Consider the following 115,343-nt stretch of genomic DNA (forward strand, 5'->3'; position numbering starts at 1 on the left):
ATTGTTGGATGGCAAGGTCGCCCTCATCGTCGGCATCGCGAACGAACGGTCCTATGCCTGGCACATCGCCAAGGCGCTCATCGACCACGGCGCCACGTGCGCCTACACGTGCCTGCCCGGAGAGAAGAACCAGCGCCGCACTGAGCGGGCGGTCCAGGCATTGCCCGGCAACGGCGGACAGAATCCGCTCGTCGTTCCCATGGATGCCGGGAGCGATGACGACATCGACCAGGCCATCAAGGCGTTCGAGTCCCGCTATCAGGCAATGCACGTGCTCGTGCACTCGATCGCCTTTGCCGATCGGACGTACTTGGCCCACGGCCAGTTCATCGAGACCCCGCGCGACGCATTCCTGAGCGCCGTCGACATCTCGGCCTACACCCTGCTGGGGCTCAGCCGTCGATGCCGCGACCTGCTGGCGAAGGAGGGCGGCTCGGTCATGGCCATGAGCTACTACGGAGCCGAGAAGGTCGTTCCCGGGTACAACGTCATGGGCGTCGCCAAGGCGACGCTCGAGGCCACGGCCCGCTATCTGGCGGGCGATCTGGGGGCGCAGGGCATCCGCGTCAACACGATCTCGGGCGGCTACCTGCGCACGCTGGCATCCAGTGCGGTCGGCGGGGCCGACAAGATCAGCGAGCAGAATCTCGAGCGATCGCCGCTGCGTCGAAACGTCGAGGGTGGTGACGTGGGAAACACCGCCGTCTACCTGGCCAGCGATTTGAGCGCGGGGGTGACCGGCGAGAACATTTATGTCGATTGTGGGGCCAACATCGTCGGCGTGTAGAGAAATCTGGGGCACTTTGTTTGGGTGCCGTGAGGTTATTCTTGAAGGCCGGGGAGCGATCGGGCCGATGACTACGACATGAGCGTTGCGCCCACCAGTGCGGCAGCGGCATTGGCCTCGCAAGCGGCATCGACGGAACGAGCCAGCAAGGTCCAGACCACCGCGAAGGAAGCCGACAAGCAGCGTCGGGTGAAGCATGGTCAGCAGACCGGCGATCGCGTCGTCCTGAGCACCGAGGCCGTTCAGCCCAAACAGAGTGCTACCGAACGCTCCGAGGCCGACCCGCACGAGCAAGCCGTGCCATCGGACGACGTGAGGCACATCGACGTCGAAGGATGATGCCCCGTCTTCCGGCTCAGGCAGCCAGCGAACGAACGGTGGAGAGCGCTTCGATCATCGCCAGAACCTGCTCTCGCGTCTCGGGATTGACCGTGAGCCAGTCGGCGGTCATCACCTCGTCCACGACGTCGTCGAGCACGTAGGCAACGCGGGGACGGTCAATCAATGCCGTTGCGTAGGCCAGGCCGGCGGCGAGTTTGCCCAGCGTCTCGGCTCCACCCCGGTTGTATGAGATGTCGGAGATCAGGTACTCCATCGGGTCGACCAGCGGTTCGGGACGCTCGATCGACAGTCGCTCGTGCCCGGTCAGCATCAGGTCGAACCCAAGGACTTCGTGTCCCCCGGCGAACGCGGCCACGCACGCTCGAAGGCAGGTTTCGCCTTCGGCCGGACCGAGGCGCCCAATCGTGCGGGCGGCGGCCACGCGCTCGTCGGGGAGCATGCCGCAACCCGTCCAGGAGAGGTACGCGGCCAGCAGGCGCATCGCGGCATAGTCCACATCGCCGATACCGTCTCGCTGCCGCTGGTGGAGCATCGCCGCCAGGTTCGAGCAGGCACGGTCGAGCGCCGGATCCGAGACGACCGGCGAGCCGAGCATCAGGCCGAGCGCTGGCCGCCCGCGCAGGCGGTCGCCGAATCCCAGCCGGCTCGGATAACGGCCGAGCAAGGCCGCGACCTCCAGCAACGATCGCAACACCGCTACGGCGCCGGCATCGCTCCAGTCGAACGACGCCAGGGTCACACGCGCAGGATCGATGCGCAAGGGGAACAGCGAGGAGTAACTCAGCGGCAGCGCAAGCGACCAGTCGTGCCAGGCAGCCGGGTCATCGGGGCTCTCGGTCACATGGATCACCACCGCGCCATCCGGCTGGCGTTGCTCGATCACGGCATCGAAGCCGAGCCGTCGCCATGTCGACGCGTCGCCTTGGCCGGCAAAGGGCACGAGCAGCACGTCGAGCGCTCCCGGAACTCGCTTCAGTTCTACAAGGTGCTCTTCGGCCAGACGAACGCCAATCCGGAGAGGGACTGCGAGCGACGCCCCGGGCGTCCCGCCGGCCTCGCGCAGCCGCTCGAGCCACGCGGGAACCTGACCGCCGGAGCAACTGCGGATGATTGAAATGGCACCTTCGGTCGTACCCGCCAGCAACTGCCGCGGCAACGAAACGGCGGACGGCAGCGCCGGGGCTTCCGTGTGAGTAACGGCCTCATCGACCGTCGCCGTCACCGGCTCGGCCTCATCGAATTGATCGCGATCTACGCCGGCCTCGGTTAAATGAGCAGATCCGAACCGCCGTGGCGTTGAAGCCATTGCTCGGCCAAAGCACCAGCGGCCGCCAAGCACGGTCCCGATAATCCAGAGCCCCGCCGGCACGCCCAGGAGCGAGCGTGTAAGCCATGACGCGCCCAGGAGCCACGCCGTGAGCACGACGGCGCACACGCCGACCACCCACGCAAGTCCCGAGACCGCCGACGTGTCCTGGCCCACCGGAGTGGTCGAGCCCCGCTGCATCCGAAGGGGTGTGTTCATCGTCCCCACATCGACTCAGCACGGGCGATGCTGGCGTCGCCAGAACAAGGGCATGCCACGATATGGGTGAATCTGCAGGTCGCGCCGCGTGCGCGGCCGGGACGAATAGTTATCCGCCGTTGGATGGGTGCTGAAGTCGTTCGAGCGCGGCGATCACGTCACGAGGCTCGGCCCGATTCCGGTAATCAGCATCTAGGAACGCCCAGCGGATCTGGCCGTCCTGATCAATGACGTATGTTGCCGCAAGGGGAAGTTCGCCGGACTGGTCTCCGTTGAACGCGCTGAGCCCGAAGTTCTTCTCGTAATTGGCCTGCACGCCCTCGGTGAGTTCGAAGACAACGCCGTACGCCCGCGCCACGTCGTTGCCGACGTCGCTGAGCACCTGGAATTCCAAGTCACTCTTCTCGGCCGTGGAGAGCGACTTATCGGGCAGTTCGGGCGTCAACGCGACCAGCGTGGCGCCGAGGCCCTGGATCTCATCGAGCCGCTGCTGATAGGCCGCGAGCGTCAGATTGCAGTACGGGCACCAGCCGCCGCGGTACCACAAGAGCACGACCGGCCCCTGTTCCAGCAGGCTGGCAAGGCTGACGTCCTCTCCCTTCTGATTCTGGAGCGTGAAGCCCGGGGCGTCGTCGCCCACCTTCTTTGCCTGCTCGACGACGCCGGCGTCGACGACGGCCTGGATGCCATCGGCATACAGCGTCTTGATCTCATCGGTTGCCCGCTGTTCGAAGGCGGCTTTCCTTGCCTCCAGTTCGCTCGCGAGCGTTACGGTCGACGATGGCTCCTCGGTCACGGTCTGCTCCTGGGTGGCGGCGTCAGGAGCTGGGCCGGAAGCCGATACCTCGGTTTCCTGCTCGCAACCGACCAATGCGAACGAAGCCACGCCCAGCAGGAGCGTGGCCACGGTAATGGACGATGTCTTGGGAATGGTCATGGGGCAGGGACAGAGTGCCCAGCCCACACGTTTATTCCCGGGATCGCCGACTTGCCGAGATTACTTCCGGAACCAGGAAGTGATGGCGTGCATCGTCACAGCGCGGCCCATGGCGCCGATGGACTCGGTGAGCGGGATCTCCTTGGGACAGACCTTCACGCAATTCTGCGCATTGCCGCAGTCGACGACGCCGCCGGGGCCCATGAGGGCTTCGAGACGCTCGGCCTTCAGTTGCTTGCCCGTTTCGTGCTCGTTGAACAGTCGCGCCTGGCTGATTGCATGGGCGCCGATGAAGCTCGTGGGCCACTGGTCGGGGTCTTCTTCGAGCTGGTACTGCGGACAAGCCTCCAGGCAGCAACCGCACGACATGCAGGTCGAGAGCTTGTACCGCGTGCCTTGCTTATCAGGCGCTTCCCTGGGACCTGCGCCCAAGTCGTAGGTGCCATCGATCGGGACCCATGCCTTGACCCGCTTGAGGGCGTGGAAGAGACGCTCGCGGTCGACCCACAGGTCACGAATCACCGGAAACTTGCTCATGGGCTCGAGCGCGATTTCATCGCCCTCGTCTGGCGCAATGTTCTCAATGAGCGCGGTGCAGCTCTGCCGAACCTTGCCGTTGATCAGCATCGTGCACGAGCCACAAACCTCTTCCAGACAACCCGAATCCCAGACCACGGGCGTCGTCTTCTTGCCCTCGACCGTCGTGGGATGTGCCGCGACCCACTGGAGGCACGAGATGATGTTGCCCCCCGGCTCGCGCGGCACGTCGAAGGTCTCCCAATACGACGCCTTCCCCGGTCCATCGCACCGCTTGATGCGGATCCGCACGGTCTTGTTCTTGGTGGACTGCTGCGTGGCGATCATTCGTTGCTCGCTTCCTTGGACTCGATTGGATCAGCTGCCACTGGTCGCTGCTGGCTTCTTGCCGTTGATGTCCGGCTGGGCATCGGGGTTCGCGACACGCCGGTTTGCCTTGGGGTCATCGGCCGTCGACGGACCGTTCTTGGCCGGCGAGTCTTCCTCGACCTTGCCGTACGTACGCGGCCGCGGCTTCACCAGGCTCGTCTGCACGTCTCGGTAGCTGATCTGGTGCTGCTCGGCCCCGGTCTTGCCGGCCACGAATTGGGCGACGGTGGTCTTGAGGAACCGCTCATCGTCGCGATCGGGGAAATCGGTCCGATAGTGCGAGCCGCGGCTCTCTTCGCGGAGCAGGCTGCACTTGGCGATCGTCTCGGCCAGCACCAGCATGTCGCCCACCGCACGGCTGTAGCTCAGGGACTGATTGGTCCATGCCGCGGCATCGGCCAGGCGGGCGCGACTGAATCGCTCCCGCAATGAAGCGAGCGTGTCGAGCGTCTTGCCCAGGCGCTCGGCGGTCTTGACAACCGTGCATGAGGCCTCCATGACCTCGCCCATCTCCTTGCCGATCAGGTAGGGGTTGGTGTCGTCATCGCCTTCGGCGCCTTCCACCGAATCGAGCAGCCGGTCGACCTTGGCCTGTTCCTGCTCGACCACGCGATCGAACACGCTCTGATCGACGTTCTCGATGGGCCGCTCGGCGGGCGAGCCTTCCTTCACAAAGTTGGCCACGCCCTGGCCACAGTACAGGCCGTCGAAGATGCAGCTCAACAGGGCGTTGGCGCCCAGGCGGGTCGCGCCGTGGTAGGCAAAGTTCACTTCGCCGAAGGCGTAGAGCCCGTCGACGTTGGTCATCATGTTGTTGGGGGCGCCGAGCATCATGCCGCGGCCGGGCTTGGTGTCGATGGGCGCCACCATGCCGGGCTTGTGCTCGCCGTGGGGCGTGTCGGGTTCGTAGGTGCCCGGTGTGAACTGCGTCCACATGCCGCCCATGGAGTAGTGGACGGCCGGGAAGATGCGCATGGGGTTGAAGCGTGGGTCTTCGCCGGCAAACTTCTCGTAAATCTCCATGATGCCGCCGAGCTTGCGGGTGAGGTACTCGGGGTCCTTGTGGGTCAGGTCGAGGTAGACCTGGTTCTGGCCGCCGATGCCCATCCCGTCGTTGACGCATACGTCAAAGATTTCGCGGGTGGCAATGTCGCGCGGCACGAGGTTTCCGTACTTGGGGTAGCGCTCTTCGAGGAAGTACCACCGCTCGCTCTCGGGAATGTCAGCAGGCTTTCGGTCGTCGCCCTTCTTGCGGGGCACCCACACGCGGCCACCCTCGCCGCGCGCGCTCTCGCTCATCAGGCGGCACTTGTCGGCGCCGGGGATGGCGGTCGGATGCACCTGGATCATCTCGCCGTTGCCGTACCACGCACCAGCCTGGTAACACCGGCTGGCAGCACCGCCCGTGCAGATGATGCTGTTGGTGCTCTTGCCGAAAACCAGCCCGCAGCCGCCGGTGGCCATGATGGTGGCCGCTCCGCGGAACGAGCGGATCTGCATCGTCCGCATGTCTTGGGCCACGATGCCCACGCAACGGCCGTCGCCGTCCAGGCCGTCGACCTCGCCCTCGATGACCGGCCAGAGGAACTCCCAGAACTCGTACTTCTTGACCAGTCCCGAGGCCTCGTACCGCCGTGTCTGCTCGTCGAGTGCGTACAGCAACTGTTGGCCCGTGGTGGCGCCGGCGAAATGGGTGCGCTTGAAGAGCGAGCCGCCAAAGAGACGCAGGTCGCGCTGTCCCTCGTTGGTACGGTTGAAGGGCACGCCCATGCGGTCGAGCAGGTCGATGACCTTGGGCGCGAAGTTGGCCATCTCGAGCACGGGGCCCTGGTCGGCAAGGTAGTCGCCGCCGTAGATAGTCTCGTCGAAGTGCTGGTACTCGCTGTAGCCCTGCTGGCGTGCGATCTCGTTACAGGCGTTGATGCCGCCCTGGGCGCACACGCTGTGGCTGCGCTTGACGGGCACCATGCTGAACAGGTCGACGGGGATGCCGGCCTCGGCGATCCGCACCGTCGCGGCCAGACCGGCCAAGCCCCCGCCGACGACGATGACGCGTTGCTGCTGCTGCACTGTGGGGCCTCCGATTCGGTGGACTGCGAAGTCCGTTGCGAGCCTGTGCTTCCGCCCTACCAAAGTATCGCGAGCATCGGCATATTTTCAACCACGATTGAAACTCATGAAACCCTCAGCCGGTCCGGGGTTTCCAGTCCCCCACCTCACCGGCGTCGGCGGATGGCGCCCGCTCGGTTCCCTCAGCCGGGGGCTCGTCGGGCTGCTCGATGCCTTTGCTCTCGATGTAGGCCTCGTAGGCCGCCTCGCCCTTCTTCTCTGAGAACATGTGGCGTTCGACGGCGTGGGCCTCGTCGTAGTTAAGGGTCATCGCTGCAAACAGGGCCGACCAGCCAGCCAGCATGAGCATGGCGCCGATGCCCGCACAGGCGACGCCCCACCGCCGCTGGGCCTTGGCCGAAATCGTGAGGCCCCACGTAATGGCGGCGGTCCACAGGCCGTTGGCGAAGTGGAAGACCAGCGCGGTCACGCCGACCATGTAGAGCACCGACACGGCGACGCCGGCGAGTGTGAAGCCGTCGGTCGACCCCTGCATCGCAGCCGCGAGGGTGGACGCGGAGAAGCTGTGGCTCCACCTGGTGCCCTCGGGAACGAGCCAAGACCAGCCCCAGCGAAGCGTGGCGACGTGGTACACGATGAAGAGGATGCCAACATAGCCGGTAATGCGCTGGAGCGTGTACCGCCAGTTGTCCTGGTAGCTGTATCGCTGCAGATTCGACTTGCCCGTGGTTGCGTAGTAGACGCCCAGAATGCTGTGGAAGGCGATCGAGACCCAGAGCGTAATCTCGATCAGCAGCAGGTGCGGGACCTGCTCGTTAATCCAGGTCACTTCGTGTTGAAAGTACCGCACGCCGCCCTCGGCGACGGACAGGCCCTCGCCTTCGCCCCGCAGCGCGAAGCGGCCCCAAGCGAGCGAGGAATTCGTCACGAGGTGGGCGACGAGGAACACACCGATGGGCACGATCCCCGTCAGCGAGTGCAGGCGACGCATGAGGAAGTGGAGCTGCGTCTGGTTCTGGCTGGGCTTGGAGGGAGTGTCTGATCCGCTTGCCACGCGAAGGCTCCTGATCGAGTTTGGGGACGCGGTGACGCCTGGGTGTTATCGGCTCGTCGGCGTTCCGGCGTGAGCCTGGACCGCACTGACGCTGTCTGCGTTATTGAGTTGTGAACCCCGGGCCAGCGCCCTGGCCGCCCTGGCCGATGTCGACCTGCTTGGCCCGGCCCTCGGCGATCGCCTTGTCGACGGCCTTGTTGACCTCGACATACTGCAGGCGGAGTTCGTGGGCGGTCTGCTTCACGGTCTCGGCCTCTTCCTCGGTGAGATTACCCTGGGTCTTCTCTTCCAGCGTGCTCAGCAGATCGACGTGGAACTTGGCCAGATCCATGGCGACCATCGCGCGACCGGTCTGAGGATCGGGGAACGCCCCCATATACAGCAGGGCCTGGGTCGCGAGGATCTGGACGATGCCCATGATGTCGGCCGGCGGCAGCTCGCGTTCGGAGGCCTGCTGGGCCTTCTCCTGAGCCTGCTGGGCAAGCTTCTGTCGCTCGGCTTCGGCCTGGCTCTTCCAGTCGGAATCGATGATCAGCTTGGGCTCGTTCTCTTGATCGGCCACGTTGCCTCCTTCTTTCTGGGACGACTGCCCCGGGCGTGGGCTCCAGGGCGAGAGTACCCTCCATGGTGAGCGTAGGCGGAAAAGCGGAGATTGCCGTCAGTATTCGCAGCATGCGCGGGACTTTGCGCACGGCTGCGGTACTGCTCGCAGCGTTCCTGGCAGGGTGCACGGGGCGAGCCAACGACCAACGTGTGGGTTTGCGGCCGGCTGATTTCGCCGCCCAGCCCTCGCCGGACGCCCCGGGAATCGGCGTCGGAACGTCACCAGCTCTCGAACCAGTCCAGCGACCCGAACCGATCGACGCGGGCCGGTTTGCCTCGGCAGACGTGGTGCTGGTGCCCCCGCCTGTGGAGGCGACTGCGCTCCCGGCCGGACCGCAGCCCGAGCCAGCCTCCGAGCCCCAGAGGCCCGCCGTGGTCCTGTTGGATGTCAAGGTCGGCGAGGTCAACAACAAGGCGATCTTCGCGGCCGAGTTCCTTGACCCGCTCGCGCAGCGTTTGCGCGCGCTTGCGTACCAGGACGTGGACACGCCCGATGGCGGCACGGTGTCGGAATTGGTCCCGCTGGCGACGTGGCAGCGGCAGGCGTCGGCCATCATCACCGAGCAGCTCGAGATATTCATCACGAATGAGTTGGTCATCGCCCAGGGCCTTGCGAGCTTCACGCCTGCCCAACGGGCGGGCCTGCGAAACTTCCTGGGTTTGGCTCGCGGCGATCTGGAGCGACGCTCTGGTGGCAGCATCACCCGGGCCGTCCGCACGCTGGGCACCGGGCAGACGCTCAGCGAGTATCTCCAGGAAGTTCGAAACCGGCAGCTCATCAACCGCTTTGGCGACGACCTGAGACGAAGCATCGTCGTGACGCGCAGTGACGTGGAACGCGCCTACCTCCAGCGCTACGGAAACGATCGCAAGCCCTCCAACATGACCTTTCGGGAGATCCGAGTTCGTCTTGACGATGAGCAGTCGGCGGCTCGCATCGCGCGCCAGCTGTCCCGCGGCGAGCCCTTTGCCGAGGTTGCCACCGACGAGGCGAACACGTCTCGGCGGAGCGAGGGCGGGCTTTGGCCGCCGATCAGCTTCACGGGCGAGTTCGACGAGGCGACCTTCTTCCCGAGTGATCCCGAGCTCGACGAAGCGTTGCGAGGCCTGACGCCGGGCGAGTGGGCCGGTCCGATCGAGAGCGATCGCTACACGCACTGGATCTACCTGGACGGCATCGAAGTAGGCTACAAGACCTGGGCCGAGGCGCAAAGCGAGCTTCGGGCCGAGCTCTACGACCGGCGGCTGGAAGAGGCCTATCAGCGCGAAATGGCTCGCTTGTTCGAGCAAGCCGGGCTGGAAGACCGTGCCGCCATGCAACGCGAGTTGCTTGCGGTCGCCACCGAATGGTTCTACCCAAAGCGGTAGCGTCGCGGTGCGCGTGGGTCGTCGTGACAAGCTGGGACCACTCGGAGAACGGGCCGCCGCTCGCTATCTGCGACGACTGGGCTATCGCGTACTCGGCCGGAATCTGGAGACTCGCTTCGGCGAAGCCGACCTTCTCTGCCGGGCGCCGGGTGGATGCATCGTGGTGGTCGAGGTGAAGGCGCGTCGGTACCGCACGGGCGCCCCACCACCCGAGGCTGCGGTCACGCTGGCCAAGCGCCAACGCCTGGCGCGAATCCTGGAACACCTCGTGCGGACCAATGGCTGGGAATCTCGCCCGCGGCGCATCGACGTGATTGCCGTCGAGTTCCACAGCCGACGCTGGCGAGGGCCGCGGCCCGAGATCCGCCACATCGAGAACGCCGTTCTCCGGGGGGGCGGTGTGCGCTAGCGCGTAGGTATGGCGCCGGGTTCATCGGCGGGCGAAGCCCCGGTCGGAGCCGACCAATCCCGGCGGCCCGCCAGGCGATCCCTGAATTGTGCCTCGGCCCGGCGTTCCTCGACGATCTGGAGGTCCAGCCGGAGCGGAACGATGACGCTGAACATCGAGCCGCGCCCCATGTCGGACACGAGCTGGATCTCACACTGAAGCACGCCCGCCAGTTCCTTAGCGATAGCCAGGCCCAGCCCGGTGCCGGCATGCTCACGCGTGCGGCTCGCGTCGACCTGGGTGAACTTCTCGAAGACGCGCTCCTGGTCTTCGGGCGAGATGCCCGGCCCGTTATCGATGACGCTGATGCGAACACGATCCTGCCCGCTGGCATCGGAGAGCCGTTCGGCCCGCAACTCGACACGCATGGGCCCGGTCGAACCGGGGGCGCCGGTGAACTTGACGGCGTTGGAGAGGAAGTTGAACACGACCTGCTGGAGCTTCTTGGGGTCGGTCTCGATGAGCGGCAGGTCGCGCTCCACGTGCTGGACGAGCTCGATGTGGCGGCGCTGGGCGAGCGGGTCTACCAGGCCGATGAGCGTCTCGCAGAGCGCGGGAACGCTGACCGGCTGCACGTGGAGCTCGAAGCGGCCGGCCTCGAGTTTCGCCATCTCGAGCAAGCCGTTGATCATTTCCAGCAGGTCGCGCCCGGCGGTATGGATGTACTGCAAGTACCGCATGCGCTTGGCGCGCTGTTCGGGCGTTTCGGCGACGCCCTGCTCGCTCGACTGGGCAATCTCCAGCAGCAATTCGGCGAAACCGTTGATGGAGTTCAGCGGCGTGCGGAGCTCGTGACTGACGTTGGCCAGGAAGTCGCTCTTGAGCCGGTTGGCGTCGAAGAGGATCTTGTTCGCCTCGGCCAGTTCGCTGACGCGACTCTCCAGGGCGCTTCCGGCCGCGCGGAGGCGTTGTTCGTTGGCCTGCAACGCGCTGAGCATGGCGTTGAACGCGTTAGCTAGCTCTTCAAACTCGTCGCGCGTGCCCACGTCCACCCGATGGGTCATGTCTCCCTCGCGTACGCGGTCGGCCGCACGCCGGAGCACCTCGACCGGCTTGAGGATGATGCGATGCAGCAATATATAAAACAGCCCCACCGCCACCGCGAGCACCGCGGCACCTGCGTTGAGCAGGTAGATGGCATTCACCGCCATGAGCCAGGCGGCGCCCTCTGCCGGACGCTCGAGGGTGATGATGCCTTCCAGGCGTCCGGGGGTCGCAGACTGATCCGGATCGGCGGGCGGCGTGGAAGGGCCGCGGATGGCGCGGGCGTATCGCTCCGTGCGTTCGGTACGCGTCAGGATGCGCCACTGGTACTTCCAGCTGTGGTCGCGCAGTTCCGACTTGGGGTTCTGCTCTCGCTGGAATCGGTTCAGGGCCCGACGCAGGAACGGATCGTCCTGGGCCTGGCGTTCGGCCGAGGCGGGTGTATGCCAGGTGGCGACGATGCCCAGACGATCGGTCGGCTCGCCGGGCTCGGGCCAGGCCCCCTCTCCGGCGGCACGCCAGCTATCCACCTTCTGACGGCTGAGCTGGAGTTCGCCGCTGGTGACGAGCGCGCTCATGCGGAGCCAGGCCACGCCCAGCGCGATCGCGATGATGAGCACCAGGGCGGCGCCGAACAGGACCAGCGCCTTATCGGCCAGCGCCAGCCGGCGGATGCGGTCGAAGATGGCGCCTGCCAGCTTGAACATGAGCCCGACATGGTAGTTCGGCGGTCGGGTCGGCCGCGTACCATCCCGGCCTATGCCCCGCGTGTACCTCGAGACGTTCGGCTGCCAGATGAACGAACTGGACAGCGAGTTGGTGGCCGGCCGTCTGGCCCAGCTCGGCTATGCCATGACACGTCGGTCCGAAGAGGCCGACGTGGTGCTCTACAACACATGCTCGGTGCGTGAGCAGGCCGAGCAGAAGGTCTGGAGCCGTTTGGGCGAACTCAAGAAGACCAAGAGGGATCGGCCCGGACTGGTCGTGGGCGTGCTGGGTTGCATGGCAGAGCGGGACGGCGCCGACCTGATGAAGCGGATGCCCGTGGTCGACATCATGTGCGGGCCTGGGGAACTGGACAAGCTCCCCGAACTGCTGGACAACGCCGTGAGGGCCCGGGCGTCCCTGAATGGGGACCAGTCCGCGAGCCAGGCGGCGTTGCAAGGCAATACGAGCCGGCGCAGCCAGACGCTGGCGGCCGCCGAGGACCAACTGGAATTGCTGGATCTCTCGCGGACGATCTCGCCGGTGGACCCCAGTGGGAGCCATCGCAGCGCGTACGTGCGGATCACGCGGGGGTGCAACAAGTTCTGCACGTACTGCGTCGTGCCGTTCACGCGCGGGGCGGAGATCCACAGACCGCCCGAGCACATCATCGAGGAGTGCAAGCGGCTGGCCGACGCGGGCGTGGTCGAGGTGACGCTGCTGGGCCAAACGGTGAACCACTACCGCTTCGAGCACGGGGCATCGGTGACGGTGGGCGGCGTGGTGCAGCCCCAGAAGGGGCGGACGTACAAGGGCAGCCACCATCGCGACGCGTTCGCCGGCACGAACGTGACCACGTTCGCCGACCTGCTCCACCAGATTCACGAGCGGGTGCCGGGCATCAAGCGGCTTCGGTTCGTGACGAGTTACCCGAAGGACTTCGGCAACGACGTGCTGGAGGTGATGCGTGACAGCGAGCGGATCTGCCGCTACCTGCACGTGCCGGCCCAGAGCGGCAGCGATGCGATGCTGAAGCGGATGAACCGGGGCTACACCGTGGGTGAGTACCTCGAGTTCCTCGACCGGGCACGACAATTCCTGCACCAGCCGGAGATTGGCCGGCCGCTCATGCTCAGCGGCGACATCATCGTGGGCTTCCCGGGCGAGACCGACGAGGATTATCAGGGCACGGTCGAGTTGCTCGAGAAGAGCCGGTACAAGAACTGCTTCATCTTCAAGTACTCGCCCCGGCCAGGTACGGTGGCCTACGACCGAATCCCCGACGACGTTCCCGATGCCGTCAAGCGCGAGCGGAACAACCACCTGCTGGGCGTACAGGCCCGCATCGGCGAAGCGATCGGCCACGAGCAGATCGGGCAGACGTTCGACGTGCTCGTCGAGGGCTTGAGCCAGAAGCAACTCAAGGCGTCGGGCCTAACCAATGCCGCGCGCAAGCCGCGGACGATCGAGGTGACCATCGGCGGGTCGGCGGTCGCAACGGCGCCGATCGTCGAGGAGGTCGAAGACGCATCCGGCTTCGTCCAGGTCACCGGCCGCAGCGATGGCGACCTGATCATCCACTTCGACGCCGAAGATGCGCGGCACGCCCGCTCGCTCATCGGCCGCATCGTGCCGGTCCGGGTGGAATCTGCCAGCGGCCTCTCGCTCGGCGGACGACGCCTCCATCGTTGATGCCGCGTTGATATCGCTTCGATAGGCGGTTTCGCCGCCGTTTTTTGAGTTTTTGCGTACGTTCGGTGGGGATCGTCGGCGAGGGGGCCTAGTGTCACCCACATCCGCTTGTTGTGCGCCGGCAAGGCTTGAGACATCATTTGCTCGCCGCGCTGTTCGTGCGCACCGGGCATCGCAACAACGCCTCGAACCGCCCAACCGAAAGAGAGGGCCCGATGAAGCAGAGCTTGCGAAGGCTCATGACCGAAGACCTGCCGCAGAACTACGGCAAAGATCCCAACGTCGTGCGCGACACCGATAAGTATGTCGAAGAGTACGTGCACGGATTCGTGGACAAGTGGGACGAACTCATTGACTGGGATGAGCGCGCCAAGAGCGAGGGCGACTTCTTCATCGAGGAGTTGCGTCGCCGGGGCGTCAAGCGCGTCCTGGACGTTGCCGCCGGCACGGGATTCCACTCGATTCGATTGATCGAAGCGGGCTTCGACGTCGTGAGCGTCGACGGCAGCCCGACCATGCTTGCCAAGGCGTTCGAAAACGGCCGGCGGCGTGGGCACGTGCTCCGGACGCGCCACGCCGATTGGCGCTGGCTCAACCGTGACGTCATGGGCCGCTTCGACGCGGTGATCTGCCTGGGCAATTCGTTCACGCACCTGTTCAACGAGCGCGACCGCCGCAAGGCGCTGGCTGAGTATTACTCGGCCCTGGTGCACGACGGCGTGCTCATCCTCGATCAGCGCAACTATGACTCCATCCTCGACAACGGCTTCAAGAGCGATCACAAGCACTACTACTGCGGCGAGCAGGTGACCGCCGAGCCGGAGTACTTCGACGATGGACTGTGCCGTTTCTGCTACTCGTTCCCTGATGGCTCCAAGTACCACCTGAATATGTTCCCGCTGCGCAAGAACTACACGCGGCGGCTGCTGGGCGAGGTCGGCTTCCAGCGGATCGACACGTTCGGCGACTTCAAGGAAACCTACCACGAGGACGATCCGGACTTCTTCATCCACGTGGCCGAGAAGCGCTACGACTCGCTCGAGCCCGAGGCGGATTCGCCGGGAGACCTGACCAAATGAGCCACGCCCCCAGCACCGAGAAGGCCACCCAGACCGCGCGCGACTACTACAACAGCGCTGATGCGGACAACTTCTACGCCATCGTCTGGGGCGGGCAGGACATCCACATCGGTCTCTACGAGAGCCCGAGCGAGCCCATCGCCGACGCCAGCCGACGCACCGTCGACCACATGGCCGATCGCGTGGCCGATCACCTGACCAAGCTGGGCGACAAGGCCACCGTGCTGGACATCGGCGCCGGCTACGGCGGGGCCGCCCGGCGGCTCGTCGAGCGCTTCGGCTGCAAGGCCGTGTGCCTGAACCTGAGCGAGGCCGAGAACGAGCGCAACCGCCAGCTCACCGCCGAAGCCGGGATGCAGGACAACATCGAGGTCATCGACGGCAGCTTCGAAGACATTCCCATGCCCGATGGCGCCGCCACGCTTGTCTGGTCGCAGGACGCCATCCTGCACTCGGGCGATCGTCCCAAGGTGCTGGCCGAGGTCGACCGCGTGCTGGCCAGCGGCGGACGATTCGTCTTCACCGATCCGATGCGCAGCGACGACTGCCCCGAGGGCGTGCTCCAACCGATCCTTGATCGCATCCACCTGAGCGATCTTGGCTCTCCCGGCTTCTACCAAGACGAGGCAAAGAAGCTCGGCTGGAAGAACCATGGCTTCGAGGACCTGACGCACCAACTGGTCAACCACTACACCCGCGTACTCGAGACCACCGAGGAGCTTGGCTCCGAGCTGGAGGGCAAGGTTTCGCCGGATTACGTCGAGCGGATGAAGAAGGGCCTGGGCCACTGGATCGAGGGCGGCAAGGCCGGCCACCTGGCGTGGGGCATCTTCCACTTCGAGAAGCCGTAGAACCCGCGGACGCGGGAATACACACGACATCGGGAGCCGCCTGCATGAGCGAGCAAAAGCGCGAGGAGTCTTCGCCGGGCGCGGACATGCCCAGCATCGAGCTGGGCCCGCACTTCACGATGCACCCGGTCGTGTTCCCGGTCGCCGCATCGATCGTGATCGCCCTGGTGGTGGCCACGCTGCTGATTCCCGGCGAAGACGTGGGCGCCTTCTTCGGCGCCGTCAAGGACTGGATCGGCACGCGATTCGGCTGGCTCTACGTTGCCACGATGACGGCGCTGCTCGCCTTCGTCGCGTGGCTGGCGCTCAGCCGGCTGGGATCGATCAAGCTGGGCGGCGACGACGAAAAGCCCGAGTTCGGCGTGCTGAGTTGGTTCGCCATGCTCTTCAGCGCGGGCATGGGCATCGGCCTGGTCTTCTGGGCAGTGGCCGAGCCGGCGTATCACTACGCGAGCCCTCCGCCGGGCGTGGCGCAGGGTCTCGCGCCATCGCGCGTGTCGATGGCGGTCACGATCTTCCACTGGGGGCTGCACCCATGGGCGCTGTATGCCGCCGTGGGGCTCGGGCTGGCGTACTTCGGCTTTCGCAAGAAGATGCCACTGAGCTTTCGCAGCTTTCTGTATCCGATCTTCGGCGAGCGCGTGTGGGGCCCCCTGGGCGACGCGGTAGACGTGCTGGCCATTGTGGCGACGCTCACGGGCGTGGCCACCAGCCTGGGGCTGGGCGCCCAGCAGGTCAACGCCGGGCTTGGCTACCTCTTCGGCGTGCAGCAGGGCGCCGGCACGCAGGTCATGCTCATCGCCATCATCACCGCCATCGCGACGGTCTCGGTCGTTCTGGGGCTGAGCGCGGGCATCCGGCGTTTGAGCGAAGTCAATCTCGTGCTGGCCTTCCTGCTGCTGATCACCGTCGTCGTGGGCGGCGGGGTCGTCGCGTTCCTGGCCAGCACGGTGGAGAACACCGGGGCCTACCTGCAACTGCTGCCGTTCAATGCCCTTCGCACCGGCGCGGGCGGAGGCGAGGGCTCGACGTGGCTCAACGGCTGGACGGTCTTCTACTGGGCGTGGTGGATCAGTTGGTCGCCCTTCGTGGGCCTGTTCATCGCGCGCATCAGCCGGGGCAGGACGATCCGCCAATTCGTGCTGGGCGTCGTGCTCGTGCCCACGCTGGTGGGCATCGTGTGGCTGAGCGCCTTCGGCGGCGCGACGCTTCGCCAGCACACGGCCCACGAGCGCCTGGCGACCCTTGCCCAGGCCGACGTGCGGGCCGACGTTGACGCAGACGCGGATGCCCTAGCCCTTCCCACCTTCCCCGTCACGGTCGAGGGCTCGGACACGGTCATCACCCGGCCGCTGACGACGCTCGAGTACGTCGCGGACCCCGACGTCACGGTGGTTACCGAGGACGGCTCGTCCAACATCGATACGACCTCCACGGCGCTGTTCGTGCTGCTCGACTCGATGTTTGAGGCCAAGTGGATCGCGATGCTGGCTGCCGGCGTCGCGACGCTGTGCATCGTGCTGTTCTTCGTGACGTCCAGCGATTCGGCGTCGATGGTCATCGACATCATCGCCAGCGGCGGCAACCCCGATCCGCCCGTGGGCACGCGGCTGTTCTGGGCCATCAGCGAGGGCGTGGCCGCCGGCGTGCTGCTGCTCTCGGGTGGCTTACTGGCCCTGCAATCGGCCTCCATCGCCGCAGCACTGCCCTTCACGCTGGTGCTGATCGTGGCGTGCTTCGGGCTGACCAAGGCGTTGCTGGCCGAGCCGGTGGCCCGACGCGTGCCAGGGCCGATCAGCGGGCGGCCGGGCTCGAAGCGCCTGTAGCCGCGACCCGCCTGCTGGCAACCCGAACGCCGCGCGCAATACCTTCGCGCGTCATCGACCCGCCCATAGCATGATGCCTGAGCCGCAGCAGCGGCCAAGGGGGGCGTCATGCATTACGGTGGTTTCCGGGTTCTCGGGATCGCGATCCTGCAGGGCTTCTTTGGTTGTGCGCTGGCGGCAGCGCAGGTCGAGGCTCCGCCGGCCGAGGTCGTCTACCACGGCGGGACGATCATCACGATGGACGATGACCGGCCGCTGGCCGAAGCCGTCGCGGTGCGTGGCGGGCGCATCGTGGCCATAGGCGACGCCGACGAGGTGATGCGCCTGGCCGGAGCGGACACGTCCATCGTGGATCTGGGCGACCAGGCGCTCCTGCCGGGCTTCGTCGATTCGCACGGGCACGGCTACGTGCTGGGCATCCAGGCGACGACCGCCAACCTGCTGCCACCGCCCGATGGGCTGGGCGCCGACGTCGCGTCGTTGCAGGCGTTGCTGCGCGACTGGGCCGAAGCGAATGCCCAGGCCATCGAGCGCGTGGGCTGGATCGCGGGCTTCGGCTACGACGACGCCCAGCTCGCCGAGGGACGACACCCCACGCGCGACGACCTCGACGCCGTCTCGACCGACGTGCCGATCATCATCATCCACCAGAGCGGGCACCTGGGCGTCGCGAACAGCAAGGCCCTGGAACTGGCGGGCGTGACGGCCGAGACCGAGGATCCGGCTGGCGGCGTATTCCGCCGGCGCGCCGGTTCGCGCGAGCCCAACGGCGTGTGCGAGGAGTACGCCTTCTTCGCCGTGCTGGCCAAGCTCAGCGAGCGCTTCGACGACGATGTCAACGAGTACCTGGTCGTCCGCGGCATCGAGCTGGCGGCGTCCTATGGCTACACGACGGTGCAGGAGGGCCGGGCCATGCAGCCGGCGCTCGACGCCATGGCGCGCGTGGCGGCCAGAGGCGAGTTGCCCGTTGACCTGGTGGCCTACCCCGACGTGCTGGCGATCGACCGGCCGAACATCACACACGACTACGAGAGCAACTTCCGCATCGGCGGCGTCAAGCTGACCATCGACGGCTCGCCCCAGGGCAAGACCGCCTGGCTCACCGAGCCCTACTTCGTGCCGCCCGAGGGCCGCGATGCCCAGTACGCCGGCTATCCGGCCGTGCGAGAGAGCGTCGCGAAAGACGCCGTGCAGAAGGCCTACGCCAACGGCTGGCAGATCCTCTGTCACGCCAATGGCGATGCGGCGATCGACCTGTTCATCGAGGCGGTCGCCCAGGCGCAGGCCGAGCACCCAGGCGTAAACAACCGCCCGGTGCTCATCCACGGCCAGACGCTGCGCAAGGACCAGGTCGCGCGCCTCGACGAGCTTGGCATCTTCCCCTCGCTCTTCCCGATGCACACCTTCTATTGGGGCGACTGGCACCGCGACTCGGTGCTGGGGCCGCAGCGTGCCGACGACATCTCCCCCACCGGCTGGCTGATGGAGCGTGGCATGATGTTCGGCACGCACCACGATGCGCCGGTTGCCCTGCCCGACTCGATGCGGGTGCTCTCGGCCACCGTCACACGGCGCTCGCGTAGCGGCGACATCATCGGCCCGGTGCACCGCGTGCCGGTCGAGACCGCCCTGAAGGCCATGACCCTCTGGCCCGCGTGGCAGCACTTCGAGGAGGGCGCCAAGGGCAGCATCGAGGTGGGCAAGCTGGCCGACCTGGTGATCCTCTCGGCCGATCCGTTGCAAACCCCCGAGGAAGATATTGCGAATCTGAAGGTACTCGAGACCATCAAGGCCGGCCGCACCGTCTACCAGCGGCCCGAGGGCAACGCCCGCCTCTCCTCGCCCGCGCTCTTCGGCCTCGCGGGCGTGCACGAGCACACGCCCAGCCCCTTCGCCCGCTACGCCCCCGTGTGCGGCGACGGCTGCTTCGCGCGTGGCTTGAGCCTGCTGCATGGCGTGTACCTGGGGGCGGGCGAGCAGGATCACGGCCGCTGAAGGCGGCGCTCTTGGGCTCCCTGGCGTCCCAGAACCGGTTTGCCGCCCGCTGCCCTCGCCGAATCGAAACCCCGCTCCACTGAACGGGGTATAGAACGCGGGACCGGCTCGCCCTTCGTCCGGGCCGCGAGAACGGGGAGGCACGCCGTGCACCAAGTCACGCTCGCATTCGTGGCCGCTGTGGCCGTCACTGGCTCGATGGCGCATGCCCAGCCGGCTCTGATCGACCTGGGCCTGCCCCCGGGCGCGCAAGACTGCGAAGCCTCGGCGCTCAGCGCCGATGGCGCGATCGTGGGCGGCTCGTGCACCGTGGGCGTGGGGCCGGCGGCCTTCCGCTGGACGGCCGCCGGCGGCTTCGACCTCATCGACCCGGACCAGGCGTTCTTCTGGACGACCGCCGACGCCATGAGCGCCGATGGCCGGTCGGTCGCCGGGCTCGCGATCGAGGACGACGGCGCGACGACCTACGGCTTCCGCTGGACGCCCGACACCGGGATCGTGATGCTCCCGCCGCCCGCGGGACTGGACCGCACCTGGGCCAACGCCATCAGCGGCGACGGCGCGACGGTCGTGGGCAGCGCGGTAGGCGGCGGCGACGGGCGGGCATTCCTGTGGACGCCCGATGGCGGCACCGAGAACCTCGGCGTGCTGCCCGGGGCGATCGATTCGGCCGCGCGGGCCATGAGCGCCGATGGCCGGGTCGTCGTAGGCGTCAGCGGCGACGAACCGTTTCGCTGGACGCGCGCGGACGGCATGGTCTCGCTGGGCCTGCCGACGACGGCCACCAGCGCCACGGCCATAGCCGCTTCGGCGGACGGCTCGATCATCGCCGCCAACGCGTTCATGGATGGTCTGCAACGCGCGCACCTGTGGACGCAGGCGGACGGCTTCGTGGCCCTGCCCGTGCCCGGGGGCGCCACGCGGACGACCATCGAGGCCATCAGCGCCGATGGGTCGACCGCGGTGGGTGCGCTGGGCATCCCCGCCAACCGCGCGATGTACTGGCGCGCCGACGTCGGCACGGTGTTCCTGGCCGACTACCTGGCCGACCTGGGCGTCGACGTCAGCGGCTGGACGCTGCTGACCGCCCGCGCTGTGAGCACCGATGGCTCGACGGTCGCCGGCGTGGGCTTGCTCGATGGCCAGCAGCGCGCCTTCCTCATCACCGGCCTGCCGGCCACCGCCCCGTGCCCGGCCGACCTGGACGGCGACGGCCGGCTGACGGTGTTCGACTTCCTCGAGTTCCAGAACCTCTTCGTCGCCGGCGACCTTCGCGCCGACTTCGATCGCGACGGCGAACTCACGATCTTCGACTTCCTGGCGTTCCAGAACGCGTTCGATGCGGGGTGCTGACGCGGCGGGCGGCGAGTCGGCGTTTTCTCGGCCGGGGGCGCGGGCGGGTGTAGGGCGGTCTTGCCGCGCGCCGGGAAATGGGGAACCCCCAAGGCCCGCAACGCGAAAGCTCATCCATGCCGCTGGTGACTCTCCTCGTCGCGTGCCTCGCCCTCACCGCCCCCACCACCCCCGCGATTCTGGCCCAGAGCACTGACCAGCGCGCTGACCAGCCCGAGCCCGCGGTCGTCCAGCCCACCCCCACCCTTACCCCCGCACCGGCCCGCACCTCGCCCTTCGACGCCATCTTCATCGACGACGACGGCGCGATCACGGTGCGCGTGTACCGAGCCGCAGGGCCAGTCGAGGGGCGGTTGGTCAGCATTGGCGAACTCTCGGCCGAGGCGCTGGTCGATTCGGCGCGGCTGCGCTCTGGGTCGTGGTGGAAGAAGCGCATCGCCGAGGACCTGGCTGACGCGATGGAGGCGGCGACGGGCCAGCGGCCGCCCACGGTCGTGCGGATCGTCATCGAGACCAATGAAGGGCGGCGCGAGGTCGAGGCGGCCTTTACGCGCTCGAAGCGCGACCGCATCTGGGCGTCGGACTACGGCCAATCGCCCGAATCGCAGGGTAGCGATGGCGAGTCCGAGGCCCTGACCGAGGTCGAGCCGCACAGCGGCGCGGCGGTGCTCGAGCTGGCCGCCGACCTGATGGAAACACGCTGGAGCTACCGCCACGTGCACCCGGACATCGACGTGCGCAGCGCGCTGGGGGTGGCCGTGGGCGGCACGAACGACGACCAGCCGCCGGCAACGGCCGACATGGTCGCGGCGATGCTGCGCGTGCTGGCCATGTTCCCCGATGGGCACGCGGGGGTGGGCGGCTGGGACGAAGCCTTCCCCCACGCGCTGCCAGCCATGACGGTGTGGATGGGACCCGATCGTGAACATGGGCGCGTGGCGCTTCTGCGCATCGGCGAGGACGGCGTTGCCGAACCAGTCGACGCCGCCATGCCGTTCCTCCTGGCCATAGACGGCCTGCCGATCGAGCGATGGATGGAGGCTGCGAGGCTCCTCGAGCCCACCGCCCGCAGCGGCAGCGATTGGCACGCGGCCAAGCTGCTGCGGCACGTGCCGCTGCTGCGCCACACGATGGGGCTGGATGCTTCGGACACGGCGCTCGTGCGGCTGTCCTCGGCCGATGGCAGCGAGCAGCGCGACATCGAAGTGCAGCTCACCGAGAGGCGATCCGAGAATCGGCCGCGGCCGTGGCGAGCGGGCGAGGCGATCGAGCCGTTCGACGCCGTCGTGCTCGACGTCCGCCCCGGCACGCCGCAGCGAATCATCGACGCGTTGAGCACGAGCCACGGGGGCCGTCGCACGCTGGAGGGCGGCGTGGGCTACATCCAGCTCTCCAGCATGGACGCTTCGCCCGAGACGATCACCGGCCTGATGGAGGCGATGCACGCCTTCGTCGATGCGCCCGGCCTGATCATCGACGTACGCGGCAACGGTGGCGGCAGCCGCGTGCCGCTGCTCGTGCTGTGGCGGTACCCGGCCGGACCGGATGAGGCGCCGCGCGTCGTGACGCTGGCCAAGCCGCTGTTGGGCCCCGATGGCAAGCCGCAGGCCGAACTCGGGGGCAGCCGGTTCATGTACCAAGCCGACTGGTCGGGCTGGTCGGACGCCGAGCGCAAGGCTATCGCGGCGTTCGTCGATTCGTTCGAGCCGCAATGGACGCCGACCAACGCCTTCGGCCCCTGGCACTATCTGGTGCTCGGCGGCGCGCTCAACGCGCGCGAGACCGCATACCTGCGTGAGCCGAAGCACTACGACGGGCCCGTGGTGGTGCTCATGGACGGCGACTGCTTCAGCGCCACGAGCATCTTCCTGGCAGCGCTCGCCACGCGCGAGAACGTCACGCTCGTGGGCACGCCCGCGCCGGCGGGCAGCGGCCGGACGCGGAGCCACGACATCAGCGAAGATCCGCCGCTCGAGCTGCGTTTGAGCACGATGGCCAGCTTCCAGCCCGATGGCCGGCTGTTCGACGGCAACGCCATCGAGCCCGACGTGGTGCGGTGGCCGACGCTTGAGGATCTGGCCGGGCAGACCGACACCCAGCTCGACGCGGCTCTCGAAATGCTGGGGGCCGTGCGCGGGGCGGCGGCCGCGACGAAAACCGGAACACCGACCCGCCATGCCACGCCCCGCCCGCGCTGAACGTCCGCGTGCGGACGGTGGCGGTCTTGCTGGACGGCGAACTGACCATCTTCGACTTCATCGAGTTCCAGAACGCGTTCGATGCGGGGTGCCCATAACCCCGCGTCTCCGTCGCGGGATTTGCTGAGAATTCGTTTCCGGATCCGCCCGCGATCGGGTATATTGACCGTCTGCACGGCGTGCCGGCTGGGGAATGGTCCCGGGCCGGTGCTTCTCGGCCGGGAGGGCTGGTGATGCGAGCAGGATCGAGGCGCGGTGGTGTGGTGCTGGTGGTCTTGGGGCTGCTGGCCGTGCTGTTGGATGGGCCGCGGGCGGTTGGGCAGCCGTGCGAGCCGGAGTGGGCCGAGGGGGTGTTCGGGGTTCGAGGTGTGGACTTCACTGTGCGCGCCCTGGCCACCTTCGATGATGGTGCGGGAAAGGCCCTGTACGTTGGGGGCCAGTTTGCCTCGGCTGGTGGCCAACCCGCTCGCAATCTTGCCGTGTGGGATGGGGCGGCATGGCGGACGTCTGTGCTCGGCCTGGGACTGGACAACGCAGTCAACGCCATGACCGTGTTCGACGACGGAACGGGAGAGGCCCTCTATGTCGGGGGCGCGTTCACCACGGCCGATGGAATCGCGGTCAATCGGATCGCGCGCTGGGACGGCACGGCATGGACCTCGCTTGGCGAGGGCATCGGGAGCCGATTCTCGCGACCCGAGGTGTTCGCCCTGGAGGTCTTTGACGATGGCGCGGGCCCGGCGTTGTATGTCGCCGGCGAGTTCACGACCGCTGGCGGCGAGGCGTGCACCAGTATCGCGCGGTGGGACGGGTCGACGTGGGCGCCGCTGGGCGCAGGGCTCGGACTTGGCACCGACGAAGTCTTTGACCTGGAGGTTTTTGACGATGGCTCCGGGCCGGCCCTGTATGCCGCGGGACGATTCACCGTGGCCGGCGGGACAACAACGTATCACGTGGCGCGTTGGGACGGCTCGGCGTGGTCGCCCGTTGGAACGGTCACCGACAACACCGTCTACGCCCTGGCGGTGTTCGACGACGGAACGGGTCCAGCCCTGTATGCGGGCGGACAGTTCCGCGTTGCCGGCGGCACCCCGGCCAATCGCATCGCACGCTGGGACGGCTCGACATGGTCGCGCGTCGGCGACGGCTTCGATTCCACCGTCCGCACCCTGGCGGTGTTCGATGAAGGATCGGGTCCGGCGCTGTACGCGGCAGGCACGCTGGGCCTTTCGGGGGGCACACGCTTCAACAGCATCGCTCGTTGGAACGGCTCGGCTTGGAACCACGTGGACACGGGGCTCAACGACTACGTGCGTGCTCTTGCCACGTTTGACGACGGCGATGGCCCGGTCTTGTTCGCAGGTGGCGACTTTTCGGCCGCCGGCGATGTCGGGGCCCGCGGCATCGCCGGCTGGAACGGCACGGCGTGGTCACCCCCGGGCGAAGGGCTGAACGATTCGGTCCGTGCGCTGGCGGTACACGACGACGGCTCGGGCGAAGCGCTCTACGCCATGGGCGACTTCACGACGGCCGGCCGCGAGGCCGCCCGCGGCTTCGCGCGATGGGACGGATCGGGATGGACACCGCTGGACGATGGCGCCGATGAACAGGTCAACGCGCTCGTTTCTTTTGACGACGGCTCGGGCTCGGGGCTGTTTGCCGCCGGGCGGTTCACCACCATCGGAACCGTCGCGGCCAGGAACATCGCACGGTGGAATGGCGATGGATGGACGCCCTTGGGTGCGGGGATCGACCAGACCGTCTCCGATCTGGTGTCGTTCGATGACGGTTCTGGCCCGGCGTTGTACGCTGGAGGGAACTTCACGACCGCCGGCGGCGTGCCCGCGAGCGCCGTCGCACGCTGGAATGGCACAGAGTGGGCTCCAGTTGGTGCCGGGCTGATGGGATTCGTGAGTTCGCTGGTGGTCTACGACGAAGGCGCCGGCCCGGCCCTTTTTGCCGCTGGCGGCTTCTCGATCCTTGTCCCTGGAGCGCCCAACAACATCGCCCGCTGGGACGGCTCGGCATGGGCACCCGTGGGTGGGAGCCTAAACGGTCGGGTGCAAGCGCTCGCGGTCTACGACGATGGTTCGGGCCCGGCTCTCTATGCGGCGGGCGAGTTCACGGCCGCTGGTGGGGTCAGCGCACCCGGCATGGCCCGCTGGGACGGGGTGACGTGGGAGCCCGTCGGCCCGGGCTTCAGTCGTCCGATCCGCACGATGGCGGTCTTCGACGACGGCACGGGACCAGCCTTGTACGCTGGCGGCGAGTTCCGCGCGATCTTCGGAGATTTTGATTACATCGCCAAGTGGGATGGCCTGGCGTGGTCAGGACTCGGCACGGGCATGAACCGCGATGTCCTCGCGCTCACGACCTTCGACGACGGTACGGGCCCGGCCCTGTACGCCGGGGGCGCGTTTACCGCCGCCGGGGGCGTGACGTCGGGCTACATCGCCCGCTGGGGCTGCATCGCCCAGCCCTGCCCAGCCGACCTCGACGGCGACGGCGAACTGACGCTGTTCGACTTCCTCGCCTTCCAGAACCTCTTCGACGCCGGCGACCCCGCCGCCGACTTCGACGGCGATGGCGAGCTGACCATCTTCGACTTCCTAACGTTTCAGAACGCGTTCGATGCGGGGTGCGCGTAGCCCCAACGCGTGCTCAGGCCGGACGCACCGCCGACGCCCGCTCGATCAGCAACTCGCCGATGCGGGCGGCGGTCTGCGCGGCATTCCCCTCGCGGTCGATCACCTCGTAGATGATCGCACCCAGCATCAGCAGGCCAAACTGCTGCGCAAAGCCCTCGGGGTCTTCCAGCCCGCCCGCTTCGGCCAGCCCGCGCACGATGCCGCGCAGGGCGTCCACGTTCGCGCGGGCGGCCACGTGGCATGGGTCGTTGGGGTCAGGGAACTCGCTGCACGCGTGGATGAACAGGCAGCCGTTGAAGGCGATATCGTCGAACCAGTCCCGCCACACGCCCCAGATCTCGCGGAGTTGGTCGATCGGGTCGGGCCCGGCCCGATCACGGAGCAATTCGGGTAGCTTCTTGCGCCACCGCTCATCGCGCCGCTGGATGCACGCGAGCGCCAGGTCTTCCTTGCTCTCGAAGTACTTGTAGAACGTCGTCTTGGTCGTGCCGACCTCGGTGAGCACCTGGTCGAGCCCCGTCGCGTGGAAGCCGCGCTGGTAGAACAGGTGAAGCCCGGCTGCGATCAGCCGCTCCCGCGTGTCGCTTTGGCTCGCCTCGGCGCTCATGGTCCGTCCGAGTATACGCGGTTGCTGGTGGTCTGCACGAGTTCTGTTCGGAGGGTGACCACAAGTCAACCGGGGAGGTGACCGAGAGTCAACCTGACTTTTGGAACAACAGTGGTCCAATTCATGGTCTTCGCACCGATTCCACACGCACTCTTGCACGAGGACCCACGACCATGACCGCACGAACCGCTGCCCTTCCCGTCGCCCTCTTCGCCACCGCCGGCATTTCACTGAGCCTAGCCGCCACCGCCCACGCCCAGTCCTGCGAAATCGACTTGATCTTCCCCGACCAAGCGATCACGCTGCCGGACTCGGGCTCCAGAGACGCAAAGGTCGCCGACATCGACGGCGATGGCGACCTCGATATCATTGCGTCGGGGCCAGCCATCGTGGTCCATCTCAACGACGGCCACGGCAACTTCACCCGGCTCCCCGAGGCCCTCGTAAGCGACGACTTTGCCGAGCGGCTCGACATCGCCGACATGGACGGCGACGGGCTGCTCGATCTCGCGGTGGTCCGCCGGACGGCATCCTTTATACGCTTCATCGATATCCATCTCGGCAACGGCGATGGCACCTTCGTGCCAACCCCCGCCCGCTCGCTGACCGACGGAGAGCCCTTCCGCATGGAGCTCGTTGACATCGACCTCGATGGCGATATCGATGTCGTCGCCGGGTCGACCTCTGGCGAGGCGCTGGTCTACCGAAACGCCGGCGGCCTGAACTTCCCCTCGCTCTTGAGCATCCGGACCGACGCGCTTCCCCTCTCGCAGTTTTTCGTGCGCGACCTCGATGGCGACGAACTGCCCGAGATCGTGCTGGCCAATCCGACCCAGGGCCTGCTCGCCTTCCTCGAGAACAGGGGCTCGGGAGTCTTCGATGCACCAGTCTCGGTCGTGCTGGGCAGGATGGCCGACATGGTCTTGGAAGACTTCAATGGCGACGGCCACCTCGACATCGCGTTTGCGCCGAATGTCACGGTTGGGTTGGACATCCACCTGAACGACGGCGCCGGGAACTTCGCCGCGCCCATTAGGTACCCGGGCGGGCCCTTCTTCAGCCTCACCGCCTTTGACGTCGATGGCGACGGCGACAACGACATCCTCGGGTCCATCGGGAACGTTCCCTTGCCGCTCACGATCGTCTGCCGCAACGACGGTGCGGGCGGGTTCGCGGAGCAGTCCATGGGCCTTGACGATTCGGCGGCGGGCCAGCAGGACTACATCGGCGGCGCCGACCTCACCGGCGATGGCTCGCCCGACCTGTTCGCGCATGTTCGCAATGCTTTGGCCATCACACGCAACTTCTGCTCGGCCGCGCCCGTCATCACCCAGCAGCCCGTGTCGACCCTTGTCGACGCCGGTGGCAACGCCGGGTTCTCCGTCCGCGTCTCGGTTGTCCTCCCATCCACGACCTTCCAATGGCGCCGTGACGGCGCCCCGCTGACCGATGGCTCGGGCATCGCCGGCGCCACGACGCCGGATCTGACCATCAACAGCGTCCGGGGCAGCGACGAGGGCTTCTATGACTGCGTCGTCACCAGCATCGGCGGCGAGCGCACGAGCAACGTTGCGCTGCTCGCCGTCAGCGGCGGCGGCAGCGATTGCCCAGCCGACTTCGACGGCGACGGCGCGCTGACCCTCTTCGACTTCCTGGTGTTCCAGAACGCCTTCGATGCGGGGTGCCCGTAAGTCGCTGGGCTTCATCACGTTCGCGAGCCCATTCGTTCCTAGCTGCACATTTCACAATGGGTACTGTGGGATGGCTGGTGGGTCGAGCCTTCATGCTCGTGCGCCCAGTTTGCGGGCGTGCACAGATTTCCTGACGCGTGCCTGCCCGAACGCTACCGTGATGCAGTGATCCGTGCCCGCCTTGGGCCAGATCAACCGTGGGGGTAGCATCATGATTCGGACAGTAAGACTGGCAGTCGTATCCAGCGGTCTCTGGCTGGTGGTGTGGTCGATGGGGTTCACGGTCTCCGCCGCGGCGGCCCAGGACTGCATGAAGGACCTCGGCACGCTGGGGGGAACGGGGTCGAACGCAACCGCTATTTCGGCCGACGGTTCCGTTGTCGTTGGGGGGGCGCGACTCCCTGCGGGCAGTGTCAACGCATATCGCTGGACGGCGGCTGGGGGCATGCAAGACCTTGGCACGCTGGGAGGATTCACCTCGGAAGCAACCGCTGTTTCAGCCGACGGAAGTGTGGTGGTCGGGCAATCATTGACCGTATCCGCCCAGCAAAACGCATTTCGTTGGACGGCTGTCGGAGGCATGCAAGACCTCGGCTCGCTTGGGGGGCGAACCACGAACGTTACAGCCGTATCCGACGACGGATCCACGCTGGTTGGACAGTCCAGCCTCGCTTCCGGCAGTCTCAAGGCCTTTCGCTGGACAGCCGGCGGGGGCATGCAGGACCTCGGCTCGCTGGGGGAGCCCGCCTCGTTTGCATTTGGTGTCTCGGCTAACGGAGCCGTCGTGGTTGGGGAGGCAAGCACCGCGCCAGCTACGTCCCATGCTTTTCGCTGGAACGTCGGCGGGGGCATGCAAGATCTTGGCACGCTGGGGGGAAGAAACTCGCGCGCTCTCGCTGTTTCGGCTGATGGTAGTGTGGTGGTGGGACGAGCACAGATAGCTTCGGGCAGTTTTCGCGCTTTTCGTTGGACGGCGGCCGGGGGCATGCAGGACCTGGGCACGCTGGGGGGAGACGAGTCTTTTCCTGAAGCTGTCTCAGCTGACGGAACCGTGGTGGTCGGGATAGCCAACATTGACGCGTCGGACACGTTCCATGCTTTTCGATGGACGGAGGCCGGGGGCATGGAAGACCTCGGCACGCTGGGCGGAGACTTCTCGTTTGCTACAGCTATTTCTGCCGACGGGTCCATCGTGGCCGGCAGGGCGCAGAACGGGTCCGGTAGCTTTCGCGCTTATCGATGGACGGCAGCCCAAGGCATGCAGGACCTCGGCACGCTTGGGGGAAGCTTCTCGCGCGCTGAGGGTATCTCGGCCGATGGATCCACAGTGATCGGGCAATCGCGCACCGCTGCCGGCAATGACCACGCCTTTCGCTGGGGCGGCGATTCGGACGGCGACGGGCTGCTGGACTGCTGGGAGACCGACGGCATGGACGTCGACGGCGACAGCAACGTCGACCTCGACCTGCCCGCGATGGGCGCGCGGGTCGATCGCAAGGACATCTTCGTCGAGGTCGACGCGATGGTCGATCGGGCGCCCACCCTCGCCGAGCTGCAAGGGGTCATCGACGCGTTCGATCAGGCGCCCGTGCCCGCGCCGGCCAGCGGCGGATCGGGCGGGGTCACGCTGCACATCATGATCGATGAGACAAACATCCGACGCGTGCCCTACCCCGCCGCGTTCACCGACTTCGACGTGACCAAGGCGGCCCACTACGGCACGGTCGCCGAGCGTGATAGCGACAACTGGGCGAATATCAAGGCGGCGCGCGACAAGGCCTTCCGCTACTGCATCTTTGCCGACACGTACGAAGGCAGCGACAGCTCGGGCCTGGCCGAGCAGCCCGGTAACGACTTCATGGTGACGCTTGGCAATTGGCCCACGGTTGGCGGAACGGCCGACCAGAAGGCGGGCACCTTCATGCACGAGCTGGGCCACACGCTGGGGCTCGACCACGGCGGCGGCGACGGCGTGCACTACAAGGCCAACTACTACTCGGTCATGAACTACCGCTGGCAGACCCCGCATACGAACTACGCGTCCCTGTGGCGGCTCGATTACTCGCGCGAGGAGCTCCCATCGCTCGACGAGACCGCGCTGGACGAGTCGACGAGCCTGGGCGCGACGCTGCCCGAGTACCGGAGCGTGCAGGTCCCGTTCACGACGCAGGCCGACACCTGGAAGTGGGCGGACTTCAAGGCCGGGTCGACCGTCGATTGGGACGGCGACGGCATGACACCGCCCATGCAGCCGCCCGTTGCCGCAGACATCAACCGCGAGAACCCCACCATTCCCGCCGGCACGCTGTCGACCCTGGCGGGGTTCAACGATTGGGCCAACCTCCGCTACCCGCTCTCGGGGCACCCCAACTTCGGCGACGGCCGGACCGCGACGACCATCGACGACGAGTTCGATCTCCTGGAGTTCGCCTCCAACGAGCAGATCCCACCCCCACCGTCGCGGTGCCGCGCCGACCTCGATGGCGACGGCGAGCTGACCATCTTTGACTTCCTCGAGTTCCAGAACCTCTTCGACACCGGCGACCCCCAGGCCGACTTCGACGGCGACGGCGAGTTGACGCTCTTCGACTTCCTGGCCTTCCAGAACGCGTTTGACGCCGGCTGCCCGTAGGACGCGATCGAGGGCACGAAGGGAACGGCTCCGGCGCTTGTCGGAGCCGTTTATCTCATTGCCTGGACCGCTCGCCTGCCTGCCCGAGCCCCTCCGTCGCTTCCCAGGACGAAGCCCGGGCCTGCCGGGGCCGCTGCGGTGGCTGCCGGAGGGGTTCTGGTGCCTCGGGGAAGGGCCCCGGAGGCTGGATCCATCGCTCTGGTCCCTCCGGGAAAGGCTCCGGAAGCTCCCGGGAAGGCTCCCATGGAAGCCCGGGACGCCGATGACCGTGCCCCGGGCCGGGGAGAAGCTGCCCCGGGGGGCGGGACACGTTCTTTTAGGGGTGAGACTCGGGCCTTAGCGGGCGTTGCCCGGTGGCCTCGACGGGGTGCCCGGTGGCCCGGGGGCGGTGCAGGGGCGCCTTGGCCCGTCGCCCGGTCGCCCGCGGCGGTTGCCCGGGGGCCCGCGGGCGGTCCCCGAGGACCCTCAACCCGGCTGAAGCCGGGCCCGGAACCGGCCGATGGTCTTCTGGGACGCGCATCGGAGCACCGAAGACCGCAGACCGGGAGGCCAGACGCCATGCCACGCCGAGCCAAGAAGGCCCAGGGCAAGTTCCTGGAGCAGATCCGCACCACCCTGGGCCAGTGGGACACGGCCGACCCATCTTCCTTCGGCCTGAACGACGCCCACGTCCAGCGGCTGAAGGACGATTACGAGAAGGCCGCGGCCGCCCACGCCCGCGCCGAGGAACTGCGCAACCAGCTCGCCAACGCCATGCGGACCAAGCGGGCGGCCATCGGCGACCTGCGGCGGACCTTCGGCGGGCTGAGCACGATCATCGACGGCATGGCCCGGACCATGCGCGACCCGTCGGTCTACACCAGGGCGGCCATCAAGCAGCCCAAGAAGAAGGGCCCGCTGCCCGGCCCCACCGCGCCCACGGGGCTCAAGATCAAGCCCAAGGAGAACGGCCAGCTCGAGCTGACTTTCCAGATCGTCGACAAGGGCCGCGGCAACCTGATGTACGAGGTCCGCCGGCGGTGCGAGTGGCTCGACGGGCGCGACTGGCAATGGGAGCCGGTAGCCGCGACGCCCAGGCGTAAGGTCGTCGACGAGAACGTGCCCAGCGGCCTGCGCGCGATCCGCTACCAGGTGCGCGCGAAGCGGACCAACGGCACGGTGGGCGAGTGGTCGGACGAGAAGATCTTCCCGTTCGGGTCGATCGGCAGTGCGACGGGGTCAGAGATGCCCAAGGCCAGCGCGGAGCCCAAGGCGGAGCCGAACGCAACTTCTCAGGCGGAGGCGCAGGTGGAGCGCAAGCAGGAACGCGACGCAGCCAAGAAGCCCTTGCATCGCGGGGCGGTTTCGGGTAGTCTGTGCTCCTGAAGGAGCACGCCGCCATGCAGCATCGCACGATCCACGCCCTGGTCGCCATCGGCGGCCTCACCCTCGCGCACGCGACGATCGCCCAGACCCAGCCCCCAACCGAGTGCGGCCACTGGCAGCCGCTGGTGGGCGGCCTGGCCGGCGGCTTCCCCACCGCCGCGGGCAACCGCATCAGCGAGATGGTCGTCTTCGACGCGGGCGATGGGCCGATGCTCTACGTCGCGGGCAACTTCGAGTCGATCATCGACCCCGTGCACGGCGAGGTCCGGGCGGTGGGGTTCGCCCGGCTCAACGGCGGCCGCTGGGAGCCGCTGCCGGGGCTGGATGCGCCGGGGCTCGAGCCCGACGGCCGGGGCATCACGCTGGAGGTGTGGGACGACGGCACGGGCGAGGCGCTCTACGTTGGCGGGCAGTTCACGCGGCTTGCCGGCATTGAGACCGGGGCCGTCGCGCGTTGGGATGGGCGTACATGGTCGGGGTTAGGCGAGGGATTGAACTTCAAGGCCATCGACCTGCACCCCCACCGCTTCGACGACGGCGAGATGCTCGTCGCGGGCGGCGAGTTCGTCGGCCCGGGCACGACGGAGTTCATCGCGGGCGTGCAGCGCTGGGATGGCTCGGCGTGGTTGCCCGTGGGCGACAACGCGCCGAGCGACGGCGCGGTGTTGAAGCTCGCGTCGTACGCGGGAGAGTTGTTCGCCTCGGGGACGTACATCCGGCTGGGTGAGGAACTCGGCGGCGGCATCGCCCGCTTCGATGGCGATGCGTGGTCGGTGCCGGCCGGGCCGGGGCAGGAGGTGCGCAGCCAGGAGTTCTGGCCGCTGGAGGTGGCCGAGTGGGAGGGGCGCAGCGTGCTGCTGGCCGGCGGGCGCTTCGCGATCTTGCAGGACGACAACATCATCGCCGGGCATCTCGCCCAGTGGGACGGCACGCGCTGGAGCGCCATCATCGACGACGACCGGCGGATCTTCCAGGTGCTCGACGTCACGGTCTTCGACGATGGACGCGGCGGATCGCTGTTCGTCGCGGGCAACAGGATCACGGACAGCTCGGGCGTCGGTGTGGTTCGCGATGGCGTGCTGCGTCCGATGCAGCCGGGCATCCGTGACTCGGGATGGGACCTCTTCGTGTTCGACGACGGCTCGGGCCCGGCCCTGCTGCTCGGCGGCGCATTCCGCAGCTTCTCGGGCGGGCCGAGCTATCTTGTCCGCTGGCAACCGGGCGAGCGCTGCAACCTGGACCTGACCGGCGACTGCCTCGCCGACGTCTACGACTTCCTGGAGCTGCAGAACCTGTTCGCCGCGGGCGACCCGGCCGCCGACATCGATGGCGACGGCGCGCTGACGATCTTCGATCTCCTGGCCTACCAGACGGCCTTCGAGGCGGGTTGCCCGTAGCGCAATCCAGGGCCCGGCCGCGCTCGCCATAGCCTGAGCCATGGCCGGCCGCACACCCCCACCGCTCGTCAGCGCCGCCCCCGGCGGGCTGGCGATCGACGTGGGCGGGCGCGAGCCGCTGGCCATGATCGACCCGTGGCGTCCCGCCAAGCTGGCGATCATCACGCACGCGCACGCGGACCACGCGTTCCGGGGGAGCGAGACGTACCTGTGCTCGGCGCCCGGCGCGGGCGTGCTGCGGACGCGGATGGGCAAGGACGCGGTGATCGAGGGGCACGCGTATGGCGAGCCGTTCCGGGTCGAGGGCGAGGGCGGCGCGGTCGAGGTCACGTTCTTCCCAGCCGGGCACGTGCTGGGGTCGGCCCAGGTCCGTGTGCGTGTTGTCGAGAGCAAACAACCGGCGGACGAGCGGACGTGGGTGGTGACGGGCGATTGCAACTTCACTTCTCGCGCTGAAGACCCCAACCCAACGTGCGCCCGCTTCCAGCCCGTGGCGTGCGACGTGCTGCTGATCGAGAGCACGTTTGGCCTGCCGATCTATCGGTGGCCAGACCCGCGCGAGGAGTTCGAGAAGCTGAACGACTGGTGGAAGTCCAACGCCGCGAACGGGCGGACGAGCATCGTGATGGCGTATGGCCTTGGAAAAGCGCAGCGGGTGCTGGCGGGGCTGGACCCCTCCATCGGGCCCATCGGCGTGCACGGGGCGATCGAGACGCTGCTGCCCGATTACAAGAACGAGGGCGTCGAGTTGCCCGAGGTGGTGCACACGACGCAGAAGGCGCGCAAGGGCCTGCGTGGCGTGGCCATGATCATCGCGCCGCCGGGCATCCTGGGCTCGCCCTGGCTACGGAGCTTCGGCTCGACGCGGACGAGCATGGCCAGCGGGTTCATGCTGGTGCGCGGGCGGCGGCGGTGGCGGTCGTTCGACCACGGCTGCGTCATCAGCGACCATGCGGACTGGCCGGGGCTCCTCGGCATCGTGGAGGCGAGCGGGGCGAAGTCGGTCGGCGTCACGCACGGCGCCAGCGAGCCGCTGGCACGCTATCTAGCCGAGACGCGGGGGCTGGATACCTTCGTCGTGCCGACGCGGTATCGGGGGGAGGCCGAGGAAGAAACGGCCAGCAACGACGCGGGCGAGGGCGAGTAGGTGCGCGCCTTCACCGAGCTCTACGACGCGATCGACGCGACGACCGCGACCAGTGAGAAGCTGGCGGCGATGGCGGGATACTTCAAGAGCGCGAGCCCGAGCGACGCGGCCATCGCGGCGTACTTCTTGAGCGGCCAGCGTGTGCTGCGGGCCGTGCCGACGAAGCTGCTGTACGAGCTGACCCTGGAAGTCACCGGGCTGCCCGGCTGGCTGGTGGACGCGAGCTATGCGTCGGTGGGCGACTTCAGCGAGACCATCGCGCTGCTGCTGCCCGAACCGGGCAAGGGGACGGACGCGTCGCTGACCGAGGTCTACGAGCGCTCGATCGTGCCGCTGGCCACCAGCGACGATGCGGCGCGCCGGGCGATCATCCTCGCCGCGTGGAAGGAAATGAACGCCCGGCAGCGCTACGTGTACCAGAAGCTCATCCGCGGCGGACTGCGTGTTGGCGTGCAGAAGAAGATGGTCGTGCGCGCCATCGCGATGGCGCACGATCTTGAGCCGGCGATCGTCGCGGCGAGGGTCAGCGGGCGGATGGACCCGACGGCCGAGTGGTACGAAATGGTCACGAGCGAGGACGCCGGCGAGGACATCGCAAGGCCGCTGCCGTTCTACCTGGCCCACCAGCTCGATGATCCGCCAGGCGAAGTCCTGGGCGACCGCGGCGAGTGGCTGGCCGAGTGGAAGTACGATGGCATCCGGGCCCAGTTGATTGTTCCACATGAAGGCCCGCCCATGCTCTGGTCACGCGGCGAGGAGGACGTGGGCGAGCAGTTCCCCGAGATATTGGCGGCCGCGCGTTCGCTCCCGGGCGGCACGGTGCTCGACGGCGAGATCCTGGGCTGGGAGGGCGACCGGCCGGCGCCGTTCGCGTTCCTGCAGACTCGCCTGAACCGCAAAGCGAAGACCGCCGGGCAGCTCCCGATGTTCGACGATCGCCGCATCGTGCTGCGCGCGTTCGATGTTTTGCGCTTCGAAGGCAGGGACGTGCGCGGCGCGACGCTGCGCGAGCGGCGGAACATCCTCGAGTACCTCGACCTGCCCGCCCCGACCATCGACGCGACCGCGCCGGTGGACGAGCCGACCTGGGAATCGCTCGCAGAGCTGCGCGAGCAGAGCCGCGAGCGAAGGGTCGAGGGGCTGATGCTCAAGCACCTGGACGGCTCCTACGGCATCGGCCGCACCAAGCCCGAGGGCGGCACCGGCTGGTGGAAGTGGAAGATCGGGCCCATGACCCTCGACGCCGTGCTCGTGATGGCCCAGCACGGCAGCGGACGAAGGGCGGGCCTGTACACCGACTACACGTTCGCGCTCTGGCACGAAGGGGAACTGGTGAACTTCGCCAAGGCGTACAGCGGGCTGACGAACGAGGAGATCGAACGTGTTGACAATTGGATCCGCCGCAACACGGTGCGGCGGGCCGGGCCGGTGCGCGAGGTCAGGCCCGAGCTGGTCTTCGAGCTTGGCTTCGAGGGCGTGCAGCCCTCGACCAGGCACAAGAGCGGGCTGGCGGTGCGGTTCCCGAGGATCCTGAAGTGGCGGGAGGATAAAAAGGCGGAAGAGGCGGACGGGCTGGAGGCGCTCAGGTTGCTGGCGGAGTTTTAGCCACCCTGCGTGAAGAGGGCCACGAACCAACGGATAATGACGCCGAATCCGGCCACGGCGCACACCACCAGGGCGGCCATCGCGAGCAGGCAGCCGGCGTGCAGGGCGCGGTCGCGCGCCGATGCGGCCGCGCCCCGGGCGGGCCGGGCACGTGGGCGGGGCAGCCCCAGTTCGGCCAATCGCTCTCGCACCGCCGGCGGCAGCCTCTCGGGTGGAACCGACTTCGCGACCGCGGGCAGCCGGCTGGCGATCACCGATGGCTCGGCGCGGCAATCTCGCACGAACTGATCGAGTGCCGCCAGGATTGCCTCGGGCTCGGACGAAGAATCGGAGACGCACAAGAACAGCCACCGCCCCGCTTCGAGTGGATCGCCCATTTCGAGGCTGATGTCGGCGATCTCGCGACACAGGGCTCGGTCGAAACCACATAAGGCAACGAGCGACGCGAGGCGCCGGCGGGCCGACCCAAGGTCGCCGCGCTCGCGGTCTTCGCGTGCTCGTTGGTGTGCTCCCACGCGAGTCCCTCTTTGAGTTCAGGACCGGGTCGCGACTGGCTGGTCTGCCAACCGTCGCAGCGTCCACCAACCGTCGTAGGCAATCGCGACCCCGCAGAGGAACGTCGCGACCGCCGCCACCCAGAGCGGGTACTCGAGCACGCCCACGCCGGAGACCTGCCCTTCCCGCAGCCACTGGAGCGCGAACTCGCCGTAGTACATGATCAGGACCAGCGGCGTGTAGACCAGCATGAGCTGGATGCCGAGGTCGTAGCGGTACGCCGCCTCACCCCTGGGCGTGTCTCTGCGGATCGGCCGGAACATCACCAAATACTACGGTTGTCGTTTAGGGGTCGTTTCGGGGTCCTCCCGATCGGATAGCATGCCGGCCCCTCTTTGCAGGCCGCCCGGACGCCTTGCCGATGGCTGGGCGGCGACAGGAGACCCCATGAGCCAAACGCCTACCCAGACGTCCAGCCAGGTGCCCAGCCACGCGTCCAAGAGAATGACCGAGGGCGAGGACGCCCCGCCCGGGCAGGCCCAGTACCCCCGCGTGCGGACGGCCGAGGAGGTCTTCGTCTCGCCCCGCGTGGTCGATCGGGTGGCCTTCGAGGACTATGCAGGGGCCCTGCGCAAGCTGCTGGCCGCCGCGACGACCGAGGGCGAGCATCTGCGCCGCACGGCCGTCGACGCCAGCCGCAGCCTTCGCGCCATCGGCGAGGTGTTGCCGGCCGTCGACAAGAAGCTGGCCAAGGCCGGTGAGATGCTCAGCACCCTCACGCAACGGCTGGAGAGCGCCGAGGCGACGGCCAAGCGGGCCGAGGCCGCCGCCGAGCGGGCCGTGACGGCCGAGCAGCGGATCAAGGACATGGACGACCGTGCCCGCCAGCGGATCTTCGAGGCCGGCAACGCGGCGATGGACGAGGCCGTCGGCCGCATCGAAGAAGTCGCCGAGAAGCGGGCCAAGGAGCTTGACGACCGCGGCGAGACGCTCACGACCTTCGTCGATCGCGGGCGCGCCGACCTGGCCGAGGCGCGGTCCAAGGCCGTCGAGGCGCTGCACAAGGCCGCCGAGCAGACGCGATCCGACGCCGACGCGGGGCTGCGGGCGATCAAGGATCAGGCGAGCGAGGCCCGAGAGCGGATCGCCGAGGACCACGCGAACGCGAGCCATGCCGTCGGGCAGGCGCGCAACGAATCGGTCGAGGCGATCGCCGCCGAGCGGCGCGAGGCCGAGGCTGCCATGAGCGAGCGCATCGCGACGCTCTCAGCGCGCCTGGAGGAACTCGTCGAACAGGCCGAGCGTCGACTGACCGGCGTGTTCGAGGAGCGCGACGAGCAGCTTACCGAGCAGGCCGTGGCCGTCAGCGAACGGGTCGAGGCAACCACCTCGCGCATGGACGAGATGCTGGAGGAAGCCCAGAAGCGGCTGACCGGGGTCATCGAGTCGGGCGACACGAAGGCCGGCGAGCGCGTCGAGGCGCTGGGCAAGCGCATCGCCGAGGAAGTCGAGCCCAAGCTGGCCGAAGCCGAGGCCAACGCGGACGCGGTGCTGGACCGCATCGAGAAGGCCGATACCCGCGCGCGAGGCGTGTTCGAACTCGATCTGGACGGCGTCGAGGCGCTGTGCGAGCGGGCCGAAAAGCTTCTACAGCAGACCGGCGCCGGGCAGGCCAAGCCGGACGAGGGCACGCTGGCGGCGGTGGCGGCCCAGGCCATGGCCGCGATGGAGCAGATGGACGACGTGGCGACTGCGGGCGAGCGAGCGCGGCGTCAGGCGGAAGAGAGCCGCAAGGCGCTGGGCGAGTCGATCGAGAGCGCGGGACTCTGGCTCGACCGATTGGTCGAGCAGCGAGACGGGCTGCAGCAGTCGATCTCGCTGGCCACCAAGCTGTGCGAGCAGGCCGAGGCACAGCTCACCCAGCGGCGGGCCGAACTCGACGAGGCCATGCGGGCCCCGGCCACCGAGGTCAAGCGGCACCTCGACGCGCTGAAGACGGCTTCGGAAGAGGCCGAGGCCAAGCGTGCTGCCTTGGCTGAGCTGATCGAAGAATCCGAGAAGCGCGCCGAGAAGAAGGCCAACGCCGCGGCGGACAAGGCGGCCGAGAAGGCGATCCACAAGGCCAAGATCGAGAGCGAGAAGCTGGACGCCAAGGCGATGCAAGCCCGCCAGGCGCTCGATCAGGCGTGGAAGACGCTCGAGACCAGGCTCAAGGGCGAGCTCAAGGAGAGCCTGACGGCCCTGAGCGCCGAGGCCCAGCGGGCCGAGCGAACGCGGCAGTCGCTCCGCGAAGACATCGAAGCGGCGCGGCAGGTCGAAAAAGAAACCCGGGCGGCCATCAGCAAGCCGGCGGCGCCAAGCAGCGTCGACCAGCTCAACAAGCTGGCCACACTCATGCAGGACCTGGCCGAGCGTACGGCGGGCAAGAAGCCCGCGGCGGTCGCAGTCGAAAAGCCCGCCAGCGAGCCCACGCCATCAGCCGCGGCGACGACCCCGGCCGAAGCCCCGGTCAAGAAGGTCACTAAGAAGACCGCGAAGAAAACGGCCAGGAAGACGACGACAACGAAGGCGACCACCGAGAAGGCGACCACCAAGAAGGCTGCGTCAAAGAAGACCGCGACGAAGAAGACCGGCGGCTAATCGTCGATCTGGGCCTCGATCGATCGAAGCAGGTTCTTCGCACGCTCGATGGCCTGCAAGCTGGTCGACTGCGCATCGCGCTCGGCCTCGGGCGACACGGCGCTACCCAGCGTGGGCGCGTTCACCTCGACGTTGCAATCGCTCGCTCGTACGGCAGCTTCGGCCAGGATGGTGGCGATCTTCAGGTCGCTGAGCAACCACTCGTTGGCGATGGGCGCCAGTTCCTCGAAGCCCTCGAGCAATCCGATGCACACGCGCTGAACGTCGAGGGGAATCTCGACGCACCGCTGCGCGGCCGAGGCCAGGTGCTCCCCCCGCGCCGGATCACCCTCATCAAGTCGCTGCAGCGCGTTCAACTCCGCGTAGGCAGCGGCATCGGCATCAGCGAGTTCCAGCAGCTTGCAGCTTGCGCCCGCGCACCGATCGGCGAGCATCTCGTGGGCCGGCGCGTGCTGGGCCAGGCTCTTCTTGCCCCGGCTGAAGGCGATGACCATGCCCGCCAGCGCCGCCGCCAGCGCCCCCGCGGCCCCGGCGACCGCGCCCCCGCCGGGCGCCGGACTCTTGGCCGCGATGGCCGAGAGGAGATCGCCCAGCGGCTGAGAACCGATGCTGGCATGGGTGGTACCGGTCGCGCGAGCAGGTGTGTTGGCCATGCAGCACTCTACTCACCCTGACGTGGCCCAACTGGGTGGCCCCGGCCGCCTGAAGCTGGGATCATGCACGGACATGAGCACCTTCCACGCAACATCCGACATGCCCTGCGATGTTCACGCGCTGTACCAGTGGCACGCCCGCCCCGGTGCACTCGAGCGGCTGACCCCGCCCTGGCAACGCGTGCACGTGGCCGAGCGGCGACGCGGCCAGGACCACCCGCGCATCGGCAACGGGGCCATCGCTCGGTTGATGATCGGTATCGGCCCGCTGAGCATGCCCTGGGTGGCCGAACACTTCGACCACGACCCACCGCACGGCTTCAGCGATCGGCAACTGAGCGGGCCGTTCGGGCGATGGGTGCACCGCCACGCGTTCATCGATGCGGGCGATGGCTCGAGCCGGTTGGACGATCGCATCGAGTACGACGCCCCCGGTGGGTTCCTTGGATCGACGGTGCTCGGCGGCAAGCTCGCCGCCGACCTCGACCGGCTGTTTTGGTTCCGCCATGCTCGCACGCGCCAGGACCTGGCGCGGCACGCGCGATCGGACGGACCGTTGACCGTGGCGATCGCGGGTTCCTCGGGCATGATCGGGTCGGCGCTCGCCGCGTTCCTTTCCACCGGCGGCCACCACGTCGTTCGCCTCGTGCGGGGCCGAGCGGTTCCGGACCCGGTCGACGGCATCGAACAGCGGCACTGGGACCCAGCGGCGCACGAGATCTCGCCCTACACGCTGGCGGGCGTCGACGCGGTGGTCAACCTGTGCGGCGAGAACATCGCCAGCGGCCGGTGGACGGACAAGCGCAAGACCCAACTGGAGCGAAGCCGGATCGGGCCGACCTCGCTGCTGGCACGAGCCATCGCCTCGCTTCCCGCGGCCGATCGGCCGGCGGTGCTGGTGAACGCCTCGGGCGTGCACGCCTACGGCGATCGCGGCGACCAGCCGCTGGACGAGTCCAGCGGCTGGGGCGACGGATTCCTCCCGGGGCTGGTCCGCAAGTGGGAAGCGGCCACCAGGCCGGCCGAATCGGCGGGCGTTCGCGTCGTGCACGCGCGGTTCGGCATGGTGCTCGGGGCGTACGGCGGGGCGCTCAAGGCGCTCCTGACGCCAACGCGGCTGGGCCTTGGCGGGCCCATCGGCAGCGGCCGGCAATGGTGGCCCTGGATCGGCCTGGACGACGCGGTGGGCGCCGTGCACCACGCGATCGCCTCGGCGGACGTCAGCGGCGCCCTGAACATCTGCGCGCCCAACGCCGCGACGGCCAACGACGTGACCAGCGCCGTGGCCGAAGCGGCCCGCCGCCCGGCCATCCTCGGCCTGCCGGCGGGCGCGGCGCGGACGCTGCTGGGCGAAGAGATGGCCGCCGACATGCTGCTGGCGTCGACCCGGGCCGAACCCACGCGGCTGGGCGAGCATGGATTCCGATGGATGCACCCGACGCTTGCCGACGCCATCGGGTGGGAGCTGGGCTGCCGGCGGCTGATGGATCAAACGCGCGGCGCGGCGCAGCCCCGCGTGGCGGCCAACGCACAGGAGACGGCATGAGCGAGGAACAAACAACCAACCACACGGACCGCGCATACCTGCTCATCGGCGGCGCCGGCGGCATCGGCGCCCAGCTGGCCCGCCAGCTCACTGCCGCGGGGGCCAGGCTCACCATCGCCGGGCGCAACGCCGACAAGGCCAAGGCCCTGGCCGACGAGTTGGGCGTCCACGCGCTCGAGTCGCTGGACGCCCGCGACCACGAGGCGGTCGACGCGGCGGTGAAGGCCGCCGCCGAGCACCACGGCAGGCTCGACGGGGCGGTCAACCTCCCCGGCTCGATCACGCTCAAGCCCGCCCACCTGACCAGCCCGGACGAACTGGAGCAGGCCATCGAGGTGAACCTCTACACGGCCTTCAACCTCGTCCGGTCGGCCAGCCAGGCGATGCGAAAGGGCGGCGGCTCGATCGTGCTGATGTCCTCGGCGGCGGCCACCAGCGGCCTTCCCAACCACGAGGCGATCGCCGCGGCCAAGGCGGCGGTCATCGGGCTGGCGCGCTCGGCGGCGGCCACCTACGCGTCCAACGGCCTGCGCGTCAACGCCGTCGCCCCGGGCATGGTCCGCACCCCGCTGAGCGAGCCGATCCTCGAGAGCAACGTGGCCGAGAAGGCCTCGATGGCCATGCACCCCCTGGGCCGGCTGGGCCAGCCCCAGGACGTCGCCCGCGGCATCGCCTGGCTCCTGGACGCCAACCAGTCGTGGGTCAGCGGGACCGTGCTGGAGATCGACGGCGGCCTGGGCAACCTGCGCGGCCGCGTCAAGGTGTAGCCGCCGAGAAGCCCCTATCATCTTCAAGGCGTACGCATCCTGTGAGGGATGTTCCGTTGGCCGGCCGCGGGCCGGCGGGCCCTACTAGACTGCGCCGGCATTGCCGCCTCCAACGGGGGCCCCAGACAAGGACGGACCGACGTGGCCGAGCACGGAGACAAGACCATGACCCAGATGCGAACCGAGCCCAAGCCGAACCCCACGGCGCCCGGCGCCGTCCACGGCGGCCCCGATGCGGGCGATCGCCCCATGGTCTACGTCAACGGCCAGATCGTGCCCAAGAGCCAGGCCAAGGTCAGCGTCTTCGACCACGGGCTGCTCTACGGCGACGGCGTCTTCGAGGGCATCCGCGTCTACAACGGAAAGATCTTCATGCTCGGCCAGCACATGGACCGCCTGTGGGCCAGCGCCGAGATGATCTACCTGGACATCGGCATCTCTCGCGAAGAGATGATCGACATCCAGCGCAAGTGCGTCGAGGCCAACGGCATCGTCAACGGCTACATCCGCCTGCTGGTCACCCGCGGCGAGGGCACGCTGGGGCTCAATCCGTACCAGTGCCCAAGAGCGGGCATCGTGTGCATCGCCGACCAGATCCGCCTGTACCCCGAGTCGATGTACGAGGCGGGCATGCGCGTGGTCGTGGCCCACCGGCCGCGCATCCCCGTCAAGAGCCTGGACCCGCGCATCAAGAGCCTGAACTACCTGAATAACATTCTGGCCAAGTGCGAGGCCATCCACCTCACGCGCGACCTCAACATTACCAACGAGCAGGACAAGTTGCTCGAGGTGATCATGCTCAACCCCGAGGGCAAAGTGGCCGAGGGCTCGGGCGACAACATCTTCGTCATCAAGGATGGAACCATCACCACGCCGCCGGTCGAGGACGGCTGCCTGAGCGGCATCACCCGCCGCTTCGTCATCGACCGCCTCGCCCCGGCCTGCGGCATGAAGGTCACCACTGGGCACGTGAGCCTCGAGGACATCTTCGGGGCCGACGAGGTCTTCATGACCGGCTCGGCCGCCGAGATCATCGCCGTCCGCGAGGTCCTCGAGCACGACGGCACCGGCGGCGTGACCGCGACCCATCCGATCAGCGAGGGCGAGGGCCCCATCACGAACACGCTCCGCACCAAGTTCCGCGAGATCGTGACCAGCGATGACGTGCCCGAGGATTGACCGCGGACCAGCCGGGGAGACCTTCGTGACGAAGCCGGACATGCCAGCCTGGTCGCCGCAGACGTGGTCGCTCTCGACGAGGCTCGTGGTCATCGTGTGCTTCGTTGCGGTCCTGGCGTTCCTGGTCTTCATCATCGCGTAAGCGAGCGAGACAATCGGGTTCTCCCGCACACGCACGCGGCATCCCGCATAGAATGCCCCATGCGGCCTCCTGGCGGGGTTTTTCTGCCGCCGTGCATCGCCGGTCCGCGGCCGACCATCGTCAGTCGGCCGCTGACTGACGATGGTCGGGGCCCGAATCACGACGATCGGCGCGTGACCATCGCGAGTCGGCGGCTGACCCTCGATGGTCGGGGGGCGAATCTCGACGATCGAGGCGTGATCGTCGTGAATCAGCCGCTGATTCACGATGGTCGGGGGGCAAACCTCGACGATCGGCGGGTGGATCGGGCCGCGAGCGCGCGGGAAACCCCGTTGCACGCTGGCTGGCGGCCGGCGCCCCCGCCGCATGCTTGATTCTGACCGGGTTTTGGCCTTCAATCCGCCCCCGTTGGCCCGCCCCAGGGCCGCCAGCGGGACCATCGGGCCCAGCGTGGGCCGGATCAGTGCACCAGCCGGCCCGCAGTCGCGGTCGCCGGCCTGATCGCCGGGCATCCTGGCCCGGCACCCCCGGCGATTCGCCCGAGGGACGGAGATAAGCAGATGGCCAACTACACCGGGCCCAAGGTCCGCCTCAGCCGCCGCGTGGGCGTTCCCATCGAAGCGGTCGAGAAGCACACCAGCAACGAGCGCGTCCGCCAGCCCCCGGGCATCCACGGCTTCCGCGGCCGCCGCCCGCGCGACTACGGCATCCGCCTGACCGAGAAGCAGAAGCTCCGCTTCCACTACAACGTGGGCGAGAAGCAGTTCCGCCGCTTCGTGAAGGAAGCCAAGCGACTCCCCGGTAACAGCGGCGACATGCTGCTGGTGCTGCTGGAGACCCGCCTGGACAACGTCGTCCGCCGCATGGGCATCGCCCGCACCATCTGGTCGGCCCGGCAGATCGTCGCCCACGGGCACATCCTGGTGAACGGTCGCAAGACCGACCGGCCCAGCTTCCACGTCAAGCCGGGCATGGAGATCTCCGTCAAGGAGAAGACCCACAAGCTCTGCCGCGAGAACATGGAGAGCATCCCCGGGCACGAAGTCCCCGGCTGGATCAGCTTCAACCCCAGCGAGCTGAAGGCCAAGATCGTCGCGGCGCCCAAGGCCGACGAGGTCCCCTTCCGCGTCAACACGAACCTGGTTATCGAGTTCTATCGCTTCTGATCCGCTCGCCTCGAAGGAGCGGCAGGTCCGCCGCGTGGGCACGAGGCCCGCGCGTGCGGACGGCACGGCCGGGGCCGGTCGGTCCGCCGGCGCCCGGCAGCCAAGGGTCTTGAGAATCCACGGGCCGGGGCGGTCGGCATGCTCAAGTTCCTGCGCAAGTACAGCAAGTGGATGATGATCGTCTTCGGCGCGCTGCTGCTGGTGGCGTTCACCGCGCCCCAGGCCATCCAGCAGCTCGGCAACCGCATGGTCAACCGCGAGGTGGCCACGCTGGACGGCGACGCCATCCGCGTCAGCGAGATGCAGCAGGCCGAGCGCCAGCACGCCCTCGTGCAGGAGCGGCTGCCGGCGCAGTACATGCCCGCGGTCGACCGCGAACGCGTGGGCCTTCACTGGCTGATGCTCAAGCACGAGGCCGAGCGGGCCGGGCTGATCGGGATCGCCGGCGACGGGGCCCTGTGGATCGAGGACTTTGCGCCCCAGATCGCCCGCCGGCAGCTGGAGGCCACGCTCGCCCAGCAGATCGGCCCGCAGCTGGCCCAGCAGTTCGCAAGCCAGCAGTGGAACGCGATGCCCGCGGCCGAGCGGCAGGCGATGATCGACCGCATCGCCGGCTTCCTGAACCAGCCGCCCCCCAACGTGAGCGAGCGCGAGTACCACGAGGCCCTGAGCGTGGCGCGCGGCATCCACCGCCTGACGGCCGGCTACTTCGAGAGCGCCCCCCTGAGCGACGCCCGGGCCGTGCGCGATGCGGCCGACCGCCAGCGGCAGGCGATGGTCGAGGCCTTCTGGTTCGACGGCCGCGAGCTGGTGGCCCAGGCCCCGGGCATCGTGGGCGAGCCCACCGAGGCGCAGCTCCGCGAGCATTACGAGCGCTTCGCCTCCACGCCCCTGGGCGGGGGCGAGGGTGGTGGGGAATTCGGCATCGGCTACACGCTGCCCGAGCGGCTGAAGATCGAGTACCTCAAGCTCGACCGCGCCGCCATCGAGGCCAACATCACCCCCGACCCGCTGGAGGTGCGCAAGCGCTACCAGGCGAGCATCCGCGATCGTGAGGCCGACGGGCAGGACGTCGAGCCGTTCGGCGAGGTCCGGCAGGACATCGAGGCCAGCGTGCGGCGCGAGATCGCCGACGACGTCATCAAGGCCGCCCAGCAGGCCTTCGTCGGCGCGCTGGGCGAGGCGACCCGCTCGCTCGAGTCCGACGGGCCGTACAAGCGTCTGCCCGACGACTTCACCAGCCAGCGCCCGAGCTTCGAGGCCATCGCCCGGCAGATGGTCGAGGCGGTCGGCCTGTCGCGCTTCCCCGAGGCCGAGGGCGGCTCGGTCGAGCTGCCCATGCCCCAGGTCGTGCGTCCCGACCGGTGGCTGTGGCCCTCGGAGATGATGCAGCTTGAGGGCTTCGGCCGCGCGCAGATCAGCATCGGCTCCACGCGGGCGCCGGTGGCCCAGGTCGTGTTTGCCGTGCGCGAGCTGCGCCCGGAGATGGGCGCCCGGCTTGCCATCCAGCAAGGCCTTCCGGTGGCCGACGTGCCGGCGACCGATGGGGCGGGCAACGTGTACTTCTACACGGTGCTGGACGTCCGCGAGGAATCCCGCCCGGACGACATCGACGAGATCCGCGAGCGCATCGTCGAGGATTGGAAGGCCCTGCAGGTCTTCGAACAGCTGCGCGATCGCGCCGACGCCGTGGGACGGAATGCCTCGGAGAACGGGCTGACCGCCGCGGCGGTGCAACTCGCCGAGGCTCTGTCGGCCGAGATCGAGGCCCCCGAGATCCAGACCGTGCGCGTCACACCCGCCGACGTGACCAGCCCGATGGGCTTCGGGCAGTCGCCGGCGGTGCCCTCGCTCAACGACGCCGCGTTCCGCGACGCGGTGATGGGCGTCTACGAGCGCCTGGACCCGCTGGTCGAGATCGAGCAGACGCCCCGCGACGACCGCACGGTGAGCGTGCCGATCGCGGCCACGCTGACCCTGGGCGTGGGCACCGTGCAGAGCATCACGCCGCTGACCACCGAGATGTATCGCATGCAGGCGGACTTCCTGGACTTCGTCCTGCGCCGCGATGAGTTGATCGAGACCGTACGGACGACCAACCCGTTCTCGTTCGCTGCGATGAGCCAGCGCATGAACCTTCGGATCGTCGGCGAGGAAGACCAGCCGACCGATGACGCGGCCGACGAGGACGATTCGCAGGGCTGATCCGGTTCGTCAGCGGTCTTCGTCCAGCCAGGCGTCTACCGGCAGCAGGTCGGCCTGCGTGAGCGACGCGGGGAGATCGTTCATCGCCACGGCGCGATCGATGGTGAACCGCCCCACCGCCGTCCGCCGGAGCGCCGCCAGCGAGCCGCCGGTGCCCAGCGCTTCCCCAAGGTCGCGCGCCAGGCTGCGGATGTAGACGCCCTTCCCACACCGAACGTCCAGTTCGACGAACGGCCAGCGGTACGAGCGCAGATCGATGGCATCGATCTCGATCGGTCGTGGCTCGAGCTCAACCGCCTGCCCCTTCCGAGCGAGTTCGTACGCGCGGCGCCCGCCGATCTTCATCGCGCTGAACGCCGGCGGTCGTTGCAGCGTCTGGCCAACGAAGCTCGAGGCAGCGTCGCGCACGGCTTGTTCGCTGGGCGGTTGCGAAACCGTGACTTCGGTTCGCTCGCCTTCTCGATCATCGGTTGTCGAGAAGGCCGAAAGATCGATGCACGCCAGGTATCGCTTGCGCCCGGCCATGACGCGATCGCACATTGGCGTGGCCTTGCCGCACAGCACGACCAGGACCCCGCTGGCCAGCGGATCGAGCGTGCCCCCGTGGCCTACCTTGACGCGTTTGGGGGCCCCGCCACGGCGCAGTGCCGCTCGAACGCGGGCACAGACGGCCATGGAGCTTGGCCCCACGGGCTTGTCGACGATAAGCAAGCCTCGCAGGGGCGGAGGCTCGGTCGTACCGATCTGGTCCTGGGGGCGGTCGGGCATGCAACGGATGATTGGGCGGTCGATGGCGCCCTGGCGGATCGCCTTTTGGCCGTACTGGCCCTATCCTGTTGCCCGCTCGCAATCGGCCACCGAGGCCGTCGCGACCCCGGAGAGGTGGCTGAGCGGTTTAAGGCGCACGATTGGAATTCGTGTGGGGGTTTACGCCCCTCGGGGGTTCGAATCCCCCCCTCTCCGTTTTCGATCAGCTTGCCGCCATCCGGGCAATCAGGGTGACAGGATTTGAACCTGCGACTTCCTGCTCCCAAAGCAGGTGCTCTACCAAGCTGAGCTACACCCTGTGGTTGGGCAACTGTAGACCATCCCACCTTGGGCGGGTCCTGCGTGAGGCCAAAAGAGACGGCCGGACGCCTCCCTGGTTGCCGTCCGGCCGCCACCCCACGCAGTTCTGTCGACGCGCCCCGCGGCGGTCGGACTCCCCCGACCGACCTACAGCGGAAGTTCGTCGAACAACAGGACCCTGGGCTTGTCGCCCGCCCGCCTGACGTTGGAACGATCAACCACGATCAGGTATCGCCTCGAGACCGAGGGGACCATCGGGTCATCCGGTCGCAGCCCCTCGACGTCCTCGCGGGCATAGCCATGCATGACGAACCAGATGGCGTACACGTCGCTTCGAACCGTGACGCTGTTGGCAACGCCGTTGTAGAGCGCCAACTGCTCGTCGTAATCGTCGGCGATGCCGTCATCCAGGAAGCCGCCACCGCTCACGCCCTGATCGATTGCGCCGCCGGCGGTGTACCGGACGGCATCGACGCCATCGACGTTGAGCGAGCGCTGGTCCTGGCCAAGCCGACGGATCATGTGCGGCCGGGCATAGGTCGACGGACCGAGAATCGGGCCACCGGTTGGGATCGTGTCCGCGGCCAGCATCTCGCCGATCGAAAGCAACCCAGGGTGCTCGCGCAGTCCGATGATGCCGGTCGTATCCTGGCGGCCGAACAGATCATCCGGATCGCGCTCTCCCTGAGCCGCGGGGCCAAAGAACGAGACGACCGCACCTTCACGAGGCAGCACCCCGGACTTGTCGCGATACGACCGGATGCCGGCAGCCACGTCGGAGCGATAGTCGTGGAGCGACGTTGTACCATCGTTGATCCACGCGAGCGTGGGATCGATGGTGCTCTCGTAGGTTGGGGTCAGGCCCGGAAGCACGCTCGTGGTGATCTCCGTGGCGGTGTTGAGGTTCACCAGGCCGGCAATGGGCGTCCGCGTGTTGACGGGGACCTCCAGCGTCGTAATGTTGCTGGTGATTGCCATCGCGTGGGGCACGCCCAGGCCGCGACGCTCATCGCCCGTGCTGAAGTTGCCCGAGCCATCGCGATCGACGAAGGGGGCGGGAAGGTTCAGCGACAGGTGGCCGCGATCGAGGACGCTGAAAGTGTTCTCGGGCAGGCTGGGATAGTACAAGGGCGCATTGGATGACGGAGCCTCGTCGTAGCCGAGGGCCAGCGTCAGCAACTCACCCGTGGTGAACCAATCCAGGTCAAGCGGATCGACCGACCCGTTGAAGCTTGCCGGCATCTGCACCGGGCCGACGGCGGGCGCTCCAAGGAAGTCGCCGGGGCGCAGCATGCGCGTCGACTGCGATGCGGAAATATCCAACCGACCCCGATTGTCGTTGCGCAAGGGGCTGACGTAGAGCTCGTCGAAGCCGAATCCATCGGGATGCTCTCCGGTCGTGATCGAGAGTCGATGACGATGCATCGCGTCGTCGACCGGCAGCACGATATCCGTCGGGATCTGGGCGGCCGAGCCCTTCGTTCCCCCGGGATTATCGAAGATGTCAACGAGCGCACGCTCGGCGCTGATCAACTTTCCACCGCCCACGAACTGGCCGCGGTTGAGCGAGAATCCGGCAGTGAGGCCGTTGGGAAGATTCAACGCATCGACGGCCTCGCCGTTCAGCGAGTTACCGATTTCGATGAAGGGCTTCTCGAGCACGTAGGCGGGCAGGGCGCCACGCGGCGCGGCCACCGAGCCAACCGGGCGGGTGATCGTGCCCCATGTCACCAGTGAAAAACCGGTGTTATCCAGTGCCTCGGCGATCGTGCCGGTTTCGGGCCCGGCCACGGTCGAGTCGACGTCCGTATTGGTCGCCGGCGGCCGACGATCGAGCGTCGGTCGATCGGTCAAGGGCTGCGGATCGAAGATCCGATCGAGCATGACATCGGTGAAGGCATTGGGATCCGTACCGACGGCCACGCGGTCGAGCCGAGTCCACAGCGTGACCTCACGATTCGCATCGGACTCGGCAGCTACGCCACCGGGAGGCCCCGAGAGGAAGTCATCGATGCCCGACAAGTCCGCATCGAAGCGAATGGCGTTGGTATTCGGGTCGTCTGTCAGGTGCAGGTTGAGCCACGCATTCACGTCGCCTGGGTCGACCGCATAGAACGACGCAGCACCGGCCGCGGCCCGCTGGGGCAACCGCTCGTTGCTGCTGACCTGCGTGTCGACGTACAGCACCACGCTGCCGCCAGCGGGAATGCGCGTGCCGACCGGCACTTCCAGGCCGTCGGGCAACTGCGGGCTGGACACCGGTCCACCGAGCTCACCGAATCGCACGAAGAACTGATCGTCTCTCGCCACGATGTCGGTCGTGTAGGGGTTACTCAACTGCACGGCAAACACCTGACCAACGAAGTCGGGGTTCGACGTGCTGGTATCGAAGTCAATCGTGATGGGTTGGGCGCCACCGCCACCGCCCGGTCCGAAGATCGGCCCACCGCCCGGACCCGACGGCGGGACGTACTCCATGTCGCCGCCGGCCGAGTTGGGGGCATCCGTAAAGACGTTGTACAGCGACACCTGGGTAATGAATGGATGGACTTCCAGCCCATATACGTTCATCGCTTCGACGCCGCCGGTCTCGCCACCCTGGGGCAGGCGCTCATCGCCGAAGTCCAGGCGGCCGCTGACGCCCGGAGGCGAGGATGAGCCGAGCATCTCGGGCTGGCTCCACCATGGGAAGACGTCCTGAACCGTGGGATTGCTTTCGATGGTTGCCCGGGCCGAACCATCGCCGTTGACCAGCAGGGTGAACGCGCTGGGCACGTCATCGCCATCGAACAAGTCGATGGTGTTCGCCACCGCGTGCGCCGCGGTCCGGAGCGCAAACAGGTGGTCGAAGCCGTAGAAGGTCGTCTGCCACGGGTTACCCGGCGGCGGCGCCCATGCACCAGCCTCGCTCGCCGAGGGGATTAAGGCGTTTGCATACGTCCGGAAGATGGGGTGCGCGTTGCGGCGCAGCCGTGCCGAGATCTCGGCCGTGGCGCCAGAGGTCGGCAGGTCGGCGGGCGCCGCCAGTTGCAGCAGCCGGTAGCCATCCTGCAGCACCGTCGGGTTCTCGCTGGCAGGATCCACCGCCACCGTGCTGTCGGGGAGCGAGGAGATGCTGGTAAAGACGTCCAGTGCATCAGGCGACGCCGCGGCATACCGGATCTTTGCCGGCACCCGCGGGATGCCTCCGCTGAGCGTTGTCAAGTTCTGCCGGACGCTCAGGTGCTTTTGCGCAAGCGCGGCGTCGGGGTCCGACAGGTCGCGCTCGACTTGCAGCGAGCGATTCTCCCGCAGCGGGCTCAGGTTGTCATCGGGCACGGCGATTCGGCCGCCGACGGCTCGCTCGAGGCTCGAAAGGCTCTGAGGATTGTTCAGGCCTTCAAAGGCCAGCAGGTCGGCCAGGTCTTCCAGGCCAAAGCCATATTGCCGGTACGCGCCCTCGTTGTCATTTCGCAGGATGTCTCCGCCCTGACGGCGCAGCTCGCTGTACTCCGTGCGGCGTTCGTCAGGCATCTGCGGATCAAGGCCGGGCGTCAGCGGGCCGGCTGGCGGCTGCTCGCCGCTCAGGACACGGCGCAGCGCCCAGAAGCCCTGCTCGCCCAACGCCTGAGCGATGCCGAAGTTGTCGTAATCCGAGTAATCCTGTGCGCCGCCGGACGGCTGTGGCGCGTCATCGAGGAACGAATTGTGCACCACCCAGCCGTTTTCCATCGTCAGCACACGACGCAGATCAATGTCGGCCGGCGAAGCGCCAAGACGGTCGGCATTCGTCGGCGCACCGTCGTACCCACCACCCGCCGCGAGGGGCTGCAACAACCCCCGGGCAGTGTTCACGTTCACGCGGCCAGAGAGGTCGATGATGCGGGCGGCCACGTACCAGCGCAGCTGGCCCTCGGTGGGAATGACCGATCGCGGCGCCCCCATAACCGTGACGTCCGCCAGTTCCTGCCACCGCGAATCGAAGAAGCCATCGCCATCGGCGTCGGCCCACATGTACGGCATGTACTCCGGGTCACTGACGCCCGCGCCATTGTCGAAGTTGATCGGCCGGAAGGCGCCGATCTGCAGGCTGTCGAAGTGGGCGGGAACAGCAGGCTGGGCCGAGCCGCCGTACACCAGGCTGCGGGTCGGGTTGCCGCTCCGATCGGTCACGAACATCGTGTTCGGATCGCTCATCTCCCCCGGACCAATACCGGCCGGGGCGTCGAAGTTGCCCCGCATGTTGAAGAGATTGCTGAACAGCCCGTTGGGACCGACGTTCGAGATCTTCGCCCAGTCACGACGATCGAGGTAGGCCGGCGAACTGAACGAATCGCCCGAGCCGCGGATGTACGTGGGTTCGCTGGCGGCCAGGAAAGGATCGCTCGGGCCGAAGGGACGAAGATCACTGAAGAGCGATGAGGCAGCGGTCGTCGGCGAGTCGCTCGTGCGCAGCGGCGGAAGCGAACCGGTGGGCGTAAACGCGAGGCCATAGTAATTCGTCTGCGGCTCGGGCGTCGAGCCGGCGGGCGCCTGGCCATCGAACGTGCGGTTCGGATCGGTCCGGGGCATATCGACGGCCTCGGTCATCAGCACCGGCTCGCCCGACGGATCGAAACCCTCGAAGTACACCGAAAGCGCGTCGTCGCCAACGATGTTGACCAGGTAATCGCCAATGTGCTGGGCCTGCCGATCGATCTCGGCTGCTCGCGTCGTCGTGCGGGCCGAGCGGCGATCGCCGCCGCCGATGCTGACGTACGCGACGGTCAGCACGGCCAGCAGGGCGAGCGTCGCCACGACGAGGATCAGCGTCGAGCCGCGTCGCGCAGCGAGGTTGCCGCTCGCGGCCCGCAGGGCCTTGGTTGCTCCCATGTTCATCTGCATGCGTTGCATGTCCATTCCCTCCCCGATTGCGTGTTGCCGCCTCGCGGCGGCGCTCGCTCCAGTTATCGCACCGGGTTGCCCGGTGTGGGGAAGACGTACTGGAAGGTTCGTTCGATGGTCTCGTCGCCCGGATCGGTCAGCGTCACCGTGACGCGAACGAGTTCGGGCCAGGGCCAGTCAAGCGTTTCGTCGACCGCGGCGTCGGCCAGGTTGCCGTCGCCGTCGGGATCGTCAGCGTCGAAGAACGGCAGCGTGTACCCGAAGTACGACACCACCGAGTTCGGACCGCCACCGCCGCCGAGCGACGAAGCGCGGACGCCATGCACCACCTCCGGAATCACCGGATAGCTTGCGTAGGTATCGCCCGCGTCGGCAAAATCGCCCGTAAGGAACGTTGCAAGCGGCTGGCCGAGCCGGGGAACACCGGTAAACTGGCGGGGCTGGTCTCCGACGCCGGTCACCCCGGAGCCAAAGGACTGCTGGAGGCGGTAGGGCACGAAGAACGAGCCGGCGAGGTCCGGAACCGTCCCTCGGACGTCCTCGTCGTAGCGTGGATACGGAAACACCGTCTTGTCATCGGTTCCGTCGTTGTCGTAATCGATGCCACGTTCGGCGCCGTGCCAGATCATTTCGCCATCGTCGTCGGTCTTGCCGAAGCTCCACTCGACGATGAATTCGCTCACGCGTGGGATAAAACCGGACGACGCGAGGGCGTTCTGATCGGCCAAGCGGATGGCGCCACGCACGGGGTTGGCCACCGAATCGGCGAGCGCGGTGTGAAGGTCCGGCGGAGACGGCTCGTAGCGCATGCGAGCAACCTGATCGGTCGTCAGGTTCACGGCGCGATACGTGGGCTCGACACCGGGATCGAGGAACTGGGCGGGATCGAAATCGATCTGGACGGGATGGCTGGGCGCGGGCATGCCGTCGAGCATCCACGCCTGCTGCACCCCCACGGGCCCCACCACCTTGCTCGGCCCGATGTAGAACGAGCAATCGGTCAGCTGAGCCGGCGAGAGGTACGCATACTGCACCGGAGTGCCTGACGCGTCAACGAGCAACCCGGCCGACGACTGCACGATGCCGCGGATCTCTTCCAGGTTCGTCGTTGCCACGTCGACCAGGCCCGATTCGAACCGGGGGCTGACGTTTCGATCGCTGACGCCCGCGGTCTCACGGATCGTCTCGGCCAGCGGGAACAGGATGGGGCAACTCGAGTAATCCAGCGCATTGATGGATCGGAAGATGCTCTCGGCGGCGGGCTGGAGCCCTGCCTGCAAGCGGTTGTCACGCCAGACGGCCGGATCCGAGTATGGACCGGCGGCAAACGGCGCATCGGCGATGCCGCCGCCCACGCTCACGAGCGCCGTCGAGTGACGAAGCAAAGTCCACTGGTTGGCAAAGCGATTCGCATTGCCGGGCGTCGTTGCCCCGGGCAGGTGGCCCGACGTGGTGTCAGGAACACGATTGACCGTGATCACGTCTGGCTGGGCATACGTGCTGGATGGGTCGACGTCGGGCTGCATCCGCTGGCCGATGCCGTAGTAGACGCGAGCGCTCGAACCTTCGGGCACGAAGCCCGGCACCAAGGGCTCGCGGGCCGACGCGGTGGGCTGATCGATGAAGAACATGATCTCGTCGATGCGCCGCTCGCGCCACTGGCTCAGCGGTTGATCGGCATACAGCGGAACCGGGTTGCCTTCGTCGGCATACTCATGCCGGATGATGAGGTATCCATCGCGCGTCATCGAAGCGAAGTCTTCGCGCATCTGGCGCTCGAGCACCGCTGCGTACTGCGTGATGGCGCTCACGCTCCGACCGCGCGACACGGTGTCGCCCACCGATGCGAAGATGCTCGCGATGCCCACGGCCACGAACGCAACCGCGCCCACGGCGACGAGCATCTCGACGAGCGTGAAGCCCGCCGCCCTGCCGCTGGCAGCGGCCAATGCCTTGGCCCCGCCCCTCCGCTTGGCTTGCATCAGCTTCTTCACAGCGGCAACCTCCCCGCCCCCGAACCCGAGGGCGACTCGATCTCGTTGGGATCGATCCCTACCCGGAACACGATCACCGTGGCCGGCGGCTGAGGCACGAACACCACTTGGCGGATCTCCGTCCATGCTTCTTCGTCGTCCCAGCTGGGCGTGCCACCCGACGTCGCGGGAATCCAGCCCGACACCGATGGACGAACGCGCACCTCGACGAATCCACCGCCGGAGTTGATCGTCTCTTCCACGGTGTACACGTTGCCGAGGTTGTCCACCAGTTGTTGACCAACCTGGCTTGCCAGTTGCAACTTGTTGGCCAGCGTGACCATCGGCGCCGGCTCAACGCCGGAACTGAGCGTGTCATTCTCAAGCCGCAGGACTGTCGGCCGCATGCCGTCGTACTCAGCCCGGAGCGTCATGGGCGGCGCATAGATCTGGCTCTGCCCGGTATCGGCGCCGGCGCCCGTGAGGGCACCCGTCTCGCTGATGCCCACGGGCAGGACGGGGTTGCCGGACAAGCCCAGCATCAGGCCGTACGCGGTCTGGCCCGGCCGAACGCGGATGCCCGTGTCCACGCGCCGAACAAAGACGGCAATTTCGAGTCCCGCGCGCCATTGCTCGGGCGTGGCGGGCGTCAGCGTGTAGGGCGAATCGGCCAGGAGCGAAAAGCCTTCCGAATCCGTCGGCGGAAGCCGGCGAGCGACGAAATCCCACACGAACTGCGGCGCATCAAGATCGGAAGCCGGGCTGGGGTACAGCCGATCGGCCAGCGGAACGCGGGCCGGATCGACGCCGTTCACGCGGTCGCCGATGACGACGTGCCCCTCGTCCTCATAGATGCTGGCATCGATCGAGTTGAGATCCCACGTATACGTCTCGGACCAGGCGTCATCCAGCAGCCAGGCGCCGAAGCCATAATCGCGGCCGGTGCCCGTGCCCAGACCCGTGCCAGCAGCGGGACGCAGGCCCAGTCGCAGCAGGTCGGCCCGTGCATTCAGATAGGCCTTGGCGTCGTTGGCGACGACGATGCCCAGCGTGCGATCCGATGCGACACGCTGCTCGCGGATGATACCGGGAATAAGAGCGCCCAGCCCGAGCAGCCCGAGAGCCAGCACGAAGATCGACATCAGCACCTCGACCAGCGTGAAGGCCGCCAGGGCGCGAACGCGTCGGCGTTGATATGCACTCGTGGTTCGCCGTGGCATGCTCAATTCCCCTCCGCCAGGCGTGGCGCTTCGACGGGCTGGCCAAGGTATCGCGAGACCAGGAAGATCCGCGCATCGGACGTTTCCGAAGCCGGCAACGCTCCTGCCGCCTGATCGCTGGCCCGCATCCAGAGGCCGATCCTCAGATTGATCTCCGCCGGCATGACCGAACCGAAGATGGCGTCGTCGTACTCGGGCCCGCTTACCGAACCGGCGACCGGCTTGTAAAGCGTGTCGGTGCGGCGGTTCAGCCCGTCGGCGCCGATGGCATTGGCCAGTCGCTTCTCGTTGTACACGGCGATCTGGCTCACCGGCCCGACGAGCACGGTGTCGGTCGAAACGTCGCCCAGCAGTTGGCGCCGCTGATTCTGCGTGAGCGCCGGATCGGCCAGCACCTTGCGCACGAATCGGCCGAGATTCTCCTCTCGATCGACGCGGTACAGGTTCCAGGGCGGCGTGCCGGGATCACGAAACGCCAGCGTCGGCGCGGGATCGACGTACAGCGCCTTGCTCGTCGCTGAGCTCAGGAACCGACCGGTGCCGCCCTCGAAGCGCACCATGAAGGACTGCCGCTTGTCGCCGTTGTCGCCAGAGGTCTCGTCATAGAACGCCGTCTCGGGAAACACCCATTGGCCCAGATCGCGGTCGGCGCCCTGGTAGGTGTCTTCGTACCAGCCGGCGTTGTCGGGCAGCACCCCGCCGGCCGTCGAGAGCGCCGTCGACTTCGCGTAGCCACGCACCGACCAGTTCCGCGGCAGGACCACGACCTCGACGCCCGGCGAAGGAACGAGGATGTCCCGTTGAACATCCGCGCCGCCGGCGTTATCCAGGATGCTTGCTTCGACCTGCGCCACGACGACCCGCACGCGACCATCCTCGCCGAGAAGGAACACGGCCGCCGCATCTCGACCCGAGCCGGCGCGCACGGCCGCCTCGCGGGCGCTCTGAAGCGCCGCCTGCACGGCGTTGGCCGCCCCGCTCTGGTTGCTGCTGTACGTCAGCGAGGCATAAGCCGGGATGGCGATCGCCGCCAGGATCAGGATGATGATGATCACCAGGATCAGTTCGACCAGCGTGAACGCACGCAGCCGATGAGCCCGATGGACGCGTTGCGTTCTCATCGCCCCACCTCCACGATGTTGTCGGCGCGGCCGGCCGCTTCGAGTTCCGCGTCGGTCAGCCCCCGACCGAGTTCGGCTTCGAGTTGCTCACGCGTTTCGGTAGCAAGATCGCCGAACACGCGGTTCGGGCCCGCCGCCACGATCGCGTACTCGGCGTCGCGGAGCTCGATGTTCTCTTCGGGATCTCCGACCAGACTGGGCACGCGACGCAAGTCGGTCACGTCCGTGGCCGCCGATGATTCGATCGGAAGCCAGCGGTAGTACCGGTAGGCGATACCGTTGCGGTCGCGAAGCTCGAATCGTCCCTCTTGGGCGTCGACCTCGACCAGACGATCGGCGTCGCCGGCGGCGTCGAAGAGCGGGTCGGTCAAGCGGCCACCCGCCTTGCGGAACGTACCGTCGCGAGCCGGCTCGCGGAAGCCCACGCCGTCCTTGCCGTCATAGTCCGCCTCCAGGACGCCGATCAGGTAGTACGGCAGGCTGTAGACGCTGAATCGCATGTCCTCCATGCCCGAGACGTTGCCTTGCAGGAACTGCACGTCCGAAGCCACGTCGGTGCGGTATACGTCAACGAAATTGCTCCCGCTCATGCTGACCAAGGGTGACGTCATTGGCGTGCCACCGGGATACGTCAATCCGTCCTTCACGAGCGGGGGCGCAAATCCGAAGTCGTTCTTGAACGACTCGATGGCGATGCGCATCGCAATGACATTGGCGCGTTCGGCCCCGCTCTGGGCCGACCGCGAGAGCTGGTTCAGGCCCACCAGCAGCAGGCCAATCAGGATCGCGATGACCAGGATCGACACACCGAGCTCGACGATGGTGAAACCCGATCGCGAGGCGGTCCTGGATGTGCGAAGCTGTGCTGCCATCGGCCGTTTCCTTCCTCGTCGTCGCGGCATTGGCGCGACCGAATCGATGCGCGGGCGTGCATGCCCGCCTCCCCCAAAATGCCGGGGCGTGCCGACGCGAAGGCGCCCTCCCCAAGCCGCCCCGCGCCGGCACGTAGCCCCGACAGGCTTACAGGCCCCCGCCGTTGAGCGACTCGATCATCGCCACCATCGGCAGGAACATCGCGATCACGATGGTGCCGACCATGCCGCCGATCAGCACGACCATGATCGGCTCGAGCAGGGACAGCGCGGCCTTCACGGCCACGTCGACCTCCTCGTCGTAGTTGTCGGCAACCTTCATGAGCATCACGTCCAGCTCACCGGTCTCTTCACCCACGTCCACCATGTTCACCACAATGGGCTCGCAGGTCTTGCTCTCGCGCAGCGGCACCGCGAAGCTCTCGCCCTCGCGCACCGCGTCGTGCACCCGCAGCAGCGCCTTCTCGAACACGGCATTGCCCGACGTATCGGCGGTGATGCGGATCGCTTCGAGGATCGGCACGCCAGCGGAAATCAGCGTGCCCAGCGTGCGGGTGAACTTGGCCACCGTCGACTTGCGGCTGACATTGCCGATCACCGGCGTCCACAGCACCATGCGGTCGGTGAGCGCCCGGCCGGGCTTGGCCAGACGCACCAGCTTCCACACGAAGGGAATGGCGATGATCGAACCGACGAAGATCACGGCGCCGGGCACGACCTGGCCGGGCTGGCGGCCGGCCATCCACATGCTCGTGTCGGTCAGCCAGATCGTCAGCCAGGGCAGTTCCACGCCGAAGTCTTCGAAGATCTTCTGGAACTGCGGAATGATGACGACCATGATCATCACCAGGATGACGACGGCCACGAACACCACCACCAGCGGATACACCAGGGCGCCGCGGATCTGACGCTTCAGTCGCTGGCCCTTCTCCATGAACTCGGCGAGGCGCTGCAGGATGATGTCGAGCACACCACCGACCTCGCCGGCCGCGATCATCTTGACGTACAAGCGGTCGAACGCCTTGGGGTGCTGGCCCATCGCCTCCGAGAGGCTGGAGCCGCCCTGCACCTCGTCGGTCAGGTCGATCAGCACGTTCTTCAGCGGGCCGGGCTTGGCCTGGCCTTCGAGGATCTGAAGACTCCGGAGCAGCGGAAGGCCCGCGTCCTGCAGGGTCGACAACTGACGCGTGAACTGCGTCAATTGCTTCTTCTTGACCTTGCCGAAGAGCACGATCCCGCCACCGCGCTTCTTCTTGACCTTCGGGCCTTCCGCGCCCTCGGATTTCTTCACCTTCTGCTCGCGCACCGAAGTGGGATACAAGCTCTGGCTCTTCAGCCGGCCGATCGCCTCTTCGTCGGTGTTGGCTTCCAGGGTGCCCTTGCGCATCTTGCCCTGGGCGTCGCGAGCTTCGTACGTGAACGTTGGCATGCCTTCGAACTCCTGATCCGCGGCATCGACCGCGGCGATTCGTGTCTCAACCCCCTGGGCCCTACTCCTCGACCAGCGTCTCGCGAACGACCTCGTCGATCGAGGTCTGGCCCTCGTAGATCGCCAGCAGGCCGCTCTCGCGGAGCGAACGCATGCCCCGCTTGCGGGCGTGCTCTCGCACGAGGTTGAGGCTCTCTTCCCGCATCACCATGTCGCGGATGGTGTCATCCATCGTCATGATCTCGAACAGCGCCATGCGGCCCTTGTATCCGCCGTACTCCGCGTCGCTCCGCGGCCGATAGAACGTCTTGCCTGCCACGTCCGACGGACGTAGGCCCAGTTCCATCAGTTCCTCCTCGCTGGGCTCGTACGCCTCGCGAGCCGAGGGCGCGATCTTGCGAACCAGACGCTGGGCCACGATGCCCTCGATCGTCGCAGTCAGCAGGAACGGCTCCAAGCCCAGGTCCACCAGACGCACGATCGAACTGGGTGCGTCGTTGGTGTGCAGCGTGCTCAGCACCAAGTGGCCCGTCAGCGATGCCTGCACCGCGATCTGGGCCGTTTCGAGGTCACGAATCTCGCCGACGAGGATCACGTCGGGGTCCTGACGAAGGAAGCTGCGCAGCGCCTTGGCGAACGTCAGGCCGACGTCGTCGTTCACTTGCACCTGGCACAGCCCGTCGATGTCGTACTCGACCGGGTCCTCGCTGGTCAGGATCTTGGTCTCGATGCGGTTCAACTCGGCAAGAGCCGCGTACAACGTCGTGGTCTTGCCCGAACCGGTGGGCCCGGTCACCACAACGATGCCGTTGGGCTTCTCGATGAGCGCCCGGAAGCGCGAAAGGTCGTCTTCACGGAAACCGATGCGCTCCAGGTTCAGCTCGACGTTTGATCGGTCCAGCACACGCATCACGACGCTCTCGCCATGCATGGTCGGAAGCACGGCGATACGCAGGTCGACGGGCTTGCCGCCCACCTGCAACTCGATGCGGCCGTCCTGCGGCAAACGCCGCTCGGCGATGTCCAGGTTCGCCATAACCTTGATGCGGCTGGTGATGGCCGGCCCGAGGTGCTTAGGCGGCGGCACCATTTCGTAGAGAACACCGTCGATGCGGTACCGCATCTTGAACTCGTCCTCGAACGGCTCGAAGTGGATGTCGCTAGCCTTGTCCTTGATGGCCTGCAGCAGCACCAGGTTCAGGAGCTTGACCACCTGGTTGTCGCTGGCCGCCGTTGCGATGGCGTCCAGGTCGATCGAGTCGCTGCTGTGGCCCGCCAGCGCATCGAACTTGGTGTCCTTGGCCAGGTTGCTGACCACATCGACGACCGACTCGCTCTTGGTGTAGTGCTTGGCCAGCAGGGCGTCGATCTGCTCGGGATCGGCCACAACCGCTTCCACCGTCATGCCCAAGAGCAGGCGAAGGTCGTCCACCGCCCGGAAGTTGTTCGCGCTCTTCATCGCGATCTTCAGGCGACGGGCCGTCTGGTTGTACTCGATGGGCACGATCCCGTAGGCCCGAGCGCTCTCGGCGGGCACCGAATCGACGGTCGCCTCGTCGAGTTCCTTGCCCGCCAAGTCGACGTAGGCCATGCCGGCCTGCCCGGCCAGAGCTGCCTGGACGTCCGCTTCGGTGCAGTACTCGAGTTCGACCAGCACTTCGCCGATCTTCTTCTTGCGGGTACGCTGGATGGCGAGAGCTTCGTGCACCTGCTCCCGGGACACCTTGCCCATCTTGGTGAGCACGCGGCCGATCTTCCGGCCCTTCAGCTCTTCGGGATTTGTTGTGGCCATGCCAAAGTCCTTGAGGAGTCCCGACATCCCGCACGTCCGGGGCTATCGATATCTTCGCCCGATTCGATGCGATGATGCCAGGAAGTCCGATGATTCTCGGGACAATTCTATTCTAGACACATGGATACTTGGCCAAATCAATCGCCTGATATGCCTAAGTATCATACAAAATGCTTACACTGAGTTCAGCCGACATCGTCCTCATCGAGCTCGGGACGACCGATCGTCTTGCCTGCCTGGTGCACACGATCTCGAAGGGCACCTGGATCCTTGCCCTTATCAACCATCTCTTCGGCGCTGATGATGCCCTTGGTGTAAAGGTTCCAGAGGTGGTCATCCAGCAGCTGCATGCCGAACTTGGCACCGGTCTGGATCGATGAATCGATGCGGAAGGTCTTGCCCTCGCGAATCAGGTTGGCGATGGCCGGCGTCACCATGAGGAACTCGTAGGCCGCGATCCGGCCGGGCTTGTCGACCCGCTTGAGCAACGCCTGGCTCAGCACGGCGATCAGGGCCGTGGAGAGCTGGACTCGGATCTGGTTCTGCTGACTCACAGGGAAGGCGTCGACCACACGGTCGATGGTCTTGGCGGCGCCGGTCGTGTGAAGGGTGCCGAACACCAAGTGGCCCGTCTCGGCCGCGCGGATAGCGGCCTCGATGGTCTCCAGGTCACGCATTTCGCCGACAAGGATCACGTCGGGGTCGGAGCGGAGCACGCGGCGGAGGGCTTCGGCAAAGCTGGGCACGTCGTTGCCCACCTCACGCTGGTTGACCACGCTCTTCTTGTGATAGTGGAAGTACTCGATGGGGTCTTCCATCGTGACGATGTGGCGGTCGTAGTAGGTGTTGATGTAGTCCAGCACCGTCGCGAGGCTGGTGGTCTTCCCAGAACCGGTGGGGCCGGTCACCAGGAACAGGCCACGAGGGCGGCGGCTGAGATCGCGGACGGCCTCGGGCAAGCCGATCTGCTCGAAGGTAAGCAGCTCGTTGGGGATGAGGCGGAGCACCAGGGCCAAGTCGCCGCGCTGCTTGAAGATCGACACTCGGAAGCGGGCGGCGTCGCCGTAGCCGAACCCGAAGTCCGTGCCGCCCATCTCGTTGATTTCCTGCTGGTTGCGTTCCGGGGTGATCGACTTCATGAGCGAGACCATGTCGTCCGAATCGAGGACCTTGGTCTCCAGGTTCTTCAGCCCGCCGTGCAGGCGGACGGTGGGCTTGCGGCCGACCGTGAGGTGGAGGTCGCTCGCGCCCGTGCGGACCACGGTATCGAGCAGTCGGTCGATCTGAACGGTGGCGCCGCCACTGGCACGGTCGCCCGAATCATCGTATGAGGCCATCGATGGTCTCCTCAGGTCGAACGAGCCGCTTAGTCACAGCGGCTCGCGGGGGTGTTCGTCATTCTGCGGTCTGGGTCACTCGGGCCACTTCGGCGGGCGTGGTCTGCCCGCTGAGAATCTTGCGCTTGCCGTCCTCGGTCAGCGTCTTCATGCCACTCTTGATGGCGGCGACGCGGAGCTCGGCCACGGGCGCCTTGCGGAAAGCCATCTCCCGAAGATCGCTGTTCATCAGCATCATCTCGAAGATGGCCTTCCGGCCCTTGTAGCCCGTGGGCACGTCGGGCGATGATCCGGGCTTGTAGACCTTGCCCTCCCACTCGCCGGACTTGATGCCACACAAGTGGAGGAACTTCGGATCGGGGTTGTCGTCGAGCACCTTGCTGGGCTGGTGCAACATGCGGATGAGTCGCTGCGCCATGACGGCCTGGATGGAGCTGGCTACGAGGAAGGGCTTGATGCCCATGTCGATCAGACGCGTGATCGCGCTCGGGGCGTCGTTGGTGTGCAGCGTGCTGAATACCAGGTGGCCGGTCAGGGCGGCCTGGATGGCGATCTCGCCCACCTCGCGGTCGCGAATCTCACCAACCAGGATGATGTTTGGCGCCTGGCGGAGCATGCTTCGCAGGATGGCCGGGAAGGTCAGGCCGATCGACTCACGCACCTGGCATTGGTTGATGCCCTCGAAGTTGTACTCCACGGGATCTTCGGCGGTGATGATCTTGCGGTCGGGTCGGTTGAGCACGTCCAGGGCCGAGTACAGCGTGGTGGTCTTGCCCGAACCGGTGGGCCCGGTCACCAGGAAGATGCCGTTGGGTCGGCGGATGATGCGGTTGAAGACCTCGAGGTTGTCGCTCTCGAAGCCCAGGTTCTCCAGGCCGATTCGAACCGCGTCGGGCCGGAGAATACGCAGCACTACGCTCTCGCCGTGGTAGGTCGGGCATGCCGACACGCGGAAGTCGATGTCGGTCTGGTCGACAGGCAGCTTGATGCGGCCGTCCTGGGGGACGCGCTTCTCGGCGATGTTCATGCCGGCGCTCAGCTTCACGCGGCTGAGCAGCGAGTTCTGCATGCGCTTTGGGAGGTTATCGCGTTCGATGCACACGCCGTCGATGCGGTAGCGCAGTCGCACCCGATCTCCCATCGGCTCGATGTGGACGTCGCTGGCTCGCATGCGGACGGCTTCACTCAGGATGCGATTGACCAGCTTCACGATCGGCGCGTCTTCGGACGCCACGTCGATGGACTTGTCCACCGAGCGGTCGACCGAGCGATCGATCGAATCGGTCACCAAGCCCTTCTCGCCCGGCTTGGCCTGCTCCTTGGGGGCCGATGGCGTCTGGCCGTTCTCGGCGCCTCCCTCCAGGAAGTTGCGGATGGCGGTCTTGGAGGCCAGCAGAGGATCGATTTCAAGGTTCAGCCGGAAGCGCAGCATGTCCTGCAGTTCCAGATCCATCGGATCCGAGACGATGAGCTTCAGGCGGCCGCCGTCCTTGGCCACGGGCAGGACCATGTGCTTGCGAACGATCTCCTTGGGAATGAGGTCGACCTGCACGGTCTCCTTGGTCGCCGGATCGTTGGGATTGACGTACGGCACGCCATACTGCTCGGCCAGCGCCTGGGCGACCTGTTCGTCGGTGGCAAATCCCGCCTCGACCAAGGCCTGTCCGACGCGGCGTCGAGAGCCCTTGGCAATGCCGACGGCCTTATCCATGTCTTCCTGGCTGACCACGCCGTTGGCCACCAGGATCTCACCAAGCTTCTTGCGATTTCGTGCCATAACGCCGATGTGCCCCGATCTAAGCCCCGAAGTCGAACGCCTTTCCGTCGCGTCCGCTCGGGCGTGGAGTCTGTGACAGCCCCGCGCGAGCCGACTGGCCCGCCGGTGATTCCGAACAGCGTACGCCCTCAGGGCCCCGCTGGGGCGAGGGCGCGCGACTTTGCATCATCCCAACCAGGGCCGAACCTACGGTTGGCCTTGCCATCATCGTTGGCTCCTGGTGAGGTCTCATGCCCACGCGCGCTCCATCGCTCGATCCAAGTGTCTCGGCCCCGCCGTCGGTACTTATCGCCGCCGGGCCGACGCATGAGCCCATCGACGAAGTCCGGTACGTCGCCAATCGCTCTTCGGGACGACTGGGGATCGCCTTGGCGGAGGCAGCCATGCAGAGGTCTGCTCCAACAACGCTGCTCCTGGGCCCGGTCGCCCTAGAAACGCCCACGCAAGACCCTATCTATAGCCAAACGGATCTGGCGAATGCCGATCCCGAGCAGGCACCAGATTCGCCGCTGGTCGTCCGGCGGTTCCGTTCATCCAGGGATCTTGAGAGCCTCCTTCTTCAGGAAGCCCCGGATTGCGATGTGCTGATCATGGCCGCGGCGGTGGCAGACTTCAGGCCCGCTCGTGTGCACTCGGGCAAGCTCCCGCGCACGGGTGATGCCCTGACGCTCACGCTTGAGCCGGTGCCGGACCTGTTGGCCATGGTGACGCCCAAGCTGAAGCCAAGCAGCGTGGCGATCGGCTTCGCCCTGGAGGACGACGTCGCAAGCCAGGAACGCGCCCTGGCGAAGATGGCGCGGAAGGGGTGCCATGCGATCGTTCTGAATCCGCTGGCCACCATGGACTCGGCCGGCATCGACGCCACAATCCTCTTTGCCGACGGGTCGCCGGCGTTGGCCCCGGGCCGCCTGTCCAAAGAAGACTTCGCCCAACGTCTCATCGACGTGGCCCTGGGCTTATGGGCAACCGCCCGAGGTGACGAATCGTGAGCCCTTCACCGCGCAAGCCATCGGGCGGCCAACGTTCTGCCAATAGGAAGCCCAAGCAGAAGCCCGCGCGGTCGGACCCATCTCGCCACGTGGAGTTTCGACCACGACAGCACGTTCGCGGCACGAGCCCAAAGAGCCGTGGGCCGCAGGTTCGACCAACGATCCTGGGCGAACACGATGGCATCGTGGTGGTCGACAAGCCGCCCGGTATCGTGACTGCCGACAAGGACCCGAATCGTGAATCAGTGCTCGCGCACGTCAAACGCTGGCTGAAGAACACGCGCCCCGATGCGCGGATCTGGGTTGTGCACCGGCTGGACAAGGACGCGAGCGGCCTGCTGCTGTTTGCCACCACGCCCGAGGTCTACGCCTGGCTGAAAGAAGACCTGCGCGCCCACCGAGTCGAGCGCGAGTACACGGCCGTGGTGCACGGCGTGCCCGACTGGAAGGGCGAGCACACGCTGGCCGACCAACTGCTCGATGGCCCCGAGCACCGCAAGGTTCTGGTCGCGCCACCGACATCCACGACAGGCCGCAACGCGGTGACGCACGCCCGAGTGCTCCACCGGGGCAAGGGACGCGCCATGGTCTCCGTGCGGCTCGAGACCGGGCGGCGACATCAACTCCGCGTGCAGCTCAGCCACGCGGGGCATCCGATCCTGGGCGATCGGCTATATGGTCCCGAGCCTTCGGCGGCTGAGAAGAAGAACAAGAACTTTCGCTTGTGCCTGCACGCGAGCAAGCTCACGCTTCATCATCCGCAGACAGGGCAGAAGCTCGTGTTCGAGGCACCCCCACCACCCCGTTTCTTCACGCTGGTAGGAGAAAAGGCGCCAGAGGAATCGATCGAGAAGCCCAAGGAAGCCGGCCCGAGGCCCCAGCAGGCCGCGGCCAGGGGCTGGGACCACGTCGCCGCGTGGTACGACAAACTCGTGGGCGAAGGCCAGAGCGATCATCACTCGGCGGTCATCATTCCAGGCACACTGCGGCTGCTTGACCTGCGAGAGGGCGAGCAACTGCTCGACGTGGCGTGTGGCGAGGGAGTGCTGGCGAGGGCGACGGCGCAACTTGGCGTGCGCGTGACCGGCGTGGACGCGTCGGGGCGGCTGATCGATGCCGCCGTAAAGCGTGCCGGCGGGCTCGAGCGATACCTCACCGGCGATGCACGGCAACTCGAGTCGCTCGGGCTCGAGCCGGGATACAACGCGGCCGCGTGCATCATGGCGCTGATGAATATCGACACGATCGAGGCCGTGTTCCGAGGTATCGCAGGCACGCTCGCGCCGGACGGGCGGTTTGTGGCAGTCGTGCTGCATCCGGCGTTTCGGGCGCCCGGGCAAACCAGTTGGCAGTGGGACGATCGGGAAACGCAGGGGCCGGGCCGTTCACCCAGGACGGAGCAACGCCAGTATCGGCGGGTCGATGGCTATCTCACGCCATACGCGCACCCGATCGTCATGAACCCCGGCGCCGCCGCCCGTGGACGCAAACCGGTCACCACGACCACGCATCATCGCCCGCTTCAAGCCTACGTGGCGGCGCTTTCGAGGTGTGGCTTCGTCATCGAGGCCATCGAAGAGTGGCCCAGCCAGCGGCAGAGCGAGCCGGGGCCCCGGGCCGACGAGGAAAACCGGGCTCGCCGCGAGATCCCGCTCTTCCTGGCATGGCGGGCACGCCTGGCAACGAAGGCCGAAGATCAGTAGCCGTAGTCCTCATCGGAGTACGCGCTCTTGTTTTCGTTGAACGCGGCTCGCTGGACCAAGGTCGCCGTGAGCAAGGGACTGCCCACCAACACGAACACCAGCAAGGGCGGCGTCCACCATCGCTTCAGTCTGGGCAAAACCAACGCCGCGATCCCGCAGCCAACGGCGGCGAGCAGCAGCATGGCGATCGCCCACTCAGCCAGCAAAGGCGAGCCGAGCGTCCGACCTAGAAGCATCCACACGCCGATGGCCATCGTTGCCAGCACCCCCACGCCGCGCAGCACAACGTGGCCGGCCGAGTATGCAAGCAACCCGAGCACGAGAGCACCCGAGACGAGTACCGACTGCACCACGGCCGCCTGCTGAGACGACACGCTGATCCCAAAATGGAAGATGATCGCAGGCACCGCCCCGAGCACCGCCGCCAACGCCACGATCGGCAAGGGCCGGACCAGCATCGAACGATCGAGGTTGCAGGCGCGATCGATCAACACCTGCACGAGGAAGGCCGACACGCCAATGGCGGGCACGTCGAGCAGCATGTCGAGCGGCAGATTCTCCGTGAAGTGGAGCGGTTCGCGGATACCATAGCTGATGCTCGCGGCGCCGAGCAGGCATACGGGCAACGAGAACCACCAGCGACCCGGCCCCACGGCGACCAAGGCTGCCGCGATGGCGCCCATGCCTACCAAGGCGGGCGTCCTGACGTTGACGTTCAGGGGCCACCAACCGTCGTAGGTCTCGACCAGACGCATCGACCAGACCACCCCACCACCAACGACGAGCGTCGCCATCGCCGTGATGAGGCGTTCCAGCACGCCTCGTGGCCGAACGACTCGCCCGGGCTCGAGATTTCGTGGGGGAAGCGGGCCGCGCCGTAGAGCAACCGCCACGCCCGCGAACATGAGCGTGAGCGTAGCGATGACCCCCGGCACGACGCCGCCAAAGACTGCGGCGTTGATGCGTGGATCCATGCGATTACTGCTTGGTGGCCTCGACGAAGATGGTCAGGTCGACCGTATCGCCCAGGCCGCCGTTGTCGATCGAAGTGGTCATGCCGAAGTCGCTGCGCTCGAAGCTCATCGTCGCCTCGTAGCCGACGCGGCGCTGGGTGCGGAAGTCACCTTCACCCGTCTTTCGAATGATGGCCGAGACGGGAAGCGTCTTGCCCAGGAGCGTGAGTTCGCCGTCGACGGTCACGCTTCCGTCGCCATTGGCCTTGCCGCCGCTGGCCTTGAAGGTACTGGTGGGGAACTGACGGACGTTAAAGTAGTCGGCGCTGCGCAGGTGCTCGTCGCGGCTGTTATTGCCCGTCCAGACGCGGCTGACGTCGATGGTCACGTCGATCATCGACTCGCCCGCGTTCTCGGGGTCGACCACCATGGTGCCCTCGATGCCTGGGAACATGCCATGGAAGGGCGACGCGCCGACGTGCATGATGCGAAACACGACGCCCGAGTGCACGCTGTCGATCTCGCCGTTGGCGGCCACGGCCTCGTAGGAGGCCGGAGCAATGCTGGCGACCGGAGTGGACGGTGCGGGGCTGTTCAGGAACAGCGAGACGCCCATGGCGCCGGCCGCGCCTACGCCAACAAGGCCAACGCGGGCCAGAATCTTGCTGAGATGCATGCTTGGTTTCCTCCAGGGAGTGTTCCGGATCGAATTTGCGAGACCGTGGAACCAGTGGCCTAGCGGGCGTATTCCGGCTCGTTGCCCGCTTTCCACTTGATGGAACAGCCGATGCTGGGCTTCTGGGGCCAGTCGATCGGCTCGCCGTTCATGACCGCTTCGATGGCAAGGCGGAGATCCCGACCGGTCACCGGCTTGTCGCTTCCGGGGCGGCTGTCGTCGAGTTGGCCGCGGTAGGCCAACTCGTGGTTGGCATCGAACACGAAGAAGTCCGGCGTGCAGGCCGCCTGATAGGCCTTGGCGACCGACTGATCCCGGTCGTAAAGGTAGGGAAACACAAATCCGTTCTCGCGGGCGACCTCGGCCATGCGCTCGGGGGCATCATCGGGATGGGTCTCCACGTCGTTGGGCATGATGGCCACGAAGGCGACCCCCTTGTGCGTGCAGTCGCGGCCCAACCGCCCCAATTCATCCATGATGTGCTTCACGAACGGGCAGTGGTTGCAGATGAAGGCCACGACGAGGACCTTGGCCCCGCGAAAGGCTTCCAGATCGACCACCGTACCCGGTGGATTCTGGCCCGAGTAGTCGAGCAGAGAGAACGGCGGGGCCTTCGAGCCCAGGGGCAGCATGGTTGATTCGACGGGCGGCATGGGGATCTCCTCGTGGCGGGTTGGCATGGCCCGAGCGGGCTCGTGCAGCGTATGGCGGCCCTATCCGAGCAAGAAATCGCCCGCAACTGACCCCGGGACGACACGGAGCCGATGGCTATACTTTGGCTCGGCATGGTGGTCCGAGCGTGCCGACGCGGGCAAACCCCAATCCTCTGTAGACTGCCCTGTTCGTTCCTGGGCGTGTTGACGGTTTGGGACCCGGCGATTCTTGTCTTGGGAGCGACCGGGATCCGGTCAATCTCTATGAAGCGCCCTTGGCGGGGCACCCCCGATTTCGGCTCGTGTCGAACAGGGGCTCGGATCACGCTCTCGCCGGTGCCGCTGCACGAAAGGCTCATACCGATGGCCGAAAATCACGAAAACACCCTGGTCAAGGATCTCATCGAAGCGGGCATCCACTTCGGCCAGCGCTCCAGCGCGTGGAACCCGAAGATGAACCGCTACATCTACGACCGGCGCAACGGCCTGCACATCATCGACATCAAGGAAACCGTCAAGGGCCTGCTGCTGGCCAAGCGGTTCCTGGCCAAGACGGTGTCCGAGGGCAAGGACGTGTGCTTCGTAGGCACCAAGCGTCAGGCCAAGGACATCCTCGAAGAGCGGGCCAAGGACGTGGGCATGCACTGCGTCACCGAGCGCTGGCTCGGCGGCATGCTGACCAACTTCCGCACCATCCGCACGCGGCTCAAGCGGCTCGAAGAACTCGAGGCCATCGAGCAGGAGGATAACTTCGCCAGCTACTCCAAGAAGATGGAGAGCCAGCTCCGCCGCGAGATGACCAAGATCCGCCGCAACCTCGACGGCGTGCGCGGCATGGATAAGTTGCCCGGCGCCCTGATGATTATCGACGTGAAGCGCGAGATGACCGCGATCCGCGAGGCACGCAAGCTTGGCATCCCCACCATCGCCCTCATTGACACCGATGGCGACCCGGACGTGGTGGACATTCCCATCCCCGGCAACGACGACAGCATGCGGTCGATCGACGTGATCATCCGCGAACTGTGCAAGGCCGTAGCCGAGGGCAAGCAGGGCCGCAGCGTGAGCGAGGCCGCCAGCGACAAGGACGAGAGCGGCGCCGAGCAGCCCCGCCGCCGCAGCCGCCGTGCTCAGTACTCGGCCGACGCGCCTGCTCCCGCGCCCGAGGGCGAGGCCGATCAGCCCGCCGCGACCGCCACCGAGAACTGAGCGACTCGTTTGCGATGTGCCTCGTCGCATCGCAGATCGACACGAATCCACGAGACACCCGCCGGCCTGATCTGGGGTCGGCCTACCGAGCCGGAGAAGACTGAGCATGGCACAAGTCGAAGTGAGCGCAAAGGACGTCATGAAGCTGCGTCAGAAGACGGGCCTCTCGATGATGGAGTGCAAGAAGGCACTCACCGAAGCGGGCGGCGATCAGGACGCCGCCGAGGAACTGCTGCGCAAGAAGCTCAAGGGCAAGATGGAGACCCGCACCGATCGCGCCGCGGGCGAGGGCCGCATCGGCGTGGCCATCGACGGCGACAAGGCAGCCATCGTCGAACTGCGGGCCGAGACGGACTTCACCGCCAAGAACGAGAAGTTCGTGCAGATGACCCAGGACATCGCCAAGGCCGCCAAGGACGCGCCCGCGGGTGATGTCTCGCTGCCCGAGTCGGCCGCCGGCACGCTTGATGAGATCCGCATCACCACTGGCGAAAACATCAGCTTCGCCCGCGGCAAGGCCCTCCATGGCGGTAAGTTCGCCTCGTACATCCATCACGATGGCAAGACGGGCGTGCTGCTGCAGGCAGAGGGCGACGTCGACGAAGCCACCATGAAGGACATCTGCATGCACATCGTCGCGGCGGTGCCCACCCCCGCGGGCGTGAACCCCGACGACGTGCCCCAGGACCTGATCGAGAAGGAGCGCAAGTTCCGACTCGAGCAGGCGATGGAGAGCGGCAAGCCCCAGGAAATCGCCGAGAAGATGGTCGAAGGCGGCATGCGGAAGTTCTTCGAGACCGTGGCCCTGGTCGAGCAGCCCTTCGTGAAGGACCCGAGCACCAAGATCAAGGATCTGGTGGGTTCCAAGGGCAAGCTCGTGCACTTCGAGCGCTGGGTCGTGGGCGAAACCGCCCAAGACTGAATCAGCCCTAGCATCGGCCGCCATGGCCACCTCAACCCAAGAGCAGTACACCATCCGGGCCAAGGTCTTTGACCTTGTCCCGCAGTTTTTTATTACCGACCAGCAAGGCCAGATGGTCGGCTACTGCCGCCAGAAGCTGTTCCGGTTCAAGGAAGAGATCGTCCTCTACACCGATCGCACGCGCGAGAGCGAGTTGCTCCGCATCAAGGCCCGACAGATCATCGACTTCGGCGCCACTTACGACGTCAGGCTGCCCAGCGGTCAGTCGATCGGCTCGCTGCGTCGCAAGGGCCTCAAGAGCACCTTCGTCCGCGACGAGTGGCTCGTGCTGGACGAACAAGGCGGGCAGATCGGAACGCTGCAGGAGGACTCGACCATCCGAGCGCTGCTCCGGCGGACCATCGATGCCGCTGCGGCGTTCATGCCCCAGAAGTTTCACCTGAGAGACATGGCCGGCCGCGAGATCGCCATCTTCCGGCAGCACTTCAACCCGTTCGTCTTCAAGCTTGGCATCGCCGTTCTCGAAGACCACGATCAACTCGACGACCTGATGCTGATCGCCATCGGCGTGCTCACGGCCATCATTGAAGGACGCCAGCGAGACTGATCTCAGGCCTGGCGTGCAACGAGCACGGCCAGCAACGTCAGGTCGGCGGGCGTGACGCCCTCGAGCCTGGAGGCCTGGCCGAATGTCGCCGGTCGGAAGCGATCCAGCGACTGGCGGGCCTCGGTGCGCAGGCTGGTCATGGCGGTATAGTCCACGTGCGTGGGGATCCGCCGGCGCTCCATCTCGCGCTGCCTCTTCACCTCGCTCGCCTGCCGCTGGATGTACGGCTCGTAGCGATGCTCGGCGGCGACCATCCTGAGCACACGCGGATCGAATGATCGACCGGCCTGAGCGGCGACGTCTCGTTCGAATTGCGCATCGTTGTATTGCGGCCAACGCAAGGCGTGGGCCATGGGATGCCCCTCGACGCGTGCGGCGGCCACGGCGGTTCGCAGTGCGTCCACCTCGTCCGTGCGGGCTCGGTACGCTCCGGCCCGTTGCCGGCCGACGTCCGTGGTCGCCAGCAGCCCGAGTTCGATCGCCTTGGGAGTCAGCCGCTCCACGGCGTTATCGCTGCGCAGCAGCAGGCGATGCTCGGCCCGGCTGGTGAACATGCGGTAGGGCTCCACGGGCGTGCGTGTCACCAGGTCGTCCATCAGCACGCCGATGTACGCCTCCTCGCGGCCGAGCACGAAGTTTGGCTCACGATTCGTTGCCAGCAATGCCGCATTGACGCCCGCAACCAAGCCCTGTGCCGCCGCCTCTTCGTAGCCGCTGGTGCCGTTGATCTGCCCGGCCAGAAACAAGCCCTCGTAGCGTTTCGTTCGCCCCGTCGCCTCGATCTGGTGCGGACGGACCATGTCGTATTCGACGGCGTAGCCCCAGCGATAGACGTGCGCGTCCTGGCAGCCGGGCATGGTGCGAACGACCACCTCCTGCACGTCGGCCGGCAGGCTGGTGGCGATGCCGTTGCAATAGACCCAGTCGCTCTCGAGGCTTTCGGGCTCCAGGAACACCGTGTGCGACGTCCGCTCGGCGAAGCGATGCACCTTGTCTTCGATGCTCGGGCAATAGCGTGGGCCGGGCGCCAGGTCGCCCCGGAACATCGGCGCCCGGTGCAGGTTCTGCCGCACGAACTCGTGTGCCTCCGGCGCGGTGCTGGTCTTCTTGCAGGGCGTGGGCGTCAGCACCGGGAATTGCGGCGCAGCCACTGCTCCGACCATCCAGCCGCCAGGTTGCCCGGGCAGAGGGGTTAAGGCACTGAAGGGCTCGGGCGTCTCATCGGGCGGCTGCTCTTCCAAGCGGTCCCACTCGATCGTCGATTTCTTTAGCCGCGGCGGCGTGCCGGTGCGCAAGCGGCCAAGTTCGAAGCCAAGCCTGGAGAGTTCAGCGGAGATGCCAACGGACGGCGCTTCGCCGTAGCGTCCACCGGAAGACTTTTCCTCGCCCGTGTGCATGAGTCCGCGCATGAACGTGCCCGTCGTGAGCACCACGGCGCCGGCCCGAAGCTCGCTCGGGAACGCACGGTTCTCGCCCGTCCCGGGCCCTAGCCGGACCCCCACCACCCGATCGCCCTCCAAGACGAAGCTCTCGACGGCGGCCTCGATGATCTCGATTTCCGAGCGGGCGTCCAGCATGGCACGGACGGCCCGCGGGTAGGCCAGCTTGTCGCTCTGGGTACGCGGGCCTCGCACGGCCGGCCCGCGGCTGCGATTGAGCAGGGCGAAGTTGATGCCCGTGGCGTCGGCGGCCAGGCCCATGAGCCCGCCAAGGGCATCTATCTCGTTGACCAGTTGCCCCTTGGCCAGCCCGCCGATGGCCGGGTTGCAGCTCATAGCCCCGATGGTGTCTACGCGCAGTGTCACCAGGGCCACCGTTCGGTTGCCACCAAGCAAATTGGCGGCGGCCCACGCGGCTTCAGCGCCGGCGTGTCCACCGCCGATCACGATGACCTGATACCCAAGGCTCTTCGACGGCGTCGTCATCGAGCGAAGTGTAGATGCCGACCGGTCAGACCGTGCTGGTGTCCTGCTCGGCGCAGTCGGTCGCCTCGGCCACGCCCACGGCGACGGCCATCTTGACCAGGCAAGGCAGGGTCTTGGCCCGCATCTTGCTCATGACGCGCGAGCGATGGACTTCGATGGTCTTCTCGCTCAGGCCCAGCTTGGCGGCCACCTGCTTGTTGGCGTAGCCGTCGACGACCAACTCCATGACCTCACGCTCGCGGGGGGTGAGCTTCTCGAGCCGGCCGCGGATGCCAGCCACGCTGGCGGCCTTCTGGCGACGCTCCTCGTCCACTTCGATCGCGCGCGAGATCTGCTCGAGCAGTTCCTGGTCGCGGAAGGGCTTCTCGAGGAAGTCGATGGCACCCCGCTTGAGCGCCTGGACGGCCATGGGAACATCGCCGTGACCGCTGATCATGATGATCGGGAGCTTGACCCCGCGCCCCTTGAGCATGTCCAGCAGTTCCATGCCGCTGGTGCCGGGCATGCGCACGTCGAGCACGAGGCAGCCGGGCACGTCGCCGGTGAACTCCTCGAGGAACGCGTCGGCGTTGGCGAACGGCTCGACGTTGAGGCCGACCGATTCGATCAGCCAGCGAAGCGAATCGCGCATCGAGGGATCATCATCAACCACGAACACCGTGGCCGATTTGGTGATAGGACTGTCTTCGGTCTGAACCTGGCTCATGCGGCGCCTCCTTGGCTCTTGGTTTGGGTTGGATTGGGAGCGACCGAGTCGCTCGAATGGGTCGCGTGCTCGCTCCGCAAGCCGCCTGCACGTTGCAGGGCGGGAAGATGGAGTTCGAACACGGCTCCTCCGCCGGGTGCATTGCAGGCACTCAGACGCCCGCCATGCACTTCGGCGATGGTCTTGCTGATGGACAGGCCCAGGCCCATCCCCTTGCTCTTGGTCGAAAAGAATGGTTCGAACAAGCGGCTCTCGCAGCCATCGGGCAGGCCCTTGCCATTGTCGCTGACCGACAGGCACACCATCCCTTGCTCGTCCATGAACGTCCGCACCCTGACCGTCGCGGGTGAAGCTCCGGCCGACCCGATGACCGCGTCGCGTGCATTGCGCAGCAGATTCAGGGCTACCTGCTGGATCTGCACCTCGTCGGCTCGGACGTCTGGCAGATCGTCCGCCAGTTCCACCCGCAGTCGAACTCGCCCGCTCTCCGGACTGGCCTTATAGAAGCGCATGGCCTGTCCGACGGCTTCGTTCAGCGACATGGGCTGATACTGCAAGGTCGAATGGGTCGCAAACCCACGCATCCGCTTAATAATGCCACCAGCAAACTCCGCAAGCTCGGCGCAGCCACGCACCGTCTTGATGAGTTGCTCTCGGTCGATGGTGCCGGCTTCGAGTCGGCGCAGGCAGCCATTCATGTAGTTGGTGATGGCGCCCAGGGGCTGGTTCAGTTCGTGGGCGATTCCGCTGGCCAATTCGCCCAGCGAATTCTTCTGCCACTGATGGGCCATCTCATCGAGTTGCTGACGGTGCTGCTGCTCGGCTCGCTTGGATTCGGTCAATGACTCGTGCGCCACCACCGCATACCGGGTTCCGTTCCAGGCAAAACCGGTGGCACGAACCTGGAACCACCGCTGCTCCTCGGGGCTGTCGCATGGATACTCGACATAGGTGGCCGTCTGCTGGCCGGCCAGCACCGATCGAAGGCCGGATGCAACCGCACTGGCTTCCGCCGCGGCTTCGCCGTCCGCCTGATCGCACGCCTCGAGGTAGTTCGAGCCAATACAGGCGTCGTCGGATTCCAATCCGTTCAGCCGAGCAAATTCCCGCCAGGCACGATTCACCGCCATGATTCGGCCGGTGTTGTCGAGCAATGCTACCTCTGCGGGCATCACGTCCAGAGCCGCGACCAGGAGTTCCATCGAGCCACCGTTCCCCTCAACCAGGGAAGACGCGATGCCTTGGGCTTGTGCCGCGTGATCTGCCTCGATGAGCACGAGCCATGCATTTGGCTCGCCTCCAATCTCAGGGGCAACTTCGACGCGCACGTGCGGGCTGGAAGGATCCCGGAGGCTGCAGGGCCGGGCCGCCTTGAGGGCTCGATGAAGTTCTTCGCCGAACCGCGGGCCAAGGCCCGCCGCTTGCAGGGCCGCTTCGAAGGTACGGAGAACTCTGCCGGCCGCGTTGGCCCACGCCACGTCGAACCCGGCGTCATGGACCCGCAAGCCGAAAGCGGGCGAGGGATGCGACTCCATAATCCGGGCCGTCGCCACGTGTTGCGTGGCATCGGCGGGCTCTTGTGGTTGTCGCTCGTCACGGATCATGGCTGGCGCTCCGACCGAAATCCCTGTCAGCGGGGTCCCGATCGCCTTCGACTCCATTGTGGTATTCAAGAACCCCCCGACTGCCATTGGAGCGAGACGAGGATAATCCCTAGCCATTGACGATAACTCTTACGGGATACCAATTATTCCTAAGGGTACCCGATTGGGCGCTCTTGGCCGGGGTAACGGAGGGTGCGCATCCCTTGTAGGCCGAGGGGCGGAGCGGATGTGTTCGGGCTGTCAGGTCCTAGAACCCCGCATCGCCTGCCAATTATCCGCATTTTCCTCCCGATTACGGGGGGTTGCTGGTACACTGGATCAACGGAACGGTACAGAGAGATCACGGTACACCAAATTCAGAGGAGAGCACTCATGCCGATGCAATTCCGTCGCGCGGCCTCATTGGCCGCCGCGGCTGGCTTGGTCTTCGCCGCCACGGCGAACGCCCAGGGCACCTGCCGCGCAGACCTTGACGGGGACGGCGACCTGACGGTCTTCGACTTCCTTGAGTTCCAGAACCTGTTCGATGCGGGCGACCTGCGTGCCGACTTCGATGGCAACGGTCGTCTGGACATCTTCGACTTCCTGGAGTTCCAGAACGAGTTCGCCATGGGCTGCCCCTCGGGCGACATCATCTCGGCCGAACTGGCCTCGGAAGACCTCAACGAATTCCCCCACGCCGACTATGTGAGGGCGTTCCAGGGCGGCCGTTCGTTCTGGGTGTCGATCGACCCGGGCGTGACCACCCCGCCCACGGGCACGGTGGACATCTACATCGTGGCCGACAAGACGGCTGCCGAATGGGACAGCGACCCCACCCTGACCGACGCTCGCGGGTTCGCCCAGCCGGGCACGTTCAGCGGTGGCGCCTCCACGGCGGACAACCAGGTCGAGATGGGCGGCGTGAGCTTCCTGAACGATGATGCCGGTGAAGATCTCGGCGTGCCCTATGACGTCGTGATCGACGTCAACCGCAACGGCATGCTCGATGCTGGCGACATCATCGACGGCCTTGACGATGCCGGCATGTGGCTGTTCAAGGACCTGACCACGCTCGGCCCGGCTGCCCGTACTCGCGTTGAGACCTACACGGCGACCTTCCCGGGCATCCCGTCTGGTCGCAACCAGCAGCGTTTGACCTACCCCAGCGACATCGCCAGCCGCGACAACGTGCCGGTGGTCATCATCGCCCACGGCAACGGCCAGGACTACCGCTGGTACGACTACATGCACGATCACTTCGCCAGCCACGGCTGGGTCGTGATGAGCCACCAGAACGACACCGTTCCGGGTATCGAGACGGCCAGCGAGACGATCCTGCGCCACACCGATTACTTCTGGGGCAACCTGTCGACGATCGCTGGCGGCGTGCTGAACGGTCGCCTGGACAAGAGCCAGACCTCGTGGATCGGCCACAGCCGTGGCGGCGAGGGCGTCGCTCGAGCATGGAACAAGATCGAGACGGGCATCTACAGCCCGGTCAACTATTCGCTCAGCGACATTAATCTGGTGTCGAGCATCGCACCGACGGACTTCCTGCTGACCAGCAGGTCGAACCCCGGTGGCTCGAACCACCACCACATCGCCGGCTCGGGCGATGGCGACGTGAACGGCGGCCCGACGACTCCGGTCGTCCAGTACTTCGCCATCTACGAGCGCGCCAACACCGAAGAAGGCGACAACCAGCGCACCAACACCTACGTGCTGGGCGCCGACCACAACGACTTCAACTGCTGTGGCTTCAACGATTACACGGGTCCGGCCGCCCTTCAGATCGGCCGCGCCGAGGCTCAGCAAGTGGCAAAGATCGCCTGGCTGGTGCTGATCCAGAACGCCGTCCGTGGCAACGAGGTTGCCATGGAGTTTGTGCAGCGCGAGAAGGAGAGCACGCAGCCCCTGGGCGTGCGCAGCTCGACCAACGTCGTGAACGAGTACAAGGCCGCGTTCGACCTGTCGCAGAAGACCATCATCGATGACTTCCAGTCGCAGCCGTCGACGACGATCGCCAGCTCGGGCGCCACGGTGAGCTTCAACGTCACCAACTTCGTGGAAGGGCGCCTGGACGACAACAACACGTCGTTCACCTGGCTGACCAGCGACCCGATGAACGGCATGACGCGCGCCGACAACGGCGGCGATCAGACCAGCGGCATCGTGTTCGACTACAGCATCGATCGCTTCCTGCAGTGGGACCTGCTGGGCGTGCCGCTGTACAGCGACTGGACGCAGTACAGCACGCTGAGCTTCCGCGCCTGCCAGGGCACGCGTCACCCCGACACCATCGCGATTACCGCGAACCAGACGTTCACGGTGACCGTCATCGATGGCGACGGCAACTCCAGCTCGATCAACATCGGGGCCTACGGCAACGCTGGCCTGAACGAGCCCTTCCCCCGCACCGGCGCCGGTACGGGAACGGGCTGGGCCAACGAGTTCGAGACGTATCGCATCAACATCCAGGACTTCCTGCGTGACGGGCGGACGCTCGACCTCAGCAACATCGACCAAGTCCGGTTCGAGTTTGGGCCGTCCTTCGGCACCAACCGCGGCCGCATCGGGTTCGATGACCTCGAGCTGCTCCGTTAACCTCGCCTCACCACGGGTTCCACGCCCATGGGGCATGGACTGAACTGAACGATCACCGATTACCATCGGAGTCAGAAAGCCATGAAGATTCTGAACACAACCCTCGCGGCGTCCGTTCTGGCAGCTGCCGTCGTCGCCGCTCCGCCGCAGACCCCCGCCACGCCGGCGGCGGTCCAGGACATCGTCTTCGCCCAGCCGTTCACCCTTGAGCAGGGTGAGGCCAGCACCTGGCGCGCCGAGCGTCCGGTGGTGGACAGCGGCTACATCATCGTGCTGAAGGTCAACCCCGACCTGGTGTACCCCCGCCAGAGCGCCGAGCCGGTGCTCTACGTGGGTGACACCACGGCCGAGCGGCTGAACGTGGGCTATCGCTCGGGTTACGTCGTCGCCGTCGTCGGCGCCGAGATCACCGGCGAGAAGGCCATGGACCTCAGCAAGGTGAAGATCTGGTTCGGCACGCCGGAACTGCCCGAGCGGGTCGATGCCAACCGCATCGCCCAAGAGTCGGCCTTGGCCGACGCCGCGGGCATCAAGCCCTTCTCGGCCGACAAGATCAGCGATCTGCTGGCCCAGAACGAGGTCCTGCGTGAGCGGACCAAGGCCGGCATCCTCGACGATGTCGCCGCCCAGATCCGTCGCTTCAGCCCGCAGGAAGAGGAAGTGGCCGTCGCCCTCGAGGCGAGCTCGGGCCAGTCCGCCGGCAGCTGAATCGACAATCGAACCGATGAATTACTGATCGGTTCGCCTTGATTGGCTCAATCACGCCCCGTGTCCGAAAGGTCGCGGGGCGTTTTCTTTCCAGACATCGAGCGATAAGACCCTTCAGTCGCCTTCGAACCGTTCACGGGCCCGGCGTTTGGCCGCGAGCAAGCCACTCTCGGAAGGTTCGTCGCTCTCGGCCTTGGCCGGCTTCGCTGGCTGATCGACCTTCGAGGGCCTGGCTCCGGCTGGTGGCGGTGTTTCCGACGCGGAAGCGGCCGTCCTCTCGGCGCGCGCCCGGAGGATTCGCTGCTGGGCTTCGTGGGCCGACCGCTGCGCATCGGCCTCTGTTGCAGAAACATCAACGTCGGATGGTCGGGTTCGCCGCAGACGATCGTTGGCCTTGGCTCCCGTCTGCGTCCGCAGAGCGCCGATCGATTGGCCCGCGGCCCTACCCTGGCTGCGCAGCGTGGCCGTCGCGCGCAGCCAGTCAGCCCCGAAGGCGCTGCTGAGCAGGCGATCCCACGCCACGCGGCGAGTGCCGATGTCCAGGACCAGCACCACCATCGCCCACCCCAGGGCAATCCTCCACAAGGGCGATCGAGATTCGCTGGGACTCACGTCGGCGCGATCGAACACGCGCTGAGCATCGCTGAAGCTCAATACGCGGCCGCCCGTCGCTTCGGCAATCGCTCGCAACAAGGGGGTATCAGTTGCGAGGCTTCGATACTCACGGCCGCCGGAGATCGGCACGCCCGCGAGCATCGGTGGTAGTGGATTGTTCCCACGTGTTGGTCGGACGACCACCACGTATGAGCCGGGCCCGCCGGTTGGCACGGTTGCTTCGTACGCGCCCGGGCCGACCTGCGCTAGTGAGACTTCGCTCGCCCGTCCCTCTGGGTCGTAGATCGTTGCCTGCGCCGCGATCCCATCGATGGGGACACCATCTTCGTCGTACGCCTCGACCTCAACCGCCAGCCGACCCGAATCGGGACTCACGCTCATGGCCAAGCCTGCATCCTCGGTGTTGCGGCTCATGGCACGCACGAGTTGGCCCCAGAATCGCTCGTAGCCCGACCAAGTCACCCATTGGTTCGCCCACCGATCCGTATCCGACGTAAAGGCAGCTACCTGACCGAGGCCAGCGTTCCAATGCGCAAGCAACGGCTCGCCCTGCCGGGTGACCATAGCCAGCGTGATAGTCGGCTCGTCCTTTGCACGGGTCAGGTTGATGCCCTCGAGCATCGGCGGCGTGTCGAGCCCGGCGGTTGCGGGCGATGGCGATGGCAGCACCACCGGCGTGATCTGCCCTTCGCGGACGAGCGGCGAGCGGGTGACCTGCACCTCACTAAGGAACACCTGCGGCAGCACGTTCGGATTGATGACGTTGTAGAACGTGCCGTCGGCGGCATCAGCCACCTGCTTCATCGTTTCGGTGTCGGCCGCATCGCCCACCGCGATCGTGCTGATCGTGATGTCGCGAGCATGGATCTGCGAGGCGAGCCCCGGCAAGACCTGGGCATCGGTCGAAAGCCCGTCGGTGAGCACGATGATGTGCCGGCTCTTCGCATCGACGCTGGCCACCTGCTCGGCCGCCAATCGCAATGCCGGGCCGACGCGTGTGCCGCCACCAGACGGAATCCCGCGGATCCTCGCCGCGGTGTCTCGAGGATTGGTGTTCGGCCCGATGGGCACGACAAGGTTGGTTGCGTTGTTGAAGGAAATTACCGCGACCTGATCGGTATCGTGCAGATTCAAGACGGCCAGGGACGCTGCCTCGTTGGCGATCTTCTGCTGTGATCGAGCCGAGCCCAGCACGCTGCGCCGCATGCTGCCGGAGTTGTCCAAGACGATGGCGATGGCCACCTCGGGCGTCTGGACTCGCTGGGGCAGGTCCAGGTGCACGGGGAGCAGGGCCTCGACGGACGAACCTCGCCAGCCGCCCGAGCCAAACGATCGCTGACCGCCGATCATGATCAGGCCGCCGCCGAGTTCGGTCACGAACGTTGCGAGGGTGTCCTGCGCATCGACGGGAATCTCATCGGCCCCGACGCCGACGAGAAGGACGAGGTCGTAGGCCTCGAACGCGACCAGATCGGTCGGCACGCCCGCGGGAGATCGGCTCTCTACCGTGAGGCCCAGGCGATTCAGTGTGTCGGCCAACGTCTGGCCCTGGGCGATTCCGTCGCCCCGGATGAGCAGCACAGCACCTTCGCCCGGTGAAATCGTGAACGCCCTGCCCGTGTTGTTCGCAAGCGACGTATCGGCCACCAGTCCGCCACGGCTTTCGGGTTCGAACACGGCTTCGAAGCGATGGATCCGCCCCTCGGGCAAGGGAACCTGAAAGACCTCGACGCTCCGGCCTTCGTCCAGCAAGACACGCCGTTGCTGGCCGGTATCTTGCCCGTTCATCAAGAGCCGCAGGGTGCCAGCTGCTGGCGCCGTCGCGTTCAAGCCCACACGCACGGGCGCCACGCTGCGTCGCGCGGCCCGGGGCGGCGCGTCGACGAACTCGACGACAACCTCACGCTCCACGCGGTATTCGATGGGCAGGACATCGATGGGCAGGCCGCCCCGTGCGCCTTCGCCCACGGCTCGAGCTCGGGCGAGTCGCTCCGCCGCCTCTAACGCATCGCCGGCAGTCTCGTTCCCGTCCGAGATGAGCACGATTCGCCCGGCGGCATCGGTGGGGATCATCGCCGCGGCGGCATTGAGCGCACCGGCGATGTCCGTGCCTTGTTCGCCAAGTTCCGGCAACGCCCGATCGGACACCGGGCCAGCCGTTGGTGACACGACCGGCACCGGTCTCTCGGCGAACGCCAGAACGCCCAGCACGTCTTCGCGTGTGCGGGCCTCACTGGATGCCTCGACAAAAGCCCTGGCGCGAAGCACGGGCGACTGGCCGGGCAGGTCTTCGGCCAGGCCGTAGCGAAGCACCGAGCCCGACACGTCGACGGCCACGACGACGGCCATCCGATCGTTCTCTCGGACGCCGCTGATACCGGCCAGCGCCACGGCAAGCAACGAGAACAAGATGACCCGAGTGATTGCAGCCGTTCCCCGCCGCAACCGCGTCATCGTCCGAAAGGCCGCCAACGCAATCAAGCCCAGGGGAATGGCCGCAACAGCAGCGAGCAACCACCATGCGTTGTCGAACGCGAACTGCCTCACGAGCCGCCGCCACCCGAAGACGAATTCGTTGGTGCGTCTTGCTGCTCACCGAATCGCTCGGCATAGCGCTGGAAGACTCGGCGGATCAGTTCGCTGCGACGCCGGGGAACGCGCTCACGCTCGATGGCCTCTTGTGCCCCGCGGGCCGCTTGGCGAACGTCTTCGGTGACCCTCGGCAAGCCATCACCTGGCGCATCGCGCCCCTCGCCAAACCACTCGGCCACGGTCCGCATTGCCTCATCGCTTCGCTGTTCGCCGGGGGGCAAGTCCATCAGTTCACGCTGCCACGGGTCTGTCTCTGCCGCTGGGTCGCCTTGCTCGCCGCCACCGTCTCCAAGTCGCTGCCCCTCGGAGCCGTCGGGCTGCTCTCCATCGGGCGCCAGGCCCGCTTGTCCATCGGAGGACTGCTGGCCCTGCTGTTCGCGCAACCGGTCGAGCAATTCCCGCTGCTCCTGCGGCGACAACTCGTCGAACGCCTCTCGCGCCCGCCGACGCAACTCCTCGGCTTGTTGCTGCTGCCGCTGGGCGTCGCGCGGCCGATCGGCGAGTTCACGGAGTCGCTCGGAGAGACCTTCGCGCTCGCCGGGTCGAGCTTCACCACCCTGCTGTCCCGGGCGCGTCTCGCCCGACTGCTTCTGGCCGGGCTGCTGTTCGCCGGTCTGTTGCTCAGGCGCCTGCTGTGTCCCCGACTGACGCTCAGCGGACTGATCCGGATCAGCTGATGGCGTCTGTTGAGGCTCGCCCTGCTGCGGATCGGGCTGCTGCTGGCCGGGTTGCTGCCCGGGGGGTTCGCTCGGCTCGGCGCCCGAAGGCTCGGGTTGCTGGCCGGGCGCTTGCCCGGGTTGTTCAGGACTCTCTTCCCGCGGCCCTTCGCCTTGCTGGCCCTCTTGCTGCTGGCCCTCGCTCGGCTGATCGCCCTGTTGGCGTTGCTCTTGATCCGTCGGCGACCGTTCGATCTCATCCGCCTGCTCGCGCATCGCCTCACGGAGCCGCTGCTGCTGCTCTTGCGCGTCTCGCTGCGCCTGCTCGCGCCGCTCAGATTCGGCACCGCCCTCGGCCTGAGGATCTTCGTCCGCCTTTGGCTGACCAGGAGCCTGCTCGCTCGGCCGGCTCGATTCGGTCGATTCCGACTCGGATTGGCCCTGGTTTGGCTCGGCTACCGGTTCCGTGGGCTTCCGCGGCTCGTCCGACTGGCCAGATTCGGGTGGATCAGGCCGCTCAGCGGAACGGTCCTCGGCTGAAGAACCGGTTGACGAATCGGACGATGCATCAGGCGACGGCTCGCGCTCGGCCGGTTCGGCCGGCGGCACGTCGCTCGCCGGGCTGGGCGCGCCTTCTGCTTGCCGCGACTGATCCTCCATTCGATCGGCAAGGTCCCGCAGCCTTTCGGCCGCCTCCTGGCGTTGTGCGGGCGCCAACTCAGGATCGCGTGATCGTTCTCGCAGTTCCTCGGCCGCTTCGGCCGCTCGGTCGAGATCACCCCGCTCGACTGCATCGGCCAGCCTCTCGGCGGCCCCGCGAAACGAATCCTCGTCGAGCCTTTGCGGGTCGGCCGACGGCTCCAGCCTGGAGAGTGCATCGCGAAGAGCTTCGTCCGCCAGTTCGCGACGCTGCGCCTCTTCTTCCATGGCTTCGGCGGCTTCCGTGGTAGCCGCAGCGGCCTCACCGATTGCTTCCAACGGATCGCGCGAACCGCTGGCGAGTTCCTCTTCGATCTCGCGCAGCCGATCGAGTTCCCGTTGCAGGCGATCGTTCACGCCGCCTTGCTCGGGATCTCGCGACTCGGCGGCCTGCTGTTCGATCGCTTTGGCGAGACCCTCGATGCCGCGTTGTGCTCGTTCGACCTCTTGCGGATCGATTCGAGCAACCGACGTCTCGATGGCGGTCGGCTGGCGACCCCACGGAGGGATGAAAACCGCGGCGGCGATCGCGACGGCGACGACCGAGGGCCCGAGGATCGTCACCATCCCCAGCCGCAGCGGAGCAACGTCGGTCGGTCGAACCTCGCCCGCGGCCGCCTCGGCACGAGCGATGGCGAGCGCGGCGAAGCCACGGTCCTGGCTGTCCAGACGGTGGGCGAGCAGGACCGCGTTGGCCATCGCGTCATGGAGGCCCGCGTGTTCGTCTGCCTGAGCAGCGGCTGCCACGATGGATCGATGGCGGGAGAACGCCCAAGCCAGCGACGCCACGATTGCGGCAAGCGCCAACCCGACCACGGCATAGCTGGCCCAAGGCGCGTCCGTGAGCCCACGCGCCACGACGACAAGCACGATCGCGAGGGCTCCGGCAGCGAACAGCCCCCGGCTTGCCCACGAAATTGCATCGGCCAGCCGGTGTCGACGGACGATGAGCCTTGCCAGCCGGAGCGTTCGGGAGGGCGTTGGCAGATTTTGGCGGTCTGGCGTCATGGCCTGCGTGAGAGCCTCGTACAGCCATCTATACGACGGATTGCACGGGCCGGTGCGATGCCGACCGGGACGATCGGGGATCCCTGGACCCCTCCACGGACACCCGCGTGGCTCGCTGAAACCCGCTCTGGTTGGTGGCCAGGACACCGGCGGCGCCGGGCAGCCGCCGCTTAGGGCTGCTGCGGTCAGGCCCTGACCCGGTTCACGTGGCCACCCACGCACCGGGCCCGGCCACCAACCAGAGCGGGAACGAGCGAGCGGATGATACCGGACGCTCGGACCGATAGCAATGCCGTCGCTGGCCGCCCGAGCCACGCCACGGCAACACGGAAGCGTCTGGGAACGTATGGTCGATGGTGGGCATGTCCATTTGGGCACGAGCCATCCAGGCCCGGGGAACGCGATGTCAGCAGGGTTGGACCCCATCGAAAGCCAGCGTCGCCAGCGTTTCCTGCTGGTCACGATCGTTCGCGTCGGGTTCTTTGCACTGTTCCTGACCGTCGCGCTGTTGTTCGTGCTCCGCCCGCCCATTGAGGGCGACCCGGACGAAACTCCCCTGGCCAGCCTGTATTGGTGGGCGACGATGATCGCCGCCGTGGTCATCGCCGGATGTGCGATCGCCATCGACCTCTTGACGCCACGCAAGAAGATCGCCACGCTGGTCAGCGTGTTCGTTGGTCTGGTCCTGGCAACGGTGGCCACGCTCGTGCTCTGGACGGTCATCGACGTCGTGGTCCAGGCCTGGGGCATCGACCTGCCCGAGCTCATGGCCATGGGCAAGATCCTGCTGGGCATCGGCCTTGCCTACCTGGCCATCGTCACCGTGTTCCAGACGCAGGACGATCTCCGGCTCGTCATCCCTTACGTCGAGTTCAGCCGGCAGATCCGCGGCCCCCAACCCTGGCTGCTCGACACCAGCGCCCTCATCGACGGTCGCGTAATTGCGATGGCCGAAACGGGCCTGTTCCAGAGCCGGCTCATCGTCGCCCAGTTCGTGCTCGACGAACTCCAGCGTCTCAGCGACAGCCACGACAAGATGAAGCGGACCAGGGGCCGAGCGGGCTTGGACGCCGTGCGTCGCCTTCAGCGATCCAGCGCCATCGAGGTCAGCGTCGAATCCGTCACTCAGCACGCGCCGGAAGTCGATCAGGCGCTCATCGAGTTTGGCCAGCGCACGCCCGCGACCATCATCACCACCGATAGCGGACTCGAGCGAGCCGCCAACATCCACGGCGTCCGCGTCCTGAACCTGCACACCATCGCCCAGTCCATGCGTTCGAACGTCATGCCGGGCGAGCGGATCGAAGTCCATCTGTTACGCGCCGGCGAGCAGCAAGGCCAGGCAGTGGGCTATCTGGACGACGGAACCATGATTGTGGCCGAGGATGGCGGCGACCTCATTGGCGAACGGGTCATGCTGACAGTCCGCTCAACGCTGCAGACTTCCGCCGGCCGGCTCGTCTTTGCACGTGTCAATGAAGAATCATCTTCGACGGGCGAACCGATCGGGCAGGAAGAATCCACTGCCGACGCTGATCCTGAGCCCGAGCCGACGCCCCCCCAGCCCTCGCGCCGCGTCGGCCCGCCGCCACGAACGCCCGCGCGTCCGCGCACCGGCCGCAATCCGAGACGATGACTCAACAACCGTCCTGGAAGGTCGAGATAAATCTCAAGAAATCAAAGATGTCGAAGATGCCGTCTCCGGTGAAGTCGGCACGCGGGTTGCTCTGCGAGAACAGGATCTGGAAATCGAGGAAGTCGAAGAGGTCCAGCACGCCATCGGCCGTCACGTCGGCGCGGCAGGTGGTGGCAAAGAACGCGCTCGCTTCGAAGTTGGCCGACGCATCGCCGCCGATGGCCGCGGCATTGCTGGAAAACTCCACGCGCAGGCGATACGTCCCGGGCTCAAGGCGTCCCGCCGCGGTCTCTCCCGTCGCGCTGTCGCTCGTCCGTAGCACGATCTCGGACACCCGCTCGCCCGAACTCAGCACGATAACGCCCTCGTCGACGACCAGAAGCCGCAGCGTACCGCTGTTGGCCGCGGCCCCGGATATCTCCGATCTGCCATAGACCGCCGCGAGCGTGAACGGCGTGGAGGCATCCACGTCGATCAGCAGGTTCTCCGTGGCGAACGACGTGGCACGACCGTCGGGCACGCCACCGGTCGTCGCGGTGACGTTGAGTTCTGCATCGACCTCGAAGCTCAAGGGGCCAGTCGGGCCCGAGACGAGATCGACCGACGAGACACTGGCCGGGCTTGCGCCGACCTGGAAGTCCACGTCAAACGGCCGGTACAACTGCTCGAATCGAACCCGCTGCTCACCGTCCGCAAAAGCTGAGGCCGAAGCGGATCGGCCGACGGGGTCGATCGGCTGCTGGCCCAACGCCGATGCGGCCAGCACGAGCCCGACGACCCACGCAAACAACGTCTTCCTGAGAATCATGGCTCTACCTCCCACTAAGCGGCGCTTTCATGCACTCTCACCCCGTATTGTAATCGATCGGCCTCCGATCGTGAAGCAAACCTGCCAAACGAACGCCATTCCCAAATTGATGCTGGCCTGCAGCCTGCCGCTACCGAACCCACCGAAATGCGAACTACGATGCCGGTGGAACAATGGCATCGAACACTCGGGACATCCTGAACGACGTCCGCGGCCTGTTGGGGCGTCTCGACGAGGCAATGGTCGCGGATCGACGACGCCTGCGACGCGAGCTGCGCGCCCTGCGAGACCAACTCGCCCGAGGGCAGAGCGGCCAAGAGACGCCCGGCCTCGTCGCCGCGCTGGGCAATCGGCTCGAAACCTCTATCGATCGCCGGGCCGAGCGTGCCCGCGCCATCCCCACGCCCGACTTCGACCTGGACCTGCCCGTGCTCGAGGCGCGGCCGCAGATCGAAGAAGCCATCCGCGACAACCAGGTGGTGGTCATCTGTGGCGAGACGGGCTCGGGCAAGACCACGCAGCTTCCCAAGATCTGCCTGAACCTGGGCCGCGGCGCGGCCGGACTGATCGGGCACACCCAGCCCCGCCGCATCGCGGCCCGCAGCGTGTCGGCCCGCATCGCCGAGGAACTGAGCGTCGAGTTGGGGGGCCTGATCGGCTACCAGGTTCGCTTCGATGAGCGGCACAGCGAGGACACCGCCGTGAAGGTGATGACCGATGGCGTGCTGCTGGCCGAGACCCAGCGCGACCGCTGGCTGGACAAGTACGACACCATCATCGTCGACGAAGCGCATGAGCGCAGCCTGAACATCGACTTCCTGCTGGGCTATCTCAAGCGGCTCATGCCCAAGCGCCCCGACCTGCGCATCATCGTCACCAGCGCGACCATCGACCCCGAGCGGTTCAGCCGACACTTCGACGACGCGCCGATCCTCGAGGTCTCGGGCCGGACGTATCCGGTCGAGCTGCGATACGAGCCGCCGGGCGTCGACCTAACGGATACCCGCGAGCTGGTGAAGGCCACCGTTGACGCTGTGAACAACGCCTGCCGCGAGGGCCAGGGCGACGTGCTGGTCTTCCTGCCCGGCGAGCGCGAGATCCGCGAGGTCGCCAAGAGCCTGGAGAAGGGAAAGGAAGTCGGTCGCTCGGTGCTGCCGCTCTACTCGCGACTATCGGCAGAAGAACAGAACCGCGTCTTCAAGCCCGGCGGCGGGCGGCGCATCGTCCTGGCGACCAACGTCGCCGAGACCTCGATTACCGTGCCGGGCATCCGCTACGTCGTCGATCCCGGCCTTGCCCGCCTGAACCGCTACAGCCCGCGCACGCGTGTGCAGCGCTTGCCCATCGAAAACATCAGCCGCGCATCCGCCGACCAACGGGCCGGGCGGTGTGGCCGCGTGGGGCCGGGCATCTGCGTGCGCCTGTACGACGAGAACAGCTACGAGAGCCGGCCACGCTTCACCGACCCGGAGATCGTCCGCACGAACCTGGCCGGCGTCATCCTGCAGATGAAGGCCCTGAAGCTGGGCGACATCGAGGACTTTCCGCTGCTCGAGCGTCCGGACCGCCGGGCCGTGCAGGACGGCCTACAGACGCTGCGTGAGCTGAGCGCTATCGACGAGGAGCAGAAGCTCACGAAGATCGGTCGCGAGCTGGCCCGCCTGCCGATCGACCCACGCATCGGCCGCATCCTGATCGCCGCAGCTCGGGAAGACTGCCTGAACGAGGTTCTGGTCATCGCCAGCGCCTTGAGCGTGCAGGACCCGCGCGAGCGCCCCTTCGACAAGCGCGACCAGGCCGACGAGCTGCACGCCGAGTACGACCACCCCGAGAGCGACTTCCTGGCATACTGGAACCTCTGGGAGATCGCCCACGGCGGGCGGCGCAACATCACCACTGGTCGCCTTGGAAACCTCTGCCGCAGCCGCATGCTCAGCTTCACGCGGATGCGCGAGTGGATCGACACGCAGAAGCAGCTCCGCGGGCTGATGGCCGAGCTTGGCTACCACATCAACAGCAAGCCGGCGACCTACAGCGAGATCCACAAGGCGATCCTTGCCGGCTTCCTGGGCGGCATCGGCAAGAAGGGCGACAAGAAGGAGTTCCAGGGCGTTGGCCAGAGCTTCGTGATCCACCCGAGCAGCTCCATCCTCGAGGGCGCTAAGCGGAAGGATGCGCCAGCCCTCGACTGGATCGTGTCGGCCGAACTCGTGCGCACCACCAAGCTCTTCGCCCGCACGTGTGCGCGCGTTCGGCCGACGTGGATCGAGCAGGTCGCCGGCGACCTCTGCAAACGAACCTACGAGAACCCCCACTTCCGCGCTGGAAGCGGCAAGGTCTACGCGTTCGAGCGTGTCTCGCTGTTCGGACTCGAGATCATCGCCAAGCGCCGCGTCGACTACGGCCGCGTGAACCCTGCCGAGGCGCGGGAGCTGTTCATCCATCATGGGCTGGTGGACGGCCAGCTCAAGACCGACGCCAAGGCCCTCGAGGCAAACAAGCAACTCCAGGACGAGCTACGCACGCTCGAGGACAAGGCCCGCAGGCGGGATCTGGTCGCCGACATCCAGCGACGCTTCGCGTTCTACGAGAAGCGACTGCCCGACAACGTGTGGACCGCCGAACGCTTCGAGACCTGGCGCAGGCAGATCGAGAAGGAAGAGCCCGGCCGCCTGGAGATGACCACCGGCGACCTGCTGCTCAATGACGCCTCGGCCATCACGCCGCAGAAGTACCCCGATAAGGTCGATGTCAGTGGCACGCGCCTGCCGCTGACCTATCGCTTCGAGCCCGGCGAGGCCGACGACGGCGTGACGGTGAACGTACCGATCGAGGCCCTCGGCCGGCTGCGCACGAGCGACCTGGACTGGATGGTGCCGGGCTTGCTGGCCGAGCGGGCCCAGGCGATGCTGAGAGCGCTGCCCAAGGCCGTGCGGCGGAACATCGACGCGAAGGTCGTGGCTCAGGAATTTGCCGAGGCAAACAGCCAGACCAAGGACCAGGCCGACGCGCCAACGCTGGCCGAGGCGCTCGCGCTGCACGTGGCGAAGCTCACCGGCGTAGACGTGAACGCCGACGAACTTGCCGCGGCCCCGGTGCCCGAGCACACCCGGCCCAACATCCGCGTCATCGACGGCAAGGGCCATGAGCTTGCGCAAAGCCGCGACCTGATGGGCCTGAAGGCCCGCCTGTCCAACCGCCTGCGCGACGCGCTGCTGAAGGCCGACCGCCGCTGGCCCGACCGCCGCGGCATCACGTCGTGGGACTTTGGTCGCCTACCCGAGCAACTCGAGATCCGTCGACCCGGCGTGCACGTCGTCGCCTACCCGGCCATCGTCGACATGGGCGACTCGGTGCGCACCGCCATGCTCGAGCGCCCCGAGGCGGCCGAGGCGGTCAACCGGCGCGGAGTGCGCCGGCTGATGATGCTCGCCGCCCGCCGCGCCCTGAAGCAGCACGTGGAGAAGCTGCCGGCGATGGACGGCTTGCTGGCAACCTACGCCGTGTTGGGCGCGTCCGACCAGCTCCGAAGCGACCTGCTCGCGCTCGTCGCCGAGATGGCGTTCATGGAAGGCAAGTCCCTGCCACGCACCAAGGACGAGATGGACGCGGCGATCGAAGAGGGGCTGGAGGGCCTGGGCCAGGCCGCCGACAGGGCGGTGAAGCTCGCCGACGAGATCCTGGCCCGGGCCGTGCGATTGCGAGCGCGCACCGAGGCGGACATCCCCCCGCCCCAGCGGGCCGCTGCCGCAGACGTCGCCGAGCACGTGCACGCCCTCACGCCCGGCGGGTTCCTTTCTCGAACGCCGCCGGCGTGGCTTGCGCGCCTGCCCAGGTACCTCGACGCCGACCGCCTGCGGCTGGATAAGCTCCGCGGGACGGCGATCGACCGCGACCACCGGGCCATGCAAAGCATTGCCCACCACGAGGCCCGCCGCCGACGCGTGCTTGCGCTTGGCGCCGACGCCGCACAGGAAGCCATGGACCGCTGCCCGGCGCTGGCCGAGTACCGCTGGATGTGCGAGGAGCTGCGCGTGGCGACGTACGCCCAGGAGCTCGGCGTGGCGGTGCCGGTGAGCGACGCCAGGCTCGAATCGCTGTGGCGGCGCGTGCTCGAGGACGCCGCGGGCGTGGCGCCAGAGTTGGCAACGGTGGCGTAGGGTCAAACGGGAGGCGTTGCCCATGGGCCTGGGGCTCGACACGCTCGCTCGCATTTCGCGCTGCCCGCGCTGCGGCTACGACCTGACCGGCCTGGGCCAGGTCGATCCGTGCCCCGAGTGCGGCGCCGACGCCGACGCGCGCCGGGAGATGCGAGACAAGCGCGAGCGGCGCCTGGCGTTCCTGCATTCCTACTGGGCCCTGGCCATCCTCTCGGCCCTGCCGCTGCTGGCGCTGGGCGTAAACGCCATCGCCGCCACGCTCTGGCAAAACGCCCTGCCCTGGCAGCCCGGCTACCACGCCCACGTGGAGAGCAACGACTTCCTGCTGCTGGACGTCTCGGCCGGCCTGACCATCCTGGGCTTCCTGGGCTCGGTGGTGCTGTGGCCCTTCCTGGTGCTGCTGCTGGCCTACACGCTCTGGTCGCGCTGGTGCGATCGCCACCACCGGGCCACGCCCTGGTGGCTCTGGCTGCTCATGCCCGGGCCCATCCTGCTGCCGTTCGCCATGTGGTGGGCCATCGGCTGGCTGCTGGTCTTCCCAGATTAACGGCGTCGCCCCGAACCGCAACGCGGCGGGCCGATTTCTCGTAGCCCACGATGCAAGGATCCTTCGCCCGGCCCGACCCAACCTGCGCGACACGAAACCGACCACCAACCAGACCCCCGAAAGGACGCACCATGACCCGGACCCCCTTCACCCCCGCGATCCCCACTGCTGCCCTGCTCGCCGCCTGCGCCGCCCCGGCCCTGGCCCAGATGCCCGCTCCGGGCTGGGAGGCCGAGTTGAGCATGATCTCCCACCTGGTCTCGGGCACGGTGGTCGTGGTCGACGAGGACACGATCCGCATCGACAACTTCACCTTCGACGGCCGGGGCCTGGACGTCCGCGTCTACCTGGGCGTCGACGAGAGCAGCTTCGCCAGCGGCATCGCCGTGGGCCCGCAACTCGTTGGCATGCCCTTCAGGGGCGAGAGCCTGGTCATCGACCTGCCCGCGGGCGAGACCATCGACGGCTGGCACGCCGTCAGCATCTGGTGCGTGGACATCCCCGTCAGCTTCGGCCAGGGCACGTTCATGGCCCCGCCCTGCCGGGCCGACATGGACGGCGACGGCGAGCTGACCATCTTCGATTTCCTCGCGTTCCAGAACGCCTTCGACGCCGGCGACGCCATGGCCGACTTCGACGGCGATGGCGAACTCACGATCTTCGACTTCCTGGCGTTCCAGAACGAGTTCGACGCGGGCTGCTGAAGGGAGGTTCGCCTTGCCGGGCGGAGCCCGGTCTGCGCCCTACTCGTACACCGACGCGCACCGCTCGATCCGAGCCCCCGCGGCGTCGCACACCGCGAAGCGGCCGCCGGGCATGATCGAAGCCGAGCCGAACGCTCCGTCCTTGCGCACGGCGTAGAGCTTGACGTCGAAGTTCACGCGCCCATCCTCACCACGCAGCCGCTTCTCCTTCGTCCGTCGCACGATGTCGCCGGCGACCTCCAGGCAGGCCTCGGTGGGCGAGAGCCCGCGCTCCATGGCGCGGACGATGCTGAAGCCCCCGCAGTTGAGGATCACCGCCTCACCCCGCCCCGTCGCGCCCGCGGAGCCGACCTCGTTGTCGCAGTACATGCCCGCCCCGGTGATGGGCGAGTCGCCCACGCGGCCGGGGATCTTCCACGAGAGCCCGCTCGTCGTCGTGCAACTCGCCACGTCGCCCCGGGCGTCGACGGCGCAGCAGTTGATGGTGCCGGTGGTGTAGGGCACGCCATTGCGCCAGCGGACGTCGTGGTCGGCGGCGAGCTTCTTGAGTTCGTCGCCGATCTCGTTCTTGCCGATCGGGCCACGCCCTCGATTCATCGGGTCACGCGGGTCCCAATCGAGTTGATCGTCGTCCAGCCAGTCGTCGCGGTCGTTCAGGTTGGCCTTCCACCGCATCCACAGGGCGCGCGTGCGGTCGGTCATGAGGTCCTCTTCCTTGAAGCCGTGGGCAAGCGCGAACTTCCTGGCCCCCTCGCCGACGATCAGGCAGTGGTCGGTGCGCTTCAGGACCAGCAGCGCGACGGCGGCGGGGTTGCGGATGCCCTCGATGCACGCGACGGCGCCGCTCTTGTGCGTGGGCCCGTGCATGACCGACGCGTCGAGCTGGATGACGCCCTCTTCGTTGGGCAGCCCGCCGTAGCCCACGCTCAAATCATCGGGATCATCCTCGACCAGCGTCACGCCGGCAACAACGGCGTCGGCCGGGTCGGCGCCCTCACCGAGCATGGCGTACGCCCGCTCGACCGCCCCCAGCCCGTTCGCGCTGGCGATGACAACAGGCCCGCCACCCCCACCGTCCTGACGCGGCCGTGGCCCCCCCGCCATCACCCGCCCGGGCAGCCCCAGGCCGATGGACGCCCCGGCCAACCCGGCCGCCCCAAGCCCGCCAAGAGCAACCCCGCCCGAGAGCACGTCACGCCGTGAGATGGTCATGGTCCAGCGTAGCCGGGGGTGCGGGCGACGGCCGCCGGCGGGGAGAGGCCGGGGGTCGGGGAGATTCTCGGGCGTGCGGAGAGGAGCTCCAAGCGCGTCGGGAGGAGCTCCTGCAGCGTCAAGAGGAGTTCCTGACGCGTCGGGAGGAGCTCCTGCAGCGCCAAGAGGAGTTCCTGACGCGTTAAGAGGAGTTCTTGCAGCGTCGGGAGGAGCTCTTGCAGCGTCAAGAGGAGCTCTCGCAGCGTCAAGACGAGTTCTTGACGCGTCGGGAGGAGTTCTTGACGCGTCAAGAACTCTTCCGACTCGTGCAAGAACTCCTCCGACTCGTGCAGGAACTCTTCTCGGGGGCGCCAGGGCGGTTTCTCTATCGGACCGGGCCTTCTCGGACGGTGGCCCGAGGAGCGCCGGGCATCGCCATGCGATCGAGCGCGCCGGCCCCCGGCCCGAGCGCCGAAGGCCCGAAAACGATCTTGGTCGGACGGGCGGCTTGCGGTACACTGGCGCGAACGAAGGAGCATCCCATGCGAGCGAATGCCAACCACGACCCGATCGCCCCCGGCCGGCTGACCACCACCACCCTCGTCGCCGCCGCGGGCCTGGCCCTGACGGTTGCGGTCGCGCCCGCGCGGGCCCAGGGGCCGCTGGGCGAGCCCTTCCCGGCGGTGCTCAACGCGGGCCAGATCCGAGGCGGCATCGGTTTCACGCTCGTGGGCGACGGCGGCGGCAGCATCTCCAGGATGGCCGGCGACGTCAACGGCGACGGGATCGAGGACGTCATCGTCGGCCTCCCATACGCCGACCCATCGGGCATCGATCGGGCCGGGGCGGCGGCGGTGGTGTTCGGCCGGGCCGATGGCTTCCCCGACGTGGTCTCGCTGGACGACCTGGACGGCGTCAACGGGTTCCGCATCGAGAACACGGTCGAGGATCAGGGCCTGGGCTACACCGTGACGGGCGTCGGGGACATCAACGGCGACGGGATCGACGACGTGGCCGTGGGCGCGGTGGGAAACTCGCCGTACACCTCCGATCCGGTCGGCGGGGTCGTCTACGTCGTGTTCGGTCGCCGCGATGGCTTCGCGCCCACGCTCAGCGTCGCCGACATCGACGGCTCGAACGGCTTCCGCTTCGAGGGCGGCCCGGTGCGCGACGGGACGGGCGGGAACCTCTCGTCGGCGGACGTCAATGGCGATGGGCTGGACGACCTGCTGCTCGGCACGTCGGTCGGCCAGAGCGTCGTGCTGGGCAGCCGTGACGGCTTCGCCGCGTCGATCTCTGTTGCGGACCTCGACGGCGACACCGGCTTCGTGATCACGCGCACCTCCGCGTTGCGAGGCGCGGGCGACGTCAACAACGATGGCGTCGAGGACCTGATCGGGCTCGGATTCTCCGAGCGGCTCCGCGTCGTCTTCGGCCGCGACGCGTTTCCGGCCTCATCGAACGTGGACGACCTGATCGCCGGTGGCGGCGGCTTCCGTATCGCGCACACCGGGCTGACGGGCTTCGCCGACCTGGGCTACGATCAGGTTGGCGTGGGCGACGTCAATGGCGACGGCGTTGGCGACCTGGCCATCGGCATCCCCAACGCGGGCGTCGACGGCGGCTACGGGTTCGGGACCGGGCAGACCTACGTGCTCTTCGGGCGCCGAGACGGCTTCGGCGAGGAAGTCGACCTCAACGGACTCCCCGCGAGCGAGGGCTTTCGCGCCGATGGCCAGGCGCTGCACGCCCAGAGCGGGCGGTTCGTCGGGCCGGCGGGCGACCTCAACGGCGACGGCTTCGACGACGTCGTCATCGGCGCGCCGTACCACGGCTCGAGGCTCGATTCGTACGGCTACCTCGATCGCGGCCGCGGCGCGGCGTACGTCGTGTTCGGCGGGACGGACACGCCGGCGGTCGTCGATCTGGGCCGTGTCGACGGCGAGCAGGCGATGCGCATCGATGGCGAATCCGGTTTCGCGGGCTTCGGCTGGAACGTCCATGGCGGCGGCGACGTGAACGGTGACGGCGTCGACGACGCGTTGTTCAACGGAGCGTACGTGCTCTATGGCCGGGCCCTGGGCTGCGCGGCCGACCTCGACGGCGACGGCGAGCTCACGCTCTTCGACTTCCTGGCGTTCCAGAACCTCTTCGACGCGGGCGACCCGCTGGCCGACTTCGACGGCGACGGCGAGCTGACGATCTTCGACTTCCTTGCCTTCCAGAACGCCTTCGACGCGGGCTGCTGAGCCCTCGCCTTGCCGGGGCCGGGCGGCGCGGCCGCCACCCGGGGCTCAGCCGCCCAGCACCCGGTAGCGCAGCCGCAGCGCGTCGCCGTTGATCGGCGTGGACTCGATCAGCCCGAGCATGGCCATGTCCAGCGGCCCGCCGAACAACGGCACGCCCGCGCCGAAGGCCACAGGCTGGAGGTCGAGCACGATCTCGTCGGCCAGCCCCTCGCGCATGAACGCGTGGTAGACCGAGCGCCCGCCCCCGACGATCGCCTCCGGCGCGCCGGTTCCTTCGAGCATGGCCAGGGCCGCGGCGGGCGATTTCGTGTGCCGCCAGCCGTCGCCCGCGAAGTCGATGTCCTTCGAGGAAAGCACGATCTTGTGCTCGGGCTTCAGGATGTTGCCCATCTCCTGGCCGCGGAGCTGCTCGACCGACGTTCGGCCGGCAATGCACGTGCCGACCCGGTTGACCAGGGCGCACCAGTCCTCCCAGGCCGTGGGCGGGAACATGGGGATGCCGTCCTGGTTGGCGATGAAGCCGTCGATGGAGACCGAGGCGAAGAGCGTTGTTTTCATCGAGAATCTCCGTCGTGGGATGTTGGGCTGGCCATCGAGCCGGATTCGGGACCAGTCTATTGCACGGCCGGGCCGGGCCGGGCGGGGCCGGGCCGAGCCGAGCCGCGAACCCTGAAAACCCCGCCGGCGAAATCCGAAAACCGCGATTCCCAGCTATCCTCGAGCACGCTCCAACCCCGCTGCCCCGGAAAGGACCCCCATGCAAGACAGCCCAATGGTCACCGGCTTCGACCCCTCGTTCATCGCCCTGGTCGCCATCGTGGGCGGGGTGCTGGTCCTGAGCATCCTGTTCTTCATGGCCTTCCTCCAGGCCATCCTCAAGGACCGGCAGAAGGAGATGACCACCCGCGAGATCGCCGCGTACGTGGCCGAAGGGTCCATCTCGTCCGAGGACGCCGAGCGCATCCTGCACGGCAGCCGCCCGTGGCACGAGATCCGCGAGATCGCCCGGGCGGGCAAGCGGTACTGCGAGTCGCAGAAGGCCGGCAAGGCCGCGCCCGCCTAACCCACTCGCCAGGGTCACGAAGCTACGGGCGCACGGCCGCCCCGCCCTTGCGCGGGTCGGCGGCGCCGTCGAGTTCGCCCGTCGCGGGGTCTCGGCCGATGGCCTGCACCGCGCCGATGTCCTCGCGCGAGAACACGTCGTGGCCGAGTTGCTCGAGCGCCCGGCTCCACGCCGCCGCTGGCTCGGCTCCTTCACGCACTTCGACGTAGAGCCGGTCGGGCAGCCACTGATGGTGCAGCCGCGGTGCATCGACCGCCTGCCGGGCCGTCGCGCCGCCGCGGAGCATCCGCAGCAGGACCTGCACCGTCGACGTGATGATGCGCGGCCCGCCCGACGCGCCCGCGACCGCCAGGACCTCGCCTCGGCCATCGAGCACGATCGTGGGCGACATGCTCGAGAGCGGCCGCTTGCCGGGCTCGGGCAGGTTGTCGTCGGACTGAACCAGCCCGAAGGCGTTGGCTTCGCCCGGAATCGTCGTGAAGTCGTCCATCTGATCGTTCAGGCAGAAGCCGTAGCCCCGGACGCCGACGAGCGAGCCGAAGGCCAGGTTGATCGTTTCGGTGCACGCGACCGCGCCGCCGTGGGCGTCGATCACCGAGATGTGGCTGGTGCCGCCATCCTCGGGAAGGGCGACCGGAAGAAGGGAGGCCGTGCCGTAGGCCTCAGGCCCGAGCACGCCCTGGGGGTCGATCGCCGCGGCCATGCGGTCGAGCGCGTCCGCTTCCAGCATCTGCGCAACGGGTACGTCGACGAACGCCGGGTCGGCCATGTGCCGTGAGCGGTCGGCGAAGGCGTGCTTCATGCTCTCGGCCAGCGCGTGCGCCTCGGCCGGTGCGGGCCAGCCGGTGGCGGGCATGGCCAGGTCGAGCCGCTCGGCCAGGGCGAGGATCTGCGCGATCGCGACGCCGCCGCTTGAGGGCGGGGGCATCGAGAGGACGGTTCGTCCGCCAACGGCCATGCGCACCGGTTCGACCTCGCGCAGCTGGTAGCCCGCCAGGTCGTCCATGGTCAGCACGCCGCCGTCGGCCCGCACCGATTCGACGATGGCCTCGGCGATCGGCCCGCGGTAGAACGCATCGGCGCCATCGCGCGCGATCAGGCGCAGCGCTGCCGCCTGCTCGGGCAACACGATGCGGTCGCCGACCTCGATGCGCCCCTCGTTCATCAAACGCTGCCACACGAGCGGGAAGCGCTGCCGCCACGCGGCGTCGGCCTCGAACCGGTCAACCAGCGACCGGGCGGTGCGCACGTGGTGGGCGTCGGCCTCGAAGCCGACCTCGGCCAGTTCGATCGCCGGCGCCAGGACGATCTCGCGCGGGAGGGTGCCGTAGTGCTCCAGCGCGTGCAGCAGCCCCGCGACCGTGCCTGGCACCCCCACCGCCATGCCGCCGCGCTGCGACGCCAGCGGATCATCCAGGCCGGCGTAGGTCTCCGGGCCGACGCCCGCCGGGCAGGTCTCGCGGTAGTTGATGGCGACCGTGACATCGCCGTGCGTGGGGTCATCGACCAGGTGGACGAGCATGAACCCCCCGCCGCCGATGCCGCAGGCGTCGCTGCGCACGACCGAGAGGGCAAAGCTGGTCGCGACGGCCGCGTCGACCGCGTTGCCGCCGCGGGCCAGCATGCGTGCGCCGGCCTGCGCGGCAAGGGGGTGGTCGGCGGCGACCATGCCGCCGGCTCGTTGGCCCGCAGGGGCGTCCTGCGCCCGGGCGATGGCCGATGCAATGGCGATGCAGGTGCAGACGGCAAGCAACAGACGGGTCATGGCTGGCTTCCTTTCTCGGCCGTGGTCCGCGGCGCGACGTCCAGGCGGCGGCGGCGGGCGATCCAGTCGGTCGGGCGTTCTTCGGGCAGGGCGGCGTGCTCGCCGCCGCGCAGCGCGAAGCGGAGCAGGCCGATCGCGGCGCGGGCCAGCCCGGCCAGCAGGCCCGCCGCGCGCCGCGGCCACGGCATGAAGGGCGTGTGCGTCCAGCGGACGAGCCGGTAGCCCAGCAGGTGCAGCACCTCGCGGCGCAGCAGCACCGCGTACTCGGGCGCGACGACGATCGCGTGCGGTTCGCCCGCACGGGCCCGCACGCCGGGCAGCAGGCGCGGCGTCCAGCGATGCACCCAGGCCCGGCCGCGCAGCCAGGCCGACAGCCCGAGCCACGCACGCCCGACACGCGCAATCACGAAGAAGGCGTCGTCGCCCGGACGCACTTGCGCCTGGCGATTGGGCAGGAACAGCAGCCCGCTCGCGCCCGCCTTTATGGGCCGGGCGTCTTCGACGGCCACCACGATCTTGCCGCCCCGCACGGGCATGAACGCCACGGCCCCCGGTTGCATGGCAAAGTCGACGCCGCCGATCGCCACGCGCTCGCGGACGTCGTAGAAGTGTCCCGAGCGACCGCCCGAAGCCTGCGCCACGACGTCGCGCGGCGCCTCGCCAGCCGCCGTGCGAACCGAGGGCACGAGCATGCCCAGTCTGGCCATGGCCAGCAGGATCACCGCCTCGTGCACGTCGGCCGAGCGAGGATCGTCGTGCCGCCCGGCCTCGACGATGCACGACACGCAGCCCAACTGGTTGGTCGCGTAGTCCATGAGTAGGCCGGTGAGTTCTTCTTCCAGGCCGAGCACCTTGGGCAGGGGAAGGCCCGACGCGAACCGCCGCGCCGGCAGCGAATCTTCCAGCGCGATGAACGCGGGGCTGGCGCTCGAGACCGTGTGGAGGTCCAGCAGGTAGGCCTCGCCGCACGCTTCGGAGACCAACTCGCGAAGCTCGCCGATCAGCTCGGCCCGCTCGCGATGCTCGGCCGAATCGCCGGGTTCATCGGAGGGTTCGACGAACAGGCGGTTGAGATCGCGGTCGATGTAGCGCTCGCGCAACCAGGGCTCGGGCGCCTCGAGCGCCAGCGCCGCGAGGTTGCCGCGCAGGGACACCAATCGCCCGGCGTGGCAGGAAAGGCCCTGATCGTTCAGCCGGGCGTGGACGCGCCGGGCCGCCTCGATGCCCGCTGGTTCGTTGGCGTGCAGGCCACCGACGACGATCAGCGTCGGCCCGGGGGCCGGTCCGGCGTGTTCGGCGATGCGACGCGGCAGGACGCGAGGGCCAACGCCATGCCGGTCGGCGGCGATCATGCCTTGGAGACCCCACGCAGGGCACGCTCGAGCAGCGTGCGTGCGATCTTCGCGTAGTCGCGGTCGGAGACGATGCCGACCAGCCGCCCATCCTCGACGACCGGCAGGCACGCGACGCGATGCTCGCTCATCAGGCGAATTGCGTCGAGCGTGGGCGTGTCGGGCGTCACCGTGACGGGGTCGCGCACCATGATGTCCGACACCGGCATGGCGGCCGGATCCTTCGACGTTCGCTCGTGGGTCAGCACGCGGAGCAGCTTGCGATAGCTCACGATGCCCACCAGCCGGTGCTGCTCGTCCTCGACGGGGATGTGGCGCACGTGCTCCCAGTCCATGATGGAGGCGACCAGGTCGATGCACTCGCCCTCATTGACGGTGAACAGGTCGGTCGTCATGCACTGGGCGACGCGCGCGTATCCCAGGATGGCGTTGGTTCCTCCGTCGTCGCCCTCATCGGCGGCAATGGTCCACTCGTGCACGGGGCGCTGGCGGTCCTGGCGGTCGAGCATCGCCCGCGTCAGGCCCGCGAGGCTTCCGCGGTGCGAGGGCGCGCCCCGGGCGTGCGACGCGGCGTCGAGGATCCAACGGGCCCCGGTACGACCGGTCGAAACGCGAGCCTGGATGATGCCAAGCATCCGCTGGACGTCTTCTTCATTGACGCCCGCCGAGTCGAGCCCGTCCCGGGCCACGGGCAGGAACTCTTCCAGGATCAATTCGGCGATCGGATGATCGCGCCCGTCCAGCCAGGCCATGTGGGCGCTCAGGCCGTCGCGGGCGGCGCGCAGGAAGTTGTTCCGCGCGTCGCCGAGTTCGAGCCGCTCGGGAATGTCCGGCCAGGCAGCGGGCCCGGCGACCATCAGGCCGATCCAGAACGCCGCGTTGGCGACTTCGTCGACCATGGTGGGTCCCGAGGGCAGGATCCGGTTCTCGATGCGCAGGTGCGGTCGGCCCTCGGTCACGCCGTAGCACGGCCGCATCCACCGATACACCGACGAGTTGAACGCCTGCCACGAGGCGAGCTTGGGCGTCCGGCCGGCCTTGAGTTCTTCGATGGGGTCGGGCTGATCGTCCGCCGATGCGTACAACAACTGGCGGAAGCGGGCGACGTCGGCGCGGAGCACCTCGAGCACCGATGATTCGACCCAGGCCTCGCCGAATCGGACCCGGCCGACGAAGTCACGGTGTCCAACGCCCTCGCCACGCGTATCGACCGATTGCTGGAAGGTCGCGATGCGGGTCTCGCGCCACAAGCGCCGGCCGAAGAGCATCGGCGAGTTGACCGCGGCCGCCAGGACGGGCGCCGCCACGGCCAGCGCGACGTTGTAGGCGTCGGCAAATTCGCCGGGCGTCGTCTGGAAGTGCACCTGGAAGCTGGTGTTGACCGATTCGAGCATCACGCTGGGATGGCGGACCGAGAGTTCATCGGCGCCGTCGATGCGCAGCTCGTAGTCATCGCCACGAAGCTTGCGCAGCGCCGCATCGAGGCTGCGATACCGCGGGTTGGGCATGATGTTGTCGGTCGTCAGGTGCGAAAGGTCCACTGTCGGGCAGATGCCCGTCAGCAATGCCCGGGCGCCGAAGGACCGGCACGCGGCGTCGACCTTGCCGTAGAGGCCAGCCAGTTGCGCCTCGAGCGTGGCCAGGCAGGGACCGTCGAGATCGATGGGATCGCAGTTGAACTCGAGGTTGAAGCGCGCGATCTCGGGAACGACCCGGTCGTCATCGATGCGCTCGAGCAATGGTTCGGCGATCGGCGCCGGCTGCATGGCATGATCGATCAGAAACAGTTCCTGCTCGACGCCGATGCGGCGGCGGTCGGTCTCGAACATCGCGTGTTCGAGCATCCATTCCATCGCGTCCAGGTCGCGGAGGACACGCTGCATGGCCACCCGGTCGGCCTGCCCCCCGTCGGCCGAATTGATCCGTTGTACGCCCATGCCAGGCCGCCCCCACGCCGGAGGCCGTCTCCGACGCGCGAGGATAGCCGGATCGGGGCTCGCAGGGGGCCTCCAAACGGCTTCTGGAGGGTCCTGAGAGGGAAAAACAGTAGCATTTTGTTTGGATTCTCGCTTGCTTGAAAGGACTTTGTAAGGATACTGTCGGTCATGGGCTGGTCACGGTTCATGGCGGGGTTCGAGCGCGGCGTGCACGAGTTCCTGGCACAGACGCCGCCGATATCCCTGTGCGCCGGCATCGCGTCCATGGACCATCGAGAGGGGCTCCCCAAGGCACGAGATTCCACTGGCCTATCTGGCGGCCTGATCGTCTGGATCGGGCGACGGTGCTGGCCCTACCCACCCGCGCTCGTGAGTCCGGGGGTGGGAACCGCAGGCGATGCGGGATTGCTTGAGCGATCGGTGTACGTCGACCCACCCACTCGCGAGGATCGCCTGTGGGCGATGGACGTGGCCCTGCGCTCCCCCGCCGCCGCCGTGGTGGTGGCCGACGCCCGGGGACTGTCGATGGCCGGCTCGCGCCGCCTGCAGTTGGCCGCCGAGGCCGGCGGGGCCGTCGGCCTGCTCGCCCGGCGGCCGGACGAGCGGGGGGAGATCTCGGCGGCCGCCACGCGGTGGCTGGTTTCGCCCGGACCGCCGGAGGGGGCCGACCCCGCCCGACCGACATGGACGCTCCGACTGCTGCGCCGCAAGGGACTGCGGCCCATGACCGAGGACGCGCGGGACTGGACCGTGCGATTGGACGATGCCACGCGCCTTGTCAGTGTGGATGCCGATGCTGCCGATCGACCTGCTGCGGCGGCGCGACCGGGCCGGTGGGCTCATGCGGCCGGCTCGGGGTGAGCACGTGCTCGTTGCCCACACCGCCGGCCAGCGCCGCGTTGTCGCGGCCTGCTGCCAGCGATCGCGCGATGCGGGCGTGCACCCCGGCCTGCCGGTGGCCCAGGCCCGCGCGGTGCTGCCGGCCGGCACGGTGCGCCTGGAGGAGGCGACCCCCGCAGCCGACGCCGCGCGCCTGCGGGCCCTGGCGGTGTGGGCCCGGCGGTTCTCGCCGCTGGTGCAGGTCGATGGGGCAGATGGTCTGTGGCTGGACATCACCGGCTGTGCGCACCTGTTCGGTGGTGAAGAGGGCATGTGCAAGGCCGTGCGCCATGGGCTTGCGAAGCTGGGAATCTCGACGCGCGTTGCCATCGCCGACACGCACGGCTGCGCGTGGGCGGTGGCACGATTCGGTGACATGGACATCGCGATCGTCCCGGTAGGCGGGCAGCGCAAGGCAATGTCACCATTGCCGATCGCCGCGCTGGGGCTGCATGCGAAGACGAACCGCGCCCTGGAAGAACTGGCCATCGACCGCGTCGGGCACCTGCTGGACATCCCCCGCGGCGTCCTGCCCGCCCGGTTCGGCAAGGAACTGCTGCTGGCGCTCGACTGCACCCTTGGCCACGCCATGGAGCCGCTCGACCCCGTCCGGCCCGTGGCGCCGTGCCGGGCCGAACGCGCGTTCGATGGGTACACGACGAATGTGGAGCCCATCGAATTGGCGATCCGCGAATTGCTGGGCGAGGCGTGCGGTCAGTTGGAAGAACGCGGCCGCGGCGCGCGACGGCTGGTCGTCGAGCTGGGCCGGTACGAGCTCGAGCCGGTGCGGCTGGTGATTGCCCTGAGCGTGCCCAGCCGCGACCCCAAGCACCTCTGGACGCTCGTGCGGCCCAGGCTCGAGCGGGCCCATCTTGGGTTTGGGGTCGATCGCGTGGCGGTGACGACGACGCGCGATGCGCCCATGCCTGGCGCGCAAGCCGAGCAATGGGAGGACCGTGCGCGATCGAGCAAGGCAGCGGCGGGCGAGTTGGTCGACGTGCTCGCGGGGCGATTGGGCGCCAACGCCGTGCGCGGCGCGGTGCTGACCCAGTCTCACCTGCCCGAGCGGGCCTTCGACTGGACGGCGCCCCTGGCTGCGCAGGCGCACGACGTTCGCCCACCGGGCACGCGTCCGACGTTGCTCTTCGAGCCGCCGATGGAGACCACCGCCGTGGCGCTCACGCCCGATGGCCCGGTTCACCGCATCCGCTGGCAGGGCGAGGACCGCGTCGTGGTCTCGTGCGTCGGGCCTGAACGCCTTGGCCACGAGTGGTGGCGAGGGCGCGGCTCCACGCGCGACTACTTCCGCGTGCGCTGCGAGGACGGCACGTGCCTCTGGGTGGCACGCGCGAGAGAGACCGGCCGGTGGTATGTGCACGGTGTGTGGGCCTGAGGATCGCCGCGATGCCCGAGAACGAGTTTCCGAAGATCAAGGCCCACCCCTTCCGCGAAGCCCAGCAACGCCGGGGCGATGCCCCCACGCCCGCACAGCTCGCGGCGACGCCCTACGCCGAACTGGCGGTGACGAGCAACTACACGTTCCTCACCGGCGCGAGCCATCCCGAGGAGTTCGTCGATCGCGCTGCCGACCTGGGCCACGCCGCCGCGGCCATCGCCGACACCAACACACTGGCCGGCGTGGTGCGCGCGCACGTGGCGGCAAAGGAGCGCGGCATCCCGCTGGCCGTCGGATCGCGGTTGGTGATGGGCGACGGGCTGGCGATGCTGGCGTTCGCGACCGATCGCCCGGCGTACAGCCGCCTGAGCCGCCTGCTGACGCTGGGCAAACGCCGGGCCCCCAAGGGCGAGTGCCATCTGGAGCTGCACGACCTGCTCGAGCACCAAGCCGGCCTGCTCGCCGTCGTCGTGCCGCCGGCCGTGCTCGACGAGGACTTCATCGCGGTGCTGCACGGCATGCGCGAGACCTTCGATGATCGCCTCTCGATGGCTGCCGCGCGCACCTACCGGCCCGACGACCACGAGCGGTTCGCGCAGCTCGCCGCGCTCTCGCAGTACACCCGCGTGCCGCTGGTTGCCAGCAACGACGCGCACTACCACGACCCCGGCCGCCGCGAGCTGCAGGACGTGCTCACGTGCATTCGCCACGGCTGCACGGTCGACACCGCCGGCTATCGGCTGCACCCCAACGCCGAGCGGCACCTGAAGCCCGCCGACGAGATGGCCCGGCTGTTCCGCGATCTGCCCGGCGCCGTCGAGCGAGCGGCCGAGGTCGCGTTACGGGCGACAGCGTTCAGCATGGACGAGCTGCGATACCAGTACCCCGCCGAGGCCTGCCCCGAAGGCATGAGCCCGCCGGCCTACCTGCGGCGCGAGACGCTGCGCGGGGCCGAGCGTCGCTACCCGGATGGCGTACCCGAGAAGGTTCGTGGCACGATCGAGCATGAATTGGCCTTGATCGCCGAGCTTGGCTACGAGGCGTACTTCCTGACGTGCTACGACATCATGAACTTTGCGCGCATGCGCGGCATCCTGTGCCAGGGGCGGGGCGGGGCGGCCAACAGCGCGGTGTGTTACTGCCTTGGCATCACAGAGGTCGACCCCTCCACGCACAGCGTGCTCTTCGAGCGTTTTATAAGTCGAAGCCGGGGCGAGCCGCCGGACATCGACATCGACTTCGAGCACGAGCGCCGCGAGGAGGTCATCCAGTACCTCTACCAGAAATACGGGCGCGACCGTGCGGCATTGACGGCCGAGGTCATTACCTACCGCGGACGCAGCGCCGTGCGCGAGGTGGGCAAGGCGCTGGGCCTCTCGCTCGACGGCGTCGATACGCTGGCCCGCAACCTCGACCGCTGGGGCGACGACCCGGGAGACGGGCGTATTCGTGAGGCGGGATTCGATCCCGAAGATCCCACGATGGGCCGCATCATGCGCCTGACGCGCGAGCTGATCGGTTTCCCGCGGCACCTGTCCCAGCACGTGGGCGGCTTCGTCATCACCAACGGCCCGCTGCACGACCTGGTCCCCATCGAGAACGCGGCGATGGAAGACCGCACGGTCATCGAATGGGACAAGGACGACATCGACGCGATGGGGATGTTGAAGGTTGATTGCCTGGGGCTTGGGATGCTGACGTGCGTGCGCAAGTCACTGGAATTTAGCGGATCGCAGACGTTCAATCGATTCCGGGGCATCATCGGCAGCATGGCCGATCCGGCCGTCTACGACATGATCTGTCGGGCTGACACCGTCGGGGTGTTCCAGATCGAGAGCCGGGCGCAGATGTCTATGCTGCCGCGTTTGAAGCCCCGGTGCTTCTACGACCTGGTCATCGAGGTCGCCATCGTCAGGCCCGGGCCGATTCAGGGCGACATGGTGCACCCATACCTCCGGCGGCGCGAGGGGGCCGAGCCGGTCAGCTTTCCCAGCGAGGAGGTCCGGGCCGTACTCGAGCGCACGCTTGGCGTGCCCCTGTTCCAGGAGCAGGCGATGCAACTTGCCATCTGCGCGGGCGGGTTCACGCCCGACGAGGCCGATGCTCTGCGCCGCGCCATGGCCGCGTGGAAGCGCAAGGGCGACCAGATCTACCGCTTCGGGCAGAAGCTGGTCGACGGCATGACCGCCAACGGCTACCCGCGCGACTTCGCCGAGCGGTGCTTCGAGCAGATCCGCGGCTTCAGCGAGTACGGCTTCCCGGAATCGCACGCGGCCAGCTTCGCCATCCTCGTGTGGGTGTCGTGCTGGCTCAAGCGGCACGAGCCCGCGGCGTTCTGTGCGGCCCTCATCAACAGCCAGCCGATGGGCTTCTACCAGCCCGCCCAGATCGTCCGCGACGCCAGGGAGCACGGCGTCGAGGTTCGGCCCATCGACGTAAACAAGAGCGCGTGGGATTGCACATTGGAGGGAAGAGACGAAGAGATAGAGAGACGACGAGACGAAGTGAAGAATGAGGATCCAACCTCATGGGGATCAAACGGGCCGGCGGTGCGGCTGGGGATGCGGCTGGCAAAGGGGATGGTCGAGGCCGATGCGCATCGAATCGCCGACGCGGTGGCGATGCACGGGCCGTTCGAGACCGTCGAAAGGTTGTGGCGGGCAAGCCAGGTAAGCGTGCGGAGCCTGCGGGCGCTGGCCAATGCCGACGCGTTCAACTCCATGGGACTCGACCGCCAGCGGGCGCTCTGGCAGATCAAGCCGCTGCGCGATGATCCGCTGCCGCTGTTCGACCCGATCGAAAGGGACGCCAACCGCGACACCGACGCGCTGGACGACCTGCCGGCCGTGCCCGCCAACCGCATGGTGCTGGAGGACTACGCCAGCATGGGCTTGTCGCTCAAGGCGCACCCGATGTCGTTCATCCGCGAGACGCTCGATACCCGAGGCGTGACGCCCACCAGCGACCTCCGCCGCGAGAGGCTGTGCCCGCAGGGCCGGGAGGTCTCCGTCGCAGGCCTGGTGCTCATGCGCCAGCGACCCGGGACGGCGTCGGGCGTGGTGTTTATTACCCTCGAAGACGAGACCGGCATCGCGAACCTTATTCTGTGGAAGGACACCTTCGAGCAGTTCCGCCGCGTGGCACGGCTCAGCCGCGTAATGCTCGCCCACGGCCGGATCGAGCGGCAGGGCGAGGTGGTGCACGTGCACGTACATCGGCTGGAATGCCTGGACGAGCAACTCGACACGCTCGTGGTCAAGTCGCGCGATTTTCACTAGGCCCGGGGCACTATCCTTTTCCCATGTGCGGACGATACACGTACAAGTTCACCTGGCGGCAGATCCACGAGCAGCTCACGGCGTTCGACCTTGCCCTGGCCGACGCGGCGCTGCAGTGTGCCGATCCACCGCCGCGGTACAACGTGGCCCCGACGACCGACGTGCCCGTACTGCGAGCCATCAAGGACAAAACGCACGTCTTCAAGACCGCGCAGATGCGGTGGTGGCTCGTGCCATCGTGGTCCAAGGAACCCAGCACGAAGTACCCGATGTTCAACGCGCGGAGCGAGGACGCGGCGAAGAAGCCGTCGTTCCGCGGGCCGTTCAGGTATAAGCGGTGCATCATCCCCGCCAGCGGCTTCTACGAATGGAAGAAGCTTGGAGAAAAGCAGAAGCAGCCCTACTACATCACCCGGGCCGACGGACAGGTGCTGTACTTCGCCGGCCTGTGGGACTGCTGGCGGGACGAGCTGGAATCGTGCGCAATCCTGACCACATCGCCCAACGCCGAGATGGGCCAGTTGCACAACCGCATGCCCTGCATCCTCGAACCCGAGAACCTCTGGCAGTGGTGCGACCCGGCCCAGAAAGAGCCCGAGGCCGTCCAGCCCCTGCTCGGCCCCGCGCCGGACGGCATCCTCGAGACCACGCCGGTGTCGACGCGGGTGGGCAACGTCCGCAACGACGACCCGGATCTGACCGAGGCCGTCGAGCCGGCGGACTGAGGACGTAGTCGGCGCACAACAAACGGGACCCTGACGGGTCCCGAAAAGTGGGCGATACAGGACTTGAACCTGTGACCTCCTCGATGTCAACGAGGCGCGCTAGCCAACTGCGCTAATCGCCCGGAATGTCGCCGCGAAGCCCTTGCAAGCCTCCCGCGGGGCGGAGAGTATATCGGCCCGCAACCCCCGCGGCGAGAGTCCGTACAATCTTCGGGTCGCCGACCAGCCGGGCCATGCCACTGCGGTGTCCGCCCGGCCCCACCCATCGCGGCGATCGGCCCCGGGCCCCCCTCCCCCCACGCACCCCGCCCGGGCACAGGAGGCCGCCCATGCGCGCCACGACACCCATGCTGCTTGCCCTTGTCGGCTCGCTTTCGACCCTGGCGAACGCCCAGGATGCCCCCGGGCCGGCCGCCCCGGCCCCGAGCTCGCTGCCAACGGTCGAGCCGCCGGCCGAACTCGAACGCCCCGAAGACGTGCAGGAAGCCCTGCGGGCCCACCACCTGCGCCGCGAGCAGCTCGAGGTCGAGCTCCGCCGCATCCGGCACACCTACTTCCGAAACCCGCGCGCAAAGGACCTGCGGGCTGCGGGCATCGAGAAGCTCAAGGAGTACAACGACCCGGCGATCTTCGAGTCGATGATCGAGATGTTCAGCCGCAGCGGCGACGACGTGATCGAGGCGATCATGGGCCATCTGGCCGAGCTCGACACGCCCGAGGCACTGGCGACCATCGCCTGGACGGCCGTGTTCGACACGCACCCGCGCCGCCGCTCGATGGCCACGGACGTGCTGGCCAACTCGCTCAAGAACCGAGAAGCCCCACACACGGTCAAGAGCGTGGTCGCCGACGGCCTGCGCCGCAGCCACGACCCGCACGTAGCCAACGCCGCCGGCCTTGCGGCAACCTTGAAGATGGCCGACGCGATCCCCGCGATGATTGCAAGCCAGGTCGTCGGCCGCGGCACCGGCAGCGACGGCGGCGCGCTCGCCTACATCCTCATCGGCCAGCAGCAGGCGTTCGTGAGCGACCTGGAGCCGGTCGTTGGCGACAGCGCCGTCGCGTTCGACCCCGAGCTGAGCGTCGTGACCGAGGGCGTCGTGCTCCGCGTGCTCGACTCGGTCGTGGTGACCTACCGCGTCGAGGTGCACGAGGCGCTCGTTCGCCTGACCAGCGACCTGAGCGGCAAGGACACCAGCTACCTGGGCTGGGACGTGCCCAAGTGGCGGAAGTGGTATACGAAGGAGTTTCTGCCCGGACGCGGACCGACCTGAGGCAAGTGGCCCGGGCTTGCGCCAGGGTCTCGCTGCGCCCCTACTGCACCAGCCCCTTCGTCAACCGCATGAACGCCGTCTCAAGGTTTACCGCTTCTTCGGTGAAGCTCGCCAGCCGGAAGCCGTTGTTGATCAGGATGCTCGGCACGTCGGCGATGGCGACGGCGCCTTGCTGATCCAGCGTCGCGTGGATCTCGACACCGTCGTCGCCGTCGACCAAGTCGGCCTTCTTCACGCCCGGCAGCTTCTTGAGCACCTCGGCCGCCTCGGGGCTGCGCTCGGTCACGCGGATGTGCAGCACCTGTCCCACGCGGGCACGGCCGAGCGCTTCGCGCACGGTGCCCGTGTAGAGCAGTTTGCCCTGCTCGATGATGCCCACGACGTTGCACAGCTCGGCCAGCTCGTGCAGGATGTGGCTGGAGATCAGGATGGTCTTGCCCATCCGCTTGAGTTCCTTGAGCAGCTCTCGGATCTCGATGCGGGCGCGGGGGTCAAGGCCTGACGCAGGCTCGTCCATCAGCAGCACTTTGGGGTCATGCAGCAGCACCCGCGCGACGCTCAGCCGCTGCTGCATGCCACGGCTCAGGCTGTTCACCTCCGCGGTTGCCTTGTAGGTCAGGTCGGTCAGTTCGAGCACGTCGTTGACCACCGTCTTGCGCTGCTTGCCGTGGATGTCGTACGCGGCGGCGAAGAACTCGAGGTACTCGGTGACGACCATGTCTTCATACGCGCCCATGAAGTCGGGCACGTAACCAATCAATGGACGGATGAGCCGGTTCTGGTAGCCGATCGTGTGCCCGGCGACCTGCGCCTGGCCGCTGCTGGGCTTGAGCAGGGTGGCCAGGATCTTGATCGTCGTGGTCTTGCCCGCGCCATTCGGGCCGATGAAGCCGAAGCAATCGCCCTCGTCGATGGCCAGGTTGAGGTTGTCAAGGGCTACGAGGTCGCCGTAGCGCTTGGTCAGGTTGATGGTCTCGATGATCGGCACGGTCACGTCCTCTGTCGGCGCCTGGCGCCGGTCTCATCAGGAATCGGGGTCGGATGCCTCGTCGCCATCGGACGCGGGCGATACCAGGATCGCCGGCGGCGCGGCATCCAGCGGATACACCCAGCGAACGAACGTCCGACCTTGCAGGTTCGGATCTCGCCCGTCGATGGTCATGGGCGTCGGGCACGGCGCATCGGCTTCCGATCGACCAACACCCATGTGCCCCAGCACGATAATGCATGGGCGGGTCATCCACACGCCAAGATCCATGCCGTGCATCGCCCGCCGCGTAGCGGCAGCGTACTCATCGCCCGCAGCTCCGCGGCCGGTGGGAGGTGGGCCAACCTGGCTCAGCAGGCTTGCGATGACCAATTGGTCGCTGACGGCTCGGGCATCGCCGGGCAGGTCGGCCCGATCGCCTAAACCAATGCGCTGGGCAGCCTGGGCGTCCAGGAAAGCACGCAACGAGACGTCATCTGAACCCGATCGCCGCGTTGCGGCTGCCAGATCAAGCGGCACGCCCGGAGCCCACGCGTCAGCCAAACCAAATGCAGAGGCATCCATGATCGGGCGATTCGGGCTCACGCGCGGCTGCACGTCGTACATGCCGTGATTCACGATGATCGTGACGTCGTACAACGCGCCGGGCAGGTCGTGCACCAGCCGACCGCGTGCCTCGCTGCTGATCTCACTGGCCGGCAGGCCCAAAGCGCGCGGCGTTGCCTCCAGGGCGCCGGGCTGGCCATCCTGGCCCAAGGGGGTGGGCATCGGCCAGCGTGTAGGCCCCGCCCACTGCACCGTAAGTTCCTTCATCGTGGAACGTACGGGAAACGTCATCGCGCTTGGCCGCGCCGCGAGCACGCGGTAGCCACGGTTATCGGGGAAACTGCCCAACCCCGCGGTGAGTTCGGGCGTCAACCAGGGACTCACCAACGCAATCAACGAGCCGGCATCGGTCCGCTCGACATCGCCCACCGCAACGGTGGCTTCTCCGTACCAAGGCACGATGAGCCCGGCCCACGTGCGCGTGCGCTGGACGTCCTGCCCATACACGTGGTCGATGATGGTCAGGTGTGCGCCCCGGATGCTCGCGGGGCTGAGCAACACCGCGCCGCCCCAGGCGATGCCGGTGAAGACCGCCGTAACGCCCACGAAGCCCAGCCACGCATGACGGGCCTTACCGGTCTTCTTCAGCACCGCAAACCCCACCGGACCGGCGACGAGCCAGTAGGCAATGAACACCACGAACCCAAGCAGCACGCCCGCCGCGGGGCTGCCGGTCTGTGCGATTGCGGCGTCGATCGAATGGTCGTACGAACGCACGCGCCGCCGCGGTGGCGAGACCTGCTGCGGTCCACCGGCGGGCCCACGGAGGTTCCAGGGGCGGAGATCGCCGCGTCGGCCCAGGATGCGGTGCCAGAAGCTGGCGGCCGACGGCGCACCAATACGGGCCAGTTGATCCTCGCCCGCATCGATGCCGACGAGCGTAACGTGGCCCAAGCCAGCCTGACGGCGAACAACGAGGGCTCGGCCTTGCGGATCGGCCATGACGACCAGCGCGTCCTCGGGCTCAGCATCCTCCACGGGCTCGAACGTGTGAGCGACGATCGTGGACGGCAGCACGATGTCGGCTCGCTCGGTCAGCCACGGACGGATCGGCCCGGTCGGATAGCTCGCATCGCGCGACGCGGTAACCCGAGGCATCACGTTAAACAACGGGTTGTTCAGTTCCCCCGAGAGCCACGTGCCGCCCACCTGGGGCATGAGCACGACCAGGTGTCCCCCTTGGAGCACCCATCGCCGGAGGGTGTCCGCCCGCTCGGCCCCCAGCGACACCGGTTCTCCCTGCGTCCACACCAGCACGCCGTATGGGCTGAGGCCAGCGAACGCGTCGGGCATGGTGGATGGATCGAGCCGAGTCGCAACGACCGTCGGTTCGTGCAGTCGGCTGTCATAGGGCTCGCCCTGCCCCTCGGCGTACGCCGTCAGGCCAGCCGGCCGGGCGCCGATGACGCCGATGAACCCGGTGGTCTCCGGCGCGATCGCGCGGGGCGAGAGGTATGCCTCGCCGACCAGCCGCCCGGCGCGCGGCATCCCGGCCTCGACCTGCTCGGCCTCGTAGACGCGGGCCAGCAGCCGATCACCCACGGTGAACCGATACGGCAACCGGACGTACGTCCAGATCTCCTGCCGCTGGCCGGGGTTGGAAGCCAAGCCGCGCTCGTAGAGCGTGGTATCGCCGTCGGCATCCTTGACCTCGATGCGGACAAGGAGTTCTCGCTGGCGCACGCCGCGATCGGTGATCGCCAGACGCAAACCCGCCCAGGAGCCCTTGCGGACGACGTCGCCCAGGCCAAACTCGACGACGTCGACCGCCACTTCGCCCTGACCGATCCCCAGGGCGGCCATCGGGTCGGCCGGATCGTCCTGGGCGGCCAGGGGCGAGGCCAGGAGGGCCAGAGCGAGCACACAAACGCTCAAGACGCGCCCCAGCACGCCCGATGCAGGAGGCATGACCTCCGCAATCGAAGCATGGATGCTCGTCGCTGCCGCCGCCACGGTGGGCACTGGCGGCATGCTGTTGACACTCGCAGCCGCCGTCCGCCGGGGCGTGGAACTGGCCGACCTGGAGGTTCGCGTCCGCCAATTGCAGGCCGAGCAGCGTCGCCGGCTAATTGAACGAGGCTTGGTGGAAGCCGACGAGGTCGAGGCGGACGTCATCGAGGTCGAGCCCGTCGAGGACGCGCCCGAACCCGCCGAGGAAGTCGATGTCCGACGACAAGCGGCCTGACTCACGCCCCAGCGCCCCGTAGCAGATCGATCAGCACGGCATGCGAGCGCGCCCCCATGCGGAAGCACGGCAGCTCGAACTTCTCGTTGGGTGAGTGCACGCGGTCATCGTCCAGACCGAAGCCCATGAAGACGGTGTCGAGTCCGAGGCTGTCTTTAAGCATGCCCGCGACCGGGATCGAACCCCCGGTCTTGATCAGCGCGACCTCCATACCTGTGGACTTTTCCATCGCCTCTCGCGCCGTGTCGAGCCACTTCGACGTGGGATCCACGCTGGAGGGGTGCCCGCCATGCATGTCTTCGAGTTCCCATCGGCAGCCCGGGGGCGTGCGGCCCTCCAGCCACGTGAAGAACTTCTTGACGATGTCGTCGGGGTCCTGGTCCGCCACGAGGCGAAAGCTTACCTTGGCCGTCGCGTACGCGGGGATCACTGTCTTGGCGCCCGCACCCGTGTACCCGCCCCACATGCCGTTGATCTCGGCGGTCGGCCGGGCCCATTCACGCTCGATGCTGGTAAAGCCCGCCTCGCCGATGTCGGCCTCGGGCCCGAGTCCGATGTGGCTGAGCATGTCGTGCACATCGATGTTGAGCGCCTTCCACGCGGCACGCTCTTCATCTGTGGCTTCGATGACATCGTCGTAGAAACCATCGATCGTAATGTGCCGGTTCTCGTCCCACATCTGGGCGAGGACTTTGCTGAGCTCGTTCAAGGGATTGGGCATACGCCCGCCCCAGAAGCCGCTGTGCACGTCCTTGTCGGGGCCGTGCAGGCGGATCTGCGTGTACGCCAAGCCGCGCACGCCGTAGGTGATTGCCGGCCGGGTGCGCGAAATCATGCCCGTGTCGCTGATGAGGCAGAAGTCGCAGCCCTTGAGCTCGCCCTCGTAGTCCTTCAGAAACTTTTCGAGGTTCTCCGAGCCCGATTCCTCCTCGCCCTCCAGCAGCACGGTGATCCGCAACCCCCCGGCCGGCTCGCCACCCTCTTCCTTCCAGGCCCGCAGCGCTTCGAGGAACATGGCGACCTGGCCCTTGTCGTCGCTGGCCCCGCGCGCCACGACGTGGTCGGCCGGCACCTTCGCGTCGGCCTTCTTCACGATCGGGTCGAACGGGCCGGTCTCCCACAATTCCAGCGGGTCGGGTGGCTGCACGTCGTAGTGGCCGTAGAAGAGCACGTGGGGGCCTTTGCCCGAGTCGGCGTTGGGCGTCTTGGCCAGCACGCACGGATGGCCCGGCTCGTCATTGGTGCCAGTGGGCAGCACGCGGGCGGTCAGGCCCGCCTCTCCCAACCTATCGGCAGCCCACTGCGCCGCCTCCTGGCATTGGGCCTTGTACGCCGGATCGGCGCTGATGCTCGCAATGCGGAGCCAGTCGCACAGCCGGTCAATGGCCTGCGGTTCGGTTCGCTCGAGATTCTGGAGGACCTGGTCGATCATGCGTGCTCCCTACGCGGCTTCTTACGCCGTCGAAGGGGCATCGTTGCAGCCTCGGGCGATGAGTTCTCCGAACGGAGGGCCTCAGTTGCCGCGTTGCTGGGCTTCCTGGCGATCCAAGGCCTCGAGCATCAACTCCACGGGTGGCCGGGGATTGCGACCGACCACGTCGCGGCCGCAGTCCGGGCAGGTCACGCGCCCGCCCTGGGGCACGTAGACCCACGTGGGCTCCATCTTGGCCCGACCATCGCGGGTCCAGAAGCACGCCTCGGCTGGCATCAGCGTCGTTGAGCCAGTATT

Annotated in this window: 83 protein-coding genes and 3 tRNA genes (2 of these 86 cut by a window edge); 44 read left to right on the forward strand and 42 right to left on the reverse strand. The window is 67.4% G+C overall.

Translation table 11 applies throughout. The annotated features are described in order from the left end of the window. Positions 1–787, forward strand: the 3' portion of a protein-coding gene (locus tag RIE32_02440) for an enoyl-ACP reductase (protein MEQ9095103.1). It extends 5 nt beyond the left edge of the window; the window shows 787 of its 792 coding nt (coding positions 6–792); its start codon lies beyond the left edge, outside the window; the stop codon is at positions 785–787. Between the two features lie 78 nt (positions 788–865). Then, positions 866–1,126: a hypothetical protein gene (locus RIE32_02445; protein ID MEQ9095104.1), complete on the forward strand. Its 261-nt coding sequence runs from the start codon at positions 866–868 to the stop codon at positions 1,124–1,126. Between the two features lie 16 nt (positions 1,127–1,142). Here the strand turns inward: RIE32_02445 and RIE32_02450 are convergent, their stop codons facing one another. The 6 genes from RIE32_02450 to RIE32_02475 all read right to left on the reverse strand — a co-directional run bounded on the left by RIE32_02450 (position 1,143) and on the right by RIE32_02475 (position 8,183). Further along, a complete protein-coding gene (locus tag RIE32_02450) occupies positions 1,143–2,654 on the reverse strand; it encodes a hypothetical protein (protein MEQ9095105.1) in 1,512 nt (503 codons plus the stop codon). Positions 2,655–2,763: 109 nt separating this feature from the next. Next, entirely contained in the window at positions 2,764–3,591 is an 828-nt protein-coding gene (locus RIE32_02455) for a peroxiredoxin-like family protein (protein ID MEQ9095106.1), read from the reverse strand. Between the two features lie 60 nt (positions 3,592–3,651). After that, a complete protein-coding gene (gene sdhB, locus RIE32_02460) occupies positions 3,652–4,455 on the reverse strand; it encodes a succinate dehydrogenase iron-sulfur subunit (GenBank protein MEQ9095107.1) in 804 nt (267 codons plus the stop codon). Positions 4,456–4,485: 30 nt separating this feature from the next. Next, a complete protein-coding gene (gene sdhA / locus RIE32_02465; protein ID MEQ9095108.1) occupies positions 4,486–6,567 on the reverse strand; it encodes a succinate dehydrogenase flavoprotein subunit in 2,082 nt (693 codons plus the stop codon). A gap of 115 nt (positions 6,568–6,682) precedes the next feature. Beyond that, complete coding sequence (locus RIE32_02470) at positions 6,683–7,621, reverse strand: hypothetical protein (GenBank protein ID MEQ9095109.1); 939 nt, start codon at positions 7,619–7,621, stop codon at positions 6,683–6,685. A 100-nt stretch (positions 7,622–7,721) separates the two neighbouring features. Next, the gene (locus RIE32_02475) at positions 7,722–8,183 is read right to left on the reverse strand and encodes a DUF1844 domain-containing protein (GenBank protein MEQ9095110.1); all 462 of its coding nucleotides are present in this window, start codon (positions 8,181–8,183) and stop codon (positions 7,722–7,724) included. A 413-nt stretch (positions 8,184–8,596) separates the two neighbouring features. On the opposite strand from RIE32_02475, the gene RIE32_02480 reads away from it, so the two are divergent. Together RIE32_02480 and RIE32_02485 are read left to right on the forward strand one after the other, a co-directional pair. Next, positions 8,597–9,592, forward strand: coding sequence for a peptidylprolyl isomerase (locus tag RIE32_02480; protein MEQ9095111.1), 996 nt, complete (start codon positions 8,597–8,599; stop codon positions 9,590–9,592). Positions 9,593–9,605: 13 nt separating this feature from the next. After that, positions 9,606–10,001: a YraN family protein gene (locus tag RIE32_02485; GenBank protein MEQ9095112.1), complete on the forward strand. Its 396-nt coding sequence runs from the start codon at positions 9,606–9,608 to the stop codon at positions 9,999–10,001. On the opposite strand, the gene RIE32_02490 is transcribed toward RIE32_02485, so the two are convergent. Next, entirely contained in the window at positions 9,998–11,731 is a 1,734-nt protein-coding gene (locus tag RIE32_02490) for a HAMP domain-containing sensor histidine kinase (protein ID MEQ9095113.1), read from the reverse strand. The two genes, RIE32_02485 and RIE32_02490, sit on opposite strands and share 4 nt — an antisense overlap. A gap of 52 nt (positions 11,732–11,783) precedes the next feature. Between RIE32_02490 and RIE32_02495 the strand changes: the two genes are divergently transcribed. The 8 genes from RIE32_02495 (at position 11,784) to RIE32_02530 (ending at position 25,371) form a co-directional block, all read left to right on the forward strand. Further along, a complete protein-coding gene (locus RIE32_02495; protein ID MEQ9095114.1) occupies positions 11,784–13,421 on the forward strand; it encodes a MiaB/RimO family radical SAM methylthiotransferase in 1,638 nt (545 codons plus the stop codon). A gap of 215 nt (positions 13,422–13,636) precedes the next feature. Next, positions 13,637–14,500, forward strand: a complete 864-nt coding sequence (locus RIE32_02500) for a class I SAM-dependent methyltransferase (protein MEQ9095115.1) — start codon at positions 13,637–13,639, stop codon at positions 14,498–14,500. Continuing rightward, on the forward strand, positions 14,497–15,351 hold the full coding sequence (locus tag RIE32_02505) for a methyltransferase domain-containing protein (protein MEQ9095116.1): 855 nt from the start codon (positions 14,497–14,499) through the stop codon (positions 15,349–15,351). The genes RIE32_02500 and RIE32_02505 overlap by 4 nt, the downstream gene beginning before the upstream one ends. A gap of 44 nt (positions 15,352–15,395) precedes the next feature. Beyond that, entirely contained in the window at positions 15,396–17,177 is a 1,782-nt protein-coding gene (locus tag RIE32_02510; GenBank protein MEQ9095117.1) for a BCCT family transporter, read from the forward strand. A 108-nt stretch (positions 17,178–17,285) separates the two neighbouring features. Beyond that, positions 17,286–19,172, forward strand: coding sequence for an amidohydrolase (locus tag RIE32_02515; GenBank protein ID MEQ9095118.1), 1,887 nt, complete (start codon positions 17,286–17,288; stop codon positions 19,170–19,172). A 147-nt stretch (positions 19,173–19,319) separates the two neighbouring features. After that, positions 19,320–20,525, forward strand: coding sequence for a GC-type dockerin domain-anchored protein (locus RIE32_02520; protein ID MEQ9095119.1), 1,206 nt, complete (start codon positions 19,320–19,322; stop codon positions 20,523–20,525). Positions 20,526–20,641: 116 nt separating this feature from the next. Next, the gene (locus tag RIE32_02525) at positions 20,642–22,723 is read left to right on the forward strand and encodes a S41 family peptidase (GenBank protein ID MEQ9095120.1); all 2,082 of its coding nucleotides are present in this window, start codon (positions 20,642–20,644) and stop codon (positions 22,721–22,723) included. A 233-nt stretch (positions 22,724–22,956) separates the two neighbouring features. Further along, complete coding sequence (locus RIE32_02530) at positions 22,957–25,371, forward strand: GC-type dockerin domain-anchored protein (GenBank protein MEQ9095121.1); 2,415 nt, start codon at positions 22,957–22,959, stop codon at positions 25,369–25,371. 13 nt (positions 25,372–25,384) lie between these two features. On the opposite strand, the gene RIE32_02535 is transcribed toward RIE32_02530, so the two are convergent. Continuing rightward, the gene (locus RIE32_02535; protein ID MEQ9095122.1) at positions 25,385–25,978 is read right to left on the reverse strand and encodes a TetR/AcrR family transcriptional regulator; all 594 of its coding nucleotides are present in this window, start codon (positions 25,976–25,978) and stop codon (positions 25,385–25,387) included. A gap of 173 nt (positions 25,979–26,151) precedes the next feature. Here RIE32_02535 and RIE32_02540 point away from each other — a divergent pair, with 173 nt between their 5' ends. The 6 genes from RIE32_02540 to RIE32_02565 all read left to right on the forward strand — a co-directional run bounded on the left by RIE32_02540 (position 26,152) and on the right by RIE32_02565 (position 35,815). Then, complete coding sequence (locus RIE32_02540; protein MEQ9095123.1) at positions 26,152–27,669, forward strand: FG-GAP-like repeat-containing protein; 1,518 nt, start codon at positions 26,152–26,154, stop codon at positions 27,667–27,669. Positions 27,670–28,654: 985 nt separating this feature from the next. After that, a complete protein-coding gene (locus RIE32_02545; GenBank protein MEQ9095124.1) occupies positions 28,655–30,301 on the forward strand; it encodes a GC-type dockerin domain-anchored protein in 1,647 nt (548 codons plus the stop codon). A 558-nt stretch (positions 30,302–30,859) separates the two neighbouring features. Beyond that, a complete protein-coding gene (locus RIE32_02550; protein ID MEQ9095125.1) occupies positions 30,860–31,666 on the forward strand; it encodes a hypothetical protein in 807 nt (268 codons plus the stop codon). Between the two features lie 14 nt (positions 31,667–31,680). Beyond that, positions 31,681–33,063 (forward strand): GC-type dockerin domain-anchored protein, encoded by a 1,383-nt coding sequence (locus tag RIE32_02555; GenBank protein MEQ9095126.1) that lies wholly within the window; start codon positions 31,681–31,683, stop codon positions 33,061–33,063. Between the two features lie 40 nt (positions 33,064–33,103). Beyond that, entirely contained in the window at positions 33,104–34,210 is a 1,107-nt protein-coding gene (locus tag RIE32_02560; GenBank protein ID MEQ9095127.1) for a ligase-associated DNA damage response exonuclease, read from the forward strand. Then, positions 34,211–35,815: an ATP-dependent DNA ligase gene (locus RIE32_02565; GenBank protein ID MEQ9095128.1), complete on the forward strand. Its 1,605-nt coding sequence runs from the start codon at positions 34,211–34,213 to the stop codon at positions 35,813–35,815. Here the strand turns inward: RIE32_02565 and RIE32_02570 are convergent. After that, positions 35,812–36,330 (reverse strand): hypothetical protein, encoded by a 519-nt coding sequence (locus tag RIE32_02570; GenBank protein ID MEQ9095129.1) that lies wholly within the window; start codon positions 36,328–36,330, stop codon positions 35,812–35,814. The genes RIE32_02565 and RIE32_02570 overlap by 4 nt on opposite strands. Positions 36,331–36,348: 18 nt before the next feature. Beyond that, entirely contained in the window at positions 36,349–36,633 is a 285-nt protein-coding gene (locus tag RIE32_02575; GenBank protein MEQ9095130.1) for a hypothetical protein, read from the reverse strand. 124 nt (positions 36,634–36,757) lie between these two features. Here RIE32_02575 and RIE32_02580 point away from each other — a divergent pair, with 124 nt between their 5' ends. Beyond that, positions 36,758–38,950: a hypothetical protein gene (locus tag RIE32_02580; protein ID MEQ9095131.1), complete on the forward strand. Its 2,193-nt coding sequence runs from the start codon at positions 36,758–36,760 to the stop codon at positions 38,948–38,950. Here the strand turns inward: RIE32_02580 and RIE32_02585 are convergent. Continuing rightward, on the reverse strand, positions 38,947–39,603 hold the full coding sequence (locus RIE32_02585) for a cyclodeaminase/cyclohydrolase family protein (GenBank protein MEQ9095132.1): 657 nt from the start codon (positions 39,601–39,603) through the stop codon (positions 38,947–38,949). The two genes, RIE32_02580 and RIE32_02585, sit on opposite strands and share 4 nt — an antisense overlap. A gap of 73 nt (positions 39,604–39,676) precedes the next feature. Here RIE32_02585 and RIE32_02590 point away from each other — a divergent pair, with 73 nt between their 5' ends. The 5 genes from RIE32_02590 to RIE32_02610 all read left to right on the forward strand — a co-directional run bounded on the left by RIE32_02590 (position 39,677) and on the right by RIE32_02610 (position 46,608). Continuing rightward, complete coding sequence (locus RIE32_02590; GenBank protein ID MEQ9095133.1) at positions 39,677–41,149, forward strand: TIGR01777 family oxidoreductase; 1,473 nt, start codon at positions 39,677–39,679, stop codon at positions 41,147–41,149. Further along, positions 41,146–41,916, forward strand: a complete 771-nt coding sequence (locus tag RIE32_02595; protein ID MEQ9095134.1) for an SDR family oxidoreductase — start codon at positions 41,146–41,148, stop codon at positions 41,914–41,916. The genes RIE32_02590 and RIE32_02595 overlap by 4 nt, the downstream gene beginning before the upstream one ends. A 165-nt stretch (positions 41,917–42,081) precedes the next feature. Next, a complete protein-coding gene (gene ilvE / locus RIE32_02600) occupies positions 42,082–43,095 on the forward strand; it encodes a branched-chain-amino-acid transaminase (protein MEQ9095135.1) in 1,014 nt (337 codons plus the stop codon). A 702-nt stretch (positions 43,096–43,797) separates the two neighbouring features. Continuing rightward, a complete protein-coding gene (rpsD, locus tag RIE32_02605) occupies positions 43,798–44,403 on the forward strand; it encodes a 30S ribosomal protein S4 (GenBank protein ID MEQ9095136.1) in 606 nt (201 codons plus the stop codon). A gap of 138 nt (positions 44,404–44,541) precedes the next feature. Next, entirely contained in the window at positions 44,542–46,608 is a 2,067-nt protein-coding gene (locus RIE32_02610) for a SurA N-terminal domain-containing protein (GenBank protein ID MEQ9095137.1), read from the forward strand. A gap of 9 nt (positions 46,609–46,617) precedes the next feature. Here RIE32_02610 and truB read toward each other — a convergent pair whose 3' ends face one another. Then, positions 46,618–47,376: a tRNA pseudouridine(55) synthase TruB gene (truB, locus tag RIE32_02615; protein MEQ9095138.1), complete on the reverse strand. Its 759-nt coding sequence runs from the start codon at positions 47,374–47,376 to the stop codon at positions 46,618–46,620. Between the two features lie 108 nt (positions 47,377–47,484). On the opposite strand from truB, the gene RIE32_02620 reads away from it, so the two are divergent. Then, positions 47,485–47,571: transfer RNA gene (locus RIE32_02620), tRNA-Ser, on the forward strand. 30 nt (positions 47,572–47,601) lie between these two features. On the opposite strand, the gene RIE32_02625 is transcribed toward RIE32_02620, so the two are convergent. The 10 genes from RIE32_02625 to RIE32_02670 form a co-directional block, all read right to left on the reverse strand. After that, positions 47,602–47,675 (reverse strand) — tRNA-Pro (locus RIE32_02625). A 148-nt stretch (positions 47,676–47,823) separates the two neighbouring features. Next, positions 47,824–52,548, reverse strand: coding sequence for a hypothetical protein (locus RIE32_02630; protein MEQ9095139.1), 4,725 nt, complete (start codon positions 52,546–52,548; stop codon positions 47,824–47,826). Positions 52,549–52,601: 53 nt separating this feature from the next. Next, positions 52,602–54,533, reverse strand: coding sequence for a hypothetical protein (locus tag RIE32_02635; GenBank protein ID MEQ9095140.1), 1,932 nt, complete (start codon positions 54,531–54,533; stop codon positions 52,602–52,604). Continuing rightward, on the reverse strand, positions 54,530–55,732 hold the full coding sequence (locus RIE32_02640) for a hypothetical protein (protein ID MEQ9095141.1): 1,203 nt from the start codon (positions 55,730–55,732) through the stop codon (positions 54,530–54,532). Before RIE32_02640 ends, RIE32_02635 begins: the two co-directional genes overlap by 4 nt. Positions 55,733–55,734: 2 nt before the next feature. After that, a complete protein-coding gene (locus RIE32_02645) occupies positions 55,735–56,853 on the reverse strand; it encodes a prepilin-type N-terminal cleavage/methylation domain-containing protein (protein ID MEQ9095142.1) in 1,119 nt (372 codons plus the stop codon). Beyond that, positions 56,850–57,725, reverse strand: coding sequence for a hypothetical protein (locus RIE32_02650; protein ID MEQ9095143.1), 876 nt, complete (start codon positions 57,723–57,725; stop codon positions 56,850–56,852). The genes RIE32_02645 and RIE32_02650 overlap by 4 nt, the downstream gene beginning before the upstream one ends. Before the next feature lie 148 nt (positions 57,726–57,873). Beyond that, on the reverse strand, positions 57,874–59,154 hold the full coding sequence (locus RIE32_02655; protein ID MEQ9095144.1) for a type II secretion system F family protein: 1,281 nt from the start codon (positions 59,152–59,154) through the stop codon (positions 57,874–57,876). A 61-nt stretch (positions 59,155–59,215) separates the two neighbouring features. Beyond that, positions 59,216–60,973 (reverse strand): ATPase, T2SS/T4P/T4SS family, encoded by a 1,758-nt coding sequence (locus RIE32_02660; protein MEQ9095145.1) that lies wholly within the window; start codon positions 60,971–60,973, stop codon positions 59,216–59,218. Positions 60,974–61,131: 158 nt separating this feature from the next. Then, positions 61,132–62,283, reverse strand: coding sequence for a type IV pilus twitching motility protein PilT (locus RIE32_02665; protein MEQ9095146.1), 1,152 nt, complete (start codon positions 62,281–62,283; stop codon positions 61,132–61,134). Positions 62,284–62,341: 58 nt separating this feature from the next. Then, positions 62,342–64,060, reverse strand: a complete 1,719-nt coding sequence (locus RIE32_02670) for an ATPase, T2SS/T4P/T4SS family (protein MEQ9095147.1) — start codon at positions 64,058–64,060, stop codon at positions 62,342–62,344. Between the two features lie 230 nt (positions 64,061–64,290). On the opposite strand from RIE32_02670, the gene RIE32_02675 reads away from it, so the two are divergent. Further along, positions 64,291–65,049: a phosphopantothenoylcysteine decarboxylase gene (locus RIE32_02675; GenBank protein MEQ9095148.1), complete on the forward strand. Its 759-nt coding sequence runs from the start codon at positions 64,291–64,293 to the stop codon at positions 65,047–65,049. Between the two features lie 89 nt (positions 65,050–65,138). Then, the gene (locus tag RIE32_02680) at positions 65,139–66,752 is read left to right on the forward strand and encodes a pseudouridine synthase (protein ID MEQ9095149.1); all 1,614 of its coding nucleotides are present in this window, start codon (positions 65,139–65,141) and stop codon (positions 66,750–66,752) included. On the opposite strand, the gene RIE32_02685 is transcribed toward RIE32_02680, so the two are convergent. The 3 genes from RIE32_02685 to RIE32_02695 are packed head-to-tail and all read right to left on the reverse strand — an operon-like array spanning position 66,746 to position 69,034. Further along, on the reverse strand, positions 66,746–67,726 hold the full coding sequence (locus RIE32_02685; protein ID MEQ9095150.1) for a hypothetical protein: 981 nt from the start codon (positions 67,724–67,726) through the stop codon (positions 66,746–66,748). The two genes, RIE32_02680 and RIE32_02685, sit on opposite strands and share 7 nt — an antisense overlap. Before the next feature lie 4 nt (positions 67,727–67,730). Next, the gene (locus RIE32_02690) at positions 67,731–68,381 is read right to left on the reverse strand and encodes a YceI family protein (protein MEQ9095151.1); all 651 of its coding nucleotides are present in this window, start codon (positions 68,379–68,381) and stop codon (positions 67,731–67,733) included. A gap of 59 nt (positions 68,382–68,440) precedes the next feature. Continuing rightward, positions 68,441–69,034 (reverse strand): thioredoxin family protein, encoded by a 594-nt coding sequence (locus tag RIE32_02695; protein MEQ9095152.1) that lies wholly within the window; start codon positions 69,032–69,034, stop codon positions 68,441–68,443. Positions 69,035–69,397: 363 nt separating this feature from the next. Between RIE32_02695 and rpsB the strand changes: the two genes are divergently transcribed. From rpsB to RIE32_02710, 3 genes are all read left to right on the forward strand, one after another. Beyond that, positions 69,398–70,243, forward strand: a complete 846-nt coding sequence (rpsB, locus tag RIE32_02700) for a 30S ribosomal protein S2 (protein ID MEQ9095153.1) — start codon at positions 69,398–69,400, stop codon at positions 70,241–70,243. A 106-nt stretch (positions 70,244–70,349) separates the two neighbouring features. Continuing rightward, on the forward strand, positions 70,350–71,165 hold the full coding sequence (tsf, locus tag RIE32_02705) for a translation elongation factor Ts (protein ID MEQ9095154.1): 816 nt from the start codon (positions 70,350–70,352) through the stop codon (positions 71,163–71,165). A 22-nt stretch (positions 71,166–71,187) separates the two neighbouring features. After that, on the forward strand, positions 71,188–71,772 hold the full coding sequence (locus RIE32_02710; GenBank protein MEQ9095155.1) for a hypothetical protein: 585 nt from the start codon (positions 71,188–71,190) through the stop codon (positions 71,770–71,772). Between the two features lie 2 nt (positions 71,773–71,774). Here the strand turns inward: RIE32_02710 and mnmG are convergent, their stop codons facing one another. The 3 genes from mnmG to RIE32_02725 are packed head-to-tail and all read right to left on the reverse strand — an operon-like array spanning position 71,775 to position 75,680. Continuing rightward, complete coding sequence (gene mnmG, locus RIE32_02715; protein MEQ9095156.1) at positions 71,775–73,697, reverse strand: tRNA uridine-5-carboxymethylaminomethyl(34) synthesis enzyme MnmG; 1,923 nt, start codon at positions 73,695–73,697, stop codon at positions 71,775–71,777. A 25-nt stretch (positions 73,698–73,722) separates the two neighbouring features. Continuing rightward, a complete protein-coding gene (locus RIE32_02720; GenBank protein ID MEQ9095157.1) occupies positions 73,723–74,403 on the reverse strand; it encodes a response regulator transcription factor in 681 nt (226 codons plus the stop codon). Beyond that, on the reverse strand, positions 74,400–75,680 hold the full coding sequence (locus RIE32_02725) for an ATP-binding protein (protein MEQ9095158.1): 1,281 nt from the start codon (positions 75,678–75,680) through the stop codon (positions 74,400–74,402). The genes RIE32_02720 and RIE32_02725 overlap by 4 nt, the downstream gene beginning before the upstream one ends. Before the next feature lie 699 nt (positions 75,681–76,379). On the opposite strand from RIE32_02725, the gene RIE32_02730 reads away from it, so the two are divergent. Beyond that, positions 76,380–78,593 (forward strand): GC-type dockerin domain-anchored protein, encoded by a 2,214-nt coding sequence (locus RIE32_02730; protein MEQ9095159.1) that lies wholly within the window; start codon positions 76,380–76,382, stop codon positions 78,591–78,593. An 81-nt stretch (positions 78,594–78,674) separates the two neighbouring features. Then, on the forward strand, positions 78,675–79,301 hold the full coding sequence (locus tag RIE32_02735) for a hypothetical protein (GenBank protein ID MEQ9095160.1): 627 nt from the start codon (positions 78,675–78,677) through the stop codon (positions 79,299–79,301). A 114-nt stretch (positions 79,302–79,415) separates the two neighbouring features. On the opposite strand, the gene RIE32_02740 is transcribed toward RIE32_02735, so the two are convergent. Together RIE32_02740 and RIE32_02745 are read right to left on the reverse strand one after the other, a co-directional pair. Then, entirely contained in the window at positions 79,416–82,463 is a 3,048-nt protein-coding gene (locus RIE32_02740) for a VWA domain-containing protein (protein ID MEQ9095161.1), read from the reverse strand. Next, positions 82,460–84,610: a hypothetical protein gene (locus tag RIE32_02745; protein ID MEQ9095162.1), complete on the reverse strand. Its 2,151-nt coding sequence runs from the start codon at positions 84,608–84,610 to the stop codon at positions 82,460–82,462. The genes RIE32_02740 and RIE32_02745 overlap by 4 nt, the downstream gene beginning before the upstream one ends. A gap of 664 nt (positions 84,611–85,274) precedes the next feature. Here RIE32_02745 and RIE32_02750 point away from each other — a divergent pair. Next, on the forward strand, positions 85,275–86,507 hold the full coding sequence (locus RIE32_02750) for a hypothetical protein (GenBank protein MEQ9095163.1): 1,233 nt from the start codon (positions 85,275–85,277) through the stop codon (positions 86,505–86,507). A gap of 1 nt (position 86,508) precedes the next feature. Here RIE32_02750 and RIE32_02755 read toward each other — a convergent pair whose 3' ends face one another. Next, a complete protein-coding gene (locus tag RIE32_02755; protein MEQ9095164.1) occupies positions 86,509–87,315 on the reverse strand; it encodes a GC-type dockerin domain-anchored protein in 807 nt (268 codons plus the stop codon). A gap of 173 nt (positions 87,316–87,488) precedes the next feature. Between RIE32_02755 and hrpA the strand changes: the two genes are divergently transcribed. The 3 genes from hrpA to RIE32_02770 all read left to right on the forward strand — a co-directional run bounded on the left by hrpA (position 87,489) and on the right by RIE32_02770 (position 92,726). Continuing rightward, the gene (hrpA, locus tag RIE32_02760; GenBank protein ID MEQ9095165.1) at positions 87,489–91,475 is read left to right on the forward strand and encodes an ATP-dependent RNA helicase HrpA; all 3,987 of its coding nucleotides are present in this window, start codon (positions 87,489–87,491) and stop codon (positions 91,473–91,475) included. Between the two features lie 22 nt (positions 91,476–91,497). Further along, positions 91,498–92,022 carry a hypothetical protein gene (locus RIE32_02765; GenBank protein ID MEQ9095166.1) on the forward strand — a complete coding sequence of 175 codons (525 nt, stop codon included), beginning with the start codon at positions 91,498–91,500 and terminating at the stop codon, positions 92,020–92,022. A gap of 131 nt (positions 92,023–92,153) precedes the next feature. After that, positions 92,154–92,726 carry a DM13 domain-containing protein gene (locus tag RIE32_02770; protein MEQ9095167.1) on the forward strand — a complete coding sequence of 191 codons (573 nt, stop codon included), beginning with the start codon at positions 92,154–92,156 and terminating at the stop codon, positions 92,724–92,726. 39 nt (positions 92,727–92,765) lie between these two features. On the opposite strand, the gene RIE32_02775 is transcribed toward RIE32_02770, so the two are convergent. Then, entirely contained in the window at positions 92,766–93,938 is a 1,173-nt protein-coding gene (locus tag RIE32_02775) for a N(4)-(beta-N-acetylglucosaminyl)-L-asparaginase (protein MEQ9095168.1), read from the reverse strand. After that, the gene (locus tag RIE32_02780) at positions 93,935–94,249 is read right to left on the reverse strand and encodes a hypothetical protein (protein MEQ9095169.1); all 315 of its coding nucleotides are present in this window, start codon (positions 94,247–94,249) and stop codon (positions 93,935–93,937) included. Before RIE32_02780 ends, RIE32_02775 begins: the two co-directional genes overlap by 4 nt. Positions 94,250–94,459: 210 nt before the next feature. Here RIE32_02780 and RIE32_02785 point away from each other — a divergent pair, with 210 nt between their 5' ends. Next, positions 94,460–96,166: an integrin alpha gene (locus RIE32_02785; protein MEQ9095170.1), complete on the forward strand. Its 1,707-nt coding sequence runs from the start codon at positions 94,460–94,462 to the stop codon at positions 96,164–96,166. A gap of 45 nt (positions 96,167–96,211) precedes the next feature. Here the strand turns inward: RIE32_02785 and RIE32_02790 are convergent, their stop codons facing one another. Further along, entirely contained in the window at positions 96,212–96,724 is a 513-nt protein-coding gene (locus tag RIE32_02790) for a dihydrofolate reductase family protein (protein ID MEQ9095171.1), read from the reverse strand. A gap of 199 nt (positions 96,725–96,923) precedes the next feature. Here RIE32_02790 and RIE32_02795 point away from each other — a divergent pair, with 199 nt between their 5' ends. Next, a complete protein-coding gene (locus RIE32_02795; GenBank protein MEQ9095172.1) occupies positions 96,924–97,229 on the forward strand; it encodes a hypothetical protein in 306 nt (101 codons plus the stop codon). 22 nt (positions 97,230–97,251) lie between these two features. Here RIE32_02795 and ggt read toward each other — a convergent pair whose 3' ends face one another. From ggt to RIE32_02810, 3 genes are read right to left on the reverse strand one after another with little or no spacing between them, the layout of a single operon-like run. Beyond that, complete coding sequence (gene ggt, locus RIE32_02800; GenBank protein MEQ9095173.1) at positions 97,252–98,994, reverse strand: gamma-glutamyltransferase; 1,743 nt, start codon at positions 98,992–98,994, stop codon at positions 97,252–97,254. Beyond that, entirely contained in the window at positions 98,991–100,346 is a 1,356-nt protein-coding gene (locus RIE32_02805; protein ID MEQ9095174.1) for a succinylglutamate desuccinylase/aspartoacylase family protein, read from the reverse strand. Before RIE32_02805 ends, ggt begins: the two co-directional genes overlap by 4 nt. Beyond that, a complete protein-coding gene (locus tag RIE32_02810; GenBank protein ID MEQ9095175.1) occupies positions 100,343–102,283 on the reverse strand; it encodes a CBS domain-containing protein in 1,941 nt (646 codons plus the stop codon). The genes RIE32_02805 and RIE32_02810 overlap by 4 nt, the downstream gene beginning before the upstream one ends. Before the next feature lie 168 nt (positions 102,284–102,451). Between RIE32_02810 and RIE32_02815 the strand changes: the two genes are divergently transcribed. From RIE32_02815 to RIE32_02830, 4 genes are read left to right on the forward strand one after another with little or no spacing between them, the layout of a single operon-like run. Then, positions 102,452–103,144, forward strand: a complete 693-nt coding sequence (locus tag RIE32_02815) for a hypothetical protein (protein MEQ9095176.1) — start codon at positions 102,452–102,454, stop codon at positions 103,142–103,144. After that, entirely contained in the window at positions 103,047–104,555 is a 1,509-nt protein-coding gene (locus tag RIE32_02820) for a DNA polymerase Y family protein (protein ID MEQ9095177.1), read from the forward strand. The genes RIE32_02815 and RIE32_02820 overlap by 98 nt, the downstream gene beginning before the upstream one ends. Before the next feature lie 11 nt (positions 104,556–104,566). After that, positions 104,567–107,836, forward strand: a complete 3,270-nt coding sequence (locus tag RIE32_02825) for an error-prone DNA polymerase (GenBank protein MEQ9095178.1) — start codon at positions 104,567–104,569, stop codon at positions 107,834–107,836. 23 nt (positions 107,837–107,859) lie between these two features. After that, the gene (locus RIE32_02830; protein MEQ9095179.1) at positions 107,860–108,561 is read left to right on the forward strand and encodes an SOS response-associated peptidase; all 702 of its coding nucleotides are present in this window, start codon (positions 107,860–107,862) and stop codon (positions 108,559–108,561) included. A 48-nt stretch (positions 108,562–108,609) separates the two neighbouring features. Here the strand turns inward: RIE32_02830 and RIE32_02835 are convergent. Beyond that, a tRNA-Val gene (locus tag RIE32_02835) sits at positions 108,610–108,683 on the reverse strand. A gap of 207 nt (positions 108,684–108,890) precedes the next feature. On the opposite strand from RIE32_02835, the gene RIE32_02840 reads away from it, so the two are divergent. Then, positions 108,891–109,835 (forward strand): hypothetical protein, encoded by a 945-nt coding sequence (locus RIE32_02840; protein MEQ9095180.1) that lies wholly within the window; start codon positions 108,891–108,893, stop codon positions 109,833–109,835. A gap of 40 nt (positions 109,836–109,875) precedes the next feature. Here RIE32_02840 and RIE32_02845 read toward each other — a convergent pair whose 3' ends face one another. Together RIE32_02845 and RIE32_02850 are read right to left on the reverse strand one after the other, a co-directional pair. Beyond that, the gene (locus RIE32_02845; GenBank protein ID MEQ9095181.1) at positions 109,876–110,829 is read right to left on the reverse strand and encodes an ABC transporter ATP-binding protein; all 954 of its coding nucleotides are present in this window, start codon (positions 110,827–110,829) and stop codon (positions 109,876–109,878) included. 30 nt (positions 110,830–110,859) lie between these two features. Next, positions 110,860–113,337 carry a hypothetical protein gene (locus RIE32_02850; protein MEQ9095182.1) on the reverse strand — a complete coding sequence of 826 codons (2,478 nt, stop codon included), beginning with the start codon at positions 113,335–113,337 and terminating at the stop codon, positions 110,860–110,862. Between RIE32_02850 and RIE32_02855 the strand changes: the two genes are divergently transcribed. Continuing rightward, complete coding sequence (locus RIE32_02855) at positions 113,336–113,614, forward strand: hypothetical protein (protein MEQ9095183.1); 279 nt, start codon at positions 113,336–113,338, stop codon at positions 113,612–113,614. The two genes, RIE32_02850 and RIE32_02855, sit on opposite strands and share 2 nt — an antisense overlap. A 1-nt stretch (position 113,615) precedes the next feature. Here the strand turns inward: RIE32_02855 and RIE32_02860 are convergent, their stop codons facing one another. Further along, positions 113,616–115,046, reverse strand: a complete 1,431-nt coding sequence (locus RIE32_02860) for a M20/M25/M40 family metallo-hydrolase (GenBank protein MEQ9095184.1) — start codon at positions 115,044–115,046, stop codon at positions 113,616–113,618. Between the two features lie 81 nt (positions 115,047–115,127). Then, on the reverse strand, positions 115,128–115,343 hold the final stretch of the coding sequence (locus RIE32_02865) for a hypothetical protein (protein ID MEQ9095185.1). Its footprint extends 309 nt past the window's final position; the window shows 216 of its 525 coding nt (coding positions 310–525); its start codon lies beyond the right edge, outside the window — the gene reads right to left on this strand; the stop codon is at positions 115,128–115,130.

The sequence above is a fragment of the Phycisphaerales bacterium genome, from assembly GCA_040221175.1.
Classification (GTDB): domain Bacteria; phylum Planctomycetota; class Phycisphaerae; order Phycisphaerales; family UBA1924; genus JAHCJI01.

Excerpts from the sequence above, each read along its gene's own strand:
- RIE32_02445 (MEQ9095104.1), top strand. The coding sequence starts at position 866 with ATGAGCGTTGCGCCCACCAGTGCGGCAGCGGCATTGGCCTCGCAAGCG.
- RIE32_02450 (MEQ9095105.1), bottom strand. The coding sequence starts at position 2,654 with ATGAACACACCCCTTCGGATGCAGCGGGGCTCGACCACTCCGGTGGGC.
- RIE32_02455 (MEQ9095106.1), bottom strand. The coding sequence starts at position 3,591 with ATGACCATTCCCAAGACATCGTCCATTACCGTGGCCACGCTCCTGCTG.
- sdhB (MEQ9095107.1), bottom strand. The coding sequence starts at position 4,455 with ATGATCGCCACGCAGCAGTCCACCAAGAACAAGACCGTGCGGATCCGC.
- RIE32_02490 (MEQ9095113.1), bottom strand. The coding sequence starts at position 11,731 with ATGTTCAAGCTGGCAGGCGCCATCTTCGACCGCATCCGCCGGCTGGCG.
- RIE32_02495 (MEQ9095114.1), top strand. The coding sequence starts at position 11,784 with ATGCCCCGCGTGTACCTCGAGACGTTCGGCTGCCAGATGAACGAACTG.
- RIE32_02500 (MEQ9095115.1), top strand. The coding sequence starts at position 13,637 with ATGAAGCAGAGCTTGCGAAGGCTCATGACCGAAGACCTGCCGCAGAAC.
- RIE32_02505 (MEQ9095116.1), top strand. The coding sequence starts at position 14,497 with ATGAGCCACGCCCCCAGCACCGAGAAGGCCACCCAGACCGCGCGCGAC.
- RIE32_02510 (MEQ9095117.1), top strand. The coding sequence starts at position 15,396 with ATGAGCGAGCAAAAGCGCGAGGAGTCTTCGCCGGGCGCGGACATGCCC.
- RIE32_02515 (MEQ9095118.1), top strand. The coding sequence starts at position 17,286 with ATGCATTACGGTGGTTTCCGGGTTCTCGGGATCGCGATCCTGCAGGGC.
- RIE32_02525 (MEQ9095120.1), top strand. The coding sequence starts at position 20,642 with ATGCCGCTGGTGACTCTCCTCGTCGCGTGCCTCGCCCTCACCGCCCCC.
- RIE32_02530 (MEQ9095121.1), top strand. The coding sequence starts at position 22,957 with ATGCGAGCAGGATCGAGGCGCGGTGGTGTGGTGCTGGTGGTCTTGGGG.
- RIE32_02535 (MEQ9095122.1), bottom strand. The coding sequence starts at position 25,978 with ATGAGCGCCGAGGCGAGCCAAAGCGACACGCGGGAGCGGCTGATCGCA.
- RIE32_02540 (MEQ9095123.1), top strand. The coding sequence starts at position 26,152 with ATGACCGCACGAACCGCTGCCCTTCCCGTCGCCCTCTTCGCCACCGCC.
- RIE32_02545 (MEQ9095124.1), top strand. The coding sequence starts at position 28,655 with ATGCAGGACCTGGGCACGCTGGGGGGAGACGAGTCTTTTCCTGAAGCT.
- RIE32_02550 (MEQ9095125.1), top strand. The coding sequence starts at position 30,860 with ATGCCACGCCGAGCCAAGAAGGCCCAGGGCAAGTTCCTGGAGCAGATC.
- RIE32_02555 (MEQ9095126.1), top strand. The coding sequence starts at position 31,681 with ATGCAGCATCGCACGATCCACGCCCTGGTCGCCATCGGCGGCCTCACC.
- RIE32_02560 (MEQ9095127.1), top strand. The coding sequence starts at position 33,104 with ATGGCCGGCCGCACACCCCCACCGCTCGTCAGCGCCGCCCCCGGCGGG.
- RIE32_02575 (MEQ9095130.1), bottom strand. The coding sequence starts at position 36,633 with ATGTTCCGGCCGATCCGCAGAGACACGCCCAGGGGTGAGGCGGCGTAC.
- RIE32_02580 (MEQ9095131.1), top strand. The coding sequence starts at position 36,758 with ATGAGCCAAACGCCTACCCAGACGTCCAGCCAGGTGCCCAGCCACGCG.
- RIE32_02585 (MEQ9095132.1), bottom strand. The coding sequence starts at position 39,603 with ATGGCCAACACACCTGCTCGCGCGACCGGTACCACCCATGCCAGCATC.
- RIE32_02590 (MEQ9095133.1), top strand. The coding sequence starts at position 39,677 with ATGAGCACCTTCCACGCAACATCCGACATGCCCTGCGATGTTCACGCG.
- RIE32_02595 (MEQ9095134.1), top strand. The coding sequence starts at position 41,146 with ATGAGCGAGGAACAAACAACCAACCACACGGACCGCGCATACCTGCTC.
- ilvE (MEQ9095135.1), top strand. The coding sequence starts at position 42,082 with ATGACCCAGATGCGAACCGAGCCCAAGCCGAACCCCACGGCGCCCGGC.
- rpsD (MEQ9095136.1), top strand. The coding sequence starts at position 43,798 with ATGGCCAACTACACCGGGCCCAAGGTCCGCCTCAGCCGCCGCGTGGGC.
- RIE32_02610 (MEQ9095137.1), top strand. The coding sequence starts at position 44,542 with ATGCTCAAGTTCCTGCGCAAGTACAGCAAGTGGATGATGATCGTCTTC.
- truB (MEQ9095138.1), bottom strand. The coding sequence starts at position 47,376 with ATGCCCGACCGCCCCCAGGACCAGATCGGTACGACCGAGCCTCCGCCC.
- RIE32_02630 (MEQ9095139.1), bottom strand. The coding sequence starts at position 52,548 with ATGCAACGCATGCAGATGAACATGGGAGCAACCAAGGCCCTGCGGGCC.
- RIE32_02640 (MEQ9095141.1), bottom strand. The coding sequence starts at position 55,732 with ATGCCACGGCGAACCACGAGTGCATATCAACGCCGACGCGTTCGCGCC.
- RIE32_02645 (MEQ9095142.1), bottom strand. The coding sequence starts at position 56,853 with ATGAGAACGCAACGCGTCCATCGGGCTCATCGGCTGCGTGCGTTCACG.
- RIE32_02650 (MEQ9095143.1), bottom strand. The coding sequence starts at position 57,725 with ATGGCAGCACAGCTTCGCACATCCAGGACCGCCTCGCGATCGGGTTTC.
- RIE32_02655 (MEQ9095144.1), bottom strand. The coding sequence starts at position 59,154 with ATGCCAACGTTCACGTACGAAGCTCGCGACGCCCAGGGCAAGATGCGC.
- RIE32_02660 (MEQ9095145.1), bottom strand. The coding sequence starts at position 60,973 with ATGTCGGGACTCCTCAAGGACTTTGGCATGGCCACAACAAATCCCGAA.
- RIE32_02665 (MEQ9095146.1), bottom strand. The coding sequence starts at position 62,283 with ATGGCCTCATACGATGATTCGGGCGACCGTGCCAGTGGCGGCGCCACC.
- RIE32_02670 (MEQ9095147.1), bottom strand. The coding sequence starts at position 64,060 with ATGGCACGAAATCGCAAGAAGCTTGGTGAGATCCTGGTGGCCAACGGC.
- RIE32_02675 (MEQ9095148.1), top strand. The coding sequence starts at position 64,291 with ATGCCCACGCGCGCTCCATCGCTCGATCCAAGTGTCTCGGCCCCGCCG.
- RIE32_02685 (MEQ9095150.1), bottom strand. The coding sequence starts at position 67,726 with ATGGATCCACGCATCAACGCCGCAGTCTTTGGCGGCGTCGTGCCGGGG.
- RIE32_02690 (MEQ9095151.1), bottom strand. The coding sequence starts at position 68,381 with ATGCATCTCAGCAAGATTCTGGCCCGCGTTGGCCTTGTTGGCGTAGGC.
- RIE32_02695 (MEQ9095152.1), bottom strand. The coding sequence starts at position 69,034 with ATGCCGCCCGTCGAATCAACCATGCTGCCCCTGGGCTCGAAGGCCCCG.
- rpsB (MEQ9095153.1), top strand. The coding sequence starts at position 69,398 with ATGGCCGAAAATCACGAAAACACCCTGGTCAAGGATCTCATCGAAGCG.
- tsf (MEQ9095154.1), top strand. The coding sequence starts at position 70,350 with ATGGCACAAGTCGAAGTGAGCGCAAAGGACGTCATGAAGCTGCGTCAG.
- RIE32_02710 (MEQ9095155.1), top strand. The coding sequence starts at position 71,188 with ATGGCCACCTCAACCCAAGAGCAGTACACCATCCGGGCCAAGGTCTTT.
- mnmG (MEQ9095156.1), bottom strand. The coding sequence starts at position 73,697 with ATGACGACGCCGTCGAAGAGCCTTGGGTATCAGGTCATCGTGATCGGC.
- RIE32_02720 (MEQ9095157.1), bottom strand. The coding sequence starts at position 74,403 with ATGAGCCAGGTTCAGACCGAAGACAGTCCTATCACCAAATCGGCCACG.
- RIE32_02730 (MEQ9095159.1), top strand. The coding sequence starts at position 76,380 with ATGCCGATGCAATTCCGTCGCGCGGCCTCATTGGCCGCCGCGGCTGGC.
- RIE32_02735 (MEQ9095160.1), top strand. The coding sequence starts at position 78,675 with ATGAAGATTCTGAACACAACCCTCGCGGCGTCCGTTCTGGCAGCTGCC.
- RIE32_02750 (MEQ9095163.1), top strand. The coding sequence starts at position 85,275 with ATGTCAGCAGGGTTGGACCCCATCGAAAGCCAGCGTCGCCAGCGTTTC.
- RIE32_02755 (MEQ9095164.1), bottom strand. The coding sequence starts at position 87,315 with ATGATTCTCAGGAAGACGTTGTTTGCGTGGGTCGTCGGGCTCGTGCTG.
- hrpA (MEQ9095165.1), top strand. The coding sequence starts at position 87,489 with ATGGCATCGAACACTCGGGACATCCTGAACGACGTCCGCGGCCTGTTG.
- RIE32_02765 (MEQ9095166.1), top strand. The coding sequence starts at position 91,498 with ATGGGCCTGGGGCTCGACACGCTCGCTCGCATTTCGCGCTGCCCGCGC.
- RIE32_02770 (MEQ9095167.1), top strand. The coding sequence starts at position 92,154 with ATGACCCGGACCCCCTTCACCCCCGCGATCCCCACTGCTGCCCTGCTC.
- RIE32_02775 (MEQ9095168.1), bottom strand. The coding sequence starts at position 93,938 with ATGACCATCTCACGGCGTGACGTGCTCTCGGGCGGGGTTGCTCTTGGC.
- RIE32_02785 (MEQ9095170.1), top strand. The coding sequence starts at position 94,460 with ATGCGAGCGAATGCCAACCACGACCCGATCGCCCCCGGCCGGCTGACC.
- RIE32_02790 (MEQ9095171.1), bottom strand. The coding sequence starts at position 96,724 with ATGAAAACAACGCTCTTCGCCTCGGTCTCCATCGACGGCTTCATCGCC.
- RIE32_02795 (MEQ9095172.1), top strand. The coding sequence starts at position 96,924 with ATGCAAGACAGCCCAATGGTCACCGGCTTCGACCCCTCGTTCATCGCC.
- ggt (MEQ9095173.1), bottom strand. The coding sequence starts at position 98,994 with ATGACCCGTCTGTTGCTTGCCGTCTGCACCTGCATCGCCATTGCATCG.
- RIE32_02805 (MEQ9095174.1), bottom strand. The coding sequence starts at position 100,346 with ATGATCGCCGCCGACCGGCATGGCGTTGGCCCTCGCGTCCTGCCGCGT.
- RIE32_02810 (MEQ9095175.1), bottom strand. The coding sequence starts at position 102,283 with ATGGGCGTACAACGGATCAATTCGGCCGACGGGGGGCAGGCCGACCGG.
- RIE32_02815 (MEQ9095176.1), top strand. The coding sequence starts at position 102,452 with ATGGGCTGGTCACGGTTCATGGCGGGGTTCGAGCGCGGCGTGCACGAG.
- RIE32_02820 (MEQ9095177.1), top strand. The coding sequence starts at position 103,047 with ATGCCACGCGCCTTGTCAGTGTGGATGCCGATGCTGCCGATCGACCTG.
- RIE32_02825 (MEQ9095178.1), top strand. The coding sequence starts at position 104,567 with ATGCCCGAGAACGAGTTTCCGAAGATCAAGGCCCACCCCTTCCGCGAA.
- RIE32_02830 (MEQ9095179.1), top strand. The coding sequence starts at position 107,860 with ATGTGCGGACGATACACGTACAAGTTCACCTGGCGGCAGATCCACGAG.
- RIE32_02840 (MEQ9095180.1), top strand. The coding sequence starts at position 108,891 with ATGCGCGCCACGACACCCATGCTGCTTGCCCTTGTCGGCTCGCTTTCG.
- RIE32_02855 (MEQ9095183.1), top strand. The coding sequence starts at position 113,336 with ATGACCTCCGCAATCGAAGCATGGATGCTCGTCGCTGCCGCCGCCACG.
- RIE32_02850 (MEQ9095182.1), bottom strand. The coding sequence starts at position 113,337 with ATGCCTCCTGCATCGGGCGTGCTGGGGCGCGTCTTGAGCGTTTGTGTG.
- RIE32_02860 (MEQ9095184.1), bottom strand. The coding sequence starts at position 115,046 with ATGATCGACCAGGTCCTCCAGAATCTCGAGCGAACCGAACCGCAGGCC.